Source organism: Streptococcus sp. LPB0220, assembly GCF_008727815.1.
GTDB lineage: Bacteria > Bacillota > Bacilli > Lactobacillales > Streptococcaceae > Streptococcus.
In genome coordinates this window covers 687322-802664 of sequence record NZ_CP044230.1, presented here as the reverse complement: position 1 = coordinate 802664, position 115343 = coordinate 687322, and the positions used below count along the sequence as shown (strand labels likewise).

General features: G+C 42.3%; 98 protein-coding genes and 2 pseudogenes (2 of these 100 only partly in view). 14 read left to right on the top strand and 86 right to left on the bottom strand.

Annotated features, from left to right (window positions below):
• The 7 genes from LPB220_RS04235 to LPB220_RS04205 all read right to left on the bottom strand — a co-directional run.
• Nucleotides 1-3595, bottom strand: the 5' portion of a protein-coding gene (locus tag LPB220_RS04235) for a ZmpA/ZmpB/ZmpC family metallo-endopeptidase (protein ID WP_150905745.1). Its footprint begins 2360 nt before the window's first position; only the first 3595 of its 5955 coding nucleotides appear in the window; the start codon lies at nucleotides 3593-3595; the stop codon falls past the left edge of the window.
• Between the two features lie 233 nt (nucleotides 3596-3828).
• Nucleotides 3829-5256 carry a glycogen synthase GlgA gene (gene glgA / locus LPB220_RS04230; RefSeq protein ID WP_024054716.1) on the bottom strand — a complete coding sequence of 476 codons (1428 nt, stop codon included), beginning with the start codon at nucleotides 5254-5256 and terminating at the stop codon, nucleotides 3829-3831.
• Nucleotides 5256-6392, bottom strand: a complete 1137-nt coding sequence (gene glgD / locus LPB220_RS04225; RefSeq protein WP_150905743.1) for a glucose-1-phosphate adenylyltransferase subunit GlgD — start codon at nucleotides 6390-6392, stop codon at nucleotides 5256-5258. Before glgD ends, glgA begins: the two co-directional genes overlap by 1 nt.
• The gene (locus tag LPB220_RS04220; protein ID WP_150905741.1) at nucleotides 6382-7524 is read right to left on the bottom strand and encodes a glucose-1-phosphate adenylyltransferase; all 1143 of its coding nucleotides are present in this window, start codon (nucleotides 7522-7524) and stop codon (nucleotides 6382-6384) included. Before LPB220_RS04220 ends, glgD begins: the two co-directional genes overlap by 11 nt.
• A 50-nt stretch (nucleotides 7525-7574) precedes the next feature.
• Nucleotides 7575-9482 (bottom strand): 1,4-alpha-glucan branching protein GlgB, encoded by a 1908-nt coding sequence (glgB, locus tag LPB220_RS04215; protein WP_150905739.1) that lies wholly within the window; start codon nucleotides 9480-9482, stop codon nucleotides 7575-7577.
• A gap of 328 nt (nucleotides 9483-9810) precedes the next feature.
• Nucleotides 9811-11544, bottom strand: a complete 1734-nt coding sequence (gene ptsP / locus LPB220_RS04210) for a phosphoenolpyruvate--protein phosphotransferase (protein ID WP_150905737.1) — start codon at nucleotides 11542-11544, stop codon at nucleotides 9811-9813.
• Between the two features lie 4 nt (nucleotides 11545-11548).
• Nucleotides 11549-11812 carry a phosphocarrier protein HPr gene (locus LPB220_RS04205; protein ID WP_003006411.1) on the bottom strand — a complete coding sequence of 88 codons (264 nt, stop codon included), beginning with the start codon at nucleotides 11810-11812 and terminating at the stop codon, nucleotides 11549-11551.
• A 475-nt stretch (nucleotides 11813-12287) separates the two neighbouring features.
• Between LPB220_RS04205 and nrdH the strand changes: the two genes are divergently transcribed.
• From nrdH to nrdF, 3 genes are all read left to right on the top strand, one after another.
• Nucleotides 12288-12506 carry a glutaredoxin-like protein NrdH gene (gene nrdH, locus LPB220_RS04200; RefSeq protein ID WP_009732547.1) on the top strand — a complete coding sequence of 73 codons (219 nt, stop codon included), beginning with the start codon at nucleotides 12288-12290 and terminating at the stop codon, nucleotides 12504-12506.
• A 114-nt stretch (nucleotides 12507-12620) separates the two neighbouring features.
• Nucleotides 12621-14780: a class 1b ribonucleoside-diphosphate reductase subunit alpha gene (gene nrdE / locus LPB220_RS04195; protein ID WP_150905735.1), complete on the top strand. Its 2160-nt coding sequence runs from the start codon at nucleotides 12621-12623 to the stop codon at nucleotides 14778-14780.
• 112 nt (nucleotides 14781-14892) lie between these two features.
• A complete protein-coding gene (gene nrdF, locus LPB220_RS04190; protein WP_150905733.1) occupies nucleotides 14893-15852 on the top strand; it encodes a class 1b ribonucleoside-diphosphate reductase subunit beta in 960 nt (319 codons plus the stop codon).
• Between the two features lie 110 nt (nucleotides 15853-15962).
• Here the strand turns inward: nrdF and alaS are convergent, their stop codons facing one another.
• The 10 genes from alaS to LPB220_RS04140 all read right to left on the bottom strand — a co-directional run bounded on the left by alaS (nucleotide 15963) and on the right by LPB220_RS04140 (nucleotide 28403).
• Nucleotides 15963-18581, bottom strand: coding sequence for an alanine--tRNA ligase (alaS, locus tag LPB220_RS04185; protein WP_150905731.1), 2619 nt, complete (start codon nucleotides 18579-18581; stop codon nucleotides 15963-15965).
• Between the two features lie 23 nt (nucleotides 18582-18604).
• Entirely contained in the window at nucleotides 18605-19090 is a 486-nt protein-coding gene (locus LPB220_RS04180) for an LURP-one-related/scramblase family protein (RefSeq protein WP_150905729.1), read from the bottom strand.
• Nucleotides 19091-19343: 253 nt separating this feature from the next.
• Nucleotides 19344-20288 (bottom strand): peptidylprolyl isomerase PrsA, encoded by a 945-nt coding sequence (gene prsA, locus LPB220_RS04175; RefSeq protein ID WP_150905727.1) that lies wholly within the window; start codon nucleotides 20286-20288, stop codon nucleotides 19344-19346.
• A gap of 72 nt (nucleotides 20289-20360) precedes the next feature.
• Nucleotides 20361-21080, bottom strand: a complete 720-nt coding sequence (locus LPB220_RS04170) for an O-methyltransferase (protein ID WP_150905725.1) — start codon at nucleotides 21078-21080, stop codon at nucleotides 20361-20363.
• A 1-nt stretch (nucleotide 21081) separates the two neighbouring features.
• Nucleotides 21082-22884, bottom strand: a complete 1803-nt coding sequence (pepF, locus tag LPB220_RS04165) for an oligoendopeptidase F (protein WP_031573459.1) — start codon at nucleotides 22882-22884, stop codon at nucleotides 21082-21084.
• A gap of 266 nt (nucleotides 22885-23150) precedes the next feature.
• The gene (locus LPB220_RS04160; protein WP_150905723.1) at nucleotides 23151-24101 is read right to left on the bottom strand and encodes a competence protein CoiA; all 951 of its coding nucleotides are present in this window, start codon (nucleotides 24099-24101) and stop codon (nucleotides 23151-23153) included.
• Nucleotides 24102-24174: 73 nt separating this feature from the next.
• Nucleotides 24175-24750 carry a hypothetical protein gene (locus LPB220_RS04155; protein WP_150905721.1) on the bottom strand — a complete coding sequence of 192 codons (576 nt, stop codon included), beginning with the start codon at nucleotides 24748-24750 and terminating at the stop codon, nucleotides 24175-24177.
• 167 nt (nucleotides 24751-24917) lie between these two features.
• Nucleotides 24918-26090: an MFS transporter gene (locus LPB220_RS04150; protein WP_150905720.1), complete on the bottom strand. Its 1173-nt coding sequence runs from the start codon at nucleotides 26088-26090 to the stop codon at nucleotides 24918-24920.
• Nucleotides 26091-26160: 70 nt separating this feature from the next.
• Nucleotides 26161-27507 carry a DUF1958 domain-containing protein gene (locus LPB220_RS04145; RefSeq protein ID WP_150905717.1) on the bottom strand — a complete coding sequence of 449 codons (1347 nt, stop codon included), beginning with the start codon at nucleotides 27505-27507 and terminating at the stop codon, nucleotides 26161-26163.
• Nucleotides 27508-27695: 188 nt separating this feature from the next.
• The gene (locus LPB220_RS04140) at nucleotides 27696-28403 is read right to left on the bottom strand and encodes a glucosamine-6-phosphate deaminase (RefSeq protein WP_049486416.1); all 708 of its coding nucleotides are present in this window, start codon (nucleotides 28401-28403) and stop codon (nucleotides 27696-27698) included.
• 307 nt (nucleotides 28404-28710) lie between these two features.
• On the opposite strand from LPB220_RS04140, the gene queA reads away from it, so the two are divergent.
• Together queA and LPB220_RS04125 are read left to right on the top strand one after the other, a co-directional pair.
• The gene (queA, locus tag LPB220_RS04130; RefSeq protein WP_049472141.1) at nucleotides 28711-29739 is read left to right on the top strand and encodes a tRNA preQ1(34) S-adenosylmethionine ribosyltransferase-isomerase QueA; all 1029 of its coding nucleotides are present in this window, start codon (nucleotides 28711-28713) and stop codon (nucleotides 29737-29739) included.
• 11 nt (nucleotides 29740-29750) lie between these two features.
• Nucleotides 29751-30221, top strand: a complete 471-nt coding sequence (locus LPB220_RS04125; RefSeq protein WP_003006364.1) for an arginine repressor — start codon at nucleotides 29751-29753, stop codon at nucleotides 30219-30221.
• A gap of 29 nt (nucleotides 30222-30250) precedes the next feature.
• On the opposite strand, the gene LPB220_RS04120 is transcribed toward LPB220_RS04125, so the two are convergent.
• From LPB220_RS04120 to LPB220_RS04055, 14 genes and pseudogenes are all read right to left on the bottom strand, one after another.
• Nucleotides 30251-31585, bottom strand: a complete 1335-nt coding sequence (locus LPB220_RS04120) for a dipeptidase (RefSeq protein WP_150905715.1) — start codon at nucleotides 31583-31585, stop codon at nucleotides 30251-30253.
• A gap of 17 nt (nucleotides 31586-31602) precedes the next feature.
• The gene (locus LPB220_RS04115) at nucleotides 31603-33114 is read right to left on the bottom strand and encodes a YfcC family protein (protein ID WP_150905713.1); all 1512 of its coding nucleotides are present in this window, start codon (nucleotides 33112-33114) and stop codon (nucleotides 31603-31605) included.
• Between the two features lie 124 nt (nucleotides 33115-33238).
• Nucleotides 33239-34183: a carbamate kinase gene (gene arcC, locus LPB220_RS04110; protein ID WP_150905711.1), complete on the bottom strand. Its 945-nt coding sequence runs from the start codon at nucleotides 34181-34183 to the stop codon at nucleotides 33239-33241.
• A gap of 85 nt (nucleotides 34184-34268) precedes the next feature.
• Entirely contained in the window at nucleotides 34269-35285 is a 1017-nt protein-coding gene (argF, locus tag LPB220_RS04105; protein ID WP_003006350.1) for an ornithine carbamoyltransferase, read from the bottom strand.
• A gap of 84 nt (nucleotides 35286-35369) precedes the next feature.
• Nucleotides 35370-36599 carry an arginine deiminase gene (gene arcA, locus LPB220_RS04100; RefSeq protein WP_150905709.1) on the bottom strand — a complete coding sequence of 410 codons (1230 nt, stop codon included), beginning with the start codon at nucleotides 36597-36599 and terminating at the stop codon, nucleotides 35370-35372.
• Nucleotides 36600-36834: 235 nt separating this feature from the next.
• On the bottom strand, nucleotides 36835-37524 hold the full coding sequence (locus LPB220_RS04095; RefSeq protein WP_150905707.1) for a Crp/Fnr family transcriptional regulator: 690 nt from the start codon (nucleotides 37522-37524) through the stop codon (nucleotides 36835-36837).
• A 159-nt stretch (nucleotides 37525-37683) separates the two neighbouring features.
• Nucleotides 37684-38750: pseudogene (locus LPB220_RS04090) on the bottom strand (serine hydrolase).
• Between the two features lie 98 nt (nucleotides 38751-38848).
• Entirely contained in the window at nucleotides 38849-40321 is a 1473-nt protein-coding gene (locus LPB220_RS04085; RefSeq protein ID WP_150905705.1) for a helicase HerA-like domain-containing protein, read from the bottom strand.
• A 210-nt stretch (nucleotides 40322-40531) separates the two neighbouring features.
• On the bottom strand, nucleotides 40532-41137 hold the full coding sequence (gene sodA, locus LPB220_RS04080; protein ID WP_150905703.1) for a superoxide dismutase SodA: 606 nt from the start codon (nucleotides 41135-41137) through the stop codon (nucleotides 40532-40534).
• Nucleotides 41138-41225: 88 nt separating this feature from the next.
• Complete coding sequence (holA, locus tag LPB220_RS04075; protein WP_049486408.1) at nucleotides 41226-42260, bottom strand: DNA polymerase III subunit delta; 1035 nt, start codon at nucleotides 42258-42260, stop codon at nucleotides 41226-41228.
• Nucleotides 42261-42283: 23 nt separating this feature from the next.
• Nucleotides 42284-42886, bottom strand: coding sequence for a DUF805 domain-containing protein (locus LPB220_RS04070; RefSeq protein ID WP_150905701.1), 603 nt, complete (start codon nucleotides 42884-42886; stop codon nucleotides 42284-42286).
• A gap of 75 nt (nucleotides 42887-42961) precedes the next feature.
• Nucleotides 42962-45208, bottom strand: a complete 2247-nt coding sequence (locus LPB220_RS04065; protein WP_150905699.1) for a DNA internalization-related competence protein ComEC/Rec2 — start codon at nucleotides 45206-45208, stop codon at nucleotides 42962-42964.
• Complete coding sequence (locus LPB220_RS04060; RefSeq protein ID WP_150905697.1) at nucleotides 45189-45857, bottom strand: helix-hairpin-helix domain-containing protein; 669 nt, start codon at nucleotides 45855-45857, stop codon at nucleotides 45189-45191. Before LPB220_RS04060 ends, LPB220_RS04065 begins: the two co-directional genes overlap by 20 nt.
• Nucleotides 45858-45923: 66 nt before the next feature.
• A complete protein-coding gene (locus LPB220_RS04055) occupies nucleotides 45924-46670 on the bottom strand; it encodes a lysophospholipid acyltransferase family protein (protein WP_070673821.1) in 747 nt (248 codons plus the stop codon).
• Between the two features lie 175 nt (nucleotides 46671-46845).
• On the opposite strand from LPB220_RS04055, the gene LPB220_RS04050 reads away from it, so the two are divergent.
• The 3 genes from LPB220_RS04050 (at nucleotide 46846) to LPB220_RS04035 (ending at nucleotide 50419) form a co-directional block, all read left to right on the top strand.
• Entirely contained in the window at nucleotides 46846-49185 is a 2340-nt protein-coding gene (locus tag LPB220_RS04050; protein WP_150905695.1) for a cation-translocating P-type ATPase, read from the top strand.
• Nucleotides 49186-49419: 234 nt separating this feature from the next.
• Entirely contained in the window at nucleotides 49420-50166 is a 747-nt protein-coding gene (locus LPB220_RS04040) for a tRNA1(Val) (adenine(37)-N6)-methyltransferase (RefSeq protein WP_021152863.1), read from the top strand.
• Nucleotides 50156-50419, top strand: coding sequence for a GIY-YIG nuclease family protein (locus LPB220_RS04035; protein ID WP_150905693.1), 264 nt, complete (start codon nucleotides 50156-50158; stop codon nucleotides 50417-50419). The genes LPB220_RS04040 and LPB220_RS04035 overlap by 11 nt, the downstream gene beginning before the upstream one ends.
• A 16-nt stretch (nucleotides 50420-50435) precedes the next feature.
• Here the strand turns inward: LPB220_RS04035 and LPB220_RS04030 are convergent, their stop codons facing one another.
• From LPB220_RS04030 to LPB220_RS03955, 15 genes are all read right to left on the bottom strand, one after another.
• A complete protein-coding gene (locus LPB220_RS04030) occupies nucleotides 50436-51329 on the bottom strand; it encodes an aldose 1-epimerase family protein (RefSeq protein WP_070595120.1) in 894 nt (297 codons plus the stop codon).
• Nucleotides 51330-51682: 353 nt separating this feature from the next.
• Nucleotides 51683-53254: a DEAD/DEAH box helicase gene (locus LPB220_RS04025; protein WP_150905691.1), complete on the bottom strand. Its 1572-nt coding sequence runs from the start codon at nucleotides 53252-53254 to the stop codon at nucleotides 51683-51685.
• 786 nt (nucleotides 53255-54040) lie between these two features.
• Nucleotides 54041-54949 (bottom strand): magnesium transporter CorA family protein, encoded by a 909-nt coding sequence (locus tag LPB220_RS04020; protein WP_150905689.1) that lies wholly within the window; start codon nucleotides 54947-54949, stop codon nucleotides 54041-54043.
• Between the two features lie 41 nt (nucleotides 54950-54990).
• Nucleotides 54991-55371 carry a PH domain-containing protein gene (locus LPB220_RS04015; protein ID WP_004219989.1) on the bottom strand — a complete coding sequence of 127 codons (381 nt, stop codon included), beginning with the start codon at nucleotides 55369-55371 and terminating at the stop codon, nucleotides 54991-54993.
• A 77-nt stretch (nucleotides 55372-55448) separates the two neighbouring features.
• A complete protein-coding gene (locus LPB220_RS04010) occupies nucleotides 55449-56996 on the bottom strand; it encodes a peptide chain release factor 3 (protein ID WP_070450462.1) in 1548 nt (515 codons plus the stop codon).
• A 185-nt stretch (nucleotides 56997-57181) separates the two neighbouring features.
• Nucleotides 57182-59107, bottom strand: coding sequence for a DUF2207 domain-containing protein (locus LPB220_RS04005; protein ID WP_150905687.1), 1926 nt, complete (start codon nucleotides 59105-59107; stop codon nucleotides 57182-57184).
• Nucleotides 59108-59165: 58 nt separating this feature from the next.
• On the bottom strand, nucleotides 59166-59846 hold the full coding sequence (locus LPB220_RS04000) for a TIGR02206 family membrane protein (protein WP_003011786.1): 681 nt from the start codon (nucleotides 59844-59846) through the stop codon (nucleotides 59166-59168).
• Nucleotides 59847-59859: 13 nt separating this feature from the next.
• The gene (locus tag LPB220_RS03995) at nucleotides 59860-60546 is read right to left on the bottom strand and encodes a TIGR02206 family membrane protein (RefSeq protein WP_031577112.1); all 687 of its coding nucleotides are present in this window, start codon (nucleotides 60544-60546) and stop codon (nucleotides 59860-59862) included.
• A gap of 28 nt (nucleotides 60547-60574) precedes the next feature.
• Nucleotides 60575-61270 (bottom strand): TIGR02206 family membrane protein, encoded by a 696-nt coding sequence (locus tag LPB220_RS03990; RefSeq protein WP_031577111.1) that lies wholly within the window; start codon nucleotides 61268-61270, stop codon nucleotides 60575-60577.
• A 56-nt stretch (nucleotides 61271-61326) separates the two neighbouring features.
• Nucleotides 61327-62694 carry a UDP-N-acetylmuramoyl-tripeptide--D-alanyl-D-alanine ligase gene (locus tag LPB220_RS03985; protein WP_150905685.1) on the bottom strand — a complete coding sequence of 456 codons (1368 nt, stop codon included), beginning with the start codon at nucleotides 62692-62694 and terminating at the stop codon, nucleotides 61327-61329.
• Between the two features lie 274 nt (nucleotides 62695-62968).
• Nucleotides 62969-64015 (bottom strand): D-alanine--D-alanine ligase, encoded by a 1047-nt coding sequence (locus LPB220_RS03975; protein WP_150905683.1) that lies wholly within the window; start codon nucleotides 64013-64015, stop codon nucleotides 62969-62971.
• 76 nt (nucleotides 64016-64091) lie between these two features.
• Nucleotides 64092-64688 carry a recombination mediator RecR gene (gene recR, locus LPB220_RS03970; RefSeq protein WP_070845403.1) on the bottom strand — a complete coding sequence of 199 codons (597 nt, stop codon included), beginning with the start codon at nucleotides 64686-64688 and terminating at the stop codon, nucleotides 64092-64094.
• A gap of 10 nt (nucleotides 64689-64698) precedes the next feature.
• Nucleotides 64699-66750 carry a penicillin-binding protein PBP2B gene (pbp2b, locus tag LPB220_RS03965; RefSeq protein ID WP_150905681.1) on the bottom strand — a complete coding sequence of 684 codons (2052 nt, stop codon included), beginning with the start codon at nucleotides 66748-66750 and terminating at the stop codon, nucleotides 64699-64701.
• A gap of 422 nt (nucleotides 66751-67172) precedes the next feature.
• On the bottom strand, nucleotides 67173-67805 hold the full coding sequence (locus LPB220_RS03960; protein WP_070465538.1) for a DUF421 domain-containing protein: 633 nt from the start codon (nucleotides 67803-67805) through the stop codon (nucleotides 67173-67175).
• On the bottom strand, nucleotides 67802-68254 hold the full coding sequence (locus LPB220_RS03955) for a DUF3290 family protein (protein WP_150905679.1): 453 nt from the start codon (nucleotides 68252-68254) through the stop codon (nucleotides 67802-67804). Before LPB220_RS03955 ends, LPB220_RS03960 begins: the two co-directional genes overlap by 4 nt.
• 135 nt (nucleotides 68255-68389) lie before the next feature.
• Between LPB220_RS03955 and LPB220_RS03950 the strand changes: the two genes are divergently transcribed.
• Both LPB220_RS03950 and LPB220_RS03945 read left to right on the top strand, forming a co-directional pair.
• Nucleotides 68390-69217 (top strand): exodeoxyribonuclease III, encoded by an 828-nt coding sequence (locus LPB220_RS03950; RefSeq protein WP_150905677.1) that lies wholly within the window; start codon nucleotides 68390-68392, stop codon nucleotides 69215-69217.
• Nucleotides 69218-69228: 11 nt separating this feature from the next.
• Complete coding sequence (locus LPB220_RS03945) at nucleotides 69229-69615, top strand: bleomycin resistance protein (RefSeq protein WP_004219638.1); 387 nt, start codon at nucleotides 69229-69231, stop codon at nucleotides 69613-69615.
• 234 nt (nucleotides 69616-69849) lie between these two features.
• On the opposite strand, the gene LPB220_RS03940 is transcribed toward LPB220_RS03945, so the two are convergent.
• Complete coding sequence (locus LPB220_RS03940; protein ID WP_023917595.1) at nucleotides 69850-70488, bottom strand: hypothetical protein; 639 nt, start codon at nucleotides 70486-70488, stop codon at nucleotides 69850-69852.
• 107 nt (nucleotides 70489-70595) lie between these two features.
• Between LPB220_RS03940 and LPB220_RS03935 the strand changes: the two are divergent.
• Nucleotides 70596-70688 (top strand): annotated as a pseudogene (locus LPB220_RS03935) (VOC family protein); the annotation flags it as partial.
• Nucleotides 70689-70879: 191 nt separating this feature from the next.
• On the opposite strand, the gene LPB220_RS03930 reads toward LPB220_RS03935, so the two are convergent.
• The 17 genes from LPB220_RS03930 to LPB220_RS03845 all read right to left on the bottom strand — a co-directional run bounded on the left by LPB220_RS03930 (nucleotide 70880) and on the right by LPB220_RS03845 (nucleotide 85462).
• Complete coding sequence (locus tag LPB220_RS03930; RefSeq protein WP_150905675.1) at nucleotides 70880-72847, bottom strand: peptide ABC transporter substrate-binding protein; 1968 nt, start codon at nucleotides 72845-72847, stop codon at nucleotides 70880-70882.
• A gap of 266 nt (nucleotides 72848-73113) precedes the next feature.
• Complete coding sequence (gene nth / locus LPB220_RS03925) at nucleotides 73114-73737, bottom strand: endonuclease III (RefSeq protein WP_150905674.1); 624 nt, start codon at nucleotides 73735-73737, stop codon at nucleotides 73114-73116.
• Nucleotides 73738-73841: 104 nt separating this feature from the next.
• Entirely contained in the window at nucleotides 73842-74150 is a 309-nt protein-coding gene (locus tag LPB220_RS03920) for a hypothetical protein (RefSeq protein WP_049497216.1), read from the bottom strand.
• Nucleotides 74151-74172: 22 nt separating this feature from the next.
• Nucleotides 74173-74865 (bottom strand): 5'-methylthioadenosine/adenosylhomocysteine nucleosidase, encoded by a 693-nt coding sequence (locus LPB220_RS03915; RefSeq protein ID WP_150905672.1) that lies wholly within the window; start codon nucleotides 74863-74865, stop codon nucleotides 74173-74175.
• A 24-nt stretch (nucleotides 74866-74889) separates the two neighbouring features.
• Entirely contained in the window at nucleotides 74890-75225 is a 336-nt protein-coding gene (gene macP / locus LPB220_RS03910) for a cell wall synthase accessory phosphoprotein MacP (RefSeq protein WP_070594427.1), read from the bottom strand.
• 11 nt (nucleotides 75226-75236) lie between these two features.
• Nucleotides 75237-75782 carry an NUDIX hydrolase gene (locus LPB220_RS03905; protein ID WP_003002456.1) on the bottom strand — a complete coding sequence of 182 codons (546 nt, stop codon included), beginning with the start codon at nucleotides 75780-75782 and terminating at the stop codon, nucleotides 75237-75239.
• Nucleotides 75783-75791: 9 nt separating this feature from the next.
• Entirely contained in the window at nucleotides 75792-77171 is a 1380-nt protein-coding gene (gene glmU, locus LPB220_RS03900) for a bifunctional UDP-N-acetylglucosamine diphosphorylase/glucosamine-1-phosphate N-acetyltransferase GlmU (protein WP_150905670.1), read from the bottom strand.
• A 402-nt stretch (nucleotides 77172-77573) separates the two neighbouring features.
• Nucleotides 77574-78014: an ASCH domain-containing protein gene (locus LPB220_RS03895; protein WP_150905669.1), complete on the bottom strand. Its 441-nt coding sequence runs from the start codon at nucleotides 78012-78014 to the stop codon at nucleotides 77574-77576.
• A complete protein-coding gene (locus LPB220_RS03890) occupies nucleotides 78011-78508 on the bottom strand; it encodes an NUDIX hydrolase (RefSeq protein ID WP_150905667.1) in 498 nt (165 codons plus the stop codon). Before LPB220_RS03890 ends, LPB220_RS03895 begins: the two co-directional genes overlap by 4 nt.
• 125 nt (nucleotides 78509-78633) lie before the next feature.
• The gene (locus tag LPB220_RS03885; RefSeq protein WP_225305927.1) at nucleotides 78634-79809 is read right to left on the bottom strand and encodes an ABC transporter permease; all 1176 of its coding nucleotides are present in this window, start codon (nucleotides 79807-79809) and stop codon (nucleotides 78634-78636) included.
• A gap of 4 nt (nucleotides 79810-79813) precedes the next feature.
• Entirely contained in the window at nucleotides 79814-80473 is a 660-nt protein-coding gene (locus LPB220_RS03880) for an ABC transporter ATP-binding protein (protein WP_125826212.1), read from the bottom strand.
• Between the two features lie 379 nt (nucleotides 80474-80852).
• Complete coding sequence (locus LPB220_RS03875) at nucleotides 80853-81551, bottom strand: 3-oxoacyl-ACP reductase (RefSeq protein ID WP_150905665.1); 699 nt, start codon at nucleotides 81549-81551, stop codon at nucleotides 80853-80855.
• Nucleotides 81544-81780: a DUF2829 domain-containing protein gene (locus tag LPB220_RS03870; protein ID WP_000141913.1), complete on the bottom strand. Its 237-nt coding sequence runs from the start codon at nucleotides 81778-81780 to the stop codon at nucleotides 81544-81546. Before LPB220_RS03870 ends, LPB220_RS03875 begins: the two co-directional genes overlap by 8 nt.
• Before the next feature lie 105 nt (nucleotides 81781-81885).
• Nucleotides 81886-83277 (bottom strand): APC family permease, encoded by a 1392-nt coding sequence (locus LPB220_RS03865; protein ID WP_150905663.1) that lies wholly within the window; start codon nucleotides 83275-83277, stop codon nucleotides 81886-81888.
• 234 nt (nucleotides 83278-83511) lie between these two features.
• Entirely contained in the window at nucleotides 83512-84342 is an 831-nt protein-coding gene (locus tag LPB220_RS03855; RefSeq protein WP_150905661.1) for a hypothetical protein, read from the bottom strand.
• A gap of 110 nt (nucleotides 84343-84452) precedes the next feature.
• Nucleotides 84453-85139 (bottom strand): hypothetical protein, encoded by a 687-nt coding sequence (locus tag LPB220_RS03850; protein ID WP_225305926.1) that lies wholly within the window; start codon nucleotides 85137-85139, stop codon nucleotides 84453-84455.
• The gene (locus LPB220_RS03845; protein WP_150905659.1) at nucleotides 85136-85462 is read right to left on the bottom strand and encodes a PadR family transcriptional regulator; all 327 of its coding nucleotides are present in this window, start codon (nucleotides 85460-85462) and stop codon (nucleotides 85136-85138) included. Before LPB220_RS03845 ends, LPB220_RS03850 begins: the two co-directional genes overlap by 4 nt.
• 254 nt (nucleotides 85463-85716) lie before the next feature.
• Here LPB220_RS03845 and LPB220_RS03840 point away from each other — a divergent pair, with 254 nt between their 5' ends.
• Entirely contained in the window at nucleotides 85717-87681 is a 1965-nt protein-coding gene (locus LPB220_RS03840) for a peptide ABC transporter substrate-binding protein (RefSeq protein WP_150905657.1), read from the top strand.
• A 99-nt stretch (nucleotides 87682-87780) separates the two neighbouring features.
• On the opposite strand, the gene LPB220_RS03835 is transcribed toward LPB220_RS03840, so the two are convergent.
• From LPB220_RS03835 to LPB220_RS03810, 6 genes are all read right to left on the bottom strand, one after another.
• Nucleotides 87781-89784, bottom strand: coding sequence for an FtsX-like permease family protein (locus LPB220_RS03835; RefSeq protein WP_129299576.1), 2004 nt, complete (start codon nucleotides 89782-89784; stop codon nucleotides 87781-87783).
• Entirely contained in the window at nucleotides 89777-90544 is a 768-nt protein-coding gene (locus LPB220_RS03830; protein ID WP_031576714.1) for an ABC transporter ATP-binding protein, read from the bottom strand. Before LPB220_RS03830 ends, LPB220_RS03835 begins: the two co-directional genes overlap by 8 nt.
• A gap of 175 nt (nucleotides 90545-90719) precedes the next feature.
• The gene (locus tag LPB220_RS03825; RefSeq protein ID WP_150905655.1) at nucleotides 90720-91283 is read right to left on the bottom strand and encodes a hypothetical protein; all 564 of its coding nucleotides are present in this window, start codon (nucleotides 91281-91283) and stop codon (nucleotides 90720-90722) included.
• A gap of 213 nt (nucleotides 91284-91496) precedes the next feature.
• On the bottom strand, nucleotides 91497-92615 hold the full coding sequence (locus LPB220_RS03820; RefSeq protein WP_150905653.1) for a DUF4767 domain-containing protein: 1119 nt from the start codon (nucleotides 92613-92615) through the stop codon (nucleotides 91497-91499).
• Between the two features lie 83 nt (nucleotides 92616-92698).
• Nucleotides 92699-93556, bottom strand: coding sequence for an alpha/beta hydrolase (locus LPB220_RS03815; RefSeq protein ID WP_150905651.1), 858 nt, complete (start codon nucleotides 93554-93556; stop codon nucleotides 92699-92701).
• Nucleotides 93543-94835, bottom strand: a complete 1293-nt coding sequence (locus LPB220_RS03810; RefSeq protein ID WP_150905650.1) for a PTS transporter subunit EIIC — start codon at nucleotides 94833-94835, stop codon at nucleotides 93543-93545. Before LPB220_RS03810 ends, LPB220_RS03815 begins: the two co-directional genes overlap by 14 nt.
• Nucleotides 94836-95155: 320 nt before the next feature.
• Between LPB220_RS03810 and LPB220_RS03805 the strand changes: the two genes are divergently transcribed.
• Both LPB220_RS03805 and LPB220_RS03800 read left to right on the top strand, forming a co-directional pair.
• Nucleotides 95156-96550, top strand: coding sequence for an MFS transporter (locus tag LPB220_RS03805; protein ID WP_023917523.1), 1395 nt, complete (start codon nucleotides 95156-95158; stop codon nucleotides 96548-96550).
• Between the two features lie 275 nt (nucleotides 96551-96825).
• On the top strand, nucleotides 96826-97521 hold the full coding sequence (locus tag LPB220_RS03800) for a VIT family protein (protein ID WP_023917522.1): 696 nt from the start codon (nucleotides 96826-96828) through the stop codon (nucleotides 97519-97521).
• Nucleotides 97522-97549: 28 nt separating this feature from the next.
• Here LPB220_RS03800 and LPB220_RS03795 read toward each other — a convergent pair whose 3' ends face one another.
• The 16 genes from LPB220_RS03795 to LPB220_RS03710 form a co-directional block, all read right to left on the bottom strand.
• Nucleotides 97550-98089, bottom strand: coding sequence for an NADPH-dependent FMN reductase (locus LPB220_RS03795; RefSeq protein ID WP_023917521.1), 540 nt, complete (start codon nucleotides 98087-98089; stop codon nucleotides 97550-97552).
• A gap of 315 nt (nucleotides 98090-98404) precedes the next feature.
• Nucleotides 98405-99487: a PD-(D/E)XK nuclease family transposase gene (locus LPB220_RS03790; protein ID WP_150905648.1), complete on the bottom strand. Its 1083-nt coding sequence runs from the start codon at nucleotides 99485-99487 to the stop codon at nucleotides 98405-98407.
• 249 nt (nucleotides 99488-99736) lie between these two features.
• Nucleotides 99737-100660 carry an L-lactate dehydrogenase gene (locus tag LPB220_RS03780; protein WP_003006122.1) on the bottom strand — a complete coding sequence of 308 codons (924 nt, stop codon included), beginning with the start codon at nucleotides 100658-100660 and terminating at the stop codon, nucleotides 99737-99739.
• Between the two features lie 331 nt (nucleotides 100661-100991).
• Nucleotides 100992-101870, bottom strand: coding sequence for a hypothetical protein (locus LPB220_RS03775; protein ID WP_150905646.1), 879 nt, complete (start codon nucleotides 101868-101870; stop codon nucleotides 100992-100994).
• An 11-nt stretch (nucleotides 101871-101881) separates the two neighbouring features.
• Nucleotides 101882-102232: a hypothetical protein gene (locus tag LPB220_RS03770; protein WP_150905644.1), complete on the bottom strand. Its 351-nt coding sequence runs from the start codon at nucleotides 102230-102232 to the stop codon at nucleotides 101882-101884.
• A gap of 11 nt (nucleotides 102233-102243) precedes the next feature.
• Nucleotides 102244-102708 carry a hypothetical protein gene (locus LPB220_RS03765; RefSeq protein ID WP_150905643.1) on the bottom strand — a complete coding sequence of 155 codons (465 nt, stop codon included), beginning with the start codon at nucleotides 102706-102708 and terminating at the stop codon, nucleotides 102244-102246.
• An 11-nt stretch (nucleotides 102709-102719) separates the two neighbouring features.
• The gene (locus LPB220_RS03760; RefSeq protein WP_150905641.1) at nucleotides 102720-103565 is read right to left on the bottom strand and encodes a lytic exoenzyme target recognition domain-containing protein; all 846 of its coding nucleotides are present in this window, start codon (nucleotides 103563-103565) and stop codon (nucleotides 102720-102722) included.
• 11 nt (nucleotides 103566-103576) lie between these two features.
• Nucleotides 103577-103906, bottom strand: coding sequence for a phage holin (locus LPB220_RS03755; RefSeq protein WP_150905639.1), 330 nt, complete (start codon nucleotides 103904-103906; stop codon nucleotides 103577-103579).
• Nucleotide 103907: 1 nt separating this feature from the next.
• A complete protein-coding gene (locus LPB220_RS03750; RefSeq protein ID WP_225305925.1) occupies nucleotides 103908-104315 on the bottom strand; it encodes a hypothetical protein in 408 nt (135 codons plus the stop codon).
• 22 nt (nucleotides 104316-104337) lie between these two features.
• Nucleotides 104338-104958 carry a hypothetical protein gene (locus LPB220_RS03745; RefSeq protein WP_150905638.1) on the bottom strand — a complete coding sequence of 207 codons (621 nt, stop codon included), beginning with the start codon at nucleotides 104956-104958 and terminating at the stop codon, nucleotides 104338-104340.
• Nucleotides 104959-104964: 6 nt separating this feature from the next.
• Nucleotides 104965-105177: a hypothetical protein gene (locus LPB220_RS03740; protein WP_150905636.1), complete on the bottom strand. Its 213-nt coding sequence runs from the start codon at nucleotides 105175-105177 to the stop codon at nucleotides 104965-104967.
• Nucleotides 105178-105188: 11 nt separating this feature from the next.
• The gene (locus tag LPB220_RS03735; protein ID WP_150905635.1) at nucleotides 105189-108485 is read right to left on the bottom strand and encodes a phage tail protein; all 3297 of its coding nucleotides are present in this window, start codon (nucleotides 108483-108485) and stop codon (nucleotides 105189-105191) included.
• Nucleotides 108486-108500: 15 nt separating this feature from the next.
• On the bottom strand, nucleotides 108501-109364 hold the full coding sequence (locus LPB220_RS03730) for a phage tail domain-containing protein (RefSeq protein ID WP_150905633.1): 864 nt from the start codon (nucleotides 109362-109364) through the stop codon (nucleotides 108501-108503).
• Between the two features lie 9 nt (nucleotides 109365-109373).
• Nucleotides 109374-114074: a phage tail tape measure protein gene (locus LPB220_RS10965; protein WP_150905632.1), complete on the bottom strand. Its 4701-nt coding sequence runs from the start codon at nucleotides 114072-114074 to the stop codon at nucleotides 109374-109376.
• Nucleotides 114075-114391: 317 nt separating this feature from the next.
• Nucleotides 114392-114868, bottom strand: coding sequence for a tail assembly chaperone (locus LPB220_RS03715; RefSeq protein WP_150905630.1), 477 nt, complete (start codon nucleotides 114866-114868; stop codon nucleotides 114392-114394).
• Nucleotides 114869-114935: 67 nt separating this feature from the next.
• Nucleotides 114936-115343, bottom strand: the 3' portion of a protein-coding gene (locus tag LPB220_RS03710; protein WP_150905628.1) for a phage major tail protein, TP901-1 family. 174 nt of this gene lie beyond the right edge of the window; the window shows 408 of its 582 coding nt (coding positions 175-582); its start codon lies off the right edge, out of view; its stop codon occupies nucleotides 114936-114938.

Here is a 115343-nt window from a genome sequence, read left to right as displayed (position 1 = left end):
GAGGACTAGTTGCAGCTAATTTATTCCCCTGGTCGACAAGCCACTCTTTATTGTAGAATGGTTGCAATTTAGCAATATTGCGGTAAGCAAGTTCGCGAGCGGCGTCGTAGCCATCAATTGCCTTGTATTGATCGTCTTTGTTAACAAGGTTATTGAGTTTATCTTCAACAGGTTTCGTGCTTTCAAATTTATCAGCAGTAATCCCCATTGCTTCAATTTTCTGCTCAGCTTCTGCAAGGGAAATGCTGGGGATTTTACGAGAGTTGTTATAGGTTTTCTTACCTTCACTCACGCCTTCCACACTGTAATTGCGCTTGGTTCTTGAATAGGTGAAATAATCATCTGCGTCAATATCTGAGTGACCAAAGACCATCTCACCAGTTTTGACTTTCATCATGGTGATGTTGTCTTCAATAGTCCCCAAGGCCCAGTTGGTCCCTAGTAATCCACCAGACTGAACAGCTTCTTTTAGTTCAATCGAACCTTTAGCAACGGAGTTTCTGAGAACCCCTTCTTTACCTACTGTGTGGTTATTTCCACCATTTTGAGAGGAATAAACGAGACCTGCAGCTTTGGCTTTATTACCAGTGATTTCAGCATCAACGTAAGCTTTTTCAACGACACCTTTCCAGTTCTCACCAACAACACTCGCTAGATAGCCACCTTTGTTCCCAGCAGCGTGCAGTTTACCGATAAAGGCGACATTACTGACCTTCCCACTGCCATCAATTTTATTGACGATTCCTGCTACGTCATTGTTCCCGACAACACTTCCTGTTACTTTAACGTTCTCGACAGTTGCATTGTTTTTGATGACACCTGCGATTGGGGCTACTCGATCTGTCCCAGGTAGGTCAATATTGACATTTTCAAGCAAGAGATTCTTAACCGAGCCACCTTCGATGTTTCCAAATAATGGTCTTGTAATATTATGGATGGCAAATGTATTCCCATCCGTACTTTCCAAAATTCCCTTGAAGGCATTGGTCACATAGGATTTCCCTGCTGGCTGGACATTAGCCGCATTCATATTGCTACCAAGCTTAAAGGTGCCAGTCGGATTGGCTTGCATAGCTTTTACAAGTTCGTTAAAATTGTAGTAGACATCACCTTCATGTGCTTTGGGTTTCGCAATATAGTAGACATAGTCCTCACTGAACTGGTTGTCCGCAGTCCGTTGGATGAGATCAGGAGCTTTAGCTGTTACTTTGTATAGGGTCGCGCCATCTACCGTCACTTCTTCAATTTTATCAACGGCTAGTTTTGTAACCTTATTATCATGGGTAGTGACCTTTAAGTAGTAAGGCTTCACATCTGATGGTGTTTCAGACAAGAGGCTGCTATCGGTCTCAAGACCTTGGTCATCCACGCTAATCAGACTGGTTTCCTTGATGTTTTTGATTTCAACTTTTTTAAGATCAATTCTCAGTGGTTCTTCCTTGAGAACTTCTTCTTCATCCCCATTTCCACGGTCATAGACCATGGTCGTTGCAAGCGTATAATCCTTGTAGTAGTCCAAGTCCGCTAAAGCAGCTGCTAAGTCCGTCTCTGAAAGGGTCAGGGTTTTCACCACTTGATCACCCTTCTTCAATACAGCCTGGATGGACTTGATGGTCACACCGTCTGGTTTATCCAAATGATAAGTAGCTTTGGCACTGCGCTTCAACTCTTCCTGATCAATGTTGGTCAAGGTTAAGGTTGGCTTTTCAAGTTCTTTAGTCCCTTTTTGAATGATCTGATCTTGCGCTTGTTCTACCACTTCTTCGGAAATTGTAGGAGCATCCGTTGTCTTAACTCCCTTAATGGTCTTGTAAACCTTGGTGATTTTCTTCTTCCCATTTTTACCGACTTGAGAAACCCTTTCGGATCCTTTTAGCAAGGTGGCATCTTGTTCGGTTACCGTCTTAAATGGAATTTCCTCATACGAAACATCCTCTGTTTGGCCTTCAATCGCCTTAGTCCCACGACTAATTTTTTCTGTCACAGGAGCTTTTACTGTTTCAGTTGTCGTGCTCACGGGTTCGCCAATCTTCTCACCATTGACCGTCTTATAAACACGACGAATCTCCTGGCTACCAGCCTCGCCTTTCTGAAGAAGGCTTTCTTCATCTGTGTAACGATTGGCATCCGTTACATACTCTGTTTCATATGGAAGGATTACCGTTTCTGTCTCTGTTACCGTCCCTTCCGTTACTTGATAGGTTGGGTTCTCCGGTTGAACAGGAGCTTCACCGACATGGCCTTCTTCCTGTGTCCCTTTTGCTTCCACCACACCTGTATAGGCTGGATTCTCCGGTTGAATTGGAGCTTCGCCGACATGGCCTTCTTCCTGTGTCCCCTTAGCTTCTACTACACTGGTATATTCTGGGTTCTCCGGTTGAACAGGGGCTTCGCCGACATGGCTTTCTTCCTGTGTTCCCTTAGCTTCCACCACACCTGTATAGGCTGGGTTCTCCGGTTGAACAGGAGCTTCGCCGACATGACCTTCTTCTTGTGTTCCTTTGGCTTCCACCACACCTGTATAGGCTGGGTTCTCCGGTTGAACAATAGCTTCACCGACATGACCTTCTTCCTGCGTCCCCTTTGCTGTTACAACTGGAGAAGGGCTGGGTTGAGGGGTTGGTTGGGCATCTTCTTTTGTCCCAACAGCAAGAATTTGTGAAACTGGTTCTTTGGTGACCTTACTTTCAACTACTCTACGAACTTCCTGTCCCTCTACCACACTGACTTCCGTCAATATAGTCCGCTCCCCATTTTGACCAGCAGTCAGCACCTTGGTTTGCCCTTTAGGTAATGTAGGATCAGCTTGTTTGACAGTTTCAAATGGCACAGGCTCAGTAGAGACTTCCAGGCTTGGTTTTTCAACTTGAGGAAAGGCTGGAGCGACTTCTGGGGTCACACGCGCTTGTGCTTCCACTTGTGGAATACCTATACTTGTTTTGATCGTTCCTTCTACAGAAGGTTTCGTTTCCTGCATAGCCTTTGGCTCTTGTAAGCTCGTCTTTTGGACTGACGGGTAACGCAGATAACCAATATAGTCATAGCCGTCAATTTGAATCACGCCATTTGCAAGATCTTTGCTCGATGCGATCGCAAGATCCTGATTATAGGCGCGCAAAACTTGATTTTGTAGGGCTGCGACTTCAACTGGAAGTAGAAGACTTTGTCCCATGGCTCCAATCAAAAGGACGCCCATGACCTTCTTCCGGTGCTTTTTAGAGAGTAAGAGGACCGCAAAGGAAGCAGTGGCTAGACTTAGGCCAAATAGGGCGACTTCCTGACTTCCTGTTTGAGGAAGAACCGACTGAATTGCTTCCTTCTTCTTATAGACGAGATAGAAAGTATCTTCATTTTGATACTCTTCAGGGATTGCATGAATCACCTGTTCTTTTTCTTCAGCAGTTAGCTCTTCTTCTGTCACATATCCTAAGTGCACATGAGTAGGGAGGGTCACCTGATCTGCTTGGACAGGACGAGCCCCTAACAGGCTTCCTCCTAATAAAAAGGCTCCAATGGCTACCGGACCAACACCGACAGATAATTTTCGAATCGAATATTTGGTCATTTTTTCAAACGTTTGTTTCGCTTTTTTCATCCTAAAATTCCTATATAGTAATATTTAACCCTCGAGCAAGGACCTGATTATTTTTAGAGAGGATGGGATCCTTTCCAGAAATAAGAACCTTCCCGGGATTTTTTACCTTTACCTATCTTATCTTTTTTCTTCTATTTTAGCAAGCTCTAAAACTCAAAAAAATAAACCGTTTTCTTTATAGGAAGAAAGCAACACAAAAAACGCCTCGAAAGGCGTTTGTATTATAGATCTATTTATAAGGATTGGTACAAATCATTGTATCGTTGACTAGCCGTATCCCATGAGAAGTCACGCGTCATAGCTTGCTCTTGCAGACCATACCAAGCCTGTTTGTCATTGTAGTAGACAGCCAAGGCTTCATCAACTGCCCAGTTAAACCAATAGCCAGATAAATTATTGAAGCTAAAGCCTGTTCCACTTCCATCAACAGCATTATACGGTTGGACTGTATCTCGAAGTCCGCCGACTTCATGCACCAGAGGAAGGGTTCCATAACGCATGGCCATCATTTGAGAAAGGCCACATGGTTCAAAGCGGCTTGGCATCAAGAAGACATCCGACGCTGCATAGATTTCTTGGGCCAATTGGACATCAAATGTGATATTCGCTGAAAGTTTATCTGGGTAGGCTTGACCAAACCAAGCAAAGGCATTTTCAAATCCAGGGTCTCCTGTCCCCAGCAAAACAATCTGAATATCCTTTTGCAAGAGTTGATGCAACTCTTCTACCACCACATCAAAACCTTTTTGACGTGTCAAACGAGAGACGATCCCAAACAAAGGAACATCATCGCGAACAGATAGACCAACACGTTCTTGAAGAGCTCGTTTGCTGGCTGCTTTACCTGAAAGATCTGAGAGACTGAAGTGATGAGTCAAGAGTGGATCCGTTTCAGGATTATACAGATCCGCATCAATCCCGTTAACAATTCCGGTCACCTTGCCAGACTCCATTCGAAGGATCTGATCCAAGCCACAACCATATTCAGCAGTCATAATCTCATGCGCATAGCTAGGAGAAACGGTTGTTACACGGTCAGCATATAGAATACCGGCTTTCATCCAGTTCAGGCAATCATTCCATCGAAGTGTTCCATCTGCATAGCGTTCAAATCCAACTCCGAAAAGATCCCACAACATTCCTGGGTCGAACTGACCTTGGAATTCCAAATTATGGATGGTCAACACTGTCTTAATTCCATGATAAGCTTGAATCCAACGGTATTTTTCCTTCAGCAAGAAAGGAATCATCGCTGTATGGTAATCATGGGCATGAAGAACATCTGGAATGAAATCAACCCGTTCCATCGTTTCTAAGGCCGCGAGCTGGAAGAAGGCAAAGCGTTCGCCATCATCGAAGTCACCATACACATGGCCCCTAAAGAAATAATGTTGGTTATCAATAAAGTAAAAGGTGACTCCATCGCGCACAATGCGTTTCACACCAACATATTGACTTCTCCAGCCAACCTTGGTCTCAAAATGCAAGACATCTTCGATTTGATCTCCAAACTTAGCCTCTACCATATCATAGTAAGGGAGGATCACGCGCACATCATGACCACTTTTCGCTAAGGATTTAGGAAGAGCGCCAATAACGTCTCCCAAACCACCTGTTTTAGAAAACGGTGCTCCTTCAGCTGCAACAAATAATAGTTTCATTAGACAATATCCTCTGTAACAATCGTTCCTTTTTTAACCACGACAGGTGTTTCCTCTGTACCACGAATCGTCACGCCAGCAGCCACTTCGACCCCCTTATCCAGGATAGCATGTTCAACGATTGCATTTTCACGAACCACTACACCAGGGAAGAGAAGGCTACTGCGTACTTCTGAACCTTCATAAAGGCGTACCCGACGTGAAACAATGGAACGTTCAACGGTTCCTTCTACAATACTACCCGAAGCAAATTGAGACGTTTTAATATGTGAAGTCTTGGAATAATACGTTGGTTCTTCATTCTTCACTTTCGTATACACCTTTTGGTTTGGTGAAAAGAGCTTCATGAATTTTTGGTTTTCCAACATATCCAAGTTTGCATGGTAGTATGATTCAACTGAATGAATATTGGCTAAGTAACCTGTATATTCAAAGGCAAAAGCATTGTATTCCACCGCCAAATCACGCAAGATATAGCGCAATTTTTGTGGGTATTCTTTCTTGGCTTCTTCTTCAATTTTTTCAATCAACCAAGGAGTATCTACAATAAAGACATCTGTTGACATATTGTAGACTTCATCAGGATTCTGACCATCAAAAAGTTTTTGCTCTGTAACATGGTCTGTTTCATCAATTTCCAAGACAGCATTCACTTCAGAAATGTTTTGCAGATGCAACTTTTTATAAACCACTGTAATCGGACGATCAATGGTATTATGAAGGTGGAAAATCTGATTGAGGTCAATATTCATTAATACATCACAGTTCAAAGCAACTGTTTGATTAGAACCAGACCGTTTCAAATAGGTTAATAATTGTTGGTAGTATTCTGGTCCTACCGTTGTATTTTCAACTGGAGTATTATAGATTCCGAGGTAATAGTGGCTCAATAAAGTAGACAAGCCCCACTCACGACCTGAACGAATATGGTCAAAGACCGAACTAATATTTTCTTGTTGGAAAATCCCAAAAACACTACGAATACCAGCATTTGCAAGACTAGACAATGGGAAGTCGATTAAGCGGTATTTCCCATCAAACGGTAGGGATGCTACCGGACGATGGCTGGTCAAAGTGGACATATCATGATACCCAACTGTATTTCCTAAAATGGCTGAATATTTATCAATCTTCATCTGTTGCTACCCCCACTTTTTCATTGTAACCGACAACTTGTACTTCCTCTGTTCCATCAATCACGACACCTTCTGCAATGACTGCGCCTTCTCCGATAATCGCGCGTTTCACGACAGCTCCTTTACCGATAATGGCATTGCTCATCACGACAGCATCTTCGACAACTGCTCCTTCACGAACTTGAGCTTCTGTTGATAAGATGGAGTGTTTGACTGTACCGTCTACCGAACAACCGTCGACGACAAGAGAATCTTCGACGTGGCCATGTTCTCCAAAGAAGTTTGGTGGTGAAATAAGGTTGCGTGAATAGATTTTCCAGTGACGATCGCGACTATCCAAGGCATTATTTGGATCGATATATTCCATATTGGCTTCCCAAAGAGACTCAATCGTACCAACGTCTTTCCAATAACCATTGAATTCATAAGCATAAACACTTTCGCCTGATTCTAGATACGTTGGAATGACATTTTTACCGAAGTCTGACATATCGATATCACTCTTTTCAGCAGCAACCAACATATTGCGCAGACGAGCCCAGTCAAAGATGTAAATCCCCATGGAAGCCTTAGTTGATTTTGGTTCAGCTGGTTTTTCTTCAAATTCGACAATCCGATTATTGGCATCTGTATTCATGATTCCAAAACGGCTTGCTTCCTTCAAAGGTACATCTAGGACTGCAACGGTCAAACTTGCGTTATTATCCTTGTGCGCTTGAAGCATGTCATCATAGTCCATCTTGTAGATATGGTCACCAGAAAGAATCAAGACATATTCAGGATTGATGCTGTCGATATAGTCGATGTTTTGGAGGATGGCATGGCTAGTTCCTTCAAACCAACGATTTCCTTCACTAGCTGAATAAGGTTGGAGAATAGACACACCCGTATTGATTCCATCTAAACCCCAGCTGGAACCATTCCCAATATGGCTGTTAATGGCAAGTGGTTGATACTGTGTAATCACACCAACATTGTGAATTCCTGAGTTGACACAGTTTGAGAGAGCAAAATCGATAATCCGATAGCGCCCACCAAATTGAACCGCAGGTTTCGCGATGTTTTTGGTTAATTTTCCAAGACGTGTTCCTTGCCCACCGGCAAGAATTAAAGCGAGCATTTCATTCTTCATTGACTACTTCCTCTTTTTAAAGCTTGGACTCCCTTAGAGTCAACCGATCATCATTTTTTATCTGATGTTTTAGATTTCGTTTTGCGAACCTTCCGTTTCACCTTCCAAATGCTAGCTCCTAAAGCCGGCAAAGTAAAGGTCAAAGTTTGTTCATAATCCTTCCACAGTCCATCTTGAGACTGAACTGTCGGATTGTGCTCTTTCCAGACACCTCCCCATTCTTCTAATTCTGTATTCCAAATTTCTTCATAGACCGCTGATATAGGCACACCAATCGTAAAGTCCTTGCGTTCTACTGGTGCCATATTAAAGACGCACACCAAAAGATCACCCTTACGATTTTTCCGGATCATAGACAAGACGCTCTGATCCCGGTTATCTGCATCAATAATCTCTAAGCCATCAAAGCTATCATCAATCTCCCACAATTCCTTGTGTTCTTTGTAGAAATGATTGAGCTGAGAAGTGAAACGACGCATCTTAGCATTCATTTCATCCTCTAGATTGCCCCATTCCAATTGCTCTTCTGACTTCCATTCCAAAAATTGACCAAATTCTGAACCCATAAAGAGTAATTTCTTACCTGGATGGCAAATCTGATAGGTCAAGAGGTTACGGAGTCCAGCAAATTGATTGTAACGATCTCCCCACATCTTATGCATCAAACTCTTCTTACCATGCACCACTTCATCATGTGAAAATGGTAGTAAGAAGTTTTCAGAAAATGCATACATGAAACTAAAGGTTACCAGGTTAAAGTCAAATTTCCGGTAGATGGGATCTTCTTCGTAGAATCGAAGGATATCATTCATCCACCCCATATTCCATTTATAGTCAAAGCCAAGTCCACCTTCTTCTTCAGGACCCGTGATCTTTTGACCAGCAGAACTTTCTTCTGCAATCATCATGACATCTGGGTGTTCGTTCTTGATAATCGCATTCAACCGTCTAAGGAAATGAACGCCTTCGTAGTTGAGGTTTCCACCATCAATATTTGGTGTCCATGGACCGCTATCGTAGTCAAGATAGAGCATATTGCTCACAGCATCGACCCGAATCCCATCTAAATGATAGGTATCAATCCAAAACTTCAAACTAGAAATCAAGAATGACTGGACTTGATTCTTCCCTAAATCGAAGTTCAAGGCTCCCCATCCGTAGTTATGAGCACGATGTTCATCCTGGTATTCAAAGGTTGGTGTTCCATCATAATAAGCCAAGGCATCATCATTGATAATGAAATGTCCTGGTACCCAATCCACGATCACTCCGATATTGTTGAGGTGGCATTCTTCCACGAAGTCTTGAAACTCTTCTGGGCTACCATAAGTCTGCTCGAGTGCAAAATAGCCCATAAGCTGATAGCCCCAACTCAAGCCCAATGGATGGGCCATCACTGGCATAAATTCCACGTGGGTGTAGTTCATCTCCACCAAATATGGAATCAATTCTTCTTTTAGTTGTTTGAAGGTATAGGAACTGTGATCCTCATTACGTTTCCACGATCCTGCGTGAACCTCATAAATATTAACAGGTCGTTCCTTAAAACCAAGTTTTTTGCGGCGTGCTCTCCAGAGACCATCTTTCCAGTTTTTCTCTGGAATGGTCTTAATAATAGATCCTGTATTGGGTCTCTTTTCCATCCATAATGCTAGAGGATCGATTTTTTGCACCTGATGACCATTTTGTCGAGTCACCAAATACTTGTATATATCTCCCTCTTTTGCATCGGAACAGAAGACTTCCCAGACGCCTCCTTCATTACGAACCATTGGAATTTTACGAGCTTCCCAATCAGTGAAATCACCAATCAGATCCACCGCCTGAGCATTGGGAGCCCAAACACGGAAGGTAAAGCCTTCTTGTTCTCCCTTTGTTTCCTTGTGAGCTCCTAAGTACTCTTGAAGATGGAAATTATCCCCTCTTCCAAATGTCCATAAGTCTGTGCTTCTATCCATATACTCACCTCTTTACTTTTTGAAAGCGTTTTCTATTTGGTATTATTCTACTATAAAATCACTTAATTTTCAAGTTGATTCCTGTAAAATCATGTAAAATTATCAGGAAAAGTTTTTCCATTTTCTTTCCCGAACCTTTTCGATCCTTCCTTGGTCATCCTCCTTATCTTACTTACGATTATACTATATATACGAGGAAAATCAAACAAAAACCGAACATTTAAATCACTATTTTTATTACTAACTAGTTTATTACGAATAAAATGAACATTTTTATGAACAATGTAAAAAAAGACTAAGACAGATTTGTCTTAGTCTTGTTGAATTCTTAGTCTACGTTCACGTATTCTTTTGAAAGTTCAAGAACTTCTTCCATTGTTGAACATTCAGTAAGAGCACGGTTAGCGTATTCTTGCATTTTAGCTGTGTCGAGTTTCTTCATCAAGCTACGTGTACGAAGGACAGATGTAGCTGACATAGAGAACTCATCCAAGCCCATTCCGACAAGAAGTGGAACAGCAGTTTGGTCACCGGCCATTTCACCACACATACCAGCCCATTTGCCTTCAGCGTGAGCCGCCTTGATCACGTTGTTGATCAAACGAAGGATAGATGGGTTATATGGTTGGTAAAGGTATGAAACTTGTTCGTTCATACGGTCAGCAGCCATTGTGTATTGGATCAAGTCGTTTGTACCAATTGAGAAGAAATCAACTTCCTTAGCAAATTGGTCCGCAAGCATCGCAGCAGCTGGGATTTCAATCATGATCCCTACTTGGATATCATCTGCCACAGCAACACCTTCGGCAACCAATTTTGCTTTTTCTTCTTCAAGAATGCCTTTAGCCGTACGGAACTCCGTCAACAAAGCAACCATTGGGAACATGATCCGCAATTTACCGTGAACAGATGCACGAAGCAAGGCACGCAATTGTGTACGGAACATTTGATTACCAGTTTCAGAGATAGAAATACGCAAAGCACGGTAACCCAAGAATGGGTTCATTTCTTTAGGAAGATCGAAGTAAGGGAGTTCTTTATCCCCACCGATATCCATTGTACGAACGACAACAGGTTTACCATTCATACCTTCAAGAACTGCTTTATAGGCTTCGTATTGGTCATCTTCAGTTGGGAAGTCTTGAGAATCCATGTACAAGAATTCTGTACGGTAGAGACCAACTGCTTCTGCTCCATTGTCATTCACACCTTCAACGTCTTTAGGTGTACCGATGTTGGCAGCCAACTCGAAGTGTTTTCCATCAGCAGTTACTGTTTGAGCGTCTTTAAGGAGAGCCCATTCAGCTTTTTGTTTCGCATAAGCTTCACCAGCTGCTTTGAACTCTGCAATTTGTTCTTCAGTAGGGTTGATCACTACTTCACCAGTGATCCCTGAAACAGCCAAAACATCGCCTTCTTTGACAAGTTCTGTGATGTTATTTGTACCAAGAACAGCTGCGATTTCAAGTGTACGAGCCATGATAGCTGAGTGACTTGTACGCCCACCGATATTCGTAACAAAAGCTTTTACATACTTTTTGTTCAACTGTGCTGTATCAGATGGAGTCAAGTCATGCGCAACCACGATTGCTTCTTCATTGATAGAAGCAGGGTTTGGCAATTTTTTACCAAGCAAGTTGGCAAGGACACGTTTGGTCACATCACGAATGTCTGCTGCACGTTCTTGCATGTAAGGATTGTCTTCCATTCCTTCAAAGATTGCAATGAACATGTCAGTGACTTCTTTCAAGCCAGCTTCTGCATTGATTTTTTTCGTACGAATCGTTTCTTTGATCTGACCAATCATTTCAGGGTCAGCAAGAACCATCATATGCGCATCAAAAACTTGCGCTGCTTCTTCACCAAGGCTTGCTACTGCATTCTCCCGAATAAGAGAAAGCTCGTTTTGTGAAGCTTCAAGAGCTGCATCCAAACGAGCTTCTTCTGCACTTGTATCTTCGACTGAAACAGTCTCAAATGATAAGTCTGGTTGAATGAGCAAATATGCCTTAGCAACGGCAACACCGTCAGATGCTGCAATTCCTTTTAGCATTTTTGTCATATTTTTAAGCCAATCCTTCTTTAGTCATTGTTTCTGAGATAGCTGCGATAGCATCATCAGCGTCAGCACCTTCTGCAGAGATTACAACGTCTGCTCCTTGACCAACACCAAGGCTCATAACACCCATGATTGATTTCAAGTTAACTGATTTACCTTTGTATTCAAGAGTAATATCTGAAGCAAATTTGCTAGCAGTTTGAACCAACAAAGTTGCTGGACGTGCGTGGATACCTGTTTCTGCCACGATGTGGAAATCTTTAGAAGCCATAGTTTGACTCTCCTTTTTAAAAATAGTTTTTGAGTTACCTTTTGATAACCCTTACAATTTGGTATTATATCATCTTTTGAAATTTTTTTCAAGATTTTTATCACTGACTTACAGAAAAAGACTGCGAAAAATCCCAATTTAGATACATTTTAAGAAGCACCTGAAGAACAGAGAAAATATCTTTTCAATTTTCTACTATATTATAAGTAACATTTTCCTCCGCTTTCAATGAAAAGAAGCAACTGAACCACAGGATATTGATTCACCAAAAAAATATAACTAATTAAAGATGCTTTAAAGCCTATTCCTATCCCATTTCTTAGATTTTCACACTTTTCACTCACCACAATATATTGTGCTTTGAAAACTCCATTTCATCTCTTTGCACAATATTTAGTTTTATTTTGTTGACAAGTTGCTGGATTTTGTTTATACTATTTACAGATTTATATTTCGATAGGAGAACGAAAAAGAAATGGTAACCATTTATTCAAAAAATAATTGTGTTCAATGTAAAATGACTAAGCGATTCCTCGATAGCAATCACGTGGAATACCGTGAAATTAACTTAGACGAACAGCCAGAATTTGTAGATCACGTTAAGAATCTTGGATTCAATGCTGCTCCAGTTATTCAAACACCTGATGAAGTATTTTCTGGTTTTCAACCAGCTAAGTTGAAGAAACTTTCATAATAAACACAGTATTTTGCTTAAATAGGGTCTAGCGTTAGCAACCTAACACTAGACTTTTTACTTGTAAAGAGAGGACTTCTCCTCTTCATTTTTTGAACTAGAAAAAGGAACATTATGGGATTAAAATCACTTGAAGACGTAACCTACTTCCGTCTTAATAATGAAATCAACCGTCCAGTAAACGGTCAAATCATGCTTCATAAAGACAAAGAAGCTTTGGATGCTTTCTTTAAAGAAAATGTTGTGCCAAATACCATGACCTTTGATTCAATAACGGATAAAATCAACTACCTTATTGAACACAACTATATCGAAACAGCCTTCATTCAGAAGTATCGTCCTGAGTTTTTGGAAGAATTGGCCCAATTTATCAAAGACCAAAACTTCCAATTCAAGTCCTTCATGGCGGCTTATAAATTCTATAACCAATACGCTCTGAAAACAAATGATGGAGAATATTATCTTGAAAGCATGGAAGACCGCGTCTTCTTCAATGCTCTCTACTTTGCAGATGGAAATGAAGCTATCGCGCGAGATATCGCAAACGAAATTATCCACCAACGTTACCAACCAGCTACTCCTTCTTTCTTAAACGCTGGTCGTGCCCGCCGCGGAGAATTGGTTTCTTGTTTCTTGATCCAAGTAACAGATGATATGAATGCGATCGGACGTTCTATCAACTCTGCCCTTCAACTTTCTCGTATCGGTGGTGGGGTTGGGATCTCCCTCAGCAACCTTCGTGAAGCTGGAGCACCGATCAAGGGCTATGAAGGAGCTGCTTCTGGGGTCGTTCCTGTTATGAAACTGTTTGAAGATAGCTTCTCTTACTCGAACCAATTGGGACAACGCCAAGGGGCTGGTGTGGTGTACTTGAATGTCTTCCACCCAGACATCATTGCCTTCCTTTCTACTAAGAAAGAAAACGCCGATGAAAAAGTTCGGGTTAAGACCCTCTCACTTGGGGTAGTCGTACCAGACAAGTTCTATGAGTTGGCTCGCAAGAATGAAGAAATGTACCTCTTCAGCCCATACTCTGTTGAGCGTGAATACGGAGTACCATTCAACTACATCGACATCACTGAAAAATACGATGAGTTAGTCGCTAATCCAAATATCCGTAAGACAAAAATCAAAGCACGTGATTTGGAAACTGAAATTTCTAAATTGCAACAAGAATCTGGCTACCCATATGTAGTCAACATCGATACTGCTAACCGGGCAAACCCTGTTGATGGAAAAATCATCATGAGTAACTTGTGTTCAGAGATCCTACAAGTTCAAGAACCAAGCTTGATCAACGATGCCCAAGAATTTGTCCAAATGGGAACAGACGTCTCATGTAACCTTGGTTCAACCAACGTGGTCAACATGATGACTTCACCTGATTTTGGTCGTTCCATTCGTGCCATGGTTCGTGCTTTGACCTTCGTCACCGATAGTTCCCACATCGTGGCTGTTCCAACTATTGACCATGGCAATAGCCTAGCGCATACCTTCGGTCTTGGTGCTATGGGACTTCATAGTTACCTTGCCCAACAATTGATCGAATACGGATCACCTGAGTCTGTTGAGTTCACCAGCATCTATTTTATGCTCATGAACTACTGGACCCTCGTGGAATCAAACAACATCGCGCGTGAACGTGGCGTTACCTTCCATAACTTTGAAAAATCAGACTACGCCAACGGTAGCTACTTTGATAAGTACACCACTGGAGAGTTTGTTCCAAAATCTGATCGTGTCAAAGAGCTCTTTAAAGATATCTTCATTCCAAGTGCAGAGGATTGGGCAGAACTGCGTGCTAAAGTTCAAGCAGATGGTCTTTACCACCAAAACCGCTTGGCTGTCGCACCAAATGGATCTATCAGCTACATCAATGATGTCTCTGCTTCTATCCACCCAATTACACAACGGATTGAAGAGCGCCAAGAAAAGAAAATCGGAAAGATCTACTATCCTGCTGCTGGTTTATCAACCGAAACCATCCCTTACTACACTTCTGCCTACGACATGGATATGCGTAAGGTGATTGATGTTTATGCGGCTGCAACTGAGCACGTAGACCAAGGTCTTTCACTGACCCTCTTTATGCGCAGCGATATTCCAAAAGGTCTCTACGAATGGAAAACTGAAAACAAACAAACCACTCGTGACTTGTCTATCCTTCGTAACTACGCCTTTAACAAGGGTATCAAGTCTATCTACTACGTCCGTACCTTTACAGATGATGGTGGAGAAGTCGGTGCTAACCAATGTGAAAGCTGTATCATCTAAGACAGCCCCAAGGTTCGCCATTAAAAGTCGGTTCGCCGACTTTTTGTGCGTATTCTATCCATTTATGGTAGAATAGTAACGATTGAATGAATAGAAAAAGAAAGTGATGCAAATGGAAACATACTACAAAGCCATTAACTGGAATGCCATCGAGGATGTCATCGATAAATCTACTTGGGAAAAACTGACCGAGCAATTCTGGTTGGATACGCGTATCCCTTTGTCAAACGACCTGGATGACTGGAGAAAGTTGTCTAATAAAGAAAAAGACCTCGTTGGTAAAGTCTTTGGTGGATTGACTCTGTTGGATACCATGCAGTCTGAAACGGGTGTGCAAGCTCTTCGTGCAGATATCCGTACTCCCCACGAAGAAGCTGTCTTTAACAACATCCAATTTATGGAATCTGTCCATGCTAAGTCCTACTCTTCCATCTTTTCTACCTTGAATACCAAGTCAGAAATCGAAGAGATTTTCGAATGGACTGATACCAATCCTTTCCTTCAAAAGAAGGCAGAGATCATCAATGAAATCTACCTCAATGGCACTCCTCTAGAAAAGAAAGTTGCTAGCGTCTTTCTTGAAACCTTCCTCTTCTACTCTGGTTTCTTCACACCGCTCTACTATCTTGGAAACAACAAGTTGGCCAACGTAGCTGAGATCATCAAGTTGATCATTCGGGACGAATCAGTTCACGGAACTTATATCGGCTACAAGTTCCAACTCGGATTTAACGAATTACCAGAAGACGAACAAGAAAAGCTCAAAGAATGGATGTATGACTTACTCTACACTCTCTATGAGAATGAAGAAGGCTATACAGAGAGCCTCTATGACGGTGTAGGTTGGACAGAGGAAGTCAAGACCTTCCTTCGCTATAACGCTAACAAAGCCCTCATGAACCTGGGACAAGATCCGCTCTTCCCTGACTCAGCAGATGATGTCAACCCAATCGTCATGAACGGGATCTCAACCGGTACCTCTAACCACGACTTCTTCTCTCAAGTCGGAAATGGTTACCTTCTCGGTGAAGTAGAAGCCATGCAGGATGACGATTACAACTACGGTTTATAAGAAGAAAAACCTTTCCAGACGGAAAGGTTTTTTTGTTGCAATCTTTTTCTAATTGGATCTGCTTCTTTTTTGAAAAAAGAGGTTGAACAAACATTCAACCTCTCCTATTATTACAATTTACCTGCTACGGCATCCAACAATTCTTGGATCTTCGCTTGGTTGCTTCCTCCTGCCATGGCCATGTCTGGTTTACCACCACCACGTCCATCGACGATTGGAGCTAGTTCTTTGATGACATTACCTGCATGCACATCTTTTGTCTTGCTGGCTACAAGGACATTCACCTTGTCACCGATAGCTGCGACAAGAACAAGCACATCAGAGTAATCTTTTTGTTTCCAGTTATCCGCAAAGGTACGAAGAGCACCTGCATCTGAAACTGAAACTTGGCTGGCAATATAACGGTGTCCGTTTGCTTCTTGAACATTCTTGAAGACATCGCCTGCTGCAGCTGCTGCCGCTTTTTCCTTCAATTCTGCATTTTCTTTTTGCAATTGACGGAGTTGTTCTTGAAGACCTTCCACCTTATGAGGGACTTCTTTGAGTTGAGGTGCTTTCAAGGTTGCTGCGACTGCTTTCAGTGCATCTTCTTGTTCACGATAAGCTTCGAAGGCTTCCTTACCAGTCACTGCCAAGATACGACGAGTTCCTGATCCGATCCCTTCTTCTTTGACAATCTTGAAGAGACCAATTTCAGAAGTGTTGCCTACGTGAGTACCACCACAGAGCTCTACTGAGTAATCACCGATAGTGACAACACGAACTTCTTTACCGTATTTTTCACCAAAGAGGGCCATAGCTCCCATTTCTTTAGCAGTATCAATATCTGTTTCAATCGTTTCGACTGCGATTGCTTCCCAGATCTTTTCATTGACTTGTTGTTCAATAGCACGCAATTCTTCTGGAGTCACAGCTTGGAAGTGAGTGAAGTCAAAGCGAAGGAATTCTACTTCGTTGAGAGATCCCGCTTGGGTTGCGTGGTTACCAAGGATATTGTGAAGAGCCGCATGGAGCAAGTGAGTGGCTGTGTGGTTCTTCATGACACGATGACGACGATTGGTATCGATAGCCAAGGTGTATTCTTGGTTCAAGGCAAGAGGAGCAAGAACTTCAACAGTATGAAGTGGTTGTCCATTTGGTGCTTTTTGAACATCTGTCACTGTCGCTACGACGTTTCCTTGAGCATCCAAGATTTGACCATGGTCCGCAACTTGTCCACCCATTTCAGCGTAGAATGGAGTTTCTGCAAAGATCAGTGATGCAGTCCCTTCTGATACAGCCTCTACTTCTGCATTGTCCGCTACGATAGCCACCAACTTAGAAGGCAATTGGCTGGCATTGTAGTTGAAGCTACTTTCAACTGTAATGTTTTGAAGGGTTTCATTTTGCATCCCCATGGATCCACCTTTGACAGCAGATGCACGCGCCCGTTCTTGTTGTTCCTTCATAGCTGCTTCAAAACCGTCACGATCGACTGTCATTCCAGCTTCTTCAGCGATTTCTTCTGTCAATTCTACTGGGAATCCGTATGTATCATAAAGTTTAAAGACATCTTGACCGGCAATCACTGTTTGACCTTTGGCTTTCAAGTCTTCAACGATGGTTTGGGCAAAGTGTTGACCAGAGTTCAAGGTACGAGCAAATGATTCTTCTTCACTCTTGATGATTTTTTCGATGAAGTCTTGTTTTTCAAGTACTTCTGGGTAGTAACTTTCCATGATCTTCCCAACGGTTGGAACTAATTTATACAAGAAGGTTCCTTCGATCCCCAATTTTTGACCATGCATGGAAGCACGACGGAGGAGACGACGAAGAACGTAACCGCGTCCTTCATTACCAGGAAGAGCCCCATCTCCAATCGCAAATGAAAGCGAACGGATGTGGTCAGCAATCACCTTGAAGCTCATGTTATCGCCATCTGGATCATAGGTTTTACCAGACATCTTTTCAACTTCACGGATGATCGGCATAAAGAGGTCTGTTTCAAAGTTGGTCTTGGCACCTTGGATAACAGCTACCAAACGCTCTAAACCAGCGCCCGTATCAATGTTCTTGTGTGGCAATTCCTTGTATTCGCTACGAGGAACAGCTGGGTCAGCGTTAAATTGTGACAAGACAATGTTCCAGATTTCGATGTAACGGTCGTTTTCGATATCTTCTGCAAGCAGACGAAGGCCGATGTTTTCTGGGTCAAAAGCTTCTCCACGGTCAAAGAAGATTTCTGTATCTGGTCCAGAAGGCCCCGCACCGATTTCCCAGAAGTTGTCTTCGATTGGGATCAAGTGACTTGGATCCACCCCAACAGCGATCCAGCGGTTGTATGAATCTTTATCATCTGGATAATAAGTCATATAAAGTTTGTCTTTGGGGAAGTCAAACCATTCAGGACTTGTCAAAAGCTCATAAGCCCACGTAATAGCTTCATCACGGAAGTAATCTCCGATTGAGAAATTCCCCAACATTTCAAACATAGTATGGTGACGAGCAGTTTTCCCTACGTTTTCGATATCATTAGTACGAATAGCTTTTTGAGCATTGGTAATCCGTGGATTTTCAGGTTTGATGGTTCCATCGAAGTATTTCTTAAGAGTGGCAACCCCTGAGTTGATCCACAAAAGGGTTGGGTCATTTACAGGAACCAAGCTAACAGATGGTTCTACAGAGTGGCCTTTGCTTGCCCAGAAATCAAGCCACATTTGGCGGACTTGTGCACTAGATAATTGTTTCATATTTGTCTCCTAATTTTTTAAGATTAATTTGCGCTAGCTTCTAACATTTCGACATAATCGATGGCGACACAAAGTGAGATGACTAAATCAGCGTATTCATCCTCATACACCGATACTTGGTAGGTAGAGGTTAGATGAAAGAGTTCTTTGCTAATCTCAGCGACGATTTGATCCCGATCATCGAATAATTTGAATTCTAGATCCCAGATATTTCCTTGTACCCGCAGTCCCAAATCTTCGATATCGTATTTATCCCTGAAGAGCGTCAGTTTTTTATGGATAAAAAAGCAGTCCCCATCCTTCAACTCAACCACAAACTTAGGAAGAAAGCTGATTGTTTTTTTAGTAATGTGGCTCACTTCTTGTCCATTCTTATCATAGATGGTAAAAGTCTTGGGAATCTTAAGAAAAGATCCCTCAACCTGGTACTCAACATTTCCCAACTCATCTTTGATATCGAACCGCTCACCACCCAATCGAAATTTTTGTTTCACTTGATAGGTTCGCATCTTTTGATCTCCTTTAAAAAGCTCCAGACAACTGCCCATAAACAAAAGACAAGCCACTAAACGAAGGGCGAAAAACCGCGGTACCACCTTCATTCAATGAACTTGTCATTCTTCATTTTATATGCAATTGTCTCAGCCGAGTAGCAAAATCATTTCTCTTCCATGGCTCGCACCCCCGCCACTTCTCTGATTCCGAGTAACAATGATTTATTCTCAACTATTTCATTATACAAGTTCCAACAGGAACCGTCAACTATTTTTTAGATGATGAGCTGCTATCACTCGTTTGGACACCGATATTTTGCAAATATTGGTTAAATGTTGATTTGAAGGCATCATCTTTGACCTTGATATTGGCATTGGTCATCGCTTTTGCAATAATGCTACGGATGTAGTTGGTATCTTGCTTACGACCGTCAACAATGATCTCTTTCAAACGTTTTTCGTATTTCTTCCAGTCAGAACCTTTTTCTGTCTTCTTATTCAATTTGACAATATAGTAGCTAGCAGAATAGTTTTGACCTGCTGAAACTGTGATCACATCTGAAATACCGTTTTCATCCAACTTAAAGGCTGCTTCTTTGACTTGAGATGGGATATCTGCTGTTCCTGAATCGAACTTAACTTCACCACCTTTGTCTTTTGTAGCAGTATCTGTCGAATTTTCTTTGGCGATTTGGGCAAAATCTGCACCTTCCGCTTTAGCTGCTTCCAACACTTCTTTTGCTTTGTCTTCTGAATCCAACTTGATAATTTGTGCTGTTACTTCTGGTGTGTAAGATTCAAAAGCTGCCTTGTAGTCAGACTCTTTGATATCTTTCTTAGCCGCTTGGTTGACTGCATATTCCAACAACATATTGCTACGGATTTGTTTCTTCGCTGTTTCTTCCGTCAAGCCTTGTTGCGCCAAGTATGCATCGAATTGGTTACCTAATTGTTTCTTTTGTTTAGCCAATTCTTTATCGACTTCTTTATCAGAAACTTTTGATCCATATTCTTTTTCAAAGACTTTATTGATGGTCATTTGGAAAAGAACTTGTTGAGCACCTTGGTTGGTTTTGATTTCATTATAGAAATCAGAAACTGTGATCGTGTCCCCTTTCATGGTCACGATATCTTTGTTTGTGCCATTGGCACACGCTGCTAGTGTTACGACTGATAGCAAGGTCACAGCACCCGCTACAAGTTTTTTCTTCATGAAAATTATTCTCCGTTCCTTTTTAAACTTATTCTATTTTACCACAAATTAGAGAGAATACCTTAAATTTACCTAAAAAGAGCTAGGATCTGGCAAGGTTACCGTCTCTGCATTTTTCCGAATCATCAAAATACCATCTCCAAGTGGCACCAAACTAGCGGTCAAATCTGGATGATTGAGAGTCGCATGAAAGAGATTTTGAAGCCCCCGGTAAATGGTTCGTTGCCCACGACGCACTTCCATGATGTCCTTGGCAACATCTCCTCCTTGGAAAATATCATCCAGTACCACGATTCCCCCAACCTCTATGAGTTCGAGAATTCGTGGCAAAAAGACGATGTATTTAGACTTAGCAGAGTCCATAAAGACAAAGTCATAAGTCTCTGTTAAATCCTGCAAGACATCTACTGCATCTCCTTCAAGCAAGGTGATTTGTTTTCTTTGATCGTATTTAGCCAGATTTTCCTTGGCAAAGCCAATCATCTCTTCATTCCGATCAATAGTGGTAATTTGTGCATCGGGAGCATTTTCAGCCATTAAGAGCGCTGAAAATCCAATTGCTGTCCCAATTTCCAGGATTTTCTTTGGTTGTAGGGCTTGCAGGAGTAGTCTAAAGTAAGCTACCGTTTCATGCGGAATAATCGGAATATTTTCCTTGCGGGCGAATGCTTCTAACTCCTCCAAGGCACCTGCTACCGGTTTTTGACGCGTGCGCATAAAGTCAACGATCTCATCTTTAACCACTGGCCGGCGCATATTGTGGTTGGCATTTTTACTATATGACTCTACCATCTTATGCGAGTCCTAATTTTTCTACTAGGGCTTCAAATTCATTCAACCGACGTTCAAAGACCGCAAAGGCTGCGTCCAAGTAGTCTTCTTTTTCCATATCCACACCTGCTTTGCGGATGACATTGAGTGGATAGTCAGAATTTCCAGCCTTCAAGTAGTCGATATATTTATCACGATCTTCTTGTGTTCCATGAACAATTTTTTCAGCTAAGGCTGAAGCTGCTGCAAAACCTGTTGAATATTGGAAGACATAGTAGTTATAGTAGAAGTGAGGAATCCGAGCCCATTCATATTGGATCTCAGGGTTGTCTTCTTTTGAAAGACCATAGTATTTTTCATTGAGCTCTGCATAAAGGTTGTTCAAGAACTCACTAGTCAAAACGGTACCTTCTTGGTCTGCTTTATGAATGGCATGCTCAAATTCAGCAAACTGCGTTTGACGGAAGACGGTTCCACGGAAGCCATCCAAGAAGTGATTCAAAATAGCAAAACGAGTTGCATCGTCTTCTACTTCTTCTAACAGACGTTCGGTCAAGATATTTTCATTGGTTGTAGAGGCGATTTCAGCAAGGAAAATTGAATAGTCCCCATAGACATAAGGCTGGGTTTCACGGGTATAGCTAGAATGCATACTGTGACCAGTTTCATGCACCAAGGTGAAGAGATTATCCAATGTATCTTGCCAGTTCAACAACATGAAGGCATTGGTATCATAAGAACCACCTGAATAGGCACCTGAACGTTTTCCTTGGTTGACATGCACATCGATCCACCGTTCGCTAAAGGCACGTTTCACACGAGAAAGGTAGTCCTCACCCAAAACAGCCAAGACTTCTTCTGCTTTGGCCAATGATTCTTCATAGGTAAACTTGTAGTCTGTATCGGATAATGGCGTATACATATCGTACATCTTCAAGTCTGAGATTCCTAGAATTTTTGAACGCAATTGCACATAGCGTTGCAAGAGTGGCAAGTGTTTGTTCACAGCTGCTACCAAGCTATCATAAACACTTTCTGGTACAAAGTTTTCAGAAAGGGCCGCTTCACGGGCAGAAGAGAATTTGCGAACTTTAGCATTAAAGTTATGAACTTTCACATTGGTTTGCAAGGTTTTAGCATAGGTATGTTGGTACTGTTCATAAACCTTGTAGAGGCCTTCGTAAGCTTCTTTACGAACGGCACGATCTTTAGATTCTACCAAAGAAATATAGTTTCCATGGGTTAATTGAACTTCTTCACCCTTGTCATCATGTACAGTTGGGAAAACAATATCTGCATTGTCCAAGATTTCAAAGGTTTCACCACCAGCCGCAAAGATCTCACCAGCTCCTGCAAGTAATTCCTCTTCTTTTTGAGACAAGACATGTTCTTTTTTCTCTAGCAAACGATCAAAATAATGACCATATTGTTCCAAGGCTGGAACTTCACTCACAAAGGCCTTGTACTGCTCATCCGTAATGGCCATGAATTCAGGCTCATAGAAGGCAAAGGTTTCACCCAACAAGCTATAAAGAGACATCCCTTTTGATTGGTACTCTTGGTATTTAGCCACTCGTGTGTCTTGGTCATTTTTCATATGAGCATAGACGTAGACCTTTTCTAAGCGACGGCTCAATTCCAAATATGCATTGGTTGTATCCAACAGTGTTTGCGCCGAATCCAACAAATGACCAGCATAGTGGCTTGCTGCTTTAATATCTGCAGCTAAGCTAGCTGCTTCTTCTTCCCAAGCTTGATCTGTCGCAAAAATTGTCGACAAATCCCATTGGTATTTTTCATCAATTTCATTACGTTGTTTTACCATTTCGATTAATCCTCCAATGGTTCTATTTTAGCATATTTGAAAAATGCTTTCTATTAATTTCTATTAATACTTGAAAAGCTTTTAAAATAAGGCTTTCTAATTTTAATAGTTACTTGTTAATTCTCAATAGTTTATAAAAACCATATTCAAAACCGTATTCAATTCTTGCCCGTATAGTTAAAAAAGCGAAATGAAAACAGCTCTTTTTTATTGTCTATTCTAATAGACAAAAATGAACATTTCGGGAGGATTTCTATCTTAGAAAGTTAGCTTTTCTGTTGAGCATAAAAACGTGGGGGATAAAGGATCTGAACGGATTGGATTCCTTGCGACTGATAATAGGTCATAAATTGCTGGTAGTAACCTTCTACATCCTCTTTAATTTGGAGCAAGTTCTGTGAAAGGATCGGACGACAAAGAGGATAAAAGAAATCTAGCCCCAGTTCCATCAGATGTTGTCCCTGCATATAGAGTTCTTCCTGAAGCTTCAGCCACTTTGGATGACGATAAAAGAGTTGCTGCTGTATATACGTTAAAAATGTCCGATCGAGCTCGACTGCCATTTGCTGCATTGGTTGCGAAAGATAAGGGGTCCGTAAGACTTCCAGTAAAGACCTTTGACCAAAAGGGAAAACTTCTGTTTGATAATGCAATCGCCCTCTCAAATCCTCATGGATGAGGTATTGCAAACGTAACTCTTTCTTTGTCAGATCCAATTCCCAAAGATGGAACCCGCGATTCTGACTAAAATAAAGAAAACCAGCCTGTAGCTTTGTCAGTCTTTCCTTGAGCCACAACTTTTTACCAAGTAACCAATAGACCTGGTAACCATGGGATCGATAAGCATCGCTTCTCTCCTTCAAGCGTTCTAAAGATAGGGAGCTGCACTGCACTTCCAAAGCTAAGTTCTTGTCTACTACCAAAAGATCGGCAATTTGTTGAAAGTCTGCTAAATAACTTTCTACCTCTGTTTTAGACTCCTTAGAGGCCCAGTCATAAAGACTGGCTTTCAATTCCAGATGTTCAAAACTCTCCGCTTCGTGATGATAGGGACAATGCTGTAATTCTACATGAGCAAAATGAGCCCGTAGAACCGAGCCATTTTTTAGACGCACTGGACTATGACAAGCTAAGCAATAGAAGGGACCTTCTGTCACAGCTGGGATCTCTTCCATACAGTTCCACCGCTTTTGATTGTTATCCATGGCAATAAACATAGCCCCACCTCCTCATCTATATCATTCGAAAAAAAATAAGAAAAAGGCTGGAAATTCCAACCTCTTCTTCCTTTTATTCTTCAGAATCTGAATCATCACTGTCATCATCTGCAACAGGAGATTTACTCAATTCTTTCTGCATATCTTTCATTTCTTTACGAGTACTTTCCAACTCTTCTCGAGCATCTTTCAAGCTTTCGATCAAAGCTTCACGCTTTTCTTTAGGAACGACTGTGCTATCTGAACCGATGCTTTCCAAGCCTTCATTAAAGATATCTTTTTGGTTTTCCAATTCTTGCTTCAAGGCGCTAACAGTTGCATCGTATTGCTCTTTTGCAGAACCTGTCACAGACTTACCTGCTTCTTCGGTAAGTGAAACAGATTGATCCATTAATTTTGCAAACAACTTTTTGAAGTCCCCAACAGTTTTTGCTTTACTGATTTCAGCATCTGTTAAGAGTTTAGAAGATGAAGTCTCTTCTGAATCTGTTGAAGTATCCTTACTTTTTGAAGTGTTGTCAGATTTGCTCGTCACTTTAGTAGTTGATTGACTATTTGAAGTTTCCTTCTTTGTGTCTTGTTTGTTTGAACAAGCAGCTAGGGAAACAATCGTCAAAAGAGCAACTGTCGATAAGATCATTTTTTTCATAAAATGGTCTCCTTTATATTTATTTTACCTCATTCTACCATCGGATACTTTGATTGTCAAATTAATCACTAGTTCTTAATAATAGCAAAAAAGTTGGACAAAACACTGTGAAATCAGTGTTTCTGTCCAACTCCTCGATGATTAGTCATACAATTGTAACAATTTCATTAGTCTGCTTTGCCACCAAAAAGGCCGTGAGCCTTCCCTTGGGGCATTTTTAAGGCAAAACTCAGCAAAAAGACGATCCCTACAACCCCTGCTAAAAAGAAACTCATGACTTGGTAACCACCTCTTTCAATACAGAGGGCTGCGAGAGGTTGTAAAAGAATGGTTCCTAAATAACGAGCTCCTTGGACAATGGCCATGGCAAGAACCAAGTCTTTACCATTTACCTGTTGGGCAATAAACCGTAAGGAGACCATAATCAAAACCATCCCTGTTGTATGCTTAGCTAAGAGTGTCATTATCACTTTTAAGAAGACAGGACTTGGAAGAGCGTAGACAACATATTGAGCAAAAATAATCCCGATTGGAAGAGCGATCAAAACCCGTAAAGGCCAGTGGTCCATGAATCGATCAGAGAAAAAGATCAAGGGGGCTTCCACTACAACCGAGATAGCTACAACCGTTGAGGCAATATGGACTGGTAGACCGCTATCCATGAGTAGCTCAGGAATATAGGTATGACCAATATTTCCAACACCTGAAGCCAAGCCAATCAACACAATAAAGAAGAGATAAGGTCCATTGTGAAGAAGAGGACGAATAGAGACAGGGTGTTTTTCCTTTTCTACGACTGTCTCTTTTTTCTTCATTCGAACCGCACTTAGGCAGAAGAGACTAAATACAATGGTGATCAAAACGGTATAATAGACAGCTTGAGGGTTAAATTGATGATAGACCCAACCGGCTATTTGGACACCGACCGAGTAGCCAATGGTCCCCCAAACGCGAATCTTCCCAAAAGCGTATGGACTTTGCGTTGCAAAAACTTCCATCATGGGAGCTGTCCCATTCAAACAGACTAGAACAATTCCATAAAAAACGGTCAGCCAAAAGAGATTGGGGGCCCAAAGAAATCCGAAGACACCACCAATGATCACACTCAGACTGAGGGTCGTCATTTTTACGATTCCAAATCGCTCATTGATATACCCAAAGAAGGGTTGGGCTACCATGGATAAGAAAAAGGCAACCGATACCAAGGTCGACACTTGAGTTGCACTATAGTGCTTTCCCATCAAATAAACGGAAATAAGGGTCGTAAAGAGAGATGTGGACATAAAATAAAAACTATAGAGCAGCATATAAGCCGCATAAGAATTTCGGAATTTTTTCATATAAATCCTTTCTAAAAATATCGGAATGGGACAATGACAAAACCCAACTGACAATCAGTTAGGTTTTATTTTATTCTTTATTATAGCGCTTTTGAGCATCTTTTTTGCGTCTCTCACGACTCTGTTTTTCAATCGAGAGAATGATGATAAGAATGAGAATTGGAATCAAAATCAGGAAGTGATCCAGCGAAAGCCATTTACTGTGCTTAGCCGGTGTCTTTTCCCCACTTGCTGTTTCTTTGACAAGCTCTGGCTTGGATCCTTCTTCCACCTTCATATCATCTCGGATACCTTCAGACAAGGTGTAGAGATCATTATCTACTGTCAGATAGCCATCTTTTACCGCAAGGGTCGGTTCTTTAGCACCTTTTTTAACCGTTGCATAGAAGGGTTTTTCAAGTGTATAGGTCTTTCCGTCAATCTTCTGGACACCTGCATCTAGCAATTTTTTATAGCCAAAATCTTTATAGGCTTTTTCGATCAAGGCATTGCCAAACGGGTGACGGTAATATTCCCCATCTTGGTCTGCCCAATCTCCTACGCCCATAATGACAGCAATTAAGCGCTGATTGCCCCGTTTGATGGTCGCGATATAGTTGAAAGCTCCACGAGGGCTTGAACCAGTTTTCAAACCATCCACACCTTTCAAGGCATACTTGGCTCCTGGCAATGAATAATTGTAGGTATCAAAGGTTTCCTCATATGGAGTCCCTTTTTTGACCGTGACTTGTGCTTGATTGGTATAGTTTAAAATATCTGGGTATTGATTGATAAAATGATAAACCAGAATCCCTAAATCACGCGCAGTTGTCTGGTTGGCCGCATCATTTGGATAATTGTTGACCTGATAGTAGCCCTGCAAGGTGGAGATGGCCGCCCCACTCGGGTTATTCCAGACCGTATTGGTCATCCCTAATTCCTTAGCCTTGGCATTCATGCGCTCGATAAAGGCATCTGGATCATTGTTGGACATGAGATTGGCCAACATGAGGGTCGATACATTTGAGGATGGAACCACTGTCATGGTAATCAACTCAGGAATTGTGTAGTCTACCCCAGCAACAATATTATTGTTGGAGATCTCATAGATCTTTCCGATCGCTTGGTCTGAAGCGGTCGCCTTGATCACTGTATCCTTACTGATCTTGCCATTTGCCATATCTTCAAACAAGAGATAGAGCGTCATGAGCTTACTCATGCTGGCAGGATCTCTGACTTCATCGATATTGTCTTTCCAAAGAACATTGCCCGTATTTCCGTCAATAATAAGCGAAGAATGTGGACGGTTAATGGCTTGGACATTGTCATTTGGATACATCTTTTGCGCCATATCCACCAATTCATCCGCACTCGCTAGAATTGGCTGGCATAAGAGACTCATAAGGAGGCAAATATGGATCAAATATTTTTTTATCATAAACTTTTCCTTTATAACAGACTAATCAGCTGGAGGCTAAAATAAGCTTCTAGCCCTCATGCCCTTTCCTCTTGTCTCCCAGTAGATGAAAAGAGCTAATCCCAGCAGATAATTACTTGTATTGTACCATATTTTGAAGCAGAAAAAAACCTATCTGGCCCGAATAAATCGGCGATAGGTCCTGTTTTTTATCGACTTAACAAGCTCAAGGCTTCCTTATCCGCAATAATGGTCACATTTGGATGTCCTTGAAGGGCACTAGCTGGCACTTTTTCTGTCCTTTCACCCTCTACTGTACCTTTGATTGCTTGGGCTTTTGATTCCCCATAAGCAAACAAGACAATTGATTTCGCAGCTAAGATATTGGCAATCCCCATCGAAATGGCTTGGGTTGGTACATCTTCGATCTTATCAAAGAAACGAGAATTGGCCTCAATGGTAGAGTCATCCAACTGAACTAAGTGGGTCTGACTATCAAAAGGTGTACCTGGCTCATTAAAACCGATATGCCCATTGCGTCCGATTCCCAAGATTTGAAGATCCACTGGATGGTCTTCGAGTATTTTGTTATAACGGATTACTTCCTGATCGGCAGATTCTTCTACACCTGATGGGAGATAGCTTTCTTTGAATGGTTTGGCATCAAAGAGATTTTTCTCCATGAAATACCGATAAGATTGAGGATCATCTCCCGTCAACCCTACGTATTCATCTAAGTTCACACTGATTAGATTAGACAAATCCAAATCACTTTCACGAATTTGTTTATAAAACTCAAGGGGACTGCTTCCAGTCGCAAGACCTAAGGTTTGCGCACCTTCCTTTAAGGTTTCTTTTAATATATCAAAGGCAACTTTTCCACCCTCAATTTGGTCCTTTACTTCAATAATTTTCATTGGATAGACCTCCTATTTCTCTATGCTTTTATTATATGGTATAGACCAATTTTTGTCAAGTGAAACCGTTATCTTTTTCTGGCATTTTTTTCATTTTCAAGTCGATTCATGATATAATGAAAGGTATGATTGTATCACTATTATTCATCATTTTTTTGATCGGACTCCTTGTCTTTCTCTTATCTTTCTTGATTCATCAAAGAAAGATTCTCAAGGTCCTGATCTTTTTGATGGGAATCAGCCTGATGCTCTTAGCTGTCGGGACTACCATCTATCTACTCACAAATTTATTATAAAAGGAGCGCAAATGAATACTAACGACTTTGACTTTGATTTGCCTGAAGAACTGATTGCTCAAACCCCTCTTGAAAAACGAGATGCCTCTAAACTCTTGATCCTCGATCGAAAAACAGGGCAATTCCAAGACCGTCATTTTGATGCAATTTTGGATGAATTGGAGCCAGGAGATGCTCTTGTCATGAACAATACGCGCGTTCTACCAGCCCGCCTTCATGGAGTCAAACCAGAAACAGGTGGTCACGTCGAATTCCTTCTCCTTAAAAATACGCAAGATGACTGTTGGGAAGTCTTGGCAAAACCTGCAAAACGCTTAAAGGTAGGGGCCACAGTCAGCTTCGGAGATGGTCGTTTGACCGCAACCGTTGAGGAAGAATTAGAGCACGGAGGCCGTATCGTTCGCTTCCACTACCAAGGGATCTTTTTAGAAGTTCTAGAAAGCCTTGGTGAAATGCCACTTCCTCCCTATATTCACGAAAAACTTGCTGACCGCGAGCGCTACCAAACCGTTTACGCCAAAGAAAATGGTTCTGCAGCAGCTCCAACGGCAGGTCTTCATTTCACCAAAGAATTGCTCCAAAAGATTGAAGCAAAAGGGGTTCACCTGGTCTATTTGACCCTTCATGTGGGCCTGGGAACCTTCCGTCCAGTATCCGTGGACAATCTTGAAGACCATGAGATGCACTCTGAATTTTACCAACTTTCTGAAGAGGCTGCTGCTACCCTTCGTCAGGTAAAAGCTGCAGGAAAACGCATCGTAGCTGTTGGAACGACTTCTATTCGAACCCTTGAAACAATTGGCAATAAATTTGATGGAGACATCCAAGCCGATTCAGGTTGGACCAATATCTTTATCAAACCAGGTTATGAATGGAAAGTCGTCGACGCCTTTTCAACCAACTTCCACCTTCCAAAATCAACTCTGGTCATGTTGGTTTCTGCCTTTGCTGGCCGCGAATTAACCCTCGAAGCCTACCACCATGCGATTCAAGAACGCTACCGCTTCTTCAGCTTTGGGGATGCTATGTTCATCAAGTAAAGGAGTCTCTCATGAATAAAATTGAAAGCCGCCATCGCTTGATCCGCTCGATCATTTCTGAGCGTAGGATTCATACCCAACAAGAACTCCAGGAAGCCTTAGAAGCCAATGGTGTTCTCGTTACCCAGTCCACCCTTTCACGGGATGTCAAATCCTTGAATCTAGTAAAAATTAACGAGGGGGATAGTTCCTACTATGCCATGAACACCATCGCTCCTTCCCGTTGGGAAAAGCGCCTGCGGATGTATATGGAAGATGCCTTAGTCATGTTGCGGCCCGTTCAAAACCAGGTCGTTGTAAAAACTCTTCCAGGTCTGGCCCAATCCTTTGGAGCAATCTTAGATGCACTGGAACTCCAAGAAATTGTAGCCACCATCTGTGGAGACGATGTCTGTTTGGTTATCTGCGAAGACAACCAAGGAGCTTTGGATTGTTTTGAAAAATTAAAAGAATTCACCCCACCCTTCTTCTTTAGTAAATAAAAAGTTTGGAAACCGAGTTTCCAAACTTTTTATGTTGTGGCTAAGCGTTGAATGGCTTCTCGATAGATTTCCATCGCAGCGTATAGATCGTCAATTTTTGCACGTTCATTGGCTTGGTGCTCGGTCTGTTCTGCACCTGGGAAAAGAGCCCCAAAGGCAACACAATTTTCCATGGTCCGCGCAAATGTCGCACCACCAGAAGACATAGCTGGTGTCTTATCACCAGTTTCTTCCTGATAGACGGCCATCAAAGAGCTGACTAAAGGACTATCCAAAGGAACATATAAAGGAGCCAGATAATCAAACTCTTCATATTCCAACTGATAGCTAGCTGCAATTTCTTGCAAACGAGCTACTAAGGCATCCTTGTCTGCTAAGACGGGGATCCGGATATCAATTCCGATTTCCGATTGTTCATGATCGATCACAAGGGTCGCAAGATTGAAGGAAAGATCTCCACTTGGTTCATCTGTAATTCTGCCAAATAGAGCCTCACCAGTCGCATCCTCACCAACTGCATCTGCGATAAAGAGCAAAGCTGGATGGGGTTGGATGAGGGATAAACTTTCCGCTAAACCGACAATAGCATTCACTCCTTCAGCTGCATCTTTAGAGTGCTTGGAAACACCCAAAACCGTTACAGAATCTTCTGTTTGGCTATACCGAACCCCACTTTGATCCAAAACAGGAAGCAACTCTTCCAAACGATGACCAGCATAGGTCGCCTTGTCTGGAACAACATTGAGGGCCTGACCAGCCTGTAAGGGAAGATCATCCCAACCTGGACCATGCAATTTCACTTGTAATAAGCCTTTTTCAGCATAGGTTAATGGGAAAGAAGAATCCGGTGCAAATCCAAGATCTGCTTGCTCTTCGATTTGGTTGTAGCGGTTCATACAGCGCCACAAGGTTTCTTCATCCGTCCCAAAAATAAAGCGGATTCGTTTGGTAAACTGGATGCCATCATCCAGTAAACTCTTAACTGCATAGAGGGCAGCGAGTGACGGCCCCTTATCATCCTGCACACCACGACCTACTAGATAGTCACCGACAATGGTCGCTTCAAAAGGTGGCGTTTGCCAATCTTGTAAATCACCGGCTGGAACAACATCCAAGTGACAAAGAACGGCCAGGAGTTCTTCCCCCTGACCGATCTCTGCATATCCATAGTATCCTTCAGGATCTATATATGTTTGAAAACCTAATTCTCGAGCAAGCTCTAAGGTTTTTTCTAAGACATCTTGGATAGCTTGTCCAAACGGTGTTCCATTTTCCCCTTCATTTAATACAGAAGGGTAAGAAATGATGGTTTGAAGCGAGTTTAAAAACTGCTCTTTTACATCGTTCTTTATTCTATTTTTCATGAAACACCTACTTTATTCTATTGCAAGAATGGAACCACAGTTCCTAGTAGAAGAAGGGCAATGGTGATCACAACAATCGCTACGACCAATTTACCCATGAATTTCCACCATGCACTCAAGTCAACACGTCCAAGAGCAAGAGCTCCCATTACGATACCTGAAGTTGGTGCGATCAAGTTCAAGACACCAGATGCAGATTGGTAAGCTGTGACAATCAAGCTACCTGGTACATTGACGAATTTACCAAGAGGTGCCATGATACCCATTGTTGCACTGGCAAGACCAGATGATGATGGGATCAAGAATGACATTGGCAAGTAGAAAATGTAAGTCAAGACAATGAACAATTGAGATGAAAGACCTTTAAGTCCTTCTTCACCCCAGTGAAGAATTGTCGCAGTGATCATACCGTCGTTCATGATGACTTGGATACCACGTGCTACCGCTACGATAAGAGCAACACTCAAGAGGTCAGCTGCACCATTCATGAAAGATGAAATGATTTTATCTTCTTTCAAGCCATAAATGATACCAACAAGGATTCCCATGAAGGCAAAGAGCATAGCTGTTTGAGGGAAGTACCATGTACCAAGAGCATCTGTGTTACCGATCAATTGACCAAGTACTGGAATTTTATGGAGAGATTCGTTGAAGGTTTCAAAGAATTTAATACCCAAATCTTTGAATGGGATAAATCCAGCAACCATGATAACGAATGTTGAGATGAAGACGAGCAAGACACGTTTTTGTTTCTTGTTCATTTGTGAAGGAATTTCTTCGCCACTATCAACATTGAAGTGTTTCAAATCTTCTTCACGAGTTGCATAGGTGAGAGATTTGGTTGGGTCTTTTTGAACCTTATCTGCATAACGGTATACATAGTATGTGCTAAGTCCTGTCAAGACAATCCAGAAGATTACACGGAGCAAGAGACCTGAAGCACTTGAGATACCTGCAGTATCAGAAGCGATAACTGTTGCAAATGGGTTCAATGTTGACGCCAAACATCCGATTTGGGATCCTAAGAGGATAATGGCTACCCCTGTCAAGCTGTCAAAACCAACGGACATCATAACAGGTACAAGAAGTGGATAGAAGGCCATGGTTTCTTCACCCATACCATAAGTTGTACCACCAAGGGCAAACAATGGCATCAAGATCAAGATCAACATTTTTTCGCGGCCTTTGTATTTACGAACGATAGAAGCAATCCCTACATCAAGGGTACCTGTTTCGTTCACAACACCAAGGAAACCACCGACCATTAAGATGAAGAAGGCTACGTCAATCGCTGCACTAGTTGGTGCTTTACCAAGCATGGCATTGATTGGGGCCATCAAGACATCCCAAATCCCTTGAGGATGTGCTTTTACAGATTCATAACTACCTGCAATGATAGCACCTGCATCGTCAACCTTGTATTGACCAGCTGGAATAATCCAAGTTAACACTGCCATAATAGCAATGATAATTAACAATACGGAAAAAGATGAAGGCATCTTAAATCCTTTTTTCATTTTTTCACTCATTTGTCTTCCTCCTAACGCAACAAAGTGTGAGTGATGTTTTACAAGAGTCTCTTGTAAAACGCTTACCTATAGACTTATTCTATCACAATAAGCTTTAAAATACTAGTTTTTTCCTAATTTTTCATTAGTCTTTTTGGATGATTGTTCCACTTTCAGACTCAATCAAAGCTCCAAGGTTTTCAAGTGATGTAATAACTGCTTTTCCTTCTGGACGACCATTGACGAAGGCAATCGCAGCTTCTACTTTAGGAAGCATGCTTCCTGGTGCAAATTGGTCTTGTTTGATATATTCTTCCAATTGAGCTACATTGACATGTTCCAATTTTGCTTGGTCTGGTTTGTTATAGTTCACAAAAACATAGTCTACACCGGTCAAAACGATGAAGAGGTCTGCTTCTACTAATTCAGCCAAACGTTGAGATGCAAAGTCTTTATCGATAACGGCTTCAACACCAGTCAAGCTACCATTTGCTTCTTTCACAACTGGGATACCGCCACCACCGGCTGCCACAACGACTTGACCGTCGTTCAACAAAGTACGGATGGTATTGATTTCTTTGATATCCACTGGTTTTGGTGAAGCAACAACTTTACGCCAGCCACGACCAGCATCTTCTTTGAAGGTTGCTCCTGATTTTTCAGCTTCTGCTTTTGCTTCATCTTCTGAGTAGAATGGACCGATTGGTTTGCTGAGGTTGACAAAAGCTGGGTCATTCTTATCAACAACGACTTGTGTCACAACAGAAGCCACATCTTTTTCGATTCCTTCTTCATGAAGAGCATTTTGAAGAGCATTTTGAAGCCAGTAGCCAATGCTTCCTTCGGTCATAGCAACCAATGAATCAAGTGGGAAAGCAGGGTTCTTTTCAGAGTTTGCTGCCAAGTGTTGGAGCAAAAGGTTCCCTACTTGAGGACCATTTCCGTGAGTGATGATCAAGTCATCCCCGTTTTTGATTAATTTGACTAAGTGTTTTGCTGTTTCTACAAGTGCTTCTTGTTGAGCTTGAGCAGAAGGATCAGATGAGAGAATCGCATTTCCTCCCAAAGCAACGACGATTTTTCTTGACATAAGTTTTCCCTTTCTATAAAAAATAGGGGCAGGACTAAAGCTAGCAGTCCAGCCCCTATAGCTGTTGGTATACGGTTATAAAGTCTTAAACTTTTGGAATGTACAAGTTACCAAGAGTAGCTGCCATAACCGCTTTGATTGTGTGCATACGGTTTTCAGCTTGGTCAAAGTGACGAGCATATTTGCTGCGGAACACTTCGTCAGTAACTTCCATTTCTTCTACGCCGAATTTTTCAGCAACATCTTTACCGTAAACAGTATTTGTATCGTGGAAGGCTGGCAAGCAGTGCAAGAAGATCAAGTCTTCGTTATCAGCTTTCTTAATCAAATCCATGTTTACTTGGTAAGGTTTCAAAAGGGCAACACGTTCTGCAAATTTGTCTTCTTCACCCATTGATACCCAAACGTCAGTGTAAAGTACGTCTGCACCTTTCACTGCTTCGTCAGCATCTTCAGTGATTAAGATATGAGCGCCACTTTCTTTTGCAAATCCTTCTGCCAATTCAACGATTTCTTTTTCTGGGAAGAGTTCTTTTGGTGAGAAGATGTGTACGTTCACACCAAGGATAGCACCTGTTACAAGAAGGCTATTTGCAACGTTGTTACGTCCATCACCACAGTATACAAGTGTCAAACCTTCCAAACGTCCAAAGTTTTCTTGAACTGTCAAGTAGTCTGCAAGCATTTGAGTTGGGTGCCATTCGTCAGTCAAACCATTCCATACTGGAACACCTGAGAATTCAGCCAATTCTTCAACCATACGTTGGCTGAAACCACGGAATTCAATACCGTCAAACATACGTCCAAGAACTTTAGCAGTATCTTCTGTAGATTCTTTTTTACCAAGTTGAATGTCGTTTGCACCAAGGTATTCTGGGTGAGCACCAAGGTCGATGGCTGCAGTAGTGAAGGCTGCACGAGTACGAGTTGAAGTTTTTTCAAACAAAAGCGCAATGTTTTTACCAGCAAGATAGTGGTGTTCAATGTTGCGTTTTTTAAGGTCTTTCAAGTGAGCTGAAAGTCCGATAAGGTATTCTAACTCTGCACGTGTAAAGTCTTTTTCTGCCAAGAAGCTACGTCCTTGGAACACTGAATTTGTCATTCTATTTGTCTCCTATTTTCTTTCTAGTATTGATCAGTAAGAAGAAAGAGCTGATCCTCAAAGACCAGCTCTCGGTCTTCTCTATTAGATTTCTTCACGTTCAAATGGCATTGACATACAACGAGGTCCACCACGACCGCGAACCAATTCACTTCCGCGGATCTTAATCAAACGAAGTCCGTATTCTTCTAATTTCTTGTTTGTGACTGTGTTACGGTCGTATACAACAACCACACCAGGTGCGATTGTAAGAGTATTTGAACTGTCGTTCCATTGTTCACGAGCAGCTGCAACCACATTGCCATCACCACAAGGGATCAATGTAACTTTTTCAACACCAAGGTTTTCAGCAAGCAATTCAGCCAAATCACCTTTTTCTTCAACAATCTTCAATGCTTCATTTTCATATGTTACAGAGAAGACGCGAAGGTTGCCTTGGATTTCTGGGTGGATGGTGAATTTATCGTAGTCCACCATTGTGAATACTGTATCCAAGTGCATGAATTTACGGTTGTTCGCAAATTCGAAGGCCAATACTTTCTTGAAGCCAACGTTCTTCTTGAAGATGTTTACCAACAATTTTTCAATTGATGCAGCATCTGTACGTTGTGAGATACCAACTGCCAAGACATCTTTAGAAAGGACCAATTCGTCCCCACCTTCGATACGAGTATCTTCTTCACGGTTGTATACCAAATCTACATTACCACCATATACTGGGTGATATTTGAAGATGTATTTACCATACAAAGTTTCACGGTTACGTGTATCAGCATACATGTGGTTCAATGATACTGCATTCCCAATTGTAGCAAATGGGTCACGTGTAAAGTACAAGTTTGGCATTGGATCGATCGCAAATGGATAGTCAGATTCAACAAGGTCTGTCAAACCTTTATCTGCTTCTGGAATTTCTGGAAGCTCAGCTTTTTGGAAACCAGCCATTGTTTTTTCAACCAATTCTTGGTTGTCTTCAATACCACGAAGGATTTCACGAATCGCATTTTTAGTTTGGCGTCCACGAATGTTCGCTTCTTCAAGATATTCTTCGATGAACTGATCGCGAATTTCTGGAGTAGTCAATGACTCAGCTGCTAATTTTTCAAGATAAAGTACTTCGATTCCTTCATTACGAAGCGCTTGAGCAAAATTGTCGTGTTCTTTTTGAGCATCTTCCAAAAATGGAATATCATCAAAAAGAAGACGCTCTAGATAGTCAGGCATCAAGTTTTCCAACTCTTTACCTGGACGGTGCAACATTACTTTTTTCAGTTTTCCAATTTCTGAGAAAACATGAATTGGTTTGGTTGACATCTGTCATCCTCCTTTTTCTTCGAGCTTGTTCACAAGCCTTATTACAATTGTTATTATATTCTTTGTTGTTACCGCTTTCATGAAGGATTCTACTTTTTGAATGCAAAGAATTTGGCATTATTTTGAATTATTCCTATTATTTAGTTAATATGAAGCGTTTTCTTTGCATATTTTGTCTTTTATATTGTTTTTATGAATATATATTTTTTTGAAAAAAATAAAAAAGATCAACAAATTAATTGATCTCTTTAAAACTCTTTAAAAAGTAGGCTGTATCTAGAAAGGTTAATTGTTTTCTCTCATACTGTATCTTATGAGAATCGATGAGTTTCTTTAAAACTTGATTGACGGTTTCTCGGGTTGTGGCCGCTAATTTGGCCATTTCCTTCATACTGATTGGAAATGGAAGTTGATTTCCTAAACTTTCATAGTCCTTGCACAAGATAGCTAAAGATTGAACCACACGCTCACTGGCACTAGCTGTCACGACATTGCGCAAGCGCAACTCTTGAAATTCTAGGATGGAGGAGAGCTTTCTCATAATAAAGAGCAACTGCTCCTTACTCTCTTGGGCATATAATTCATAGAGATTGACGGGAATCACGAAACAACGCAAATCCGTCACCGCACTAGCTGTATAGTGGTAACGCTCATCCTGGAACATCCCACCATAAGGGAACAGAGCCCCCTTCTTTATATAATCCATATAGGAGAATTGGTCCGACGAATCAAATTGCTCAATACGGGCAAAGCCTTTTGCCAGAAGAAAAATGCGCTCCCGCCTATCTCCTGCATAAAATAAAATTTGTCCCTTAGGGATATCCCTGGCATGAATTTCAACAGCTAATTTATCAAATAGCTCCACTGGTAGCGCAGAAAAGGCTGGATGCGAGCGGAGCAACTGGTAATCTTCCTTTGTAATCATGTCTATACTTCCTCTTATTACTATTATTAGTATAACATACTTTTTATAGAAAAGGGAAAGAAGTCTCTTTAGAACAGAAAAGTAATTCGAAACACCAAGTCATTTTCATGATACTTTGTTAGAAGAAAAGGTCTGAGTTTTGCTCAGACCTTTTGTCGATTATTCATTCATATTGACACGATGCCATTCATTGATAACATAAGCCAATTGCCCTAATTGATAAAGACCAACGCCACTGATTTCAGAACTTTCTGGAGTCGTACCTCCAAGTCCTGCAGTGTAAATGGCAACCAAATAAGGAGTCGATTCACGGACAATCGCATCCACATTAAGTGCTTCCGCAACATACCCTGGTTTTTGTTGAATCACCAAATCTGGCAAGAATTTCTTATAGTACTCACCTGGGAAAGACTCCCCGATCAGTTCTAGTAAATCTGCATATTTTTCTTGATGATTCCAAAGGTATTCCAAGACATGGATGTAATAATCCGTTGTCGTTTTATTATCTTCGCTAAAGGTTTTAACCTCTGGTGAACGAGATTGACCATAGCGACTGAATAGCTTACGCGCTTGCTCCATGCCTCCTAAACGATCTGCCAAGGCATAGGCTGGAGTATTTTCAGAGTAAACCAATGAATAGCGCTGCATATCAGGAATAGACATGGCTCCATCAAAGGCAGCAACGTAATTGTCATGCTCCCCTACATATTCATAGTAGGTATTGGTAATGTCAAACCGGTCTGTTAAATTCAGTTTGCCCTTTGCGACTTCATCCACCACCAACATGTTCAAGGGTAGCTTATAGGTACTACCTGCCGTCATTGGTTGGAGATCATTCATGGCAAATTGCTCTCCTGTAATGGCATTGCGATACGTGAAGGCAACTTGTGACGGATCAATTCCACTTTCCGCTAGGAAATCCTGAACAACCTCTACCAGGCCTTTATTAGCATAATCATAGACAAGGCCATAAGCACTCATCGTTTCCATGTCTGCATCTACTACTGCTTGCTTAGCTTCAGGAGATTTGACACGCGGTTTTTTCGTCTCAGGGGTAGAATTTTCGATATCTTGTTCTTTTGCTTCTTTTGTTTTCTTTGCTTTTTTTCAATTGCTGATGCTGTTGGTTGCGTAAGATGCAAGTAGCCCAGTGCGCTTGTTCCCACTAAGCACAATAAAATACTGACCGCAATCATGATCGAGCGTAGATTAAAATATTTTTTCATACGACATTAATTATAAAAGATTCTACTGAAAATAACAAGAATTATCAGAAGGAGAAAACGGTTTCTTTTTAAAAAGTTTATTTCTTTTCATCAAAGGCTTATTTCCGTTTAAAGGAGCCCATAATTAGCTTAGCAATCTCACGCGCAATCGTCCGGAATAAGGAACTCAAGAAGGAATCCTTAGCTTTTTCAAGACTGGATTTTCTTGGGCGACCTGGACTGCGTTTTTGCTCTGCTTTTTCCGCCGCAGCTCGTTCTTTTGCTGCTTCTTTTTGCTCTTCTTCTTGTGCTTCCTTGCTTGCTTTAGCTGCTAATTTTTCATAGGCAGATTCCCGATCAATCGTCGTCGCATACTTTTGATGGAAAGGCGATGTCGTGATCAAGGCCAATTGTTCACTTTCATTTAAGAGGTCAAAACTCGATTGAGGAGAGAGAATATAAGCACGCTCAACCACACTAGGCTGTCCCTTTTCATTGAGGAAAGAAACTAAGGCTTCCCCTGTCCCTAACTCTGTGATCACTGTTTCTGTATCAAAATCTGGATTCGGACGAAAACTTTGGGCAGCCACCTTAATCGCCTTCATTTCTTTTGGTGTATAAGCTCGAAGTGCATGCTGAACACGATTTCCAAGCTGTGCCAAAACAGATTCTGGAAGGTCTTGAGGATTTTGGGTAATAAAGTAAATCCCTACACCCTTCGAACGAATTAGGCGTACCACTTGCTCAACCTTCTCAAGAAAGAGCTTGCTTGCATCCTTAAAGAGGAGATGCGCTTCATCAAAGAAGAAGACCAATTTTGGCTTTTCAGGATCCCCAACCTCTGGAAGTGTTTCAAAAAGACGAGACAGCATCCAAATCAAAAAGGTTGAGTACAATTTTGGTGAATGAAAGAGCTTTGTAGCCGAAAGAATATTGATATAACCACGACCAGATGCATCGAGTTGCATGAAATCATTTAAATCAAGTGCTGGCTCTCCGAAAAACTGATCTGCTCCTTCTTCTTCAAGAACCAAGAGACTTCTTTGGATGGCTCCGACAGATTGTTTGGTGATATTGCCATATTGGGCTGAATAGTCTGAACTGTGCTCATAGACTTCCTTTAAAAGGCTTTGCAGGTCCTTCAAATCAATCAAGGGCCAATCTTTCTCTTGAGCCACTTTAAAGACAATTGCGAGAATTCCTGATTGGGTTTCATTCAAATCAAGCAGACGAGACAGAAGCAATGACCCCATCCCTTCGACAGTCGCACGAACAGGATGACCAGCTTGGCCAAAGAAGTCCCACAATCGAACAGGGAAAGCTTGTGGCTCAAACGGATCTGTGATCCCAAGAAGCTTGTAGCGTTCTTCCAGTTTTGGTGTCCATTGCCCTGCTTTGGCTAAGCCAGATAAATCTCCCTTGATATCGGCTAGAAAGACCGGAATTCCTTCTTTGCTTAATTTTTCTGTTAGGACCTTGAGCGTAACCGTTTTTCCTGTTCCTGTTGCACCTGCAATCAAGCCATGACGATTCAACATCCGCAAATAGATAGGCGTCTCAACAGCTCCTTTAGTAATGGTAATACTAGTCATTTCATTTCTCCCTGAATGTTTCAGTTTTCATTTTAAGGTTTATCTTTACCTTGCCTAGGCCCTTCAAACCAGGCTTCAGACAAGTAAGACACACTCCTACTAGTGTATCATTTTCCTGACCAAACGCAAGAAATTATACTCCGATTTTCCGGATGCACATAAAAAAATCTATAAGAGCCAATACTTGCTCTTATAGATTCCTTCATTTTGTTATTTTGCTGCTGCAAACAATTCATTAACTTTATTCCAGTTGATCACTGAGAAGAAAGCTTTGATGTAGTCAGGGCGTACGCTACGGTATTTCACGTAGTAAGCATGTTCCCAAACATCCAAACCAAGGATTGGTGTTTTACCTTCAGAGATTGGTGTATCTTGGTTTGCTGTTGAAGTCACTTCGAGTTTGCCTTCTTTGTTGACAACCAACCATGCCCAGCCAGAACCAAAACGTGTCGTTGCTGCTGCTGTGAAGGCTGCTTTGAAGTCTTCAAATGAACCAAATGTAGCATCAATCGCTGCAGCAAGTTCTGCTGAAGGAGCTGTTTGTTCTGGAGTCATCAATTCCCAGAAAAGAGCGTGGTTCAAATGACCACCACCATTGTTGATCACAGCTTGGCGAATATCAGCTGGAATGGATTCAACATCAGCTAACAAGCTTTCAAGGTCTTCTCCAATTTCAGGATGTTTTTCAAGAGCTGCATTCACATTGTTTACATATGTTTGATGGTGTTTATCATGGTGCAAATGCATGGTTTCTTCATCGATATAAGGTTCCAATGCATCATAAGCATATGGTAATTCTGGTAAAATGATAGCCATTTTATGGTCCTCTTTTCTTTATTACTGACTTGATGATAACGCAAACAGCTAAATTATTCAACTAATCTGCTTGCGATTTCATTCATCGTTAGACGCTATTCGCTACTTTCAACAGGGCCAAATCAAATAAGTAGTCTTTTTCATATGTTCCACTTTTAATCGCATAATCCGTCTCGATGAAGGTCATCATAGCTTGCTTCAAAAAGGACAGAGTAAGCCTGCGGCTATCCCGTAAGGCAAACTTCACCTGATAAGGATTGACCTTGCGTCCTGACAAGTCCGACAAGCTCGCTACAATTTGGCTTTCGGATTGGCCTTCTTCTGAGAAAATTTTAACTTGAGAAAACATTCGGAATTGCCCCAACAAAATAGCGATCAATTTTATTTCATCTTCTCCTTGTAAGCGAAGATCCTTAACCAAATTCCGGGCTTGATCGATTTGGCGTTTGAGAATCATCTGTGTCAGATCAAAAATATTATCTTGCAAGGACTTTGGAACAACCTCCTCGATATCTTGGAGGGTAATCTGACCATCTTCTTTATAAGCCTGCAATAGAGCGAGATTCTTCTGTAACTCTCCAAAATCATAGCCAGATTTTAAGAGCAACTGGTCCAAGGAATCGCCAACAAAGTGTAAGCCCAATTCTTGCGCCTGACCAGAAAAATAACGCTTTAAATCTTGCTCTTTAGGAGTGGTCGCTTCAATGATTTGGGCATCCCGTTTTAGGAGTTTGACCAAGCGGCGCTTACTATCTAATTTTCCTTCTGCAAATATCACCAAACGGGTCGATTCAGAAGGATTTTCCAGATAATTTTCAAATTGCTTCAGATCTTCATCGGTTAAATTGCGTTTTTTGGCAGTGGTCAAATCCAATAAGTGATCCAAAATCACGATTTTTTCATCTGCAAAAAAGGGAAGACTGACCAAATCCAGCTCGACCTCAGCATAGGAGGCTTCCTTCATATCAAAATAAGAATAATTCAAATCTGAAGTATCATAGCCTATTTTTTTTAAAATGTCTTTTTTTAACCATTCAAATTGACCTACATCCTCACCCGTCAAGACAAGAATAGGAGGCAGAGTTTGAACCGTCAGATGTTTAGTGTCGGTAATTGCTTGCATGAAACTCTCTTATCTCTATCAGTTTAGTGGATTTCGTGTTCAGCAGCCATTTTTTGTTCCAATGGTGGTTTTTCATCAGACAAATCAGGTGCTGCTACAAAATTAGGGATTTGCTCAAACGAGTTGCCTCCAAAGCTCCCCCCTGTCGCTGTGACCTGTGGTTCAGAAGCCACTCCCATAGGAGTTTCTACTGGTTGTGGGAAGGTGTTTTTCCCTGGAAGCATCATGAGAATCAAGAGAGAAATAACTGTAATCCCCCAAAGAAATAGGAAAATATCTAGCCCCGTCAACAAATAGAGCAGAACCGGACCAAGGTTCAAAAAGATCCAAGACCAATGGATTCCCGCATCCCGCAAGCGACGTACACAAATGGCTTGACTGGGTACCAAAATGAGGAAGTAAAAGAATGCTAAGAAAGCGAGCGCCCATAAACCTGTCTTAGAATGAACAGTTGAAAAATTGAGCGTTTCTTGAGCATTTTGATGGGATAAAGAGGTCACGATGTAAAAAACCCAAAGAGGCAAAGAAATCAGGGAATTCCATAAAAAAGCTAGCCAAAAATGGGCCCGACTGGTCTTACTTGAAAAATCTGCATACTGTATCCAAAATTGCTTAAATGCGTTCATACGATTCTACCTTTACATTGATTTCACTTTCTATAATAGCAATTTTCAGCATAGAAAGCAAACCTCTCCTCGTCTCTAGCGGACCGTTTCTACCCTCCAATGGTCCCACCCAATCAAGCGAATCGCTCCCCTTTCATCGGTACGAAGGTAAGAAATAGAGCGTTCCTCTAGACGATCGAGCAATTCTTTATGGGGATGTTGGTAGCGATTTTTCTTTCCAACAGAGATCAAGGCCAACTGAGGATGTAACTGATCTAAAAACACATCACTAGAGGAACCTTTAGAACCGTGGTGGCCTACTTTCAAGACATCTACTTGTAATTGTGGATCGTTTTTCAATAGTTTTTTCTCTCCAGCTTCTTCCAAATCACCCGTGAACAAAAATCGTTTCTGAAAGAACTGCCCATAGAGGACAATTGAATCATCATTTTTACCATCCCCCACTTCATCAGGGGATAAGACTTCTAGATGATGATCAAAAATAGGTAGTTGATCTCCTCTCTGGACTACTTTAATCGGACTATGAAGCTGTTTCAATTTCTCTCGAAATTGAGAATTAGTTAGACTACCTGGACTGACATACACTTTTTTAACTGGGATTTGTTTGGCAACCTCCACCATATCGCCCATATGGTCCTGGTCTGTATGAGTCAAGACCAAAGCATCGAGTTTTCCAACACCACGACTCTTGAGATAGGGAATCAAGGTTTGATCCGCATTGGCAGATTGACTGCGCTCTTGCCACTTTTCTCCACTTTTAAAAGTGACACGTCCTCCGACATCAATCAATATGGTTCTTCCTTTCCAATCGCGTAAAAAGATACTGTCTCCTTGACCAATATCCACCATGGTAATCTCATTTTCTAAAGGATGCTTGGTCCAACAAAAGATGAGTAGAATCATGCCTATTAACAGGAAACGACGTTTTTTTTGCTTTCGAAGATCATACAAGATTCCTAAAAGAAGGAAGAGAGCAATCAGAGCTGGTCCCGTCGGCTGACCAAATACCAAAGGTAGCGACGTGAGCTTTGAAATCCAACGAATACACTCCTCTATGAGAAGAAAGAAACTGTTAAAAATTGTAAGGGGCTTTAGAATCGATAAGATAAATAGCACCGTTAAACCTGGAAGAAGGACAAGGTCAAATAAGAAAGAAAAGAGGAAGGTTAAAGGGAGTGACCACGGTTGAAAGACACTAAAGTAATAGGTCAAAAGGGGCAAAATTCCCAGGCTAATCCAGAAACTTTCCACTAGTAGCTTTTTAAGTCCTGAATAAGAACTGGTATCTACCAAGGTCAAAATAAAGGCGTAGGCACAACTCAAGACCCCTCCAGCTGTCAGAAGAAACTTGGGCATGAGCACCATTAAGATCATCAAGGTCATCGCCATATTCTCCATCCCTCGGATCCCCTTTTGAGAGAGGATCTTCTGCAAGAGACTACGAACCACTGAAACTGAAAAACCTGTCAAGCCAGCATAGACCAAAGAAATTGGAAGCATCCAGATATCGACTGTCTCTTGCAAGATTCCTAGACGTAAGAGAGCTTTCCGGATCCCATTGATGAAAAAGCCGACCTGCATCCCAGATAAGGCGAACAAATGGATGATGCCCAAACTCGTGTAAAGCTGATCCATCTCTTCAAAATCCGTATCTAAATAACCAAAAAGAAGGCCGGTCATATACTGGTTCATCGGCTGTGGAAAGTGCTCCTTGCTCCAAACAATGGCTTGGCGCCTCCATTGAGATAGCCAGTCAAAAACATTCCACGTTTGGATGGGAACCGCAGATTGGATCGCTTCAATTTTTATTTGATAGTGAATTCCCTGTGTTTCCAAATAAGACCGGTAGTCAAATCCTCTAAAATTTCGTTGCCCTTCTGGTTCTTCTATAACACCTTTATATGTCAACTCCATCAAGCGGGTTTGACTTTGCCACTGCTGTTTTTCTTTTTCTGATTTTAAAGTGTAGAAGACTTGGTAGGTCCTTCCCTGATTTTTAGCACGAAAAGACAGGGCGTCCCCATTGATCTTGATGGTATCTGGAATCAGGCGTAAGTGGGATGGGGGCTGACTTTCTGCTTGTACTGGATGATCCTGTAGTCGCTGAAAGACAAAGAAGGCCGCAAAACAAAGGTTTGCTAAAGCAAGCCCTAGCAAACTTGAGCGCTCCCCTTTATAGTGATGAACCGCTAAAACTCCCACTACTACTAGACCGCTGATCGAAAGCCAAGATGGTTGATAGATACTAAAATACAGCCATAGGAGCACAAAGGCGAGATGGACAAGCGAAAAAGGAAGGTCTTTAATCCACCGTGAAAGCATCTCTTAGTTTCTCCAGTGTTTTCTCTCCGATTCCTGAAACATTCTTCAGATCATCCACTGATCGAAAAGGACCATTTGCTTCGCGATAGGCGATAATGTCCTGGGCACGTTTCTGGCCAATGCCTGATACTGTCTGGAGATCTGATTCGGTTGCTCGATTTAAATGGACCTTGCCTGTTTTTTCTGCTGGTGCTGACGAAGTTGCAGGACTTTCTGAACTTCCAAGTTCTGGAACATCCTCTCCTTCTTTAGCAACATAGATCACTGCTTCATCGGAGAGTTTTTGCGCCAAGTTGACCGATTGACTATTGGCATCTGCTGTCATCCCGCCTGCCTTATAAATAGCATCGTGGACTCTGCTATTGGAGCGCAACTCATAGACACCTGGTTGTTTGACGGCTCCTTTGACATCGACCGTAATGATCTCGGGTGCATCAGACACAGAAGTCGCCGTCTTTTCTTCTTTGGAACTAGTGGTCTGCACCTTTTCTTTGCTCGAAGTTGAACTAGAAGCCTGATAAAGATCCGGTATGGTGGATGCACTTGACTGAGGTCGATGAAAAAGAAAATACCCTCCAAGTAAGAGTCCGATAGCAGTAAGAGCTAAAAATAGCTTATATTCTTTGATTTTTTCGATGATATCCTCCATAAGAAACCTCCTCTCACTTTTATTATTCGTAAAAATAAAAAAAACTGAGAAAAACTCTCAGTTTTTTTACTTGTTTTTCCGATGTTTGTCTGGATCCCATACAAAGCTTGCTAGGTAACTAAAGAGCAAGGTCAAGATGCCAACGACTAAGACAAGGGGAATCAAAAGGATTTTTAACAAACGAATCAAGATAAAAGGTTTTGTTGGGGTGTTGATCGCTTGCGCTTCCGCATCCAAACGGTCAAACTCCTCTTGGATACGGCGGGCAACTTCTGCCACTCCTTCGTCATTCATCTTTTTAATATCCGAAATATCAATGGGATGTCCAAAGTTCATATCAATGCGTTCACCCGTTGCCAACCCTTTCAAGTCTCTTGGACCAGTATAAGTCACTGGCATGATACGGACCTTCGCCATTTTGGCAATGATGGCAACACCGCCTTTTACGTCTTGAGAATGACGACTTCCACTTGGGAACATAATCAAAGAACGGTTGCTCTTTTTCAGCATATTGACAGGATACTTAATGGCTTCTGCTCCCGGATTTTCACGGTCGATTGGAAAAGCCCCACACATGCGAATCCACCAGCCAAAAATACGATTGGTAAAGAGTTCTTTTTTCGCCATAAAGATAAATTGCTTTGGCTTGGTTGCAAAGGCCATATAGACTGGATCCCACCAAGTTCGGTGAGGGGATACCAAGATGTAGTTCTCTTTTCGATCTGGAATATTGTCCTTATGATGGTAATGGGCATTCCCATTTAAAACCCACAGAATAAAGGCAACAAGGCCACGTAAATAGGTATAAAACATAGTTGTTCCTCAAATCCATTTCATTCGTTTCTCTACAAGATATTCCATCCTGTAAAAGGTTCTTTCTTATTATACCGTAACCTGATTTTGACCGCAAACTTTTTTTAGATAAAAAATGTCTCAGCGGACCGATTCTAGATAGTCTTTTTCTCAAAAAAATGATATCATATTGTCTATGGAAACGAATGAATTAAAGGGGTTATCCCTCAGTGAAGTCCGCAAGAAAATGGATCGCGGACAAACCAATGATTTTACAACGAATACAAGTACCAGTACCTGGCAAATCATCAAGCGCAACGTCTTCACCTTGTTTAATACCTTAAACTTTGTGATTGCCGTAGCCTTGGCTGCTGTACAGGCCTGGAGCAATATGATCTTTTTCGCGGTTATTTGCTTCAATGCCATTACAGGAATCATGACCGAGATGCGCGCCAAGCGGATGATTGATAAACTCAATCTCATGAGTCGTGAGCTGGTGACTGTCATTCGAGACGGGGAAAAAGATGCGATTCCACCAGAGAAGCTTGTCCTAGGTGATCTAATGCTTCTGTCTTCGGGTGAGCAGATCCCTAGTGATGCCGAAGTCATGTCTGGTATCGCTGAAGCCAATGAAGCTATGCTGACTGGTGAGAGTGATCTGGTCTTAAAAGAAGTTGGCGATGAACTGCTTTCTGGTAGTTATATTGCCAGTGGTCAAGTCTATGCCCGTGTCAAGCGAGTTGGAGCAAACAACTATGCCAACAAACTGATGATGGAAGCTAAAACCTTGAAGCCTATCAATTCGCGTATTCTTTATAACTTAGCGAAAATTTCTAGCTTCACTGGTAAAATTATCATCCCATTTGGCCTTGCCCTCTTCTTTGAAGCATTGTTGATCAAGATGCTGCCGATCAAGGATTCTGTCGTGAATTCTTCAACAGCTCTCCTGGGAATGTTGCCAAAAGGAATCGCCCTTCTGACAGTTACGTCTCTCTTGACTGCTGTCATTAAGCTCGGCATGCGCAAGGTACTTGTTCAAGAAATGTATTCCGTGGAAACTCTCGCACGTGTGGATACCTTGTGTCTAGATAAGACCGGTACCATCACTCAAGGGAAGATGACAGTCGAATCTCTCCATAGCTTATCGGATCATTTTTCTGAGGAAACCATCAAAGTTATCCTTTCAGCTTACATGCAATATAGCGAGGACACCAATCCTACTGCTCAAGCTATTCGCAAGGCTTATGGGGAGTTGGAGCATGCTTATACTGCGGAAAACATTATTCCTTTCTCAAGTGATCGGAAATGGGGAGCCATGCACCTATCCAACCTTGGAACCGTCTTTCTCGGTGCTCCTGAAATGCTCCTTAAAGAAAATCCCGCTGCTGTCGTCGAAGCACAAGCTCGTGGATCGCGCGTGCTCGTCTTGGCTCACAGTTCAGAACTGATCAGCATGCAGGAATTGAAACTGCCTGAAAATCTTGAAGGGATTGCGGTTATTGAGATTACAGACCCCATTCGTGAAGGGGCTTCAGATACTCTTGAGTATTTGCGCTCTCAAGGAGTGGATCTCAAAATCATCTCTGGTGACAACCCTGTGACGGTCTCTTATATCGCTCAACAAGCTGGCTTCAAAAATTATGAGAACTACGTCGATTGTTCAAAAATTTCTGATGATCAATTAGTGGATCAAGCAGAAGAAACAGCTATCTTTGGGCGCGTGTCTCCTCACCAGAAAAAACTACTTATCCAAACCTTGAAAGCTGCTGGTCGGATAACTGCTATGACAGGAGATGGGGTCAATGATATCCTTGCTCTTCGCGAAGCAGACTGCTCCATCGTGATGGCTGAGGGAGATCCCGCAACTCGTCAAATTGCCAATATTGTTCTTTTAAACTCTGACTTTAATGACGTTCCAGAAATTCTTTTTGAAGGCCGTCGTGTGGTGAATAACATTGGACGAATCGCTCCAATCTTCTTTATCAAAACGATCTATTCCTTCCTCTTGGCTATCATCTGTATTGCCAGTGCTCTCTTCTTTAACGTCAACTATTTGCTGATTTTCCCTTTCATTCCTATTCAAATCACCCTGATCGACCAATTCGTCGAAGGATTCCCACCATTTGTGTTGACCTTTGAACGCAATATCAAACCGGTTGAAAAACACTTCTTGAGACGTTCCCTTCTGTTAGCCTTACCAAGCGCCTTGATGGTCGTCTTTAGTGTCTTGTTTATTCACCTTTGGGGAGCAAGCCATGGTTGGTCTGCAGCCGATATGTCTACTGTATCCTACTACTTACTTGGCTCCATCGGTTTCCTATCCGTTATCCGTGCTTGCCTGCCGCTAAATATCTGGCGGGCTCTCCTCATCCTCTTCTCTGTAGTAGGATTCTACACATCTGCGGTCGTGTTAAAAAACTTGATCGAGATTTCCCTCCTTACAGCCACTACTTTCCCAGTTTATCTGGCATTGATGGCTATCTTTACAGGAATCTTTATCCTCACTACGATTCTCCAAAAATATGAATTTGATTAAAAAAAGAGAGTGGGACAGAAATCGGTAATTCGTTAGAATTCGATTTCGTCGTCCCACCTCCGCACAGTTGAGTAGGGCTGTAAAAGCTGATGAAATCAGCGTAGTAGAGCCCACTCAACCACTGCGTCTTGATCGACAATCCAAAAATAATTGAGAGGCTAGGACTTTTGTTCCAGCCTCTTTTTATGTTCTATCGATCTTTTCCCAAGCTTCTTTTCATGCTATAATAGAGCCATGACAGATATCGAATTAAAAGACGGCGAGCGCGTCAATCAACTTTTTTCAAGTGATGTGAAAATTATACAAAATCGGGAAGTCTTTAGTTATTCCGTGGATAGCGTCCTCCTCTCGCGCTTTCCAAAATTGCCCAAGCGGGGCTTGATCGTAGATCTCTGCGCTGGAAATGGGGCCGTGGGACTTTTTGCGAGTACTCGTACAGAGGCCCAGATCATTGGTGTCGAAATACAGGAACGTCTAGCGGATATGGCAACCCGCTCCATTGCTCTCAATGGCTTGAACCAGCAAATGTCCATGATCACCGATGATCTCAAGCATTTGCCTCAACATATCAAGGGGAGTAAGGTGGATATCATCCTCTGCAATCCTCCTTATTTCAAGGTGGATGAGCATTCCAATCTCAATGAGAGTGAACACTACCTCTTAGCTCGACATGAAATTACCACCAACTTAGATGAGATTTGCCATGTGGCCCAGCGGGTTCTCAAATCAAATGGTCGCTTAGCAATGGTCCATCGTCCAGATCGCTTTTTAGATATCATCGAAACCATGAAACGATACAATCTTGCACCTAAGCGGATCCAGTTTGTCTACCCCAAAGTGACTAAAGAGGCGAATATGTTATTGATTGAGGCGATCAAGGATGGCTCACTGGATGGTTTAAAAATTCTTCCTCCTCTCTTTATTCACAATGAAGATGGCAGCTATACAGACGAGATTCATGAGATCTACTATGGAAACTAAGGCTTACATGTATGTTTTAGAGTGTGCGGATGGCTCTCTCTACACTGGCTATACCACGGATGTCGAAAAACGCCTGAAGACTCACAATGCTGGAAAAGGGGCCAAATACACACGGGCTCGCCTCGCCGTTAAACTTCTTTACAAAGAATCCTATCCAGATAAACCCTCTGCGATGTCTGCCGAAGCTCTCTTTAAAAAGAAATCGCGCCAGGCAAAACTAAACTATATCAAAAAGAACCGTCGGACTCCATAGTCCAACGGTTTTTCATTTACAAAATGGTGATACGGTACTGATGACTCCGTGTCTCTTGAGGGTCCAACTGGATCACACCTTTTTTGTCTTCGAAGAAATCGCCCTCTTCTGCAGATGTGGAAATACCTGTCCAAGGCTCTAAGGCAATGAAGGGGCCCTTGTTATTGGTAGACCAAAGGACCAGATTTTCAAAATCTGCAAAATCAAATTCCAAACCTTTACCTGATTTTTTCGAGATAAGCTTCACAGATTTAGAGGTTAACTGATCTAAAATAATGGCATCTTTTTCAAATAGTTCATGTCGCAAAGGTAGGCTACGCTTATGATCGAAAAATGGCGTCCGCTGCAGGCGATCGACCAATCCAGTTTCTGTGAACAAGAGAGGGACGCTGCAGGTTTCTTCTTTTTCAAAAATCAACTCGTAGTCTTCATAGTCTTCATCTGCTAAAAGGGGACAATGAAAAGCTGGATGCCCTCCAATGAAATAAGGCATGACTTGATCAGACTCTAGATTTTGTACACGATAGGTGATGGTGATTTCTTTCCCTTGTAGTTCATAAACGATTTCAACTCGAAAATGGTAGGGATAATTTTGCAGGCTCTCTTCGTTAGAGGTGATTTCAAAGACAAGACGATGGTCTGTTTGTTCTTTAAGTTCAAACTCTCTCTTCCTAATGAGACCGTGTCTTGGCAGCTGACCTGTCTTCACTCCATCTTTTAGATGATACTGTACTTGGCCATTACGAACGCTTCCGCAAATTGGAAACAAAACAGGCGCTTGTCCCGACCAATACTCCGGATCCCCTTGCCAGAGATATTCTAAGCCTTCTTTATTACGAATGGAGCTCAATTCCCCTCCAAATGTCTTACATTGTACTTCTAGATCATCGTTTTTTAATGCAATCACCATGGACGCCACCTCTTTATGATTAATATAGTTATTATATTCATTATAACCTTTTAGCTAAGATTGTCAATTTTTATCTTTTTCGTTAAAAATTTTTAAAAATATAAGAAAAAAACCTTGACAAAGCTTAGAAATAATTGTAAACTTAATATGTTAACAGAAACATTCCGTTTTAGGAATCCGTTCTTTCTGTTTTCTGACTTTTTTAGGATGCTCCTTATCATGATACATTTTTTCTAAAAGAGTCAGTTATCATTTAGGTCTCCTTATAAATATACAAGGGTTAACAGCTAGTTAACCCTTGTATTTTTGATTTTCATTAAAAAGACGGCCTATTGCTAGACCGTTCTTAGGACTTATTTATCCCCTTTATTGCGGATGACAAATCCATTTTTCTTTTCACTTGACGTACGATGAGGACGTTTGTTGCCTTTGCCTTCAAAGTCCCGGCTGTTTTTATTGGACTTGCGTTTGAAATCACGTCGTCCACCTTCACGGTCATCTCTGCGATTTCGATCACGGCGTTGGTCTCCACGACGGCCATTTCCACGGCCACCTTTGCCTTTTCCACCAACGCCACCACCGGATGGTTTAAATGGCAATGGTTTTTCACGCGCAATTTCAACTTCTGGAAGACTATCTGGATCTTGAACGGTCAAGCTCAAGATATACATAGCCAATTCTTCAGGAGTGAATTCTGCAGCCAATTTGCGAGCATCCTTACCAAACTTCTCAAAGTTGGTCCGGATTTTTTCATCTTCAAAATCTCGCTCAATTTTCTTCAGCGCTACTTGTTTTTTCGCTTGGAAGGCTTCTGCTGCTGTTGCAGGTTTCATTCCCTTCATCCGCTTTTTAGTCAAGTTCTCAATGATTTGCAAATAGCCCATTTCATTTGGCGAAACAAAGGTAATGGATTGCCCTGTTTTCCCAGCACGACCTGTCCGTCCGATCCGGTGAACATAGCTTTCTGGATCTTGTGGAATATCGTAGTTGTAGACATGGGTCACACCTGAAATGTCCAAACCACGTGCCGCAACGTCCGTTGCCACCAAGACGTCCAAGTTCCCATTTTTAAAGTCACGAAGGACACGGAGACGTTTGTTTTGATCCAAATCTCCGTGAATCCCTTCTGCTCGGAAACCACGGATCTTCAAGCCACGCGTCAATTCATCGACCCGGCGTTTAGTCCGACCAAAGACAATGGCAAGCTCCGGTTGCTCGACATCCATCAATCGAGTCATGGTATCAAACTTTTCGCCTTCTTTGACACGAATATAGTATTGATCGACCAAGTCGGTGGTCAATTCTTTGGCTGCGATCTTAACGTGTTCGGGTTCTTTCATAAACTGAACACCAATGCGTTTGATGGCTTCTGGCATCGTTGCTGAAAAGAGCAAGGTTTGGCGTGTTTCCGGAACACGGCTAATGATGGCTTCGATATCTTCCAAGAAGCCCATATTGAGCATTTCATCTGCTTCATCCAGGATCAAGGTTTCAATATGATCGAGTTTCAAGGCCTTGCGCTTGATCAAATCTAGCAAACGTCCAGGTGTTCCCACAACGATGTGAGCACCTGACTTCAAAGCTTTAATTTGCTTTTCAATGCTTGATCCACCATAGACAGAGCGAACTTTGACACCCTTACTGCGTCCAAAGCGGAAGAGTTCTTCCTGACTTTGAACCGCCAACTCACGCGTCGGAGCAATAACAAGGGCTTGGATTACTGTGTTATCGACATCAATCTTCTCCAAAGTTGGAAGACCAAAAGCAGCCGTTTTACCGGTCCCTGTTTGCGCTTGACCAATGACATCTTTTCCTTCAAGGGCCAAAGGAATGGTTTGTTCTTGGATGGGGCTTGCTTCTACAAAGCCAGCTTTTTCGATTTCTGCTAATAATTCAGCAGATAAGTTAAATTCGTTGAATTTCAATTCTTTCTTCTTTCTAAAAAGTGGTGCGAAGCCACTTTATCACACTTCTTTCAATGCGAAAACGCACTGATTGCATAGGAAGTCTCCTTCCCGGTTACCTGTCGCAAGACTCATCTAAAGAAAAACCCAATCGTTTTTTTATGGAATTCCCTTCTGCGAAAAATGTTTTCGCACTAGCGGATATGGTTGATTAAAGTCGTTTTCCAAACGAAAAGACACCAAGATCCTCCTTGTGGGAGATTGACCAACATTCCTTTTCTAATTGTTCCATCTCCCCAGCATTTCTCTCATACAAGTTTGCAACTTATCTAGTATAACACAATGAAGAGGTAAATGATAGTCACAGGAGACTAATTTTATTTTTTAGGAAAAAATCTTAGATAGCTTAAGATTATAAAAACGCCCCTAAACCTTTCCAGGACTGGTTTTCTTCTTGTAACCATTTCATATACTTCATCATAGGAGTATAAAAACTTCGGAAAAACTTTTTTTGGTAGTTCTTGCGTTTTTACAAATAAATATGTATAATACAGTTAGTATCTAAAATATTTCTGTATAAAGAAATAGGATCATTTTATCTGATTCAACGATTTATTCTAAGTTCTGATTTATTTAGAACCACTCAGTACTATTAAATCTACTCCTACTATTTCCAAGAAGATTTTGTACAGTCGATGAACTATTCACACTGCCCCTTCTTTGGAGAGGAGGGCAGGTGTCTAGATGGTTCCTATTTCTCAGATTATTCTAGATACGAAGAGGCTCGGATTTCTCCAAGCCTCTTTTTTATCTTTGTTTCACAATCCACCGCATAACCTTTGCCAAAATGAGCCATAATATAAAGCTACATACGGATACATAAATCCAAGCATTGGGATCCTTTGTCATAGGAAGAGGGATATTCATTCCAAAGAAACCGGTGATAACGGCTAAAACCGCCAACAAGGCTTCAAAGATGGTTAGGGTTGTCAAGTTGTCATTCAAGTTGTTGTTTAGGATATTGTTGTAAGATCCTGACAACTGTTGCAAGACATTGGAAATCAACTCAGTCATCGAAGCCAACTGACGCGCTTCGATCATGGCATCATCAAACTGCTCTTTTTCAACATCATTCATCCTGCGATAAATGGCATGCGCTTTAATATGTTCTAGCAACATCCGATTTTGCTTGGCTGCTGCGACCAGATAGACCATACCGGTCTCAAGGTCAGACAGGGCATAAAGATTCTTGGTCGTCGTTGTCTTTCGAAGCAAACGATTGAGTTCATCCTTGTGCTTATCTAAGCGATCAATAATCGGATAATAAGCATTACTGATCATTTCAAGACCTGCAAAAAGCAACTTATAGATCGACAACTCCCCATGGCTTTCCAAATAGCGAACCATTTGTTCAATGATATAGGCATTGTCCTGGTTACTGATGGTCACGAGTCGCGTATCTTGAACGATAAAGGTCATAGGGATGGTTTCGTAGTATTCCTTGTCCTTTTCTAAATCCAATACATTGTAGATAAATGTGATCGTACCGTTTTCTCGATTATAATCCATATGGGCACGTTCGTTCTTATCCATCGCGTACTCAATGGTTTCTTTGTCAATCTCGTATTTTTTATAAAGATATGAGTTTTCAGCAATCATATCCGAGTCGATATTGATCCATTTCCGATCTTGACCCAATTGTTTTTCGATAAACATTCCGTCTCCTTTCTCAACTGTTCTCTATCAAAATGATATTTTTATTTAAAAACTGCACTGGCTAATGCTTGCTGGATTTCAATGACGCTGCTGTCACTCTTGAATTGTAAAACTTCTGAAGGCTCGACTGCAGAAGAGACCCAGATTTTTAATTCGGCATCCAAATCAAAATGACCAGAAGTTTCCACTGAAAAACGAGAGATAGAGCGATAAGGAAGGGATTTGTAGGAAGTTTTCTTTCCTGTTACTCCTTGCTTATCCACCAAGATCAAACGAAACTCTGTAAAGACGATTAAATCACGAATCAAGCTAAAAGCAAGTGTCACTTGCTCTCCCGGCACCAAGATATCTTCCAGATCTCTTTCTACTTTATCGACATTTTTTTGAGAGGCATTGCCCATCAAACCACTTAATAATCCCATCATTTCTCCTTTAAAAGCGAAAACGGACCTTATCCGTTTTCTTATTCTATTGTTATGGATCGGTTTTGAATCGTTCCTTACCCCATCTTTTCTTCCAGCTCAACGTCTGGATACTTATCTGCAAACCAACGGAGGGCAAAGTCATTTTCAAAGAGGAAGACTGGTTGGTCAAAGCGGTCCTTCGCCAAGATGTTTCGGCTTGAAGACATGCGCTCATCTAAGTCTTCTGGTTTGATCCAGCGAACGGTCTTTTTACCCATTGGGCTCATGACCACTTCGGCATTGTATTCATTTTCCATCCGGTGCTTAAAGACTTCAAACTGCAATTGACCAACGGCACCCAACATGTATTCACCTGTTTGGTAGTTGGTGTAGAGCTGAATAGCTCCTTCTTGCACCAATTGCTCAATCCCTTTGTGGAAGGATTTTTGCTTCATAACGTTCTTGGCAGACACCTTCATGAAGATTTCAGGGGTAAAGGTTGGCAGTGGTTCAAATTCGAACTTGTTTTTGCCAACTGTCAGCGTGTCTCCAACCTGATACGTACCCGTATCGTAAACCCCGATGATGTCTCCTGCTACAGCATTGCTGACATTTTCACGGCTTTCGGCCATAAATTGAGTCACGTTAGATAACTTAGCGCCCTTACCAGTACGAGGCAGGTTGACGCTCATGCCACGCTCAAATTCGCCAGATACGATCCGCACAAAGGCGATCCGGTCGCGGTGACGAGGATCCATATTAGCTTGAATTTTAAAGACAAAGCCTGAGAAATCCTTGTCATAAGGATCGACAAGTTCTCCATCTGTCTTCTTGTGGCCGTGTGGCTCCGGAGCAAACTTGAGGAAGGTTTCCAAGAAAGTCTGTACTCCAAAGTTCGTCAAAGCGGATCCGAAGAAGACGGGAGTCAATTCACCTGCAAGGATGGCTTCTTCTGAGAAGTCATTTCCTGCTTCTTGCAAGAGTTCGATATCGTCTTTTACTTGCTCGTAGAAAGGGTTGTTAGCAAAAAGCTTGTCTCCATCTTCTAGACTAGCAAAACGTTCATCCCCTTTGTAGAGTTCCAAACGTTGGTTATAAAGGTCATAGAGTCCCTCAAAGGCTTTCCCCATCCCGATCGGCCAGTTCATTGGGTAACTCGCGATGCCCAAGACTTCTTCCAATTCTTGCAAGAGATCCAGTGGCTCACGTCCATCCCGGTCCAGCTTGTTCATAAAAGTAAAGACTGGAATGCCACGGTGTTTCACAACCTCAAACAATTTCTTGGTTTGGGCCTCAATCCCTTTGGCAGAGTCCACCACCATGACGGCAGCGTCCACCGCCATCAAGGTCCGATAAGTATCTTCTGAGAAGTCCTCGTGCCCTGGCGTATCAAGGATATTGACCCGTTTGCCATCATAGTCGAACTGCATAACAGATGAGGTTACTGAAATCCCACGTTGCTTCTCGATATCCATCCAGTCAGATTTAGCAAAGTTTCCTGTTTTCTTTCCTTTTACAGTACCGGCTTCCCGAATCTCTCCCCCAAAGTAGAGCAACTGCTCTGTAATCGTCGTTTTACCAGCATCCGGGTGGGAGATGATGGCAAAGGTACGGCGTTTTTTGATTTCTTCTTGTACGTTCATGTTCCTAATTCTTTCTCTTCTTATTTTTTGATAAATTTACAAATTCATCTTTACATCGGATTTCTCCTCAATTTCTCTATCTGTCCTATTATAGCGAAAATAGGCACTTTTTTCAACGATGATTCTTCTTTGAGAGCAAAAAGAAAGACCAAAATCCGTAGATTCTAGTCTTCTTTTCACGGCTATCAAAAGGCACCAAATCCTCCGCCACCGCCACCATCAGAGAAACCACCGCCGTCAAAGCCGCCACTGCCATCTGAAGAGTTAATAGAGAAGCTTGAAACACTATAGGAATCATCTGCATAGTTCATCAAAGTAGAGCCGTCTAGGAAGGTATTTGGGGAGGTTGTTAGCCAAAGAACAGTGTCCCAGTCTTCATATGGTAAGGGAATCTGATGATTTTGGAGTACCTGGCTCACTTTTTTTGCTTGGCCATACATGGTTGCATAGACTAAGATGCGATTCCATAGGATGACACTCTCAAGTTCTGCTTGGTTGAAATTTGGAATACTTTCGATCATATTTCGAAAGGCCATCCATTGGAATTGTGAATCCAAGTTCTCTAAGGATTGTAGATGATCTTCACGGATTTTCACAACAATATAAAATGGAATGAATAACAAAACCAAAAGTAAAATCATCCAAAAATAGAAGGAAGATAGGTGTGATCCAAATCCAAAAGATAAGAAACACATGCTCACAAATAAGATCAGTAAGAGCCAAAAATGTAAGGCACAGCCTGTTTTAGAAAAAGCTTCTTCTTTTTCAGATAAGTCTCTAAAATAAGAAGGCAATCCTAATTTTGCAATTTCCTTTTCTACCCCTTTTGACAATTGCTGGGCATCCTTTTTTAAAAGCGATTGAACGGCACTTCCGACTTTTCGAATACGGTCTCGTTGTGTGTCTGATTTAGCAGCTCGAAAATCTTTTTTTAAGGCTGCTTTGTCGATTTTATACCTTGAAAATACTTCACTGATATTGATTTCAGTTTCTTGATCAAAGATCATTTCAATAAACTTCAATTCAAAATCAGCCAAGCCTTCATAATGGAGACAGGTCAAGGTTTCCCCATTTTCATTCCTAGTCAAACGAAGATTTCCTCGATCAATGAGATCCAATATAGTTGCTTGAATGAGATGATTAAATTTTAGTTGGCCCCTCTCTCTAGACATCACCATCCGTTCAAAATCAAGTTGATACAGTGCCTTAGCTAGGACAAGAGGAGGTAAATTCTGTGGTGGTTCGTATAATCGTACTCCTTTTGCAATCCGACGAGTTCTGGTACTGATAAAATACCGGATCCATGGAATGAAAGCGAGGATAAATAAAAGAATCGATACAATTGGTACAACCTTAAGTAGAAGGGTCCGATAGAGGAACGTTTTTTGTTCAATGGATTTCTCTTTTTTGAGAAATTTCTCTTTTCCATTTCCCTTGTTAATCTCATTTGCTTGGTCTCGACGCAGGGCTTCTGTCATTGGCCAATAGGCATGCAGTTCGAGCTTTCCATTTTTTGGAAAATCCTTTGTCCAAATATGATAACCAGTTTCAGTCCGTTCGACTTGGGCTGGTGGATTAAAGTAACCAGTATGGGCATACAGTTTTCCCTGCTTGGCATCCAAGCCATCCACATAAAAATCTAATTTCGCGACTTTCTCATCTCCATCTGAAATAGGAAACCAATTCAGTTCTGCAATATCCTTGTAGAAAGTCAAGAGATGATCAATCTTCCATTTCACTTTGATCTTGACCGTGCCACCGACGATACGGGCATTGTATATTTTTAATTGACGACCATCTTCCAGGTCTGTCTCCTCTACACGAATCTCACGTTTTTCCCCATCCACATAGGCTTCCACCTCAGGATGACGATGAATCTTAAACCCTTTTGGAAGAGGATCTGCACTTCCTAGAGTCACATATTGACCATGATAGCCTGTCTGAAACTGATAGGTAATCTCTTGTGTAAATGTTGCTTGGCTATCTTCCTGCAATTGGAGGTGTCCTACATAGGATTCAATCGAATAGCGAACTTCATCATCTGCATGTGCGATCGTGATTGTACAAACCAAACTCCAAATGAGGGAAATCATTAGCAAGAAACGCTTCATATATTCTCCTTTAATATAAAACAGGGTTGAGACCGAGATGTCCCAACCTTCCTACTTGTTATTTTCTCACTTTCACCCGCTCACTTCTGCGACTGAAGAACTGATTAAAGAGTAATAAAGCAAGGGCTAAAATACTGGATACAACCAGATAGTTGAGCCACACCTTATCCCCTCTCATAATCGGAGGGCGGGCCATCAAGCCGTAATTTCCTCCCGTCAATTGATTGACTCCAACCAGGAATAAATCTAAGGCAAAGGTATAGAGAACAATCTGACTATTTTTTAAGAGATTTCGATCATACCATCTCAAGAGATAAATCAAGGAATTGATGAGGAGACAGTAATGTCCGAGGAGGAAAGAAAAACTCGTAATATGAGGGAAAGTATAGGGATCAAAGACTGGATAGCCCAAAGCAAAGATGGCTCCACTGACTCCCATCAAGGCAAAGAACTGTTTGCTTTTCCATCTGTCTGGTAAAAACAAGACCGCAAACATAGCCAAGCGACAGTGATAAAAAGGCAGGCTATTGGACCAAGGAATGTGGTAGGCAAAATACCAAAGATACAAGCAAATTAACTGGAAGCCTTGTAAGTATTGAAAGCATTTGCGAAATTGCTCATTCTGATAATAGCGAAGTGACATCATGATCGCTGTCACAATTAACAAGACCATCACACTATACCAAAGTGCTGAGATTGCTGGTGGTGCTGTTGATTCTGTGGTAAAAAAATGATGCATAAAGTCTCCTTATTTAAACAGATTCAGGTATTCTTCTTTTCTTACTGTACTGAACGATAGTATTGATGAGGATCAGTGTCCCCGTCATTAGGACTGTCACGATCAAATAGTTGAGCACAAGGCCATGGTCACCTATGACAGGTGGTCGACGCAGAAAGCCATAGTTTCCGCCCGTTACAAGGTTGGCTAGAACAATAATGGCATTGACTCCAAACGTCATCTGACAGATCTTCCAAACAGCCCCTTCTTCCACCTGGTAGGATTGAACCAGATAGATTAGACAGTTGGCCAAGAGGGCCCAGTGACCAAAGACATTGTTGATCGAGGAAACGTGAGGAAAAGGGTAGGGATAAAAAACAGGATGAACCAAGGCCATAATGGAGCCAAAGACTCCCACGAGGGCAAAATATTGCTTGAAGCTTCCCTTGGGGGCCAAAAGAATAATCCACATAGCCATCCGGCTATGATAGAAGGGAAGACTCTCTGAAAAAGGCAAGCGAGCTGCTAAATACCAAGAGTTGATAATGAGCAACTGGATCAACTGTCCCCAATACCAAAAGGTTTGGTAGCTTTTGGAGTGAGCAAATCGAACGGACAGAACTCCCACTACTACCAAAGAAGTAGGCAATAAGAAATACCAGACCCCCAATTGAGGAGGGGATGTTGGTTGACTAGTGAAAAATAAGTCCCAAAGTGCCATGATTTCTTTCCCTCATCTACTCTTTTTTCTATTCCGAACGCGAAACGACAGTCTCTTCAACCATCTTGTATTTGTAGCGCTGGTTGACCAAGCAAATACCAGCCACCATCACGATGCTGACCAAGAGGTAGTTCAAGAGAGCACCGTGGTCTCCAATGATTGGTGGACGTCGTAAGAAGCCGTAATCTCCTCTGGTCAAAAGATTGACCAAAAAGATGACGGCATTCATACCAAAGGTGATCTTAACAATCCGTAAGGTGTCCTGTTTTTCCGACTGATAAAACTCCTGCAGGTAAATCAAACTATTGGCAAACAAGGCCCAGTGACTAAAAATCAGGTTGAGTACAGTAATATGGGGGAATGGGAAGGGGTCAAAGGCCGGATAAACCAAAGCCGCAATGGATCCTAGAACACCCAACAAGGCAAAATATTGCTTGATATAGGTCCCTCTAGGAGCAAAGAGGATCGCAAGCATAGCCAAGCGACAATGATAAAAAGGTAAATTGTCTGTCAAAGGCATGTGGGCTAGAATATACCAAGCATTGATGGTTAAGACTTGAATCAATTGTGCCCAATACCAAAAGCGTTGGTAGCTTTTAGACTGTGCATATTTGATGGAAAAATAGCCAACCACCAACAAGGAAGCTGGTAGGAAAACATACCAGAGTCCAAACTCAGGCGGGGCTGATTTTTGGTTCGTAAACAATAAATCCCAAAGTGTCATTTTTCTATTCCTTTAGTTTATAGTAGCCTATTTTTGTATAACTTCCTTCACATTTGCTAGGCTTTTTCTAATTCCTCTACCAATTTGGCTAGATTCATGGAATTGCTTCCCTTGATGAGGATTTGGTCCTGCTCTTTTAAGCTTTCCTTGACTTGTTTGACCAGGTCCTCAAATTGATCTTCCTCAGCGGTCTTTTTGAAATAATAGACATGTCCGAGTGGGAACATCTGACTCGCTAATTGAGCCAAGCCCGCAATGTCTTGCCCATAGAAAATAACGGTATCCAAGACATCCGGTGAGAGGCTGAGGATCATTTGGTTGTGTAGATTTACAGATTGCTCCCCTAGTTCTTTCATATCTGCAAGTACGGCTAATTTTCGGCCATTTGGATTCGCAGGAATAGTCGAGAAAGTTTCTAAAATCAAGCGCATAGCCGTCGGATTAGCATTGTAGACATCGGATAGGATATCCGCTCCGTTACTGGCCTTCTTCCATTCTGTCCGGTTGCGCGTTAATTGCAAGGTTTCAAAACTATCACGAATCGCAGCTTCACTCACTCCTTCTTTCAAGGCAACATAAGCTGCAATCATAGCATTGGTCGCATTGTATTTTCCTGTTACTGGAAGATCGATCGCTTCTTCTAAGAAATTAGCTCGGAAAGTTAAGCTATCCTTTCGCTCGATTAACTCGGTAATAAAAATCTCCTCATCTGGCCCAAAGCGAACGACTGTTTGATTTTCAGGGAGGTAGGCATTGACGATCGGATCAGCTGGAACTACCAGAAGACCGCCTTCTGGCATCCCATCCGCAATCTGGAGTTTTCCTTTTGCGATCTCACTTCGATCTTTGAAGAATTCCAAATGGGCTTCCCCAATCAAGGTGACAATAGCAGCTTTTGGATGCGCCAGTTCTGACAAGAGATGGATATCTCCTAGATGGTCTTGCCCCATTTCAAGGACCAGTTTGTCCGTCCCTTCTGGCATATGCAAAACCGTATAAGGAAGACCAATTTCGTTATTATAGTTTCCTTGTGTTTTATAGGTCAGGTAGGTGGTGGACAAAAGCTGTGCCAACATATCTTTTGTGGTGGTTTTACCATTTGACCCCGTCACTGCAAAAACATCTACTTTTGTCTTTTGAAGATAGGCTGCAGCAAGTGTTTGAAAAGCGCTCAGCACATCTTCCACCAAAATATAAGGGTGGCCTTCTACCACTTTCTCTGAAAAAGTGGCTACGGCTCCATTTTCAAAAGCAGTCTCAATAAAGTCATGACCATCACGCGCTCCCTTTAAAGGAACAAACAGGTCTCCAGGCCCAATCAATCGGCTGTCAAATTCCGGCTTGACGAGGGCCACATCTTCAAATTGGCTGATATCATTTTTTGCGTGTACTAGATGAGCAACTTCATGTAATGTGAGATTCATATCCGACTCCTCAGTTCTCCGTAGCGTCTTCAAAAATTTGGACGCTCCTATCAAATTCTTCTCATTATACCATATTCTAGACCACAAAAAAAGTGGCTGGGACAGAAGTCCTAGCCTCTTGATTGTTTTTGGATTGTCGAGCAAGACGCAGTAGTTGAGTGGGCTCTACTACGCTGATTTTATCAGCTTTTACAGCCCTACTTAACTGTGCGGAGGTGGGACGACGAAATCGAATTCTAACGAATTACCGATTTCTGTCCCACTCTCTCTTTTCTTACAACAAATGCGCTTCGTGTTTTTGGAAGACTTCTTTTCCAAGCTCTACTAACTTGGTGATCAAATCTGTATAGTTGAGTCCCATATTGTCCCAAAGCAGAGGATACATAGACCATTGGGTAAATCCTGGCATGGTATTGAGTTCGTTTAAGAAGATCTCTCCTTTATCGGTATAGAAGAAATCACAACGCGCTAAACCTAGACCACCGATTGCACGAAAGGCTTTTTCTGCGTTGGTCCGCATGGTTTTCACAACCTCAGGGTCCAATTGAGCTGGAATCGCCATGGTAATTTTGTTGTCGATGTATTTGGCATCATAATCATAGAAGGCCACATCTTTCACAACTTCACCTGGCAAGGTACTCTTCACATCATAGTTTCCAAGCAGTCCAACTTCGATCTCACGCGCATTGACTCCTTGCTCTACCAAGACACGGCTATCGTATTTGAAGGCCAATTCGAGAGCAGTCCGAAGCTCTGTTTGGTTTTCAGATTTTGAAATCCCAACACTAGAGCCCATATTGGATGGTTTGGTAAAGACAGGATAAGAGAGAGTCGCTTCAATTGTAGCAATTTTCTCATCCACGTCATCGCCTTCCACTACAGCTACATAAGGAACTTGAGGAATTCCAGCAGACTCCAAGACCCGTTTGGTCGTGATCTTGTCCATCGCAACACTGGAAGCTAGGATGCCACAGCCGACATAAGGCATCTTCAAGACTTCTAAGAAGCCTTGAATGGAACCATCTTCTCCCATTGGTCCATGAAGAACTGGAAAGACTACTGCTCCTTCCTTGTAAATCGCAGATGGTGCCACTTTTTTAGACCAGTCCACTGTCTCATTGGTCATCAATTTCTCATCATCCGCTGGTTTCTCTTCAAAAGCTTGCGTCTGGATGAAATCTCCTGACTGCGTAATAAAGTAGGTTTGAACCGAAAATGCTTGGTAATCAATCGCGCGCATCACGCTTTCTGCTGAAAGAACAGATACTTCACGTTCTGCACTACGTCCACCATACAACAGGATTAAGTCTTGTTTACTCATAGTTTCTCCCTAATTGTTCCCTTGATTTCTTACTTGATAGTATACCACAATGATAGCCCTTTCGAAAGAACTTCTCTTATAATTCTGTCCGATTTTCGATCGCACGAAGCAAGGTCACTTCGTCCGCATACTCGATATCGGCTCCAACTGCCAGACCACGTGCCAAACGGGTTACTTTGATCCCTGCAGGTTTGAGCACGCGCGAGATATACATAGATGTCGCTTCCCCGTCTGCTGTCGCATTGGTCGCAACAATGACCTCTGTGACTGTTCCATCCATCAAGCGACCAATCAAAGTCTTGAGATTGATGTCATCGGGTCCCACGCCATTCATGGGCGAGATCAAGCCATGCAAGACATGATAGCGACCATGGTATTCCTGGATATTTTCCATAGCAGATACATCCCGGCTATCTTCTACAACCAGAATGAGGGATGGATCCCGCGTTTCATCTCGACAAATCTCGCAGGTTTCTTCATCGGTTAAATTGCCACAAATACTGCAATACCCTAGCTCACGCTTGGCATTCAGTAAGTTCTTGGCAAATTCATTGACATCATCATCTGACATACCAATGGTGTAAAAAGCCAGACGAGTCGCTGTTTTGATCCCAATTCCTGGCAACTTCGAATAGCTGTCAATTAATTTTGCAATAGGTGCTGGATAAAGCATAGTTTCCTTTCTAATTCATGGGGTGTTTCTGATTGTATAAGTTAATAATGTCACGCGTAATGGAATGACTGACCGTCGCTTGTAGATTGGTATTATGTGGAAAAACCACTGCTACCGCAATCTTTGGATTGTTTGACGGTGCATAAGCCACCACATTGGTATTAATGGCTTGTTTGCCTCCATCGACTGTGGTTTCAGCTGTACCGGTCTTGGCACTAATGGGCACACTAGCACCTCGACCCACAGTCTTTCCTGTCGTTAACCCACTCGTACCATTTGCAACTTGGTAGAACCCTTGCTTGATCAAAGCCATGTCCTCCGCTGAGATATGGACCTGATTGAGCTCCTTGGTTTCGATCGCTTTTTTCAACTGACCAAGCCCCCCTTGATCATTATTGTCATAGATGCCTTCAACAACATGAGGACTCACCCTCTTCCCATCATTCGCTACCGTTGCCGCATACTGGGCCAATTGCATCGGTGTATAGTTATCAAACTGACCAAAGGCATTGGTCAAATAATTGCCGACTGTGTAGTCTTTTGGAATAAAACCGGTCGATTCATTGGGAAGGTCAATCCCCGTTGATGTTCCAAGACCATATTCCGCAAAACTAGAGCGCAGTTTTTTCATAGCCGGTTCAACCTGATCCACTTGTAAGGTCATGTTTGGAGTGTAGGGTTGCCCCATCATCTTAAGGGCAATTTGGACCATATAGGTATTGGAAGAGTATTCCAATGCTTCCACCGCATTGATGGAACGACTACCGTATTGGGTAAACCAAGAATTGATAGGAGCGGATCCTGCAAAAACAATCGGCTGATCGGTCAGAACCTGGTTCCCTGAAATGACTCCATTTTCCCATCCCGAAGTCAAGGTCGCTCCTTTGACTACGGATCCTGGAACGAAGACGTTGGTCACTGTTCCTAAAGCATCTGCTGATAGATCTTGACTACCAGCCTGGTGTTTAATCCCTGCCATGGCAAGGACCTTCCCTGTATCAGGCTCCAGAGCTACGGCATAGACACCTTCGGAGTAGGTCGCATTTCCAGCTTGCAACTCTGCGCTAAAGGCGGAGCGAAGGATATCTTCCACTCCTTTTTGGAAATCCAAATCAATCGAGAGCTTGAGGTTTTCTCCTTTGGCCCCTTTTGAAACATCGACCACTTTCTCCATGTTGCCATTTTTATCTAGGAGAATTTCTTTTTCACTGCGTTTTCCTTGAAGGACATTTTCGTATTCTTTTTCGAGATAAGAGGTACCAACCCGGTCATTGAGAGCATAGCCTTTTTTGACATAGTCCTCAACCTCTTCTGCTGGAAGTCCCGCCTGCTCGGTTGATACATTTCCAATAATAGAAGCTAAAGGAGTATCCAAAACCTTGCGGTCCCAGCTAGTCGTGATGGCAATTCCCGGAAGGTCCTGACTATCCGCTGCGATGGTCGCAATCTGCTCAGCTCCTAGTGCCTGCGTCGTAATGATTCCCGTCGCAAAATTCTCCACCGCATTCATCTGGCTATAGAGATAAATAATCTTTTTCTCATCATCTGTATAGCCGAGTTTTGAAGGGTCGATACTATCCACTGCCGCTTGATAAATCTTGGCTTCCGGCAGTCGGTTGCCATCGGTATCAAATTTCTTTTTCTCAGGCAGGTGTTCCACGACCTCTTGGTAGACCTTGGTATTGGCTAGATAGTAATCCACTTCTTGCCGTTCGGTTACCTGAGGATTTTCTACGTCGACATACTGTAAGAGTTTCCCAGCTGTCTCTCGCATTTCTTGGGCCGTCATTTTGCGATCGCGCGTAAAAGTCAGGACCTGTTTGCCCACATTTTCCACCAAGGGCTTACCAGAAGCATCATAGATTTGCCCTCGCACACTCCCTTGTTTGACCGTCTTTTTCGTAGCTTTTGCCAATTTATCCGTATAGTAGGCTTGGTGAGTGATCTGCATATAGCCAAGTCGGGCAATCAGCACCAAAAAAAGAAGGCAAATCAAACTAAACAGCAGGTAGAGTCTGCGTGTAATCGAATGATTCTCAAACTTCCGTATTTTCTTCTTCATGAAATTTTCTATCCTTCTTTTCTAATGAACACTTACCTTCCATTTTACTATTTTTCCAAGAGTATCTCAAGAAAAGGAAGAGCCCTTTCCTGGAATTTTACAAAGAAAAAAGATTGGACAGGCTCGTCCAATCTTGAAATTAACACAAACTTTTTTACATGTACAACCCTAGGTAAGGTGGTTGAAAAAAATATTGATTTTTAATTTTTAGGCTTATTCAAGCATATGTCGAAACTTTCCGCCGTGAGAAAAGTTCCTGAAACACAATTGTTTCAGGAACTCGGGAGTTTTGAAACTTTAGGTTCAAAACTAAGTCATGGAACTTCGTAGAAGTTCGCTGACGTCCGTACTCACCTAAGGAAAGTTTTTAAGACTATTTTGTATTCAATTTGAGATTGGACAGGCTCGCCCAATCTCTTCTTCTAATAAGTCACAACATTGATTTTTCCTTTGTCATACTCGGCAATGAAAATATCCAACACGTTATCATAGCCTTCTTTTTCCAATTCAGCCCGCAACCACTCTTCACTTTTCCCAATTGTTTCCAAAATTTCAAGCTGAACCACACCATCAGTAATGATCGGGTATTTAGGATTTTCATCCCCCGCACGGACAACGATTATTTGACCGTTTTGTTCAATGACAGCTCGTTTCACTCCCTTTAATTGGAAAATTCCTTGTGAACGCAATTTCAAGGCAACGTCTGAAGCAGAAAGTCCCTTGGATCGACAAGCTTCCGGATCAAGCTTCCCATTTTTGATAATGACAGTTGGTTTGCCATCGATCAAGTGCTTCATAAAACGGACATTGGTATTGAGCCATTTTAAGAGCAAGATCAAAATAGTCCACATCAAGAGAATCACTATGTATTGAAGAATGGTAATGGAGCTATTGTAAATCACCCCACCAATAATTCCCCCCAGAACAAAGTTCTGTATCTGGTCTACTGCAGAACTTGGTGCTAAGTTTCCTTTCCCGGTCACATTGATCACAAATACCAAGGAAATCAAGCCAAGAGCTAATTTAATCAAAATGGTTATAAAATTTACTGTCATTTGTTCACCTCCACAAGTTCTACGTCTGTTTTATATAGATCCATCTTTTCTAATAGATAGCGATCCGGGTCAGAGCCTGCGATAGCTCGGTAATAAACCTCTCCAACTTTCATAATCGCCCCATCTGTGGCCGCTGAAGTATTGACATAGACATCTTCTTTTTTGACATCCAACTCCTTTGAGATGACTTCAATAAAATGGAGTGAGCGTTGGAACTGGTCATTATTACTTTGGCTATTTTGGAAACTGCTGATACTGATCAAGACCACTACCACCAGAGTTAAAATGGAGATAATAGACAATTCGCGGAATTTGCTATCGTGCTTATTCCGATAGGCTTTCGCCGCAAAAAAACCAGTCAGAAGAATGAGCAAGCCAGATATCCCAATGGTCACCCAGTTTTGCTGGCTGATCTGACTCAATACATAGTCATAAGAGTAAAATTTCATAAACAACTCCCTTTCTCCAAATGAATTCAAGCTATTATAATGGATTTTATAAGAATTTTCAAGGCATTGTGATCAGGAAATCATTAAAATTTTGTTATAATAAAACTATCAATTATGTCAAGAAAAGGAAACACAATGAAACTCATTTCATGGAATATCGACTCGCTAAACGCTGCATTGACTAGCGACTCAGCACGCGCCAAACTCTCTCAAGAAGTCCTTCAAACCTTGGTCGCTGAGGATGCAGATATCATCGCCATTCAAGAAACCAAGTTATCCTCCAAAGGACCTACTAAAAAACACCTCGAAATTCTTGAGGAACTCTTCCCTGGCTACGAAAATACCTGGCGCTCTTCTCAAGAACCAGCTCGCAAAGGCTATGCTGGAACCATGTTCCTCTATAAAAAAGAGCTTACTCCCGTTGTGACTTTCCCAGAGATCGGTGCTCCTTCGACCATGGACTTGGAAGGTCGGATCATTACTCTGGAATTTGGTGGCTTCTTTGTAACACAAGTCTATACTCCTAATGCCGGTGATGGCCTCAAACGTTTAGCAGAACGTCAAGTCTGGGATGTCAAATATGCGGAGTACTTGGCTGAACTTGATAAGCAAAAACCTGTCCTTGCTACAGGTGACTACAACGTGGCCCACAAGGAAATCGACCTTGCTAATCCAGCCAGCAACCGTCGTTCACCAGGTTTCACAGACGAAGAACGTGCAGGCTTTACCAACCTTCTAGCAGCAGGCTTTACAGATACCTTCCGCCACCTCCACGGTGATGTGCCGGAGCGTTACACTTGGTGGGCACAACGCAGTAAAACCTCAAAAATCAACAATACAGGCTGGAGAATCGACTATTGGTTAACCTCAAACCGCATTGCAGACAAGGTTACTAAATCAGATATGATTGACTCAGGCGCTCGCCAAGACCACACACCGATTGTATTAGAAATTGATTTGTAAGGATGGTCTTTATGAATTTCAATGCAGTGATTCCTGAGTTTATTGTATCGAATTTAGAGCAGTCCCGTTCCTTCTACTGTGATTTACTGGGTTTTACCATCGAATACGGGCGACCAGAAGAGAACTTCCTCTTTCTTTCTCTTGAAGAGTGCCAGCTAATGATAGAGGAGGGGAGTAAGGAGGAACTAGCTGAACTGACCTACCCCTTTGGTCGTGGAGTTAATATCTCCTTCGGCATAAAAGATGTCCCTAGACTCTATCAAAAAGTAATCGAGTCTAACTATCCTATTCATCGTCCTTTGACCAAAAGAAAATTTCGTGTTGGTGAACAATATATCTATCCCCATGAATTTGCAGTTCTAGATCCAGATGGCTATTTTTTAAGATTTAGTGAATAAGAAAATAGATCACTAGAGTAGAAAAAGAAACAAAAAAAGAAAGAGGCTGGGACAAAAGTCCTAGCCTCTCAATTATTTTTGGATTGTCGAGCAAGACGCAGTGGTTGAGTGGGCTCTACTACGCTGATTTCATCAGCTTTTACAGCCCTACTCAACTGTGCGGAGGTGGGACAACGAAATCGAATTCTAACGAATTACCAATTTCTGTCCCACTCTCTTTTAGTCTTTTGGGGATTATTTCCCAGGAATATTTGGATCTAAGCCCCAAGATTGCTCGAGAACAGGTCTTAAGGCTTTAATCATATCTTCTGAACCTACGATTGTGATATTGTATACTTTATCGCCTTTTTGGAATACCCATTCGTACAAAATGTTCCCATTTTTAAATGTTACTTTTATTAAGAAAGCGTCCTCACTGGCAAAAATAGCTTTTACACCTTCTAAACTAGTTTGATTTTTGGCTTTTCCCCAGAAGCTATATAAACGGTCCGCAAGTAACTGTGCGTCAAAGGTTTCGTTGGGGCCAAGTTCAACAGTATCTTTAGTGTTTGATTCCATTAACAACATATTGTGTTTGTCTGGTGATGAATATTTGAGCGTTTTGCTACTTTGAGTTTTGCTACTTTGAGCTTTGAAATTATATACGACCCAATCTTTAGGGATATTGATATAACCAAAATTTTCATTTCCGATACGTTGAGTATCTGCAAGGGATATTTCTTTTGCCCTAGAAGAAGACCCAGGAGTTGTTGTTTGAGCTTTTGTCGTTGATGCAGCCGTAGTTTCTGTTGCTTTCTTCTCTCCGTTTCCGCATGCTGCTAGTATAAATGCAGATAGAAGCGTTACAGAGCTTAATATTATTTTGTTTTTCATCAGGATTGTTCTCCTTAAAGTGGTTGACTCACATGTATTATATCATTTTTTATAGTTTATTTAAATTAAAACAGGAAACGCTTTCACTAAAAAGCATATGGTATAACAAAAGAAAATTTCGTGTTGGTGAACAATATATCTATCCCCATGAATTTGCAGTTTTAGACCCTGATGGCTATTTTTTAAGATTTAGTGAATAGAATGATCATCACCCGTCTATGGACCATACCCAAAAATCTATTTTTGTGAGTACAGTTCAATAGCGGGTGATTTATTTATCTTTCATCTTAAAAAATGAGACAGACTGACTTTCGAGACATAAAAAAAACGGAGCCTTCACATGACGGCTCCGACTTTTTTATCTTCATTGATAGACCAATGATTGATTTTTTTATTTTTTCTTCTCAATGTGATCTTTGAGATCTTCTTGAGCTTTTTTATTGGATTCTGCTTTTTTCTTCAACCATTCTTCTTTGGCCTTGTTAAAGTCTTTTGTGGTGACAACATCTTTCGACATTTCAAGGTATTTGTAGAAGGTTCCTGTTCCTTTAGTACCTACCCATGAAGCAGCACGGCTGTATGGCACGGTCCGTTGAAGCATTGGAGCACCACCATTTGAGACAGTTGGAAGCGTAATCGAGCTATCTGTCAACCAAGCTTGCGCTGCTGCATATTTTTCATAGCGTTTTCCTTGATCCAACAATTCAGCATCGGCGTCTTTCAACATGTTAGCGTATTGATCCAAACCAACTGTTGCAATGGCTGGATTGTTTGAACCTGCATCAATACCAAGATAGTAGAAGACAGAACCATTTACTGGGCTGATACTTTCAAGATAAGTCGATGGGTCTTGGTAGTCAGGAGCCCAACCACCGCCTGAGATATCGTAATCTCTCGCAGCCGCTGTATCGCTGAAGTAGGTGATATTTTGGAAATCATCATCCGATACCTTTTGAAGGTCCACAACGACATTGTCTGCACCAAGCGCTGACTCTACAGATTGTTTGAAGGAGCTAGCTTGTTGGACCATGCTGTTGTCCACTTGGCTAACAATGTAGTCCAAATGAATTGGGAATTGAACGCCTTGTTTTTGCAATTCAGCTTTGGCTTTCGCAAAGGAAGCTTTGGCTTTTTCTGGGCTGTAAAGGCTCGTTTGACCATCGTCCAGGCTCACACCCTTCCATTGGTCTCCGTAGGTAACCAATTGTTTTTCAACGACTTTACCAAAGTCTTCTCCATTGACTTGGACATAAGTTGGTGGCACCAAGGTACTACGAAGGGTATTTTCAGCCACATCAGCCCCTGAAACTTGTGCCGCATAAGATTTGCGGTCAAAACCAAAGTTCACCGCTTGACGGAAGTCCTTGTTCAAGATTGCTTTCTTGGTAGAGGCTTTTTGTTCATCCGTTGTTTTGGCTGTGTGGTCATATTTTTGACGGTCCAAGTTGAATCCAAGGTAGTAGGATGTTCCCAATTGCAAACCGTAGACAATGTTGTCGCCAAAGTTTTTCTTGACACTCTTGTAAGTCGAGCTGTTTGGCATAACAGAGGCAAAGGAATATTGACCTTTTTCAAAGTTCTTAATGATAGAATCAGGGTTTGATCCATCGTTAAAGGTTAATTTGACATTGTCGATATGAACATTTTTCGCATCGTAATAGTCTTTGTTCTTGACCAATTCAATCTCAGATTTTGAAGTCAATGATTTCAAGTAATAAGGACCATTGTATAAGATGCTGCTGGGTTTCAAAGAACCAAAATCTTTTCCTTGAGATTTCAAGAAATCCGCATTGACTGGGAAAAGAACACCTGAGGTTGTTTTTGAGTTCCAGAAGCTTTCTGGACGAACTAAAGTATATTGGATGGTGTGGTCATCTAAAGCTTTCACTCCAACCGTGTTAAAGTCTTTGGTTTCCCCTTTTACGTAGGCATCCAAACCTTTGATCGAATTTTGAATCAAGAAGAGACCTTCTGATTTAGACTCAACCGCGTGTTTGATTCCTGTAACAAAGTCTTGAGCCGTTACAGCACCATATTCTTCTCCTTCACTCGTATACCATTTGGCATCCTTACGAAGTTTGTAAGTATAGGTTAATCCATCTTCAGAGACAGTCCAATCTTCTGCTAGACTTGGCACAAAGTTTCCGTATCGGTCGTTTTCAAGAAGACCATCTACAAGGTTACTTGTGACATCTGAAGTTGTTGTACGAGTTGCAGCGATGTAATCTAAGGTATTTGGATCCGCTGAATAGACGAATGAGTAAGTTGCTTGATTGCTACTACCACCGCCACATGCTGCTAAAAGAAAGGCACCTGCAACAGAAACTCCTGCAAGAGCTAACAGTTTTTTTGCTTTCATCACTATCTCCTTATGTTAGATTTTCTACCATTATACACTATTTCTTAAAAAAAACCAAATTTATTTTAAAAAAGTTCGTTATTTCTGAATGAATATAATAAGATATAAAGAAAAAGTATCTTGAAATCGATCTCAAAGAAGCCTGATAGGGGAATCTAGGCACCTACCACCAGATCTAACAAAGAAATCACCTTTCAATCCTTTTAATAAATATACGTTTCATCACAAAAAAGAACCTCTGCTCTTTCGAGCAGAGGAACTGATTCCTAATCAAAATGATAGAGTTGTGGGTACTGGTCACATTCAGGATTTTTAGGATGGCAAATAGCCCGTCCAAAGTAAATCATGGCTTGATGGGCAGCTAGCCATTCGCTCTTTGGCAGAACATCCATGACACGCTTTTCAACTTCTAATGGCGTCGCTGATTTCTTGACAATATCATGGTGCTTGCAGACCCGCTCCACATGGGTATCGACAGCAAAAGCTGGAATACCAAAACCTACACTCATGACAACATTGGCTGTCTTGCGTCCTACTCCTGCTAGACTTTCTAACTCTTCACGAGTCTGAGGCACTTGCCCATCAAAATTGTCTAACAATTGTTGGGCACATTTTTTGAGAAATTTGGCCTTATTTCGATAGAGGCCTAATTTAGAAATATGCTTGGCGATATCGGCTTCACTGGCTGCTGCCATGGCTTGCGGGGTTGGAAAAGCCGCAAACAAACCTGGTGTCGCTTTGTTAACAGCCGCGTCTGTCGTCTGAGCTGAGAGCATGACTGCTACTAGTAATTCAAAATGATTACGAAAATCCAGACTTGGCTTGGCATCTGGAAAGAGGGCGATAATTTCTTCGATCACATGACGTGCCCGTTTCTTTGATAAAACCATATTCTCTCCTTTACATTACTAGTCTTTATTATAGCATGAAAGTTCCCTATTTCTGAAAAAATCGGCTTCAGAAAAAGACTAGTCCGTAGACGAGTCCTTTTCAATTAGTCTATAAAATGAGTATGCTTGGTAATCCATTGAGTGACCTTGATATTTAACCAGAACACATAGATCCCAAATGTAATGATGGTAAAGAACCACCATTTGATCCAATTTCCAAATAACTGCATAGCCGTGCCGTCAAAGTACTGACGACGACCATCAATCACGGTATGCTTGACTTTCCAGTTATACATAATGCACACGCCCCAAGGAGCACAAATCCCCAAAGTCAATACTGTAATGAAGGTTGCTAATAAAACATGGCCAATATATGAAAATAGGCCTCCATCAAAATACGATTCACGATACATGTTCAATTTCCCTATATTTTTTCTACACCAATCTCTTCAAGAAGGTAATCAAGGTTTGAGCAGAGCGTTCGCCAGCCTCTACGATAAATTCATCAAAAGAGATATTGGCTGCGTGATCGGCCGTATCACTCATAGCCCGAATAACCATGAAGGGACGGCCAGCTGCATGAGCGGCCTGAGCAATAGCTGCTCCTTCCATCTCAACGGCCAAGACTTCTGGGAAATGCTCCCGAATTGCTGCGACTTTTTCTTCACTCGCGATAAAGCTATCTCCTGTTGTAATCAAGCCCACATGTGTGGTTGCAGCTTCTTCCTCCAGAACTTTTTTCATTTCTGATACGAAATAGCGACTAGATTCAAAGTAAAGCGGTTGGCCTGCCATTTGACCATACTTATAGCCAAAGGCTGTCACATCCACATCATGATAGGCCAATTTGTTCGCAAGAACGATATCTCCAACAGCCATCCCTGGGGCAACGGCACCTGCAGAACCCGTATTGATAATGGCTTCCACCTTAAAATCGTTGGCCAAGACTGCTACACTCATAGCTGACATGACTTTTCCGATACCACTTTCAACCAAAACGACCTCATGGCGTCCAATTGATCCTGTATAGTAGACTTTTCCAAGACGCAGATGCTTTTCCCCATTTTCAAGGGCTTCAACCAGGATCTTCAACTCCTGGGGCATGGCTGCGATAATTCCAATTTTCATGTCTTTTCTCTCCTTGTGACGACCTTATAGACGCCAAATAGCAATAATTAAAACAATGAGGAGCACAATGATCCAGAACAAAATCTTATTGAGTTTGGATTGGACCACACTTTGTTTGCGTTCTTCAATGCGACGACTCTTGGTCACTGTGGGCTCCACTTGGATCTGCACAGTATCCTGAGAATAACGCTCTTGTGGACGCTCCATACGACTCTCTCTCATAGGACGTTCATAGCCAAATCCTCTGTGGTCTGTCCGAATAATTTTCGTCTCTTCCGCATCGACCATATTAGGACCGGTGATGTCCTCACCTCGCCTTGCTCGTTCAATCATTTCATCGGTTAATAAAGGTTTTCCCATCGGATCCTCCTCTATTTATTGATTAAGTCCCAATATTGGATAGCCATAATGGTCTTGGCATCACAGATTTCACCAGAAAGGATCAAATCTTTCGCTTCCTTCAAGGTCACTTCTAATAACTCTAAGGTCTCATCCGCATCTTGTGGACGTGGATTTTCCACCTTTTTCAAGTTGGTCGCACCATAAAGTTTGATTCGCTCATTACAAAATCCAATGGCTGAATAAAAATCATACAACAACTCTAGATCCGCTGTGTAGCCAATTTCTTCTTCCAATTCACGCAGAGCAGCTGCTTTAGGATCTGCATTTTCTCCCTTTTCTAACTTCCCTGCTGGAATCTCCACCGAGGTCCTTTCAATCGCCTTGCGGTACTGCTTGACCAAGATCGTTTTCCCATCTTCTGTGATCGGCAAAACCGCTACTGCTCCGTTATGGAAGATTAAATCACGCTGCGCTTGGCCTTTTCCAGCGGGTAGTTCTACTTGATCAGTGACCACTTGGAAAATCGGTCCCTGATAAATCTCCTTGCGCTCAATGGTTTTTTCTTCAAATTGCATGAGAATCTCCTATTTATTTTTAGGATGGTGTGGCAAGCGAAGGGCATATTCTTCTTTATTCACTTGACGGCCACGGCCAATCGCAATCGCATCAGCTGGTACATCCTTGGTAATGGTTGATCCAGCACCGACTAAGGAATTGTCGCCTAATTCAACTGGCGCAATGATCGTCGAATTGGAGCCGACAAAGACATTGTTTCCAATCGTTGTTTTAAACTTGTGTTGGCCATCATAATTCACTGTGATGGTTCCTGCACCAAATTTGACGTTGCTGCCAACTTGGCAGTTGCCAATGTAAGTCAAATGACCAGCTTTGGTATTTTCGCCAATAGACGAACCTTTGACTTCGACAAAGTTTCCAATATGGACATCTTTGGCGAGGCTAGAACCTGGACGAATATGAGCAAATGGTCCTACCGTTACGCCATCGGCTACCGTGCTCTCTTCAATCATAGAGTTGGTGATGACAGCACCTGCACCAATTTCACTGTCCACGATATAGGTGCCATTGGTTAAAACGGTCTCAGCCCCAATTTTTGTGTGCCCTTTTAGGGTAACATTGGCTTCGATTTGCACTTCTGGTGCGATCTCAACATCGACATCGATATAGGCCGCATCTGGATTAACAAAGCTCACTCCATTGACCATGTGGGCTTGGTTAATGCGACGACGCATGATGCCTTCTGCTGTTGCAAGGGCCACGCGGTCGTTAACCCCGAGACTTTCATCAAAATCTTTGAGCGTATAGGCCCCAACTTTTTCACCAGCTTCACGGAAAATACCGATGACATCCGTGATATAGTATTCACCTTGGGCATTGTTGGTATTGATATTTTTCAATGCTTCAAAGAGGCGCGCATTGTCAAAGATATAAGTCCCTGTATTGATTTCTTTAATTTGTTTTTCAAAATCTGTCGCATCTTTTTGCTCAACAATTCGAAGCACTTCCGCATTATCATTGCGGACAATCCGACCATAGCCAAATGGATTGGCTGCTTCTGCTGTCAGAATCGTTGCTACATTCTTGTGGTTGATATGAAAGTCAATCAAGTGTTTGAGGCTTTCACCCGTAATCAAAGGAGTATCCCCTGCAATGACAAGGGTATGGCCTTCAAGACCTTCCAAGACTGGCTCCGCCATCATAACCGCATGACCAGTTCCTAACTGCTCCGTTTGCTTAACAAATTCTGTTTGTCCAGCTAATACTTGCTCCACCAATTCCGCCTTGTGGCCGACCACTGTAACAGTCTTCTCAGGTGAGATGGCTCCAACACTACGGAAGACATGCTCCAACATAGAGATCCCAGCAACCTTGTGAAGAACCTTAGGCAGATCTGATTTCATACGGGTACCTTTCCCCGCTGCTAAAATAATGGCATAATTTGGCATAACATTTCTCTTTTCTGTACAATATCGCTTACATTATACCATTTTTTAGCCCTTTTGGAAAATAAGGCCCAGATCAAAAAACTCTCCTAGAAGGAGAGTTAGATTAAGATCATATCTTCGTTGAGACTTTCCTTAGGTGAGTACGGACATTAGGTGAAATTATCCAGTGGATGATTTCAGCAATCCAGGAAGTTCCATGATTTAGTTTTGAACCTAAAGTTTCAAAACTCCCGAGCGCTTGAAACTTTAGGTTTCAAGCACTTTTCTCACAGCGGAAAGTCTCAAAAAATCTTTTAATAGTTCTAAGAACTGGGCAGTATTTTTAGCTTGACACAATCACTAGCTATTTTTTAATAGAAAACAGTTATTCTCTTTTCTGATTTTCTAAAAGAAAAAAGTGTTCTATAATGGATAAACCTTGCGAAATTCTTCTAAAACCACCTTGCTATCAGGTGTAAAAGTTAGTCCCGCTTCTCCTAAGCAGTCTTTGAAAAAGTCTTCATGAACCTGACGCCAATAAGCTAGAGATTTGTCTCCTTCACCTTCCTTATAGGCATGGTCAGCTGACACTTGATGGAAAGGCTGAACAGAAACCTTTGTAATTTCGACAATGCAGACAGCTTGATCCTTACTGTCTAAAACAACATCAAAGGTTCCTTCTTGGGGAAGGGGTTCGTCTTCTAGTGCATAAAGGTCGTAGGCTGAGGCTGTTGCTGTTTTTTCGCCTTTAAAGACCAGTTCCGCTAAAAGGTCTGGGTCCACTCCAAAAGCCCAGGCATCTATCTCATCTCCGATAGAGGGGTTGATTTGCTTGTAGGCATTCCACATTTCTTGAGGTGTCATTTGTTCTCCTTCTTTTCTTTCACCTTCCAATTTCTATAGCTTGTCATGTCCAATTCTGGAAATCCTCCTAACTCTGCCTTTACCTTTAATACTAAAGGAGAACCATTGTCTTCAGTAATGTCTTCCACATTCAACCAAACTGCATTTGCTGAATCATTAGTCCCATCAAGAACCTCCTGAGGAAGGGATTGTTGAGGGCCTTCGAAATCGACTACGATATCATAAAAGGCCATGATATGATGCACAGCGAAGTCTTTCCCTTCTTCTTGAACCATCACATCGTAAATTCTAGGATTTGAATAACTGCTAAGAGAATATCCTGTCTCTTCCAGAACTTCTCTCTTGAGGGTTTCTGTCAGTCCCTCACCTGGTTCTTGACTACCACCAGGTAAATCAAAACGATGCTGATAAGGTCCTCTCGTTTTCTCAATGCAGAGCAGTTTCCCTTCTTGAACACAGACTCCGTAAACGCCAAAGTGATTTTTGATTTCCATCAAATCCTCCTACTTTCATTTAAATCTCAGTCGATAGTGAAATCAGTATAGATATTCTTTTTGCAACACCATCTCTGATTGCCACTAATCATTTCTTCTCTATTGATTTAATACTTTTTCAATATCTATTTTAGTAATTTTTTAGATACCAAAAATCCTGCAAAAACTGAAGTGAGAATCCCTATTAATACTGGGAACAACAATCTGATAAGTTCAATATCTAGTGGTAATCCACTCAAAAAGATGATCAAATAAGAAATAGCAATTCCTATCACCAATCCCGCGCTTGTGCCTCGTACTCCCATCATGAAGCTTTCAAATAAATATATTCTTTTTATCTGTCGATCAGATGCACCGATGATTTTAAAAGTTGCGATCTGTTTATAATTCTCCTGAATGGTAATAGCTAGAATATTGATAATATTAATAATCGCTACAATAGAGATAAGAACTATGATTAATAGGATAAAAAGGTCGATGTAGGAAAACCATCTGGATAGCATATTGATAACATCCTGTTGTGTTGCTACAACAACATCTAATCCTGTCCCTGATAAAGATTGTTTTAAATTTTCATTTTTTAAAACAATCTTTTCTATCCTGTTTGCTGCCTCATTTAAATCGGTTCCATTTTTTACAGTAGCATTCAGATAGTAATACTTATTTGATGAAACGCTACTACTTTTTACATTGATTGCCATCATTTGATTTATTTCTGTTGGCAAGGTAGAAAATAACTGCGCTACTTGCTTGTCTATAATGCCAGAAATTACAAACTTTTCATAATGATTATCAATCTTTATAGTCACCGTATCTCCGACATTCATTGATGTAGCCTTGTGTACGGAATCTCCGATTAATATTTCATTGTCCTTCTCTGGAAATTTCCCTTCAGCAATTCTAATATTCAGGTTTTTTAAATACTTTTCTTCTAGACAATGGATAGTATTGGAAACCGATGTCTTACCATTTTGGAATTTGATATCATCCGTAAATAGTAGTTTCACACCTGTAATATTTTTTACTTCATCTATTTTTTTAACTCGATCAATATCATCACTAGAAAATAAAGGTAAAGCTTTATAATTCAGAGAATTTTCTTTATTACCAAAGGCAACAGTAACAACATTTTTATTTGCTACAGTCATTTCATTAATCATTTTATTATAGAAAGAATTAGAAATGAGCATCACTAAAACAATTAGCAAAACAGAGATCGCTATTGACAGTCGAACTAATCTATATCTTCGTTTGTTAACTTCTAAATCTCTTCTAGCAATGAATAATATGGAATGATTCATTTTATCATCTCCTTACGTACTCAATTTTGCCATCTACAACTGTGCAAATAGACTGCATACTATTGGCCACTTTATCACTATGAGTTACTGTTATAATCGTGATACCTAACTCCTCATTGATCCGCTTCAACAATTCTATTATATTTTGTTCGTTATCAGCGTCTAAATTACCGGTAGGTTCATCCGCTATCAATATTTCTGGATTGTTAATAAGAGCTCTTGCCAAAGCAACTCTTTGATTTTCACCTCCACTAATCTTATCAATACTCTTACTTAATATTTCCTTTGAAAGGCCTAGAGTGTTACAAATTTCGTTAATGTTATTCTCTCCATTTTCAAAAAAATATCTTGGAAGTAGAATATTCTCTTTCACCGTGAAACCTGAAATCAAATTAAAGTTTTGGAAGACACAGCCAATATTCCTACGCCTTACCTTACTCAAATTTTTCATATCTAAAATGGAACTACCACAGACTAAGATATCCCCCTCATTTAAACTGGTAATCCCTAATATTAATTTAACAAGAGTAGTTTTTCCTAATCCAGAACGGCCAATTATTGCAGTCGTGCTACCTTTTTTAAATTCAAAATTACAATTTTTGAAAATATATCTGACATTCGATCCATCACTAAAACATTTAGTAACATTCACTAATTTAATCATGACTTCACCTTCATTCCACAATAACTTAGCAAATCAATTGTACTATTCGTTTCTTCTAAAACAATCTCTTAAGGTTTCAGGTAGCCCATTCAAAAAGTTCTTCTGAACTTACCCTCAGTTATCTTCATAATTGTTATTATCCCTGTCTTTTTTTGGTGAAAAAGGCTAGATCTCCATCGTGACCAATCATAAAGAAATCTGATTCATCCTGATCACTCTGGTAGGTTTAATTTCGTTCAGTAAGATCTTCTTTAGCATAGAGGTATACCTGTCTCACCACTGTCCTAACTTAATTGTTCACCTCGGTTTGATCCTCTTTCAGTAAGGAAAAAACAATTACGTTTCTTAGCAAGATTTCAACTCTTGCTTTTTCATCCTCCTACTTCAAACTCCAACCACCATCAATGGTCAGGATTTGCCCTTGCATAGCAGACGCCTTACCGCTAGCCAAAAAGAGGCTGACTTCGGCTACTTCCTCTGGCTCAATCCAGCGCTTGATCGGCGTCTCACTGGCTACCCAGTCAGCCAATCCACCTGGTTCAAAATCCGCTGCGGTCATGCCTGTTTTGACAGCCCCAGGAGCAATCCCAAAGACCTGAATACCAGCTTCTGCATAATCCAGGGCCAACTGCTTGGTAAAGCCCGCTAGAGCATGCTTGGAGGAAGTATAAGCGTGGCCGCCTCCTCCTGCCAGGCTAGAAGCAATGGAGCACATATTGATGATGATACCTTGCTTCTTCTCCAACATTTGAGTCAGATAATACCGTGTCAACTCTACCGGGGTCACATAATTGATCTCAAAGATCTCCTGAATCTCCTCAGCGCTTTGCTCCAGAAGCGGTTTGTAATCATCCAAAACACCAGCTGTATTGCACAAGACATCGACCTCAGGACACCAGTCGAAAATTGGCGTCAAATCTAGGGTTAAGTCCCGCTGTAAGAAATGAAAATCACCTACTAACTGGGGATCCGCTCCCTGGTCCACCCCATAGACCTGGTAGCCCTTCTCTAGAAAGAGGCGAGCTTGAGCCAGACCAATCCCGGAACTCACGCCTGTAATCAAGACTCTTTTAGTCATGGACTTCCACCCAATCTGTCGCTAAAACATCACAAGGTGTTGGACTCCACATGGAGAAACCTTCACCCTCACCAGAGACGTTGATGAGGAAATAAGGCGTCACTTCCAGAGCCACCCCATTTTGCTCAATGGTATCAAAGAGTTGGACGTAGTTTTCTGCTCCACCCCATCCTGTTCGCACATATTTTTTCTTAGCCTTTAAGCCTGGTAAAATCTCTTCAAATGTCATGTTTTTTCTCCTTTGTTATCTAGTTAACTTTCTCCCTTTATTATACCAAAAAAAGAGCTTTCTCTATGTAAAAAGCCAGAGTTCTTCTACTCTAGCTTTCATCTTTTATTGATTTTCTTCTGAATGGCGATAGCCATAACCGAAATAAATTCCGACCCCGATCAAGAGAGCAACTCCGAAGGCCAGCCAGGTCGATAGGGAATACTGGGTCATAAAGGACAGACAGACCACAATCGACAGGATTGGCAAGACTGGAACCAAGGGTGTTTTAAATTCACCAGGTCCAGGAGCCCCGTGTTCCTTGCGCAATTTCAAGAGGGCAAAGGCCAACATAACCAGGTAAGCCAAGGTACAAATATTTAAGAAGGAAGCGATACTGGCTAGTGGAAAGACTCCACCAGCAATAGCAGCCATCGATCCAGCTACTAGTGTTGCATTTTTGGGAATTCTAGTTTTTGGATCGAGTTGTTTCATAGCTTTTGGCAGGAGACCATCCCGCGCCAAACTGTATATCATCCGTGAGAGGGCAAAGGTCATGGAAATGCAGACGGTAATCAAGGTCAAAATAGCCACTAAGGATACATAATTTCCAGCCCAACCAGCTCCGACCTGACGAAGGGCAAAGGCAACCGCGTCTTCTACATTTAAGTTCTTAAAAGGAACCATACCAGTCAAAACCAGGGTGACCAAGATATAAAGAACAGTTGTGATCAAAAGACTGAGGACAATCCCACGAGGGACGTTCTTTTGTGGTTCCTTGATTTCGTCGACCGCCATTGAAATGGACTCAAAACCAAGAAAGGCAAAGAACATGAGCGAAGCTCCAGACATAATCCCTGTTTGACCACCATAGATTTCGCCAAATCCATAAGGAGCAAAGTTTGCCCAGTTGCCAGGATTTATGTGAAAAATCCCAACAAGAATAAACAAGGCAAGAGCTGAAAACTTGAGTAAGACCAGCAAGGAATTAAAACGTAAGACCGCTTTTGCATTCATAAGGACTAAGGCAGTGACGAGGACCATGACCAAAATAGGCAAGAGATCCACATAAGTTCCCTTAGCTGGATCAAAAGTCCCGTTTAAAGCCGTCGGCAGGCTCCAGCCAAGATTGGCCAACAAACCCTTGAAATAAGCAGCCCAACCTGAAGCCACCCCTGATACGGCTGTCATAAATTCCATCACGGTCAACCAACCTGCAATCCAGGCGGGAAACTCTCCAAAGATAGCATAGAGGTAACTATAGGCTCCACCGGTTGAAGGGATGCGAGACGCAAATTCAGCAAAGAAAAGGGCAGATAAGCCAACGCAAAAAGCCGCAATCACAATCGAAATGATCAAGGCTGGACCAGCTAAATTCGCGGCTGCAGTCCCTGTAATCGTGAAGATCCCTGTCCCCACCATGGCACCAATTCCTAAAATAATCAAATCCCATAAACGTAAATGGCGATTTAGACCCGGGTGTACTTGCCCAAGTCCCTTTTTTCGAAATAAATTCATATCTATTCTCCCATCTAATGAGTTTATTCTATCATACTTGAACAAGAAAGAGAGTGGGACAGAAATCGGTAATTCGTCAGAATTCGATTTCGTCGTCCCACCTCCGCACAGTTGAGTAGGGCTGTAAAAGCTGATGAAATCAGCGTAGTAGAGCCCAGTCAACCACTGCGTCTTGCTCGACAATCCAAAAACAATTGAGTGGCTAGGACTTTTGTCCCAGCCCCCCATTTCTTTCTATTTATCACTTTCCGTCCTATTCTTTTTCAAAGCACGAATCGTAAACCAATAATAAATAACCAACCCAAAGACGATGATCACTGTGGGCAGAAGAACCGTCATACCAAGATTCTGAACTCCTTGTGCCAAGGTCCAGCGATGTAAGAATCCAACCACTAAAAAGGCGACGATCGGAAAGATGAAAGCTCGTCCAAACTCTTCTTTCCATTGCCAAAGAATGAGAGCTCCGCTAGACCCTGTCATGAGAAGAGCATCCCAAGGACTAGGGACTACAAACCATGCAAGAGCTGGCAAGAAACGGACCCCCACTATTTCACCAACAAAATAGAATCCTAGAACTAGAACAAATGCTACATAAATTGCTTTTTTCGCTTTTTCTTCCGCAAAAATGAGGCGACGAAGGAGATAGAAGATTATCCCAACAGCTAGGAGTCCCAAAATGATGTCGGTTAAATAGACTAGTGGCTTGAGCACAAGGACCGCTTGAGAAGCAAAATCACTTAGGAGGCGATAAAAAATCACAATACCTGAAAAGATAGCCCCATATTTCAAAACAGACCGTGTCGATTCTTTGGGCATATTTTCGATGATTTGGTCTGCCATTCCCTTTGGATCAAGGCCAAAATAATCCTTTGCCGTGAGGCCATCCGCTCCTGCTTGCGAAAAGTCAAGTGCTAGTTTATAGACCTGCTCTCTTAAGGCTTTCTCCTCATATAAGAAACCTGCAAGATTGAAATAATCCCAGAGATCTTGGAAATAAACTTGATCCTCTTGGCTAAAAGTTTTCATCAAGGCCTGCGTTTCTTCAAAATACATTGCTGATTTCATGCTTCTTCCTTCTTTCTTTGAAGACAAAATACAATAAGGGTCAGGACTAGTCCCATGAGAGGAAGGAGCCAGCCTATTAAATGAGCAGTTTCCTGATTCACAAGACGAATTCAGCATCCTGTAACTAGGAAAGTCAGGCCCATGACTAGTAGACTCGACATCAGACGATTCCTGCTTCTATAGGCCATAACTGCAAACCCAAGTAAGACTAGGACAGCGAGAACAATCGCCCAACCATCTGATAAGAAGAGACTCCCAATGTGGCCAAAATAGATCGAAAATATTCGTACGATGTTCAGAAATACCATCAGGCAGATCACACTGATAAACATAGCCCAAGGACGCTTCATTTCTCCATAGCTCTGTTTGGACCAAAGCCACGTGATGAACTGGCTAAACACCAAGAAATTGAATAAAATAACAACATAGGTCAGGGGTTCAATTTTCAATGGCATCATCCAGGTGAAATCCATTAGATAACGCATGCCAACTAAGATCACTCCAAGGATGAAGATTAGTCCCACATAAGATCCTAAAGAGCGTTTAGGTAACTCCGAAAGAATTTGATCCACCATAGCCCGTGGATCCTTTCCAAAATAATCCACTGCCCGAACGCCTTCTTTCTCAGCAACCTTTAAGTCACATACCATATTGTAGAGTTGTTCACCGAGTGCTTCATCATCATAAAAGTAGGCCTTGGCCCCAATATAGGCGACCATTTTTTTCACATAGGTTTGATCTTCCTTATTCAGGTGCATCAATTCGACTGACATTTTTTCTGTATAATCTTCGATCATGCTTCTCCCTCCTTTTTCACGCGCTCTACTTTACTAACCAAATCCTGCCACTGGTTCCAAAATTCCTCTAAGCGCTCTTTTCCAATATCACTTAGGGAAAAATACTTGCGATCAGGACCATCTGGAGAGGGTCTCATTTCCCCATAGATAATGCCTTGTTTCTCCAATTTTTGAAGCAGGGGATAAATAGTCCCTGCGACAATTTTGTCAAATCCCATCTCTTTAAGACTTTGGATCAATTCATACCCATAGATCGGCTTTTTGGAAATAATCTCTAGAACACAGCCCTCCAAGACTCCCTTTAGCAATTGGGACTCTTTCATCCGTCTCACCTCTTTCTTCGTCCACTAGTTGGTTTTACATACTAGCTTCTTCACTATCAGTATACTCTTTCTTTACTAGTATGTAAAGCATAATAGTAATTTTTTAAAAAAATTTTTATTCCTTAAAAATCCCTTAAAATCAAGGGTTTTACTGTATAGTGGTGTGTAAATATACAAAAAAAGTTCAAAAAACACTTTATTTTGTAGATTGATTGGAGTATAATAATTAAAATTATTCAAAAGGAGACACGAATATGAAAAAATCGAAGCTTGCTCTTTTAGCAGGTGTCGCCGCGGCTTCAACGCTTTTCCTTGCTGCATGTGGCTCATCTTCTAATGCGTCAAAAGGGACTACTTACAACTACGTGTATGGTACAGACCCTGATTCCTTGAACTATTTGACTTCAAATCGTTCAACTACAAGCGACATTACAACCAACTTGGTCGATGGTTTGTTTGAAAACGATCAATACGGTAACTTAGTGCCTGCTCTTGCTGAGGACTGGTCCGTTTCAAAAGACGGTCTGACTTATACTTACAAGCTTCGAAAAGATGCGAAGTGGTATGATTCAGAAGGAAATGAATACGCTGACGTCACTGCACAAGATTTCGTGACATCTCTAAAATACGTAGCAGATAAAAAATCGGATGCTCTTTACTTGGTTCAAAACTCGGTCAAAGGCTTGGATGACTATGTAAACGGGAAAACCAAAGACTTCTCAACTGTTGGGGTAAAAGCTGTTGATGATCACACTCTTCAATACACTTTGAACCAACCAGAATCTTTCTGGAATTCTAAATTGACGACTGCTACCATGATGCCAGTTAATGAAAAATTCTTGGAATCAGCTGGGAAAGACTTTGGTAGCGTGAAACCAAATGGTATCCTCTACAATGGTCCATACATTTTGAAATCCTTCACTTCAAAATCACAAATCGAGTTGGATAAAAACCCTGATTACTACGACAAGAAAAATGTTCACATCGATACGGTTAAATTGACTTACTTCGATGGATCTGACCAAGACTATCTTGCTCGTAACTTCTCAGATGGGAACCTATCTACTGCTCGTCTCTTCCCAACAAGCTCAACTTACAGCACAATTGAGAAGAAATTCAAGGATAACATCGTTTATACACCTCAAGATTCTACTGTTTACTACGCTTACTTCAACGTTAACCGTCAAAACTACGGTCATACGAAGAAGACGTCTGATGAGCAAAAGAACAGTACTAAGACAGCTCTTCAAAACAAGAATTTCCGTCAAGCCTTGAACTTTGCTTTAGACAGAACTTCCTACAGCGCTCAAGTTAACGGGAAAGACGGAGCATCAAAAACTCTACGTACCCTTCTAGTTCCACCAACATTTGTGCAAGCCAACGGAAAAGACTTCGGTACGCTCGTTGAAGAAAAACTTGCCGCAACAGGAGATGAGTGGAAAGGTGTTAGCTTTGCTGACGCGCAAGATAGCTTGCATAATGCGGATAAAGCCAAAGCGGAACTTGAAAAAGCGAAATCTGAATTGCAATCACAAGGTGTTCAATTCCCAATCCATATCGACTATGTCGTAGACCAATCTTCTAATGCTCTTGTCCAACAAGCAGACTCTATGAAGAGTTCTATTGAAACAGCTCTTGGTAAAGACAATGTCGTGATCGATGTACAAAAATTGTCTACAGACGATGCAGACAACGCTACTTACTTCGCCCAATCACCAGACCAAAAAGACTTTGATATGGATATCACAGGTTGGGGACCTGACTTCCAAGATCCATCTACTTACTTGGATATCTTGAACCCAACAGATGGATCAACCTTGACTGGTATGGGACTTGATCCTAAGAAAGACCAAGCTCTCATCGAAAAAATTGGTTTGAACCAATACAAAGAATTGTTGGATGCTGCTAATGCTGAAAAATTGGATACCAATGCGCGTTATGAAAAATACGCTGCTGCCCAAGCTTGGTTGACTGAAAACGCAATGGTACTTCCAATCTACTCTAAGGGTGGAGTTCCATCTATCACGAAGGTAACGCCATTCTCAGCAGCAAATTCTGCAATTGGTATTAAAGGTGAATCAAGCTTCTTCAAATACCAAAAAGTTCAAGATAAGACAGTTACAACTGCTGATTACGAAAAAGCTTATAAGAATTGGTTGAAAGAAAAAGAAGAATCAAACAAAAAAGCGCAAGAAGAACTTGCAAAACACGTGAAATAATCGTGATAGAAAACACCGGGGATTTGATCCTCGGTGTTTTTTGTGCTAACAAAATGTTGTATGTTTCATCTTATTTCTAATCTTTTATAGACTCGAACGCTACCTCACGACAATCTTCCGATAACTTCTAGAAGTCAGAAGAAAGACAAGGACATAGGAGATGAAGAAGACAGCGCAGATAGAAAGAGTTGTTTGAAGCACCAAGCCCGCATTGGTTGCTCCTAAGATAGCAACGATTTTTGCGATCATCTTGTAGGCTACTCCTAGGTACAGGAAGGAGAAGAATAATGGAAGAAAAAAGACAGTGAGTATCTGTTTGCGAATGGTGGTGCCGGTTTGCTTTTGGTCCAATCCTACTTGTTGCAAGATCACAAAATTATCTCGATCCTCATGACCCTCTGAAATCTGCTTGTAGTAAATCACGAGAACTGTAGCTAATAGAAAGATCGCCGATAGAAAAATCCCGATAAATAGAAGAGTCCCTGCTGTTTCACGCCAATCTTTCTCTATACTGTATCGATCAAATCCACCAAAATAAGTCGCACCATATTGACTGATTTTGTCTGTCGAATACAGCTCTTTGATCAAGCCAGAAATAAAATCTTGGTTATCTTTATTTTTAGCAGTAATAGAGAATTCCAAATTTTTATCAACTTTTAGTCCCAGTTGGTTCAAGTCAGGGAGGACCAGGTACAAGCCCATTTGGTGTTGAAACAGGTCGGATTGAGGGAGTTTCCCTTGGATAAAATTGGAGTTTAGTTTTTCTTTAATCGTGAAGGTCTTCCCATTGATTTCTAATTGTGCGTCTAATTTTCCAGGATATTGATACCCATAGGCTAGGATTTCATTTTCCCCAAGCTCAACTTTTTGACCGGTCAGTTGCTCATAAGTCGCCTGATCAAAAAAGTAGACTGTTCCTTCTGACTTCAACTCCTGACCAGTTGATGGAGTGGACTGGTCATTCACCTCTAAGCTCCTTCCATCAATCTTTCGAATTTCAGCCGACCAGTATGTAGTCTGTGCCACCTGATAATCTGATAGATGTGTCGCATCGGCTGTTTTCTTAATTTGAGCTTGAACATCCTCAATAACCGATTCTGTTTCAGCATCTGAAGGCATATGCCCCACACTAATCATGTAATCAGAAGGGTAAACCGTATCTAGGTAATTCTGCCCTCCAATAAAGATATTGAGCGACCCGGTTAAGGTGACCAAGACCATGGTGGATAGAATACTAATGGTCGCAAGGCCCGCTGCATTTTTTCGCATCCGAGCTATTAAGTTGGAGACAGATATAAAATTCTCTGGCTTGTAATAGTAGGATTTCCGACCTTTGAGAAATCTTAAGAAGGTAATAGAGCCTGCGTTGAATAAGAGATAAGTCGCTAGAATGACCAAGATGACGGCAATAAAGAATCCTTGGACAGCCGCAACTGGCCGCTCAACGGTTAGCGCTATATAAAACGCAATTCCTAAGAGCCCAAGTCCTAACAGAGTTTGAACCAGCAAGAAGCGTCCCTTCTTCTCTCCTGCTTTCTTTTGCTGCATAAGGTGGAGGGAACTGTAGCGCAAGAGGCGGAAAGAATTCAACAAGAGAATGAGGCCAAAAGCTAAGGCTAACCCAAGTAAAGTGTTAAGAACAGCCTCTATCTGGAAGGTTGATTGAATGACGACTGGTAAACCCATACATTTTAGAAGCAAGGCGAAAATCAAGCGATCAAACAAGAGTCCCAAACCCAGTCCTACTCCAACTGTGAGAACATAGAAGAAGAGCAATTCCCATAAGGTCATGATGAGGAGATGCTTCTTCTCCATTCCCAGAACACTGTAGAGTCCCAGTTCTTTGGAACGATTTTTCATGACGTAGCCATTGGCATAAGCCACCAAAATGATGACGACCAGCTGGACGACGAAACTGCCAAAACCAAGAACAGTTCTCGCCGATCCCCCTCCGTAAGAATCCTCTAAATGAGGGGTCAATGACAAGGCGATAAAACTATAAAGGATCATGGTCGTTAAAATGACAGCTATAGCGAAAGGATAATACAACTTGCGATTTTGTTTGAGGTTGGAAAGTGCTAATTTACTTGTTAATTTAAACATCAGGATCCTCCTTTCCCGCCATGACCGTCAGAGTATCTGAGATTTCTTGGAACATCTGACGCTCTGTCTTTTCCCCACGAAAGATCTGGTTGTAAAGAATCCCGTCCTTGATAAAGAGCACGCGCTTGGCCCGAGCTGCTGCTGCGGTTGAGTGGGTCACCATGAGAATGGTTTGCCCCATGGTATTGATATCTTCAAAGACATCTAGCAAAGCTGCCGAAGACTTGGAATCCAGCGCCCCTGTTGGCTCATCCGCAAGAAGGATTTCAGGTGAGGTGATGATGGCCCGTGCTACGGCTACCCGTTGTTTTTGTCCACCAGAGATTTCGTAAGGGTATTTTTCTAAGAGCTGGTGAATGCCCAACTCCCGACTCACGCTATCGACCTTACTCATCATTTCCTTGATTGGTCTGCGGGAAAGGACCAAGGGCAGGAGGATATTGTCCTTGACAGATAAGGTGTCGAGCAGGTTGAAATCTTGAAAGACAAAGCCTAGTTTTTCCCGGCGGAAGCTGGAGGCGTCCTTGTTTTTGATGGTTGAGGTATCGGTGCCATTGAGGTAGACCCGCCCTTCCGTCGGCTGATCCAGCATGGCTAGGATATTGAGGAGGGTGGATTTCCCGGATCCTGATTCCCCCATGATAGCCACGTACTCACCCTTTTCCACGGTGAAGTGAATATCCTTTAAGGCTTCAACCTGCGTTCCTTGAAAGCGGGTTTTGTAAATTTTTTTGATATGTTGAACGTCTAGTAGGGTCATGGTCCATTCCTTTCTAGCTCGATAAAAGCTTCAATCGTTTTTTACAAATCTATTGTACTAAAACTGAAACGCTTTCACCATAACATAACCTTACATTTTCCCCTTTATTTCTTACATTTTTGTAAGAAAACAAAAATAGGCTAGAACTTCAAGTCCTAACCTATTTTTTTATTGATTATTCAGCTGATGAAGAGAGCAATGGCGCAATTGATTTATATGCACTTTCAAGAGCTTGTTTCATAGTGTCACGTCCAGATTTCAATTGTTGTACAAAAACAGTACGCCCTTGTTCAGGAACAACCGTATCATCTGAACCACCAGTTGAAAGTGCTGTATCAAATTGAGTTTTTGATTCGTCCAATGTCTTGAGAGCTGGTTCCACTTGTTGAGTATATTTAGATCTCAGTGATTCGGGAATTTGATCGCCAAGATCTTGAGCATATTTTTTATAGTTATCCACTAATTTACTATAAAGAGTTTTCATATCACCAATTGTTTTGGCGTTATCGATTTCTTCATCGGTCAACAAGACAATTTCTGGAATTTTAACAGAAGAGGTTGCTGATTTAGATGATTTTGATGAACTGCTTGATTTGCTTTCTGAAGTAGATGATTTTTCTACTTTGCTAGAAGAAGCTTTTGCATCTTTGCTTGATGATTCTGAAGCAGTTTTACCAGAACAAGCTGCTAACGTTGCAACTGACAAGAGAGCCACACCGGCTGTAAGAAGTTTTTTCATATTTTTTCTCCTATAAATAAAGAATGAATATATTTTAAATGATTTTCCTTCAATTGTCAAACATTTTCTGTTTTTAAATGCCTATATACTGCTAATTATCACTAGCTTTTAACATTTTTTATATCCTAAAAATTACTTCTTTTGTTGCATTTTTATTCATTCTTTGAATAAACAAAACCAGAAAAACAGTCCTTTTCTGGTTTATTCTTCTTTTTATTGATGAAGTAACTGTGTAAATTCTTCTTGAAGTTCCTTGTTGTCCGTTGGTTTTAGATACATCTTTCCTCCATTGGTCGTTGGAGAATGAAAGACAATGCCTTCTCCTGTATCTGTAATAGCAAAGAAATAACTATGCACATCTGGATACTTGTCCCAATTGCTATAGCGTTCCACGATGCGGTATTTTGCATTTCCCTGACCGGTATCTGTATAAATGGCATCCATCTTACTATTTTCCCCTAGAGTATAGAGGTTGTCTGGTCCTACATCACCGCCAGCGATGCCTTTTTGATAGTTGGGTTGGCCCATCTTTTCGCCCCAGGTCTTCATAAATTCTGCTAATTTTGCTGATTTTTCAGCATTCCAAGGCGTTTTTTCCTGGCTTTGGCTATTTCCCGCTGATGATGCGCTGTCAAAAGTTTGCCAGTCAAAAGCCTTGAGATCCAGTTTATTCTCATCCGATTTTCCAAAGAGGCTATTCAGATCTGAACCAGGTACTTGGACTTCTTCTTCCTGGACTTTGGTCGCAGCTTGAGGCGTCTTTTCTATCCGTGAAAGCACAGCTACCCCACGGCCAGTTCCTGACATCCAGCTGACTTCTAAGACTTCTCCTCCCTGATAGAGGGTCGTCGCATTGCGCGCTCCACCGTGTCCAGCGACGAAACCTTCAGCTAGCAGAGTCGGTTTTTGGTCCTTGAGGTAATAAACTCCTGTCACAAAGTAGCTTCCATCGGTCTGCTGATTGGCGATGATCATCTCATCTACCCCATCGTTATTTAAGTCCTTAAAGGCATAGCGAACAGCTTCTGGCTGATTGATGATAGTCTCGATCACCCAGCTATTGATCATCCGATCTTCTTTAGCTAATGCATCATTCAATTTGGAAATGGCATCTAAATCTTTTGAAGTGGCAAAAATCTTTTGGTAGTCTGAAAAAACATACTGGTATAATTGTTTGTTATCTGCTTTTTTCGCTTGTTTCTTTGCTGAAGTCTGGCTCGTTGCAGCCTCTTTTTTGGGACTGGACTGGCGTTGGTATCTCTGGTAACATCCTGTTAACAAGAGCGTACTTGAAGCTACTAATCCTAACTGCACCCATTGTTTTCTTTTCATCTGATTTCCTATAGTCTCCCTTATTTTCATACTGATCTTCATTATACTAAAAAAAAGGTGAGGAAGGAATCCCTTCTTCACACTTAGTTTATTTTATTCGGTTTGGCTCGACGATCCGTTTGACTTTCAATATGCTCTTTCACCAAGGCAACTACCTCATCATTGGTTGGAAGGTCCGAGTGCTGTGCATCTTCCCCCGTCACCGTAATCTCCGTATAGCTAGCTGCTTGGTTTTGGTAGATATACTTCCCAGCAGAAACACTGGCATCTGGGACCAACTCATCTGAATCATAGGTAATGGTCCCTGCAACTGAATACATATGAAGGGTTGTCGGGATGGCTTCTTTTCCCTTGATAAAATCGGCCAACATCTCAGATTTATTTTTGATATTGGTCTCCGTGAAATTGTAAGGAGTCCCGATGGTCATGAGGGTCTTGAGATCTATATCATAATCCCCCAGATAATTTTCAATAAAGGCTGTATAAATCAAGCCACCGTTGGAATGACCTAAACCCTTAAAATTATTAAAATTGTATTTTTCTTGAAGAGCTTCGAAGGCTTGATTAAAGAGTTTGGCTTGCTTTTTAATGTTGCTATAGCCATCTTTGTTGTTTTCAAAACCAACCACAATTACTGGTTCATTGTCCTTGGCATCAATACTACCACTATAGGTGATATGCCCATCATTCCAAACTTTGACCTTGAGCAGGCTGTGTTTGGTTCCTTGGCGACCTTGGTTGAGCTTGGTCACCAAGCCATCAAAGCGGTTCTCTGTCGCAGAGCTTCCCGGGATCATGATGATGGGAGACAATTTTGAATTATAAAATTTCTCGATTTTTGAAACATTGGTCCGAGTCCAGCTATAAGAAGGAATGGCTAAAGCGATCAAGAAAATACTGACTAAAGTGAGGACGATGGCTATTTTTTTAGATTGCTTCATCGCTTTCTCCTTTCACTTTTAAATCTTTTCGGATACGATTTCCCATACGGACAAATGGTAGATAAAGGAGCACATCGACGGCAAAACAAAGTATACTGACAGCTAAAGCCCTCAGACTTCCTCCTGTCCCAATAAAGGCATAGAGAAGGCTAGGAGTCCCGTCTGGCACTGGATAGACAGCTGCCGGCATCAGTTTGAAGCACAAAGCTACAGCTGCTATCGCCATATTCGCCAAAGGGATCAATAAGAAAGGAATCACATAAAGTAGATTGAGAAGGACCGGTATCCCTACCATGAATGAAGCCCCATTGTTAAAGAGACTTGGAAAAATGCTGAGGAGACTAACTTTCTTGTCCTTTTGACTTCGTGAAACCAGCAAGATCGCCACCAATAAGGCTAGAACTGCACCAATTCCAGCTACCATGCCAAAACTGCGGTACAAATTGGTCAAGGTATAGAGATGAGGAATGCCTGCCGTTGTATGATGTGTCACAGCGTAGGTGAGATTTTCCAAAGCAAAGTTATCATCCGCAATTGAGTTCAAGGCAAAGGCTTGACTATTACCAAACCAAGCAGATAGTCCACTAAAGAGTCCCATGACAAAGGTGGACAGCAGATGATGACTGCTTACCGTTAGAGAAGCCAAGAACTGTCGGATAGTCTGAAAAATATTAAATTGGTTCCCAAGAACCACAAGAAGATTGAGGCTGACCCCTAGAACTAAGGATAAGAAAATGGGACGCACCGTCTTGGGTTGATAGATGAAATCCTTGTCCACAATCTGGTCGTCACTGGCCTTGGATAGACGAAAGATCTGCCCGATTAGATAGCCTAAAAAAATCGCTAAGACGATATTGGTCGTCGCAGGTAAGTTGATACGCGTCAGTTGCCCGTCATGGAGGGGGCCCACCAACAATTCCTGAGAGCCTACAATTAGACTGACCAAAAGAGCTGTCACTCCAGCTGTCCCTGTACTTCTACCATAGTGTCCAGCTGTATATTTTCCAGCGAAGTAGGTCACTAAAGGCCCAGCTAGACCTCCTAGAAAGTTGGAAAAATTGATAAGGACTTGACTAATAGCTTGATCCCACGGCAACCAGCTATCCATCGAAAAGAGCTGATGGATATAGCCTCGATCGGAAAAGACTGATAGAGCGATCACCCGAATGATTCCAGAAAATAGGAAAAAAGGAAATAAGGAAACCAGGGTCTTCTGGGAAATTTGAATCAAACTTTTTTCTCGTAACCAGAAAAACTTCTGGACTAAATACTTGGTCATGGGGCCTCCTGTTCGAGTTGATTGACTTATTCACGTTGCTTACTTTCTTCTTATTATACCATACTGGCGAGCCTTTCCTTTCGTTTGTAGAGACGTCATCAGTTGAGAATGCTGTTAAAATTTTCAAAACTTTTCAAAAACTCTTTGACAGGGGTCTTCATTTCCTCTATACTATTTGTTAGCTAACAAAACGATGAATCATGTTAACGTCAGCCTTGCTATGCTCCTAGCGATTGGAGCTAACGGAAAATCAGATCGTAACCATGATTTTTATACCATAGTCCATATCTTTAGGAAGATTTAGGAGGAATCAGACACCGATGTCACAAGATAAAATTTCAGCCAAGGTCCTGTTTGCAATCTTTGCGACGGGGATCCTTTCTTTTTGCGGGGTTGCTGGAGAAACTGCCATGAATATCACCTTCCCAATATTGATGAAGGAATTTGAAATCAATACCGCAACCGTTCAGTGGGTCACCACCATCTATCTTCTAGTAGTTGCCTGTGTGGTCCCCTTATCTGCCTACCTCAAGCGCTCTTTCAAAATGAAGTCCATCTTTTTAGTTGGAAATCTCCTATCTGTTTTAGGTGTTCTCATTGACTTCCTAGCTCCAAGTTTTGGCTTTGTGGTCTTGGGTCGATTGGTCCAAGGAATGGGGGTTGGTTTTGCCCTTCCTCTGATGTTTAATATCATTTTAGAGCAGGTCCCAAAACGCAAGATCGGTCTCATGATGGGAGTGGGGACCCTGATTACAGCTATCGCTCCCGCCATTGGTCCTACTGTCGGTGGTCTCTTGACAGCTAACTTCGGCTGGCGCTCCATCTTTTTGGTTCAATTCCCGATCCTTCTAGCTTCGCTAGTTGCAGGACTTCGCTCCATTGAGCAAATCAGTAAAGTCAAACGAGAAACCCTTGATATCATGAGCCTTCTCGCCATTATTGCATCATTTTTAGGCTTGATTCTAGGCATTCACGGTCTCTCTGACCATGCTTTCTTTAGTTTTTCTGTCCTTGGTTGGCTGGTGATTGGGTTCTTGGGACTCGTTCTCTTAGTCTGGCGGTCCAATCAGTTGGAGAATCCCATTATCAACCTTGCCATCTTAAAGAACCATCTCCTCACTGGCCATGTTCTTGCCTTTTTCACTTTCCAATTAGGTTCTCTGGCCATGAGTTTCCTCTTGCCCAATTATATCCAGTTGGTCAACCACTCTAACACCACACTTGCAGCTTTGATGCTGCTTCCAGGAGCCATCATCGGAGCTGGCTTTGCTCCTTTCTCCGGTCTCATTCTAGATAAGTTGGGCGCTCGCAAACCGATTCTCCTTGGAGCTGCTTTAATCCTTCTAGCCCATTTCCACTTCACCCTTTTTGCTCTGAAGCTGACAAATGGCTTGATTCTCATCTTTTACATGATCTTCATGACCGGTATGGGGCTTGCCTTTGGCAATATCATGACCAACGGACAAAAACAACTCTCTCTGGAAGAGCAACCCGATGCGAACGCGATCTTTAACACCCTGCAACAATTTGCAGGCGCTGTCGGAACAACCCTGGCTTCGCTGATTGTTGCCATGAGCCAAGCTAATCAAAAGATGGACTTTACTCAAGCCACTGCTAAAGGAAGTCGCAACGGTTTTATGGTCTTATTTGCCTTGGGCATCTTCCAACTCCTTCTCTTATTTTGGGTTGTTGGGAAAGAACAAGATACGAATTAATTTTTCTCATCAGAAAACAGCAATTTGCTGTTTTTTTGTTATCCTTTTCTGACCCGTGTGACAATGCCATCAGTATCCTCAAAGGTAAAGTCACTTCTGCTAAATAAATCTTGCTAGAATAGGCGTATGACCTATTCTTTCTTTTTGCTTGCAATGCCAAAGATTATAACTTAAATTTCATTAAATTGTCGAACTTTTATCATTTGAGTTAAAATCCTTGCTTTCTTTTTGTATTTTATTTATAATCATTCTAAATAAGATAAAGGAGACATTGTATGACTGAAATGAAACATGGAGTAGATGAATCATTTAGCGATCGATTGAATATCTTGAGAGCCGCGGTTCTCGGGGCCAATGATGGGATTATTTCTATTGCTGGGGTGGTGATTGGGGTGGCCAGTGCCACACCAAACATCTGGATCATTTTCCTATCTGGCTTGTCGGCGATTCTGGCAGGTGCCTTTTCGATGGCGGGTGGTGAGTATGTTTCTGTTTCCACACAAAAAGACACGGAAGAAGCCGCTGTGAACCGCGAACAAGCCTTGTTGGATCGCGATCCAAAGTTAGCGAGAGAATCTCTCTACCACGCTTATCTTCAAAATGGAGAATGCGAAACTTCCGCAAAGATTTTGACAGAACGGGCCTTTCTGAAACATCCCCTCAAAGCCCTAGTCGAAGAGAAATATGGTATCGAATATGAGGAGTTTACCAATCCTTGGCATGCTGCTGCATCTAGCTTTCTTGCTTTTTCGGTTGGTTCCCTTCCTCCAATGCTCTCTATTATTCTCTTTCCAACTGCCTATCGCATCCCGGTGACGGTCTTCGTTGTTGGACTATCCTTGATCTTCACTGGCTATACCAGTGCAAAACTGGGAAAAGCACCAACCAAGCCAGCCATGCTTCGCAACCTCATCATTGGCCTTCTCACCATGGGTGTGACTTACTTCTTCGGACAACTCTTTAGTATCTAAAAAGCTGAGACTTCTGTCTCAGCTTTTCTTATGCTTCTAATAAGGCTTGTGCTTGTTTTTCCAGTCCTGCGACCTCTTCATCTGTCAAGACTAATTCACCTGTTTCCCAGGCTTCTGGGTTAACGGTTGTTCCAGTAAACTCTCCAACCACTTGAGTCCGAACGAAAGGCAAAAGCGCTTGGTATGCCGCAAACATTGGTTCGTGTCCGGCATTGGCTACTGAAGAAACCGTTACGATCTTATCTTGAAGGGCAGATGGACCACGAGTTTCTGACAGGTCAAGGGCACGGCTAAGCCAGTCGATCAGGTTTTTCACTACACCTGGAATAGCAAAGTTATAGACTGGCGAGAAGATCCAGATGGCATCCGCAGCAAGGACTGCATCACGCGCTGCTTGCACTGCTGGTAAGGTTGGCGTTTCCAAATCTTGGTTCATCATTGGGATGTCTTTGTAGTCCAAGTAAGTCACTGTTGCTTTTCCTTCAAGAAGGCTTTCTGCTTTCTTAGCCATTTGGTGGTTAAAAGATCCTTGACGAAGGGATCCGACAATAAATAAAATGTTTTTCATAGTTGCTTCCTCTTTCTGTTGTAAGATTATTTATTACAATAGCTATTATACAGGATCACAATGTAATGTCAAGGATTACAACTCGTATTTTTAAACTTCTATTCCAGTTCACTAGGTGAGGAGCAAGAGGAGTGAGAAAAAAAGGTTGGATAAAAGTTTCCAACCTTCAATAAATCATAACCGTATAAATCTGTAGAGGATCAAGATCCAAAAATAACGAACTCCTGACGATCTTTACAATCCATTTTAGAACTACTTTTTTCTCAGCAAGGTAATTCTCGAAGTTTCATTGTTCCCAAAATTCTGTTCACGCTACTACTCCTCGTCAGACGAATCCGTAGCCAACATTTTTTTGATGGATTCGCTGGATAAATCCGTCATTTCAGCAATCATCTCGATACTCATCCCCTTCAAAGATAGTTTTTGAATCAGAGACTGCTGACCAGCTTGAACTCCCAACTCCATGCCTTCTTGTCTGCCTTGTTCCAATCCCTGTTCAAGACCACGCTCGAGACCTTGTTCAAGACCACACTCGAGTCCCTGTTCGAGACCTTGTTCGAGTCCCTGTTCAAGACCTTGTTCGAGACCTTGTTCGAGTCCTTGTTCGAGACCTTGTTTCAACCCTTTCTGAAAACCGGCTTCCAGTTGTTCTTTCCGAAAGGTATCCATGCTCATTTCCCAATTTTCTCTGATACGAATCCGTTCATCAATCATTTCTTTTTCCTCCCTTGTCCAATTTGATGGGATCAGGAGTGATTCTGCCTGCTCGATCACTTGATCTGGTTGATGACTGAATGGGCGATTGCCAAAGAATTCAAGCCATTGTCTCCAGTGAGCATTCAACTCCGTATCTCTACTTTCATTATACTTATCCAACTCTAAAAAGGCAACCTTTAACATATTGTGCGCTACTCCATCCTTTCGAGAGCTATAAAGAGGTGTCCCATCTACTGTATGGCGCATTTCATAGACATTGACAGGTGAATCTAAATGAGGAAAAATACTTCGCTCCAGGATAGCGATCCCATAGACCGGCTCCAGCTCCTGGTACATAGAATGGGTCGCCCCTTTCTTTCGCTTGCGTTGGACATTTTCTACCAGTTGATTGGCTAAATAATAGTGAAAACGATTCAAGAAATACTCTTGCTTCAAAACTTGAATCTCAATGATCACTTCAAGCCCACTATCTAGTCTTGCTCTCACATCAACGGATGTTTCAAAAGGAAGATCTCCTAAAAACCCCTGCTCATGGATCTGGTCTCCTTCTAAGATCTCAACGGACTCTACTGGCAGATCCAATACTTCGCGGATGAATTTGGCTGTCACATCCGGCAGACTAAAAATCTTTTTTGCCATTAAATCCAAGGTGGGCGATACATACTCGTGTCGTTTCTTCATAGCAACCTCCAATGATTTCGTGTAGGGAATCCCCTCACTTATACCATTCGAAAAAATTGCAGAAAAAGAGGCTGGGACAAAAGTCCTAGCCTCTCAATTATTTTTGGATTGTCGAGCAAGACGCAGTGGTTGAGTGGGCTCTACTACGCTGATTTCATCAGCTTTTACAGCCCTACTCAACTGTGCGGAGGTGGGACGACGAAATCGAATTCTAACGAATTACCGATTTCTGTCCCACTCTCTTTGCTTTTATGCATGCTCCAATCCTTTTCGTGTATTTTCTTTGATAGTTTCGGCTGAATGGAGCAATTTTTCTTTTTCTTCTTCTGTCAAATGCAAGTCCAATCGTTCAAGAATTCCTTTTCGACCTACAATTGCTGGGTAGCCAAGATAGGTTCCATATTCTGGACGATAGTTAGACACAGGCATTTCCTCGTGGCTATCATTGATCACAGCTTCTGCCAGGCGTTGGGCTGCTGCTGCAATCCCAAAATTGGTATAGAATTTGCCAAAGAAAACCGTGTGGCCGCCTCGCAAGGACTCGTAGTTGATGGCGTCAAGCTCTTCTTGAGAGAAGAGATCGGTAATGGCATGTCCTTTGACACGGACCTGACTCCAAGCGACAAATTGAGAATTTCCGTGCTCACCGAGGTTGTAACCTGATACACTAGCAGGAGAAACCTGCAAACGATCAGCGACTGCACGCTTCATTCGAGCTGTGTCCAGTAAGGTCCCTGTCCCAATCACCTGCTCTTTTGGAAGGCCGGTATATTGTTGATAGAGTTGAGTGACCGCATCGACCGGATTGGTCACCACTAGCAAAACACCACTAAAGCCAGAAGCTTTCAAATCACGCGCTACTTGCACCACTTGCTTGCTGGAAAAGGGAAGCTCTGCAAAACGGTCATCAGTGTTATTAGCCTGCAACTCGATATTTCCAAGAGTCGACACTACGACATCCGCATCTTTTAAAGCCGCGTAGTCATTGACCGTGATATGAACCGGATACCCGGTATTGGCAACTGTATCACAGAAATCCAAGGCGTCTGCCTTGACCTTTTTCTCATTGGTATCAATCAAAACCAAATGATCACAGGTGTGTTTCAAAATCATGCTGTGGGCCAAGGTCGCACCCACATGCCCCAAACCAATAATACCAATTTTTCTTGTCATCAGAATCCTCTTTTCTAGTATCGATCACACTGTTGGTGAGGATAGCTCTTTGTTGACTCTATTCTACCACAATCCAAAATTTGTTTCTATCGTTGCACTATACGTTGCTATTAGTTATAAATTCGCGTATTTTAGAAAATTATCGTTTTCGTTATTTTTCATTGATTTAAAAAAGTCGTATTCAAAATCGTATTCATTGCCCGCATAATTGAGAGAACGAGCCCGAGGGCTTTTTTTATTGCCGTTATAATAGACAATCTGGAAAATTGCCGTTATAAACGCAAAAAAGCCCTCCCGAATTGGGAGGGTGTGTGTCTTATGTGTTTATGTATTATAAAGTCTCTGGCCACGGGTCGTCTGTGGTATATATCACGCTGGAGAAGCGGATATCTTCGATATCTCGATTTGTTGGCACCGGATCGTCAAATTGCAATCGGAATTGATTGTTATCCCCCGGACCGCCTAGATACCAAGTGCCAAGCCGTTGCCCCTTGTCGTTGGTAATCATACCAATTTTAGACCCAATTGGACGAAAACCAACAGGAATACCATTAACGTTTATAATAACCACGTTGCGCTCACGGTCAGATCCTTGTGGGACGTATCCTGCAGCGCCTCGTCTCTTGATACCGAACCAGCCCCAAGAGAGGCCACCGAAATTGATTTCCACCGTTGAGTTGATTCTCCGGAATTCCATAAACGAAGCACCAAGCGCTGACTGAATATTTTTAGCCCGAACTCGCCCTGTGTCACCAGCGAGAACAACCCAATTGGCACGGCCAGCGCCTGCGCGTTTTTTGATCCATTTGAATGCACCGTTTTTGGCTGTGGTGTCAATATAGGTTACTCCGATGTCCGCATTTAACTCATACGGAAAGCCTTGGCCTTTTAGTTCTGTACTGCCACCGCTTCCAGCACCGACTGAGCGCTTTAACTCTTCCAGATCATTTTTGCTTGCAAGTTGTGTAGTGTCAATTGTTGGTAGCTTCGAAGTCGTGACAAATGGATCTCCACCGTTTTTCAGTTTTTCATCAATAAGAGCGTCCAGACCTATTTCACGGTGCTTGTTTTGTATGTTTTGGGCTATTTGAATCTGTAGCTCTGCATACTTTGGGAATAATTTGTATGCAACACTTGTTTTTATGTAATTATTCTCAAAATTCCCGACATCACGGCCAATCTTTTCGATAACTTGTTTTAAATTATCCATGCTTCACCTCCTTAGAGGACTTGCTTCGCGTCGTTATAAATCTGTAAGAAATTGGTATTTTCTAGATCAGTAAATTTCTGACCCAATTCAGTCAATTTTTGGACAATCGCACTATCTGAGGTTCCGCCAGCGCTGATTTTTTCAGCGATTTCTTTCAAAGTGTCCAGCTCTTCCGGCACGCCTTCGCCAAGGATTGCCGTTTTCACTCCTTGAATAGCGTTATCCAATTGTTGCTGTGTGATCCCACCTTGGCCAATTTCAGACTTATCTGCCTTGGTAGCAACCGTGGCTTTGATTTCTTTCACGTCAGTACCGATGGCACGGACTAAAGATTTAAAATTTTCTGTGTTTAAAGTTGTCATTCGTTTCTCCTTCAAATTTTAGCTAGATTATATAGTACGGTAAGGTCAGGGAGTTCTTCCGACTGTGGACCGTTCGGGTGCGCTGAAATATACTTGTCGATTTCTTCCTTGACGTCGTTTTTGACAAGTGCAAGGACTTGCTCGCTTGTGTATTCGTCCGCGGACTGGATAACATCGACCCGGACGTTCTGATCGCTTGGGAAGACGTACCCACCGCACACCACCTCGACAAGATAACTTTCAACGGGAAGCACTTTTGGAATCTTAAACAATACCTTTGAGCCTTGGACAGTCGTCGAAAAGGACGCTTTGCCCTTCTTGCTCGTAAAGTGGACTGTAGCTTCCTGCCCCTCAAGATCGATCGGAGTCCATCTCTCGTCGTACATTGCAAAACCAAAAAGGGAAGCCGAGTCGCCTTGTTTAACGACCCGGCCACCCTCAAACTGCTTTAAATTGGTACAGTTTGAGCGATTCATTCAATCACCCCTCATTCATAATAATTGACTAGATCGTCTTTGTCCCAGCACGACAGCCAAACTGGTCCGAATTGCCCGAACTCAAAAAGACGCCAGTAATAGCCACCATAGTAGCCACCTTTGCCCGTATCTGCGATATGGGCTTCGTCGAGTTCAAAGCTAAAGTACATACCAGCTTTTAAGTCTTTATCAGCTCCGTCTGGCAAGTTGTTTCCATTCTCATCAACCCAGTTTACCATTGATACCGGAATACCGTTCTCGAGCCAATCGAACCCAACGGGCGCGAGATAGTCGCATTTGATTTGCCAGATACCATGGATATATTTAACCTCGTTTGCTTGATAAAAGGCCTTGTCTTTTGGTTGTACGGCTGTGCTTGCTTGGTTATTGGTTTGAGGTGCTGTGTTAGCATAACGCCAAACCTCGATATAAGCCGGTTTATTCCAACCGTAGTAGTCGTTCCAAGGGTAAGTGTTAATAGCTTGTCCGGGTGCGCCTTGCGTTGAGTAATCGCAAGAAATGAAGTATGTATCATCAATCATGACTCCGACGTGTCCACCAGCACCGCCTGAACTTGACATATCAGCACCCCAGCTCATTAGAATAATATCGGCCGATTGTGCGTCCCAGTCTTGATTGATACTTACGCGGTAGAAGCCATTGTTTGCGAGTTGTTGGCCAAGAGTTACCGTTGACGGTAAGCCGATGATATTGATTCCGGCTTCTTTCAAAACTTGCGACATGATACCGGAGCAATCCCCAGTGCCGTCTGAACCGTTACGGCTTCCGAGCATTGAATAGGTAATCAGCCCACGACGACTAATAAATCCGTTTACAATAGATTGTTGTACACTCATGTTTGACCTCTCTATTTCTTCCATTCGTCGTTAGCTTTTTTGACCGCTGCTTCAATAAAAGTATTGAGTTCTTGATTCGTCAAGTGGATATTTTGAGATTCAAGACCCTCGATCAAGCTAGTTTTAGCGTGCTCGAGTTTATCCTTGCCGTGAATATCCAATTTATCAGCGACCTGCTCTGTAGCGTTTACTGCGTTTTTAGCCAAGATCTCAACGATCTCGATCGCTTTCTTGCCTCCGCGCATGAGCAAGTATTTTTTGATCGCTTGTACCACGATCCCAGTCAATACAACTAAAATGCTCATAGCCGATGATGTGATAATGCTTGTGATTTGATTCATTTTATTTATCCTCTTTTATTTCTAATTCCAAAAAGCGCTCAAATAACACTTTAATAGCCCCGTTTCCGCCTAATTCGACGTAACTCTCGTATAATTTCGATAGCTCCTCAATCTCATGCTGGTTAGTGTGTCCGCGTTTGAGTGCGTTCTTCAAATTCTCCTGCAATCGAAAGCGTTGAAGCCGTTGTAAGCCTTTCCCGATAATAGTCAGATTCTTATTGTTATCTTTTCCGATTTCTTCCACATTTGAGACTGACTTCTCGAGGGTGTCTATCTTGTTAGATAGACCCTCAAGACGTTTGTCAGCTTCTTTAGTGGTTTTGGTGCTCTTGAATGAAAAGTAACTTGGAATAATCACGACTAAAACGGGAGTCAGCTTGTCCACTAGTGCCAATAGGTCCAATTTCACCACCCCCTATCAAGCTACTAGCTTACTGGACGGGTTGAGTTTCAAGATCTCCCGCTGGTTTTGGATCTTCTGGTTTTGGCTCGCTCCATTTCCAGATACCGATCTTTCCGTTCTGGTGCAATGATTCGAGCTGTTCCAACGTTTCGCCGTTGTAAGTAAACGGTTCAGTCACTTGGACCATCACGCGCTTACCTTCGCTGTATTTTTCGGTATGGTTTGGATCCTCAATTGCGAAGATCGCTTGTGCTGGATAGGTTGCCCCAACTTTACCAAGGTCGACAAGCTCAAGGCCACGTTTAAAGACTGTAGGATCAAGCGGACGATCGACGTCAGTAACGCGAGCGAGTACGCTCCATTCTGCCACGTCTTTTACCTTTTGGATCTCTTCGTCTTTCTTGGCCAGTTTAGCTTCGTACTCTTGGGCTTGGACGTGTAAGTCTTCTTGTAACTTCTTAACGCCCTCGGCCGGATTGAATTCGGTCGCAACTTGTCCAAGTACAGCTTGGATCAGCACTTCGTCTGATTCGTTGGTACGATCACCAATCAAAACACGGGCGAAAGCTGTATACGGGGCTTCTTGGCGAATTGAAACGAAGGTGCGTCCTTCTTCTTGCAAGTATTTGTTAATGATTTTAAATTCCATGTTTTTTTATTCCTTTTCTAGCTTTTGTGCTGCTTCATCAAAAAGATCTTTAAGATCTTTATCGCTATCCAAAACGTCGTTAAATTTGCTCAAAAGCTCGTTTACGCGTTTGTATTCCTCGCTTACTTCCTCGTATAAGACCTTGTATTTTGAGGCTTCTACGATCGCGTTTGCGAGCGTCTGCGAGAGTTCGCTTACGATTTTATCTACTGTGTTCATCTATTGCCTTTCTAAATCTTATAATTGCCGATGTTGGTCCAGCCGGCGTGTCTTGCGACGGCGACGACGAAATCCACTAAGGCGTTAAAAGAAGTTGCCAAATTCCTATTTTTGAAAGTAATATCTTTTGTTATATCAATGCTATCAGTACGGACTGAATCAGTGGTTACTTGTTTCGCTCCGACAACTTCGGTACTTATGAACCCTTTTCGGTGGCCATTCATTGTTACGCCCTCTCGAACGTCCATACTGAACAAACCGTAACTCTCGATAACTGTATCGCCTTGCCACGTCCCCTTGATCGCTTTAGTATTAAGAATCAAGCGTTCGTTAAGATCGACATTCAAGAAATCAGCAAGCATTGAGATTTTACTAGTGTAATATCTATTATTGATATCACCAATCTTGATATAGGTCTGTGGAGCTGTCGAGGTTTTGACTTCGGAGATACCGAGACTTACTTCGCCAGTCGTGAGTTGTTCGATCACTCCTCGGCCGTTTGCCCGTGTCCCCATTAAAATTGATGTGGCTGTCCCTGTGCGTGCCGTCCACAAATCACGGTTGTTTTGTTGGTTCTTCAATCTGGTCGCTGTCGCCGAATCGATATCAACACCTATCAAAAGACCGGAGCCTTTAGTATTCGACGCTCGGTCACCACTTCCGATCATTGAGACTGTCCCGTCGTTTTTGTTATAAAACGTTAATAGCGTGTGATTGTCGAATCTAATCTCATTTTTTGGGGTATCAATCATAAACGACTCGTCAATACTTCCAAGTGTGACACCTCGAATATTAATACCACGAAGAGTCCCTGTGTTAATCGCCCCAGCGTCAAAATTTACCGCCCTAAACGTTGAAAAATCAGCCTCACCACCAGAAATCTTATTAGCGGTTAAAGACTTAATAGCTGCACCGTCGATCACTGCTTCGTCGATCACGGTCTGACCTGTGATATGTGTCAACCGTCCGTCTATTCGGTTCGTACCATTTGCAAGCAAGTTGATTGAGTTGAGTACGTCACCGTTGCTGTTTAGGTTTTTAACTGCCCATGATCCAGCAAGCAGGCTCATTTGTGTTCTTACGGCTTCTAGTGGCCCCAGACTATCGTCTGGGCTCGGTTGCCATAAGCGATCGCTAGAGCCCTCGTATAAATCAAGCTCAGTCATAAATAGACCAGACCAACCGCTAAAGTTGCCGTCATAAAAGAACGCCAAGTAGCCCTCGTCAAAATTCCCAGTATTAAAACTGAATGATTTCTTGATAGCTCGTGTACTGTCAAAAGCTGGTGATTCGGTTTTTTGAAAAATGAGTTGAAAATCCTCGAAATCTCTCGTAGAACCTTTTTTTCGCTTCCTAAATACAATACTAAAATACTTTGTATTCGCGTCGAACGCTGTCAAATTAAGCATATAATTTGTATTTCGTTTGACAAGGAAGCGTGGGCTTTTTACGACTGCACCGCTTGAAAGCAGAAACATTCGCTTTTGTCCATTAAAGTAAAACTCGTGAGCCGTAAAACTCAAGCGACCGTTTTCTTCTGTCCAATAATTCAGCCCATCGTCTGCCCTCGAATTTCGAAGCATATTCGGGCCACCCGCGGTCGAATACTTCCCGACTTCTGTCTGGAATATCTCGCTAGACATAACAAGCCGTGATAGTTTATCTGGTGCGCCTGTTTCGGACGTACCAAGGATCCGTTCAAAAATTTTGTTAGATTCGGTTAGCTTGTTAAATTCGAGGGTTTGTTTTCTGATCGACGATTCTTGTTGGTCTACTTTATCGTAAATGTTGCTGGTGTCTCTAAGCAGACCGTTTACCGTATTTTTATCGGCGAAATCATTAGAGAGTTTTGCAACGATCTTACTATAGATCGTGTCACCGTCAACGCTCTTGACACCCTCGGTTACCTTATTCTGCAAGTCTGGGCTACTTAAAATCTGTTGCTTGATCTGGTCAGATAGCTTGCTAGTGTCTGGCAATGTGCCGGCTTTCTTGAGGGCTTCTTCTGCCTTGGCGTTCGCTTGTGCGATTGCTTGATTCGTTGTGACTTGGGCGTCATTGACTATTTTTTCAATCTTCGACGTGTCAACTTTGAGAATTTTCGGGAGCCATTCCGTCCCACTCCAATAATAGAGTTCCGTTTCTTCTCCGACAGTCAAGTATAAGAGATCGCCTTCGTGTAACGTCCCTCGTGGCTCGTCCTTGGGCTTTGTGGCCCCGTAATAGTTGGTATTCTTACCGTTTGCCGAAACAAGCGCCCGTGTAGCTACCTCAAGAGCCCCTTCAGCGTACTCTTTAGACTCGGACACGCTTCGCATGATCGAGCCTTCCGACGTGATCGCTTTCTGGACGGTTCCAATATCGTTACACGTCACCTTGTGGGACAATAGCCGGCCTGTGACGTCGTAGCTGCTCTCGTAAGACACGATACGGATCTTTTCACGGAACTCAATCGTCTCGTTAATAGCCATGATATAGTCACCAGCGCGGGGCCGTGTGTACTTATATCCTGCTTGCGTGAGATCTTCCATGTCAAGCTGGACTGAGATCGAATAGGATTCGTCGACTTCTTTCTTTAGCCGTTCTAAGAGCTTACCTGTTTCTTTGTAACGTTCATCTGTTACGGGTTCGCCCTCGATCCGGCCATAGATCCGAGCAAGCGGGCTCTCATATTCCGAGGTATATCGGCCCATGTCGTGGTTTTTTTCGTCCTTCCACGCACCGAAGCCCTTCTTATAAGTGATAAAACCACCGATATTTTTTTCGATCGTGAGCTCGTTCATGTTGAAGTTTTTTCGGACAACTGTCGAAAGATCAGTCCCGACTTTTTTCAAAATTCGAACGACCTTCCCAGTAACCGAAAATTCGAGACCAGCTTCTTTAATGATCTCTTTAAACATTTTCAACCGGCTCGCGTTCCCGAAATTCTCCTTTCGGATCGCCTTCGCTTCTGCTTCGATCACATACCGATAGCCGCTATCTTTAAAGATCGCCTCGATATAAACTTCGAAGCGATTCGAGCCGTTAAACTCTTTATAACAATTTGAGTGCTCGAAATCGTAAAAGAATTGGTGGACCGCGTCAAACGATAGCGAAATATTTTGGCCTTCATCTTTCGGCTTCGCGTAAATGATCTTATAAAGTTCGCCATCGAAGGTAAAGCTCCACCCACGATCTAAACGCGAAAGAACTTGCTTATTAGATACAATCGTTCCCGAAATAGATCGCTCGCCATTTACTGCGTTTTTTGTTTTCAACTCGACTTGGGCTCCGTATCCTTTGCCTGTTTCGTCGTAAAAAGTAATCAATAGTCCACCTCCTCTCTAGCGATAAAGCTCTTTAAATCCGAGGATCTTAACAGTCCCCTTGAAATTAGTAAACCAATTGACCGAACGGTTAGGCTTTGGCCTAATAACGAAATACTCGTAATTCGTCCGGTTATTGACGTTTAGATCTTGTGTCGTTGGTCCTTGATAGATCGCCGTCTCAACTCCTTTTAGAAGAAGCTTTTGGCCCGATCTTAAAGGCGTTTCTGTATGCTGGTAAGTGAACCGACGGCCATCGATCTCAAGAAAAAAACTAGTATTATCAGCGTTTGCGGTCAACTCCACGACGAACGGGACTTCTAGCTGACTGAGCGGGGCCGTGCCGTTGTATGGGAAGCTGTTCGCTGAAAGCGCGAGATCCCGTGGGACCGTTTCACCATACGGAAGCTCCACTGTCACGAATGAAAACGAAACATTGTATTTGATTCCAGCTTCCGAATTGCCGATAAAGTCAAACTCGATTTGACCATCGCCCACAACGTTATAACGATATTTCCAGTTATTGTGTGGTAACTGGGCAAGGTTTAGATCGCCCGTCGTTTGGCCCGGAGTCTGAAAGTCGTAAATATTAGTGACGTTTTGGTACAACTTTGTAATATAAAAGCTATCGTCACCCAAGACCCAGCGAGTCAATTCGTCTTTTTTGTTTAAAAAGTCCTCCATAGAGCCCGCTGAAAGCCTAGCTGTGACTGAGATTTTCTTTTCTGTATAGGTTAGACCGTCGAAAATATAACCATTGCGCCCCTTAACGGTACGCCTTGATAATTCCACGGCCGGGGACGAATCTTCGACCGTGATATTGTAAAGGCCAAGGCCAGATAATTTCTGGCTTTGGCCGTCTTTTTCAATTAATAAGTCCATCGTTCCCCCTTACGCGAAATAAGCGTCTAGCGCCTTTTCTCTCGCGTCTTTTTCCTTTATCGTGGTGTAGATCTTATCTCCCACAATCTCGTTATGTACTTCGAATTTTTGGTTCGAAAGTTGCGAATTTTTGACCTCATCGCTCAAGTCCTCAAGGGACGAACGAACGCCCGAACTTGTCACGCTCGCGCTTGTGGTCAATACGCTATTGGTCTGATAGTCTTGATCCGTGATCGCTTGGGCATACTGGCGGGCCATGCCGTTTATATCCGACACCCAATCTTTCATACCAATATAAAGACCTTCACCCGTGAAGCCCCCGATTTTCTTCATAACCCGGGACGGCGAGTGAATATCAAGAGCTGAACTCATGATCGAAGCGATATTTGAAGCGATACTATAGGCGAGATCGTACAACGAACCGGCCATCGAAGCAAGCCCGTTATATAGACCCATGCCCGCGTTAAATCCGACCATTTGAAGCAATGCCGGGAGATAACTAAACGAAGCCGAAATCTGTTCACAAGACGAACTAGCAAGAGATACCGCTTGAGTCATACTTGATTGCATGACGCTAGTAAACGCGTGCATACCGCTTTTCGCGCTATTTGTCACGCTTTGGAACGTCGATCTAAACGAGCTTTCCAACTGCTTACCGGCTGAAGAGCTCACCTGCGAGATCTTATTGAGGCCAGCTTGGACTGCTTGGGCTGTCGCGTTCATCGCGCTTGTGACAGTCTTTTGCATATTTTGATAATTCGTCGTGATAGATTGCGACATTTTAGAGCTTGATTGCTCGGCCTGTTGGGCCATCTTATCAAAATCTGTCTGAGCACTAATCGCCATCGCATTTGTAGCATTCGTTGCTCCCGTTTGCATTTGTTGGAAGTTGCTTACAACGTTCGCGCTCGCTTGTTGCGCGTTTGTGGTTGCAGCCGTGTTGACTCCCGTCGTGCTCGCGTTCGCATTATTCATCAATTGGTTTAACTCGTTACTTGCGTTCGCGTTTAACTGACCGATATTAGTCGTTACGCCTGTATTCATCTGGCCAGTCTGTGCGAGTGCGTTTGCGTTCATCTGGTTAAATGACGCGTCCGCGTTCGCTGCAAGCTGTTGCATATTCATAGTCCCGTTAGTATTCAACTGTCCGAAGTTAGTCGAGGCTGTCTGTTGCAACTGAGTTGTGCTGTCCATCGCATTTGTGGACATTTGAGACATATTAGCCGTAACGCCAAGGCTCATATTTGACGTTGACGCGATCGTGTTCGCGCTCATCTGGTCGTAAGACGTCGACACGTTGGTACTAGCGGTTGAAGCGTCGGTACTTAACTGTGTCGTCGTTTCCGAGCTCTTCGTCTTGATATGTTCCGCTGTGTTATTGATCGATTCTTCGGTTTTCTTACCGCCTTCGTCCGACTTACCAGTGATCCAGTCCCAGATCCCCCCGAAGAAATTCCCGATAGCGTCCGCGACGGCTTTCAAAGCGTTAGGAATGAAATTAAGTAAGGCTTCACCGAAGCCCTTAACGATCTCCCAAGCAGCCGAAACAATATTTGGCAAGCCTTTAACGATCGCAAGTGCGAGCTGTACGACTAATTGAACCCCAGCCATAAGAAGTTGTGGCAAGGCTTGAGCAAATCCACGGATCATCTGGCCGATAATCTGTACCGCGCTTTGTGCGATCTGTGGCAACGAACTAATGATTCCTTGGACAAGCGTCACAATTAATTGAATACCACCTTGCAAGATCGTTGGTAAGTTTGACAAGATCGTTTGCATAAACCCGACAATGACTTGTGTCGCGATCTCGATGATTGTCGGTAAGGCTTGAACGATACCATTTACGATATTCATCAAGATTTGAATACCTTGCTCGAGGATCTGTGGGAATTGCGCTTGAATGTTTGTAATGAAATTCGTCACAATCTGTTGCGCTGTTGTAAGGATCTGTGGCAAGTTTTGCAAGATCCCTTGCGTAATACTGAGAAGTAACTGCATACCAATAGAGAGCAATTGTGGCAATGCTGAAAGTAAGCTGTTAACCAAAGTCCCGATAATAGTTACCGCGGACGAGATCAACGATCCTGCATTTTGTCCCACACCTTGAACGAGGCTACCGATCAACTGAACCCCAGCGTCAACGATCACTGGGAACATTGTCGCAAAACCTTGCGCGAGTTTGGCCACCAGATCAGCACCCGAAGCAATAAGACTCGGTAATTGACTAGTGATCCCGTTTACAAGGTTTTGAATAATCATCGGCCCTTTAGTCGTTACCAAGGTAATCAACTGATCGATCTGTTGCCCGAATTGTTGGTTAATCAGACCAAGACCAGCGAGGACAAGCCCCAAAATAGCAGCCGGACCGATTGACGCGAGGGCGATTCCCATCACGGACGCGATCCCGCTTGTCATCATACTAAGGACAGATAAGCCTTGTGAAGCAGCTCCACCAAGAGCGCCTGGAATACCTGCGACCTTACCAGCGAAGCTCGAAATGAAGCCTCCGGCCGTGCTAAATGCACTTGACGCGACTGATCCAAGGGCCAGCGTCTTACTTGCGACCATGCCCATAACACCAGTAAGCGAAGTTAGTCCGCGCACCGCTGGACCAAACGCAAACGCACCAATGAGGGCTGTCACGGCTGGTTGGACAGCTTGCATAGTATTTTTAAACTTATTCGCTTGCTCGTCTGACATTTTAGTTCCGTTTAAAAACTGATCTAATGCCGGGTTTAACGAGTTTAAAGCGTCGAGAAATTTTTGTAGCCCTTGCGAGTTGGATATTTTATCAACTAGCTTGTCAATCCATTTGACGAGCGTCGTAAGGACTGGAAGGACTGCCGTTCCGACTTGGATTTGAAGTGTTTCCCAAGATCCACTCAAAGCCTCGACGGCCCCTTTTAAGTTGTTGAGCTTTTCAGCCGCTACTTGAGCAGCGCTTACTTTGTCAATAGCTGCTTGCATATTGTTAGCGCCGTCTGCTCCCTCGTTCATCGCGATAGTAGCGGCCCGCACCGCGTCGGTACCGAACATGGTTTTCAAGGCCATTTGTTTTTCTGCGTCGGTAAGTCCACCGAGTCGATCTTTCAATACTTGCGAGATCTCAGCGAATGACTTGATCTTACCTTCTGCCGTAAAGAACTGGTTCGAGCCGTCGGCCGTAATGATACCGAGTTCTTTCATCATGTTCGTTTGTGCTTTCGTCTGCGGTTGCAGATTCATAAGCATAGTTTTAAGAGACGTTCCGGCGTCGGAGCCCTTAAGTCCGTTTTGAGCAAAGACTGCGAGGGCGTTTGTGGTATCGCGGAACGATAAACCAAGCCCAGACGCTACCGGAGCGACCATTGAAAGACCATATTTCAACTCGTGAACGTCTGTCGCTGACGCGTTAGCAGCTCCCGCGAGTTGGTTTGCCGCTTGTGTGGCTGTCATTCCGTCACGTTTAAACGCGTTTAGCGCTGTCGACGTGATCTCAGCCGCTTCTTTCAAGTCCAATTCCCCAGCCGTGGCCAAGTTAAGGGACGCGGTAAGCCCACCGTTTAGGATATCTTTCGTCGATACCCCGGCTTTGGCAAGCTCGCCGATTGCGTCCGCGGCGTCCGCGGCGCTGAAGGCTGTATCTGCTCCGGCTTTAATAGCGGCGTCGTTGAATTTCTTCATCGTCTCCGCGCTCTCACCCGTTACGGCCTTAATGTTACTCATTTTGGCTTCAAACTCAGCAGCCTTTGAAACAGTGCTCTTGATTGCTTGTTTACCAAGATCAAAGAGTTTATAAGCAGCAGCCACACCTAAAACCTGCTTCACTAGGTTAGTTGACGCGCTCGCCGCTTGATTTGTATGGTTTACAATCCCAGTCAAGGCTCCTACTGCCTTTTGACCTGTCGTCTGAAACGCGTTCCCGAGTCGTCCGCTTACGTTGCTCGCGAGATTGTTGACGGAAGAAAGGATCTTACCACCGAAAGAGTTTTGAACTCGATCCGCGAAGCTGTTCGCCTTGCTGGTCAAGTTTGAAAACATACTGGACCACGAAGAGTTGATCGGGTTCAATACCTTTTGACCAAGCGCGCTCGTAATGTTTCCAGCCGTTGACTGAATCCGAGCTTCGAGCCGTGCCATAGAGTCCCCAATCGCACCAAAGGCCGTCTTATACGATCCGGACATATTGTTTGCCGAATTAGTAAAAACCGATCCTATACTATGGACTTTGGAGCTGATCCGGCTTGCCATAGAGTCGACGCTGTTTGCCATTTCAGCAAAAGCACTCTTTGGCGATTTAATCGCGCTTGAAATATCAAAGTCAAAAGCCTTTTTAATTTTCGAGTTAATACCAGCCCCAAGAGTGGCAACGTCGTTTTTCATCGTTCCTAAAACTGACTTGATATCAGCCGAAACGCGAGTAAATGCTTTCCGTATGGGGTCGGGTAATTTTGCGCCGATGTTTGAAGAGATACGCTGTAACTCTCCGAGGGCGATTTTAAATCCACCAGTCAAACCTTGGCCGATCTTGGATCCGATATTTTGGTTACTGTTTGCGAGCCGGTTCATAAGCTGACCGACTTCACGAATCATCTGATTTGCGCTCTTTGACGCTTCCTGCGCCGCGTTTTGAAATGCTTTACGCGTCGAACTCACGACGTCGCTCATCGCCTTTTCGTACCCGGTTAAGTCCGCACCGATAATCGCTTCAATCGATCCATCAAAAGCCATCGCCCCACCTCCTATCTATCTATTTCTGAAATGTTCATTAAGACGCTCGATCTTCTCGAACATACCTTGAGAGCTTCCGCGCTCTTCGCGTTGTCTGAATAATCGACGGACCTTCTCACGATCCTTCTTCTTGCTCAACTTGCCAAAGTCCACCTTTTTAGCGTTCAAGGTATAGCGAAGATTGAAAGCAAGCTCGACGAGGTTTTCCCTCTCTTCGATCGCTCGATAATAAAGGCCCTCGCGAATTGCGTCGAGCTCGTTCTTTGTACATGAAAAAATAATATTCGGATCCGTTAGACCCAAACGCGCACACTCTATTAAGAGATTGCGTTTCTCAAGCGCCCAATTTGCGCCTCCGTCTGCTCGATCTGAAGTTCCGCTTGTGCCTTGTCGTCCGCTGTTTCTGCTTTGGCTTTGAGGTACTTCAATCCCAGCTCGAGATTTTCTAAGTATTTCGAAACTTTCTCTTTGAAAAAACCAGAATCGACCATCTCTTCTTCCAATGCCTCGAATAGTGGCTCTGCGCTTTCTGCTCCGAGATCTTCCATCTTGTCCGCGATTGCCTTGATAGCTTCTTCATCGCTTACAGCTTTCGCTTTTTTGCTCGCGCATAGCTTGATAAGATCCACAAGAGCCGAATCGTTACGATCCACGACACGAAGGAATAGAGCTCCGACACCGTCTTCGTTACGTGTTCCGTCTGGTCCTTGAGATCCCAAGTCACGATTGACCTTGTACATGGTCATATAATCAAATTTGATCTCGATTGCGCGGCTTCCGACTGAAAATTCCATTGAATAACTCCTTTTTTGTCAAAAAAATAAAAGCAAAAGGGCGATCGAAGCCCCTTTGCTTGAAAAATTAGCGTGTGATATTGTTGTAATCGCCTGTTGTTTCGCCCGGGTTTTGGTACTCGTAAACGTCGTTCAACATCGCGATTTCGTCCGCTGAAAGTGGGAACTTACCATCACGAAGACGGCCAACGATACCTACTGTATAGTTCAATTCAACGAATCCATCGATCGCGTCAGTAAATTCAACATCATCTGTGATCTTACCATATCCAAATTGTGCTGGATAAGTGTCTTTACCAGTTGAAGAATCTTTGACACTATCATCAACGATAACACGCCAGATCTTCAAAGATTCACCGGTTTTCTGTGCGTCAAGCACGGTTTGAACTGATGGATCTTTAGGCGCGAAATATTGAGTTAACTCGATAGAGTGCTCATCTGTTGCTTTTTCCAGCAAGCGCCCTTGTTGAGTTTG

What these genes read in the sequence shown, in the direction of transcription:
- queA (WP_049472141.1), top strand. Translation starts at nt 28,711, where the DNA reads ATGAATACTAACGACTTTGACTTTGATTTGCCTGAAGAACTGATTGCT.
- LPB220_RS03740 (WP_150905636.1), bottom strand. Translation starts at nt 105,177, where the DNA reads ATGAACACAGTAGATAAAATCGTAAGCGAACTCTCGCAGACGCTCGCA.
- LPB220_RS03985 (WP_150905685.1), bottom strand. Translation starts at nt 62,694, where the DNA reads ATGAATCTCACATTACATGAAGTTGCTCATCTAGTACACGCAAAAAAT.
- LPB220_RS03895 (WP_150905669.1), bottom strand. Translation starts at nt 78,014, where the DNA reads ATGACACCTCAAGAAATGTGGAATGCCTACAAGCAAATCAACCCCTCT.
- LPB220_RS04150 (WP_150905720.1), bottom strand. Translation starts at nt 26,090, where the DNA reads ATGAAAAAATTCCGAAATTCTTATGCGGCTTATATGCTGCTCTATAGT.
- glgD (WP_150905743.1), bottom strand. Translation starts at nt 6,392, where the DNA reads ATGAAGATTGATAAATATTCAGCCATTTTAGGAAATACAGTTGGGTAT.
- LPB220_RS04085 (WP_150905705.1), bottom strand. Translation starts at nt 40,321, where the DNA reads ATGACTAGTATTACCATTACTAAAGGAGCTGTTGAGACGCCTATCTAT.
- LPB220_RS04095 (WP_150905707.1), bottom strand. Translation starts at nt 37,524, where the DNA reads ATGATTACAAAGGAAGATTACCAGTTGCTCCGCTCGCATCCAGCCTTT.
- pbp2b (WP_150905681.1), bottom strand. Translation starts at nt 66,750, where the DNA reads ATGAAGAAGAAAATACGGAAGTTTGAGAATCATTCGATTACACGCAGA.
- LPB220_RS04170 (WP_150905725.1), bottom strand. Translation starts at nt 21,080, where the DNA reads ATGGTAGAGTCATATAGTAAAAATGCCAACCACAATATGCGCCGGCCA.
- LPB220_RS04030 (WP_070595120.1), bottom strand. Translation starts at nt 51,329, where the DNA reads ATGGTGATTGCATTAAAAAACGATGATCTAGAAGTACAATGTAAGACA.
- LPB220_RS04155 (WP_150905721.1), bottom strand. Translation starts at nt 24,750, where the DNA reads ATGAAAAAAATGATCTTATCGACAGTTGCTCTTTTGACGATTGTTTCC.
- pepF (WP_031573459.1), bottom strand. Translation starts at nt 22,884, where the DNA reads ATGGTAAAACAACGTAATGAAATTGATGAAAAATACCAATGGGATTTG.
- LPB220_RS04140 (WP_049486416.1), bottom strand. Translation starts at nt 28,403, where the DNA reads ATGAAAATTATTGAAGTAAAGGACCAAATTGAGGGTGGAAAAGTTGCC.
- holA (WP_049486408.1), bottom strand. Translation starts at nt 42,260, where the DNA reads ATGCAAGCAATTACCGACACTAAACATCTGACGGTTCAAACTCTGCCT.
- LPB220_RS03800 (WP_023917522.1), top strand. Translation starts at nt 96,826, where the DNA reads ATGACTGAAATGAAACATGGAGTAGATGAATCATTTAGCGATCGATTG.
- ptsP (WP_150905737.1), bottom strand. Translation starts at nt 11,544, where the DNA reads ATGACAAAAATGCTAAAAGGAATTGCAGCATCTGACGGTGTTGCCGTT.
- sodA (WP_150905703.1), bottom strand. Translation starts at nt 41,137, where the DNA reads ATGGCTATCATTTTACCAGAATTACCATATGCTTATGATGCATTGGAA.
- LPB220_RS04120 (WP_150905715.1), bottom strand. Translation starts at nt 31,585, where the DNA reads ATGAAAAATAGAATAAAGAACGATGTAAAAGAGCAGTTTTTAAACTCG.
- LPB220_RS03845 (WP_150905659.1), bottom strand. Translation starts at nt 85,462, where the DNA reads ATGAAAGAGTCCCAATTGCTAAAGGGAGTCTTGGAGGGCTGTGTTCTA.
- LPB220_RS04015 (WP_004219989.1), bottom strand. Translation starts at nt 55,371, where the DNA reads ATGGGATTATTAAGTGGTTTGATGGGCAATGCCTCTCAAAAAAATGTC.
- LPB220_RS03835 (WP_129299576.1), bottom strand. Translation starts at nt 89,784, where the DNA reads ATGTTTAAATTAACAAGTAAATTAGCACTTTCCAACCTCAAACAAAAT.
- LPB220_RS04160 (WP_150905723.1), bottom strand. Translation starts at nt 24,101, where the DNA reads ATGTTTATTGCCATGGATAACAATCAAAAGCGGTGGAACTGTATGGAA.
- LPB220_RS04000 (WP_003011786.1), bottom strand. Translation starts at nt 59,846, where the DNA reads ATGCATCATTTTTTTACCACAGAATCAACAGCACCACCAGCAATCTCA.
- LPB220_RS04125 (WP_003006364.1), top strand. Translation starts at nt 29,751, where the DNA reads ATGAATAAAATTGAAAGCCGCCATCGCTTGATCCGCTCGATCATTTCT.
- LPB220_RS03975 (WP_150905683.1), bottom strand. Translation starts at nt 64,015, where the DNA reads ATGAGTAAACAAGACTTAATCCTGTTGTATGGTGGACGTAGTGCAGAA.
- glgB (WP_150905739.1), bottom strand. Translation starts at nt 9,482, where the DNA reads ATGGATAGAAGCACAGACTTATGGACATTTGGAAGAGGGGATAATTTC.
- LPB220_RS04065 (WP_150905699.1), bottom strand. Translation starts at nt 45,208, where the DNA reads ATGCTTTCACGGTGGATTAAAGACCTTCCTTTTTCGCTTGTCCATCTC.
- arcA (WP_150905709.1), bottom strand. Translation starts at nt 36,599, where the DNA reads ATGTCAACCAAACCAATTCATGTTTTCTCAGAAATTGGAAAACTGAAA.
- LPB220_RS03715 (WP_150905630.1), bottom strand. Translation starts at nt 114,868, where the DNA reads ATGGAATTTTCAGTCGGAAGCCGCGCAATCGAGATCAAATTTGATTAT.
- LPB220_RS03820 (WP_150905653.1), bottom strand. Translation starts at nt 92,615, where the DNA reads ATGAAAAGAAAACAATGGGTGCAGTTAGGATTAGTAGCTTCAAGTACG.
- macP (WP_070594427.1), bottom strand. Translation starts at nt 75,225, where the DNA reads ATGGGAAAACCTTTATTAACCGATGAAATGATTGAACGAGCAAGGCGA.
- LPB220_RS03745 (WP_150905638.1), bottom strand. Translation starts at nt 104,958, where the DNA reads ATGGAATTTAAAATCATTAACAAATACTTGCAAGAAGAAGGACGCACC.
- argF (WP_003006350.1), bottom strand. Translation starts at nt 35,285, where the DNA reads ATGACAAATTCAGTGTTCCAAGGACGTAGCTTCTTGGCAGAAAAAGAC.
- recR (WP_070845403.1), bottom strand. Translation starts at nt 64,688, where the DNA reads ATGCTTTATCCAGCACCTATTGCAAAATTAATTGACAGCTATTCGAAG.
- nrdF (WP_150905733.1), top strand. Translation starts at nt 14,893, where the DNA reads ATGGAAACATACTACAAAGCCATTAACTGGAATGCCATCGAGGATGTC.
- LPB220_RS03945 (WP_004219638.1), top strand. Translation starts at nt 69,229, where the DNA reads ATGAATTTCAATGCAGTGATTCCTGAGTTTATTGTATCGAATTTAGAG.
- LPB220_RS04035 (WP_150905693.1), top strand. Translation starts at nt 50,156, where the DNA reads ATGGAAACTAAGGCTTACATGTATGTTTTAGAGTGTGCGGATGGCTCT.
- LPB220_RS03870 (WP_000141913.1), bottom strand. Translation starts at nt 81,780, where the DNA reads ATGACATTTGAAGAGATTTTACCAGGCTTAAAGGCTAAGAAAAAATAT.
- alaS (WP_150905731.1), bottom strand. Translation starts at nt 18,581, where the DNA reads ATGAAACAATTATCTAGTGCACAAGTCCGCCAAATGTGGCTTGATTTC.
- LPB220_RS03950 (WP_150905677.1), top strand. Translation starts at nt 68,390, where the DNA reads ATGAAACTCATTTCATGGAATATCGACTCGCTAAACGCTGCATTGACT.
- arcC (WP_150905711.1), bottom strand. Translation starts at nt 34,183, where the DNA reads ATGTCAAGAAAAATCGTCGTTGCTTTGGGAGGAAATGCGATTCTCTCA.
- LPB220_RS03840 (WP_150905657.1), top strand. Translation starts at nt 85,717, where the DNA reads ATGAAAAAATCGAAGCTTGCTCTTTTAGCAGGTGTCGCCGCGGCTTCA.
- LPB220_RS04180 (WP_150905729.1), bottom strand. Translation starts at nt 19,090, where the DNA reads ATGCGAACCTATCAAGTGAAACAAAAATTTCGATTGGGTGGTGAGCGG.
- LPB220_RS03775 (WP_150905646.1), bottom strand. Translation starts at nt 101,870, where the DNA reads ATGGATAATTTAAAACAAGTTATCGAAAAGATTGGCCGTGATGTCGGG.
- LPB220_RS03940 (WP_023917595.1), bottom strand. Translation starts at nt 70,488, where the DNA reads ATGAAAAACAAAATAATATTAAGCTCTGTAACGCTTCTATCTGCATTT.
- LPB220_RS04040 (WP_021152863.1), top strand. Translation starts at nt 49,420, where the DNA reads ATGACAGATATCGAATTAAAAGACGGCGAGCGCGTCAATCAACTTTTT.
- LPB220_RS04055 (WP_070673821.1), bottom strand. Translation starts at nt 46,670, where the DNA reads ATGTTTTATACCTATTTACGTGGCCTTGTTGCCTTTATTCTGTGGGTT.
- nrdE (WP_150905735.1), top strand. Translation starts at nt 12,621, where the DNA reads ATGGGATTAAAATCACTTGAAGACGTAACCTACTTCCGTCTTAATAAT.
- LPB220_RS03955 (WP_150905679.1), bottom strand. Translation starts at nt 68,254, where the DNA reads ATGAAATTTTACTCTTATGACTATGTATTGAGTCAGATCAGCCAGCAA.
- LPB220_RS04070 (WP_150905701.1), bottom strand. Translation starts at nt 42,886, where the DNA reads ATGAACGCATTTAAGCAATTTTGGATACAGTATGCAGATTTTTCAAGT.
- LPB220_RS04220 (WP_150905741.1), bottom strand. Translation starts at nt 7,524, where the DNA reads ATGAAGAATGAAATGCTCGCTTTAATTCTTGCCGGTGGGCAAGGAACA.
- LPB220_RS03905 (WP_003002456.1), bottom strand. Translation starts at nt 75,782, where the DNA reads ATGCAATTTGAAGAAAAAACCATTGAGCGCAAGGAGATTTATCAGGGA.
- LPB220_RS03960 (WP_070465538.1), bottom strand. Translation starts at nt 67,805, where the DNA reads ATGACAGTAAATTTTATAACCATTTTGATTAAATTAGCTCTTGGCTTG.
- LPB220_RS03810 (WP_150905650.1), bottom strand. Translation starts at nt 94,835, where the DNA reads ATGACCAAGTATTTAGTCCAGAAGTTTTTCTGGTTACGAGAAAAAAGT.
- LPB220_RS04020 (WP_150905689.1), bottom strand. Translation starts at nt 54,949, where the DNA reads ATGTTTATCGAAAAACAATTGGGTCAAGATCGGAAATGGATCAATATC.
- LPB220_RS04145 (WP_150905717.1), bottom strand. Translation starts at nt 27,507, where the DNA reads ATGATAAAAAAATATTTGATCCATATTTGCCTCCTTATGAGTCTCTTA.
- LPB220_RS03790 (WP_150905648.1), bottom strand. Translation starts at nt 99,487, where the DNA reads ATGAAGAAACGACACGAGTATGTATCGCCCACCTTGGATTTAATGGCA.
- LPB220_RS03830 (WP_031576714.1), bottom strand. Translation starts at nt 90,544, where the DNA reads ATGACCCTACTAGACGTTCAACATATCAAAAAAATTTACAAAACCCGC.
- LPB220_RS03865 (WP_150905663.1), bottom strand. Translation starts at nt 83,277, where the DNA reads ATGAATTTATTTCGAAAAAAGGGACTTGGGCAAGTACACCCGGGTCTA.
- LPB220_RS04050 (WP_150905695.1), top strand. Translation starts at nt 46,846, where the DNA reads ATGGAAACGAATGAATTAAAGGGGTTATCCCTCAGTGAAGTCCGCAAG.
- prsA (WP_150905727.1), bottom strand. Translation starts at nt 20,288, where the DNA reads ATGAAGAAAAAACTTGTAGCGGGTGCTGTGACCTTGCTATCAGTCGTA.
- LPB220_RS03765 (WP_150905643.1), bottom strand. Translation starts at nt 102,708, where the DNA reads ATGAATCGCTCAAACTGTACCAATTTAAAGCAGTTTGAGGGTGGCCGG.
- LPB220_RS03890 (WP_150905667.1), bottom strand. Translation starts at nt 78,508, where the DNA reads ATGGAAATCAAAAATCACTTTGGCGTTTACGGAGTCTGTGTTCAAGAA.
- LPB220_RS03855 (WP_150905661.1), bottom strand. Translation starts at nt 84,342, where the DNA reads ATGAAATCAGCAATGTATTTTGAAGAAACGCAGGCCTTGATGAAAACT.
- LPB220_RS04205 (WP_003006411.1), bottom strand. Translation starts at nt 11,812, where the DNA reads ATGGCTTCTAAAGATTTCCACATCGTGGCAGAAACAGGTATCCACGCA.
- LPB220_RS03805 (WP_023917523.1), top strand. Translation starts at nt 95,156, where the DNA reads ATGTCACAAGATAAAATTTCAGCCAAGGTCCTGTTTGCAATCTTTGCG.
- LPB220_RS03730 (WP_150905633.1), bottom strand. Translation starts at nt 109,364, where the DNA reads ATGGACTTATTAATTGAAAAAGACGGCCAAAGCCAGAAATTATCTGGC.
- LPB220_RS10965 (WP_150905632.1), bottom strand. Translation starts at nt 114,074, where the DNA reads ATGGCTTTTGATGGATCGATTGAAGCGATTATCGGTGCGGACTTAACC.
- glmU (WP_150905670.1), bottom strand. Translation starts at nt 77,171, where the DNA reads ATGCCAAATTATGCCATTATTTTAGCAGCGGGGAAAGGTACCCGTATG.
- LPB220_RS03915 (WP_150905672.1), bottom strand. Translation starts at nt 74,865, where the DNA reads ATGAAAATTGGAATTATCGCAGCCATGCCCCAGGAGTTGAAGATCCTG.
- glgA (WP_024054716.1), bottom strand. Translation starts at nt 5,256, where the DNA reads ATGAAACTATTATTTGTTGCAGCTGAAGGAGCACCGTTTTCTAAAACA.
- LPB220_RS03920 (WP_049497216.1), bottom strand. Translation starts at nt 74,150, where the DNA reads ATGTATCGTGAATCGTATTTTGATGGAGGCCTATTTTCATATATTGGC.
- LPB220_RS03755 (WP_150905639.1), bottom strand. Translation starts at nt 103,906, where the DNA reads ATGAATCAAATCACAAGCATTATCACATCATCGGCTATGAGCATTTTA.
- nth (WP_150905674.1), bottom strand. Translation starts at nt 73,737, where the DNA reads ATGGTTTTATCAAAGAAACGGGCACGTCATGTGATCGAAGAAATTATC.
- LPB220_RS04010 (WP_070450462.1), bottom strand. Translation starts at nt 56,996, where the DNA reads ATGAACGTACAAGAAGAAATCAAAAAACGCCGTACCTTTGCCATCATC.
- LPB220_RS03880 (WP_125826212.1), bottom strand. Translation starts at nt 80,473, where the DNA reads ATGATTAAATTAGTGAATGTTACTAAATGTTTTAGTGATGGATCGAAT.
- LPB220_RS03760 (WP_150905641.1), bottom strand. Translation starts at nt 103,565, where the DNA reads ATGAGTGTACAACAATCTATTGTAAACGGATTTATTAGTCGTCGTGGG.
- LPB220_RS03885 (WP_225305927.1), bottom strand. Translation starts at nt 79,809, where the DNA reads ATGAATCATTCCATATTATTCATTGCTAGAAGAGATTTAGAAGTTAAC.
- LPB220_RS03815 (WP_150905651.1), bottom strand. Translation starts at nt 93,556, where the DNA reads ATGAAGCAATCTAAAAAAATAGCCATCGTCCTCACTTTAGTCAGTATT.
- LPB220_RS03795 (WP_023917521.1), bottom strand. Translation starts at nt 98,089, where the DNA reads ATGAAAAACATTTTATTTATTGTCGGATCCCTTCGTCAAGGATCTTTT.
- LPB220_RS03770 (WP_150905644.1), bottom strand. Translation starts at nt 102,232, where the DNA reads ATGACAACTTTAAACACAGAAAATTTTAAATCTTTAGTCCGTGCCATC.
- LPB220_RS03995 (WP_031577112.1), bottom strand. Translation starts at nt 60,546, where the DNA reads ATGGCACTTTGGGACTTATTTTTCACTAGTCAACCAACATCCCCTCCT.
- nrdH (WP_009732547.1), top strand. Translation starts at nt 12,288, where the DNA reads ATGGTAACCATTTATTCAAAAAATAATTGTGTTCAATGTAAAATGACT.
- LPB220_RS03850 (WP_225305926.1), bottom strand. Translation starts at nt 85,139, where the DNA reads ATGATCGAAGATTATACAGAAAAAATGTCAGTCGAATTGATGCACCTG.
- LPB220_RS04115 (WP_150905713.1), bottom strand. Translation starts at nt 33,114, where the DNA reads ATGAGTGAAAAAATGAAAAAAGGATTTAAGATGCCTTCATCTTTTTCC.
- LPB220_RS03780 (WP_003006122.1), bottom strand. Translation starts at nt 100,660, where the DNA reads ATGACAAGAAAAATTGGTATTATTGGTTTGGGGCATGTGGGTGCGACC.
- LPB220_RS04060 (WP_150905697.1), bottom strand. Translation starts at nt 45,857, where the DNA reads ATGGAGGATATCATCGAAAAAATCAAAGAATATAAGCTATTTTTAGCT.
- LPB220_RS03825 (WP_150905655.1), bottom strand. Translation starts at nt 91,283, where the DNA reads ATGAAAAAACTTCTTACAGCCGGTGTGGCTCTCTTGTCAGTTGCAACG.
- LPB220_RS03875 (WP_150905665.1), bottom strand. Translation starts at nt 81,551, where the DNA reads ATGACTAAAAGAGTCTTGATTACAGGCGTGAGTTCCGGGATTGGTCTG.
- LPB220_RS04005 (WP_150905687.1), bottom strand. Translation starts at nt 59,107, where the DNA reads ATGAAGCGTTTCTTGCTAATGATTTCCCTCATTTGGAGTTTGGTTTGT.
- LPB220_RS03930 (WP_150905675.1), bottom strand. Translation starts at nt 72,847, where the DNA reads ATGAAAGCAAAAAAACTGTTAGCTCTTGCAGGAGTTTCTGTTGCAGGT.
- LPB220_RS03990 (WP_031577111.1), bottom strand. Translation starts at nt 61,270, where the DNA reads ATGACACTTTGGGATTTATTGTTTACGAACCAAAAATCAGCCCCGCCT.